Annotated in this window: 83 protein-coding genes and 1 riboswitch (1 of these 84 running past the window's edge); of the genes, 43 read left to right on the forward strand and 40 right to left on the reverse strand. The window is 50.4% G+C overall.

What is annotated here, in order from left to right:
- The 10 genes from glyA to ACFFJP_RS07510 form a co-directional block, all read left to right on the forward strand.
- Positions 1-1,086, forward strand: the 3' portion of a protein-coding gene (glyA, locus tag ACFFJP_RS07465; RefSeq protein WP_377242017.1) for a serine hydroxymethyltransferase. The gene continues 168 nt to the left of window position 1, outside the view; only the last 1,086 of its 1,254 coding nucleotides appear in the window; its start codon lies off the left edge, out of view; the stop codon is at positions 1,084-1,086.
- Positions 1,087-1,172: 86 nt separating this feature from the next.
- Entirely contained in the window at positions 1,173-1,631 is a 459-nt protein-coding gene (gene nrdR, locus ACFFJP_RS07470; RefSeq protein WP_377242019.1) for a transcriptional regulator NrdR, read from the forward strand.
- Positions 1,628-2,791 carry a bifunctional diaminohydroxyphosphoribosylaminopyrimidine deaminase/5-amino-6-(5-phosphoribosylamino)uracil reductase RibD gene (gene ribD / locus ACFFJP_RS07475; protein WP_377242021.1) on the forward strand — a complete coding sequence of 388 codons (1,164 nt, stop codon included), beginning with the start codon at positions 1,628-1,630 and terminating at the stop codon, positions 2,789-2,791. The genes nrdR and ribD overlap by 4 nt, the downstream gene beginning before the upstream one ends.
- 9 nt (positions 2,792-2,800) lie before the next feature.
- Positions 2,801-3,454, forward strand: coding sequence for a riboflavin synthase (locus tag ACFFJP_RS07480; RefSeq protein WP_377242023.1), 654 nt, complete (start codon positions 2,801-2,803; stop codon positions 3,452-3,454).
- A 47-nt stretch (positions 3,455-3,501) separates the two neighbouring features.
- Positions 3,502-4,611 carry a bifunctional 3,4-dihydroxy-2-butanone-4-phosphate synthase/GTP cyclohydrolase II gene (gene ribBA / locus ACFFJP_RS07485; RefSeq protein WP_377242025.1) on the forward strand — a complete coding sequence of 370 codons (1,110 nt, stop codon included), beginning with the start codon at positions 3,502-3,504 and terminating at the stop codon, positions 4,609-4,611.
- A gap of 87 nt (positions 4,612-4,698) precedes the next feature.
- Positions 4,699-5,163 (forward strand): 6,7-dimethyl-8-ribityllumazine synthase, encoded by a 465-nt coding sequence (gene ribH, locus ACFFJP_RS07490; RefSeq protein ID WP_377242027.1) that lies wholly within the window; start codon positions 4,699-4,701, stop codon positions 5,161-5,163.
- A gap of 9 nt (positions 5,164-5,172) precedes the next feature.
- Positions 5,173-5,586: a transcription antitermination factor NusB gene (gene nusB, locus ACFFJP_RS07495; protein ID WP_031565515.1), complete on the forward strand. Its 414-nt coding sequence runs from the start codon at positions 5,173-5,175 to the stop codon at positions 5,584-5,586.
- Positions 5,587-5,614: 28 nt separating this feature from the next.
- Complete coding sequence (thiL, locus tag ACFFJP_RS07500; RefSeq protein WP_377242029.1) at positions 5,615-6,574, forward strand: thiamine-phosphate kinase; 960 nt, start codon at positions 5,615-5,617, stop codon at positions 6,572-6,574.
- Positions 6,574-7,044, forward strand: a complete 471-nt coding sequence (locus tag ACFFJP_RS07505; RefSeq protein WP_377242031.1) for a phosphatidylglycerophosphatase A family protein — start codon at positions 6,574-6,576, stop codon at positions 7,042-7,044. The genes thiL and ACFFJP_RS07505 overlap by 1 nt, the downstream gene beginning before the upstream one ends.
- 157 nt (positions 7,045-7,201) lie before the next feature.
- The gene (locus ACFFJP_RS07510) at positions 7,202-10,141 is read left to right on the forward strand and encodes a diguanylate cyclase (protein WP_377242033.1); all 2,940 of its coding nucleotides are present in this window, start codon (positions 7,202-7,204) and stop codon (positions 10,139-10,141) included.
- Positions 10,142-10,207: 66 nt separating this feature from the next.
- Here ACFFJP_RS07510 and dxs read toward each other — a convergent pair whose 3' ends face one another.
- The 3 genes from dxs to ACFFJP_RS07525 are packed head-to-tail and all read right to left on the reverse strand — an operon-like array spanning position 10,208 to position 13,219.
- A complete protein-coding gene (dxs, locus tag ACFFJP_RS07515) occupies positions 10,208-12,070 on the reverse strand; it encodes a 1-deoxy-D-xylulose-5-phosphate synthase (protein ID WP_377242035.1) in 1,863 nt (620 codons plus the stop codon).
- Positions 12,071-12,084: 14 nt separating this feature from the next.
- Positions 12,085-12,969: a (2E,6E)-farnesyl diphosphate synthase gene (gene ispA / locus ACFFJP_RS07520; RefSeq protein ID WP_377242037.1), complete on the reverse strand. Its 885-nt coding sequence runs from the start codon at positions 12,967-12,969 to the stop codon at positions 12,085-12,087.
- Between the two features lie 4 nt (positions 12,970-12,973).
- On the reverse strand, positions 12,974-13,219 hold the full coding sequence (locus ACFFJP_RS07525) for an exodeoxyribonuclease VII small subunit (protein ID WP_377242039.1): 246 nt from the start codon (positions 13,217-13,219) through the stop codon (positions 12,974-12,976).
- Between the two features lie 190 nt (positions 13,220-13,409).
- Between ACFFJP_RS07525 and pomA the strand changes: the two genes are divergently transcribed.
- The 3 genes from pomA to thiI all read left to right on the forward strand — a co-directional run bounded on the left by pomA (position 13,410) and on the right by thiI (position 16,670).
- Positions 13,410-14,180 (forward strand): flagellar motor protein PomA, encoded by a 771-nt coding sequence (gene pomA / locus ACFFJP_RS07530; protein WP_377242041.1) that lies wholly within the window; start codon positions 13,410-13,412, stop codon positions 14,178-14,180.
- A gap of 8 nt (positions 14,181-14,188) precedes the next feature.
- Positions 14,189-15,142 carry a flagellar motor protein MotB gene (locus tag ACFFJP_RS07535; protein WP_377242043.1) on the forward strand — a complete coding sequence of 318 codons (954 nt, stop codon included), beginning with the start codon at positions 14,189-14,191 and terminating at the stop codon, positions 15,140-15,142.
- Between the two features lie 67 nt (positions 15,143-15,209).
- Positions 15,210-16,670 (forward strand): tRNA uracil 4-sulfurtransferase ThiI, encoded by a 1,461-nt coding sequence (thiI, locus tag ACFFJP_RS07540; protein WP_377242045.1) that lies wholly within the window; start codon positions 15,210-15,212, stop codon positions 16,668-16,670.
- Positions 16,671-16,680: 10 nt separating this feature from the next.
- Here thiI and ACFFJP_RS07545 read toward each other — a convergent pair whose 3' ends face one another.
- Both ACFFJP_RS07545 and ACFFJP_RS07550 read right to left on the reverse strand, forming a co-directional pair.
- On the reverse strand, positions 16,681-17,589 hold the full coding sequence (locus tag ACFFJP_RS07545; protein ID WP_377242047.1) for a ketopantoate reductase family protein: 909 nt from the start codon (positions 17,587-17,589) through the stop codon (positions 16,681-16,683).
- On the reverse strand, positions 17,586-17,948 hold the full coding sequence (locus ACFFJP_RS07550) for a VanZ family protein (protein WP_377242049.1): 363 nt from the start codon (positions 17,946-17,948) through the stop codon (positions 17,586-17,588). Before ACFFJP_RS07550 ends, ACFFJP_RS07545 begins: the two co-directional genes overlap by 4 nt.
- Before the next feature lie 95 nt (positions 17,949-18,043).
- Between ACFFJP_RS07550 and ACFFJP_RS07555 the strand changes: the two genes are divergently transcribed.
- Positions 18,044-18,526, forward strand: a complete 483-nt coding sequence (locus ACFFJP_RS07555) for a YajQ family cyclic di-GMP-binding protein (protein ID WP_208931005.1) — start codon at positions 18,044-18,046, stop codon at positions 18,524-18,526.
- Between the two features lie 112 nt (positions 18,527-18,638).
- Positions 18,639-18,877, forward strand: a riboswitch (cobalamin riboswitch).
- 35 nt (positions 18,878-18,912) lie between these two features.
- Positions 18,913-20,691, forward strand: a complete 1,779-nt coding sequence (locus ACFFJP_RS07560; protein WP_377242051.1) for a TonB-dependent receptor domain-containing protein — start codon at positions 18,913-18,915, stop codon at positions 20,689-20,691.
- Positions 20,692-20,765: 74 nt separating this feature from the next.
- Here ACFFJP_RS07560 and msrA read toward each other — a convergent pair whose 3' ends face one another.
- The gene (gene msrA, locus ACFFJP_RS07565; protein WP_377242053.1) at positions 20,766-21,305 is read right to left on the reverse strand and encodes a peptide-methionine (S)-S-oxide reductase MsrA; all 540 of its coding nucleotides are present in this window, start codon (positions 21,303-21,305) and stop codon (positions 20,766-20,768) included.
- An 89-nt stretch (positions 21,306-21,394) separates the two neighbouring features.
- Here msrA and ACFFJP_RS07570 point away from each other — a divergent pair, with 89 nt between their 5' ends.
- On the forward strand, positions 21,395-22,408 hold the full coding sequence (locus ACFFJP_RS07570; protein WP_377242055.1) for an NAD(P)/FAD-dependent oxidoreductase: 1,014 nt from the start codon (positions 21,395-21,397) through the stop codon (positions 22,406-22,408).
- A 91-nt stretch (positions 22,409-22,499) separates the two neighbouring features.
- Positions 22,500-22,877, forward strand: coding sequence for a PH domain-containing protein (locus ACFFJP_RS07575; RefSeq protein WP_377242057.1), 378 nt, complete (start codon positions 22,500-22,502; stop codon positions 22,875-22,877).
- A gap of 12 nt (positions 22,878-22,889) precedes the next feature.
- On the opposite strand, the gene ACFFJP_RS07580 is transcribed toward ACFFJP_RS07575, so the two are convergent.
- From ACFFJP_RS07580 to ACFFJP_RS07605, 6 genes are all read right to left on the reverse strand, one after another.
- Positions 22,890-23,759: a cobalamin-binding protein gene (locus ACFFJP_RS07580; RefSeq protein WP_377242059.1), complete on the reverse strand. Its 870-nt coding sequence runs from the start codon at positions 23,757-23,759 to the stop codon at positions 22,890-22,892.
- On the reverse strand, positions 23,759-24,373 hold the full coding sequence (cobO, locus tag ACFFJP_RS07585) for a cob(I)yrinic acid a,c-diamide adenosyltransferase (RefSeq protein WP_377242061.1): 615 nt from the start codon (positions 24,371-24,373) through the stop codon (positions 23,759-23,761). Before cobO ends, ACFFJP_RS07580 begins: the two co-directional genes overlap by 1 nt.
- Complete coding sequence (locus ACFFJP_RS07590) at positions 24,366-25,361, reverse strand: FecCD family ABC transporter permease (protein ID WP_377242063.1); 996 nt, start codon at positions 25,359-25,361, stop codon at positions 24,366-24,368. The genes cobO and ACFFJP_RS07590 overlap by 8 nt, the downstream gene beginning before the upstream one ends.
- Positions 25,358-26,140, reverse strand: coding sequence for an ABC transporter ATP-binding protein (locus tag ACFFJP_RS07595; protein WP_377242066.1), 783 nt, complete (start codon positions 26,138-26,140; stop codon positions 25,358-25,360). The genes ACFFJP_RS07590 and ACFFJP_RS07595 overlap by 4 nt, the downstream gene beginning before the upstream one ends.
- Positions 26,141-26,259: 119 nt before the next feature.
- Positions 26,260-29,361 carry an efflux RND transporter permease subunit gene (locus tag ACFFJP_RS07600; protein ID WP_377242068.1) on the reverse strand — a complete coding sequence of 1,034 codons (3,102 nt, stop codon included), beginning with the start codon at positions 29,359-29,361 and terminating at the stop codon, positions 26,260-26,262.
- Positions 29,362-29,364: 3 nt separating this feature from the next.
- Complete coding sequence (locus tag ACFFJP_RS07605) at positions 29,365-30,417, reverse strand: efflux RND transporter periplasmic adaptor subunit (protein ID WP_377242070.1); 1,053 nt, start codon at positions 30,415-30,417, stop codon at positions 29,365-29,367.
- A 229-nt stretch (positions 30,418-30,646) separates the two neighbouring features.
- On the opposite strand from ACFFJP_RS07605, the gene ACFFJP_RS07610 reads away from it, so the two are divergent.
- The 4 genes from ACFFJP_RS07610 to ACFFJP_RS07625 all read left to right on the forward strand — a co-directional run bounded on the left by ACFFJP_RS07610 (position 30,647) and on the right by ACFFJP_RS07625 (position 34,369).
- Complete coding sequence (locus ACFFJP_RS07610; RefSeq protein WP_377242072.1) at positions 30,647-31,315, forward strand: DUF2982 domain-containing protein; 669 nt, start codon at positions 30,647-30,649, stop codon at positions 31,313-31,315.
- 62 nt (positions 31,316-31,377) lie between these two features.
- The gene (locus tag ACFFJP_RS07615) at positions 31,378-31,713 is read left to right on the forward strand and encodes a hypothetical protein (RefSeq protein WP_377242074.1); all 336 of its coding nucleotides are present in this window, start codon (positions 31,378-31,380) and stop codon (positions 31,711-31,713) included.
- A gap of 96 nt (positions 31,714-31,809) precedes the next feature.
- Positions 31,810-33,489, forward strand: a complete 1,680-nt coding sequence (locus ACFFJP_RS07620; protein WP_377242076.1) for a flagellar assembly protein A — start codon at positions 31,810-31,812, stop codon at positions 33,487-33,489.
- Between the two features lie 187 nt (positions 33,490-33,676).
- A complete protein-coding gene (locus tag ACFFJP_RS07625) occupies positions 33,677-34,369 on the forward strand; it encodes a DUF2884 family protein (RefSeq protein ID WP_377242078.1) in 693 nt (230 codons plus the stop codon).
- Between the two features lie 19 nt (positions 34,370-34,388).
- Here the strand turns inward: ACFFJP_RS07625 and ACFFJP_RS07630 are convergent, their stop codons facing one another.
- The 12 genes from ACFFJP_RS07630 to ACFFJP_RS07685 form a co-directional block, all read right to left on the reverse strand.
- Positions 34,389-35,381, reverse strand: coding sequence for a succinylglutamate desuccinylase/aspartoacylase family protein (locus ACFFJP_RS07630; RefSeq protein ID WP_377243396.1), 993 nt, complete (start codon positions 35,379-35,381; stop codon positions 34,389-34,391).
- A 161-nt stretch (positions 35,382-35,542) separates the two neighbouring features.
- Positions 35,543-36,433, reverse strand: coding sequence for a 30S ribosomal protein S6--L-glutamate ligase (gene rimK, locus ACFFJP_RS07635; RefSeq protein WP_377242080.1), 891 nt, complete (start codon positions 36,431-36,433; stop codon positions 35,543-35,545).
- Between the two features lie 92 nt (positions 36,434-36,525).
- Positions 36,526-37,875 carry a magnesium transporter gene (locus ACFFJP_RS07640; RefSeq protein WP_377242082.1) on the reverse strand — a complete coding sequence of 450 codons (1,350 nt, stop codon included), beginning with the start codon at positions 37,873-37,875 and terminating at the stop codon, positions 36,526-36,528.
- A gap of 131 nt (positions 37,876-38,006) precedes the next feature.
- Positions 38,007-38,975 (reverse strand): magnesium transporter CorA family protein, encoded by a 969-nt coding sequence (locus ACFFJP_RS07645; protein ID WP_377242084.1) that lies wholly within the window; start codon positions 38,973-38,975, stop codon positions 38,007-38,009.
- A 140-nt stretch (positions 38,976-39,115) separates the two neighbouring features.
- Positions 39,116-40,972: a DUF885 domain-containing protein gene (locus tag ACFFJP_RS07650; protein WP_377242086.1), complete on the reverse strand. Its 1,857-nt coding sequence runs from the start codon at positions 40,970-40,972 to the stop codon at positions 39,116-39,118.
- Between the two features lie 56 nt (positions 40,973-41,028).
- Positions 41,029-42,192, reverse strand: a complete 1,164-nt coding sequence (gene hemW / locus ACFFJP_RS07655) for a radical SAM family heme chaperone HemW (RefSeq protein ID WP_377242088.1) — start codon at positions 42,190-42,192, stop codon at positions 41,029-41,031.
- A gap of 2 nt (positions 42,193-42,194) precedes the next feature.
- Positions 42,195-42,803 carry an RdgB/HAM1 family non-canonical purine NTP pyrophosphatase gene (rdgB, locus tag ACFFJP_RS07660; RefSeq protein ID WP_377242091.1) on the reverse strand — a complete coding sequence of 203 codons (609 nt, stop codon included), beginning with the start codon at positions 42,801-42,803 and terminating at the stop codon, positions 42,195-42,197.
- Positions 42,804-42,815: 12 nt separating this feature from the next.
- Entirely contained in the window at positions 42,816-43,250 is a 435-nt protein-coding gene (locus ACFFJP_RS07665; RefSeq protein WP_377242093.1) for a DUF4426 domain-containing protein, read from the reverse strand.
- 19 nt (positions 43,251-43,269) lie between these two features.
- Positions 43,270-43,581, reverse strand: a complete 312-nt coding sequence (locus ACFFJP_RS07670) for a DUF167 family protein (protein WP_377242095.1) — start codon at positions 43,579-43,581, stop codon at positions 43,270-43,272.
- Between the two features lies 1 nt (position 43,582).
- Positions 43,583-44,128: a YggT family protein gene (locus tag ACFFJP_RS07675; RefSeq protein WP_377242097.1), complete on the reverse strand. Its 546-nt coding sequence runs from the start codon at positions 44,126-44,128 to the stop codon at positions 43,583-43,585.
- 47 nt (positions 44,129-44,175) lie between these two features.
- Positions 44,176-45,018, reverse strand: coding sequence for a pyrroline-5-carboxylate reductase (proC, locus tag ACFFJP_RS07680; RefSeq protein WP_377243399.1), 843 nt, complete (start codon positions 45,016-45,018; stop codon positions 44,176-44,178).
- A 4-nt stretch (positions 45,019-45,022) separates the two neighbouring features.
- Complete coding sequence (locus ACFFJP_RS07685; RefSeq protein WP_377242099.1) at positions 45,023-45,700, reverse strand: YggS family pyridoxal phosphate-dependent enzyme; 678 nt, start codon at positions 45,698-45,700, stop codon at positions 45,023-45,025.
- A 43-nt stretch (positions 45,701-45,743) separates the two neighbouring features.
- On the opposite strand from ACFFJP_RS07685, the gene ACFFJP_RS07690 reads away from it, so the two are divergent.
- Both ACFFJP_RS07690 and ACFFJP_RS07695 read left to right on the forward strand, forming a co-directional pair.
- Positions 45,744-46,796 carry a type IV pilus twitching motility protein PilT gene (locus ACFFJP_RS07690; RefSeq protein WP_208931027.1) on the forward strand — a complete coding sequence of 351 codons (1,053 nt, stop codon included), beginning with the start codon at positions 45,744-45,746 and terminating at the stop codon, positions 46,794-46,796.
- Between the two features lie 11 nt (positions 46,797-46,807).
- The gene (locus tag ACFFJP_RS07695; RefSeq protein ID WP_377242102.1) at positions 46,808-47,932 is read left to right on the forward strand and encodes a PilT/PilU family type 4a pilus ATPase; all 1,125 of its coding nucleotides are present in this window, start codon (positions 46,808-46,810) and stop codon (positions 47,930-47,932) included.
- Positions 47,933-47,980: 48 nt separating this feature from the next.
- Here the strand turns inward: ACFFJP_RS07695 and ACFFJP_RS07700 are convergent, their stop codons facing one another.
- The 5 genes from ACFFJP_RS07700 to rsmE are packed head-to-tail and all read right to left on the reverse strand — an operon-like array spanning position 47,981 to position 50,976.
- On the reverse strand, positions 47,981-48,283 hold the full coding sequence (locus ACFFJP_RS07700) for a DUF1653 domain-containing protein (protein WP_377242104.1): 303 nt from the start codon (positions 48,281-48,283) through the stop codon (positions 47,981-47,983).
- Positions 48,270-48,680 (reverse strand): Holliday junction resolvase RuvX, encoded by a 411-nt coding sequence (gene ruvX, locus ACFFJP_RS07705; protein ID WP_377242107.1) that lies wholly within the window; start codon positions 48,678-48,680, stop codon positions 48,270-48,272. Before ruvX ends, ACFFJP_RS07700 begins: the two co-directional genes overlap by 14 nt.
- 27 nt (positions 48,681-48,707) lie before the next feature.
- Positions 48,708-49,265, reverse strand: coding sequence for a YqgE/AlgH family protein (locus ACFFJP_RS07710; protein WP_377242109.1), 558 nt, complete (start codon positions 49,263-49,265; stop codon positions 48,708-48,710).
- Between the two features lie 10 nt (positions 49,266-49,275).
- Positions 49,276-50,235, reverse strand: a complete 960-nt coding sequence (gene gshB, locus ACFFJP_RS07715) for a glutathione synthase (protein ID WP_377243402.1) — start codon at positions 50,233-50,235, stop codon at positions 49,276-49,278.
- 12 nt (positions 50,236-50,247) lie between these two features.
- Entirely contained in the window at positions 50,248-50,976 is a 729-nt protein-coding gene (gene rsmE, locus ACFFJP_RS07720) for a 16S rRNA (uracil(1498)-N(3))-methyltransferase (protein ID WP_377242111.1), read from the reverse strand.
- A 78-nt stretch (positions 50,977-51,054) separates the two neighbouring features.
- On the opposite strand from rsmE, the gene ACFFJP_RS07725 reads away from it, so the two are divergent.
- Both ACFFJP_RS07725 and ACFFJP_RS07730 read left to right on the forward strand, forming a co-directional pair.
- Positions 51,055-51,981 (forward strand): ABC transporter ATP-binding protein, encoded by a 927-nt coding sequence (locus ACFFJP_RS07725; protein WP_377242114.1) that lies wholly within the window; start codon positions 51,055-51,057, stop codon positions 51,979-51,981.
- Positions 51,978-53,003, forward strand: coding sequence for an ABC transporter permease (locus ACFFJP_RS07730; RefSeq protein WP_377242116.1), 1,026 nt, complete (start codon positions 51,978-51,980; stop codon positions 53,001-53,003). The genes ACFFJP_RS07725 and ACFFJP_RS07730 overlap by 4 nt, the downstream gene beginning before the upstream one ends.
- 65 nt (positions 53,004-53,068) lie before the next feature.
- Here ACFFJP_RS07730 and ACFFJP_RS07735 read toward each other — a convergent pair whose 3' ends face one another.
- Together ACFFJP_RS07735 and metK are read right to left on the reverse strand one after the other, a co-directional pair.
- A complete protein-coding gene (locus ACFFJP_RS07735) occupies positions 53,069-54,625 on the reverse strand; it encodes an AbgT family transporter (RefSeq protein WP_377242118.1) in 1,557 nt (518 codons plus the stop codon).
- 168 nt (positions 54,626-54,793) lie between these two features.
- Complete coding sequence (metK, locus tag ACFFJP_RS07740; RefSeq protein ID WP_208931033.1) at positions 54,794-55,945, reverse strand: methionine adenosyltransferase; 1,152 nt, start codon at positions 55,943-55,945, stop codon at positions 54,794-54,796.
- 352 nt (positions 55,946-56,297) lie between these two features.
- Here metK and tkt point away from each other — a divergent pair, with 352 nt between their 5' ends.
- The 10 genes from tkt (at position 56,298) to ACFFJP_RS07790 (ending at position 67,013) form a co-directional block, all read left to right on the forward strand.
- On the forward strand, positions 56,298-58,295 hold the full coding sequence (gene tkt, locus ACFFJP_RS07745; RefSeq protein ID WP_377242120.1) for a transketolase: 1,998 nt from the start codon (positions 56,298-56,300) through the stop codon (positions 58,293-58,295).
- A 77-nt stretch (positions 58,296-58,372) separates the two neighbouring features.
- Positions 58,373-59,383 (forward strand): erythrose-4-phosphate dehydrogenase, encoded by a 1,011-nt coding sequence (gene epd, locus ACFFJP_RS07750; protein ID WP_377242122.1) that lies wholly within the window; start codon positions 58,373-58,375, stop codon positions 59,381-59,383.
- Positions 59,384-59,433: 50 nt separating this feature from the next.
- Positions 59,434-60,615 carry a phosphoglycerate kinase gene (locus ACFFJP_RS07755; RefSeq protein ID WP_377242124.1) on the forward strand — a complete coding sequence of 394 codons (1,182 nt, stop codon included), beginning with the start codon at positions 59,434-59,436 and terminating at the stop codon, positions 60,613-60,615.
- 131 nt (positions 60,616-60,746) lie between these two features.
- On the forward strand, positions 60,747-61,811 hold the full coding sequence (gene fba / locus ACFFJP_RS07760) for a class II fructose-bisphosphate aldolase (protein ID WP_208931037.1): 1,065 nt from the start codon (positions 60,747-60,749) through the stop codon (positions 61,809-61,811).
- A 240-nt stretch (positions 61,812-62,051) separates the two neighbouring features.
- On the forward strand, positions 62,052-62,822 hold the full coding sequence (locus tag ACFFJP_RS07765; protein WP_377242126.1) for a DUF3450 domain-containing protein: 771 nt from the start codon (positions 62,052-62,054) through the stop codon (positions 62,820-62,822).
- Between the two features lie 6 nt (positions 62,823-62,828).
- Positions 62,829-64,193 (forward strand): MotA/TolQ/ExbB proton channel family protein, encoded by a 1,365-nt coding sequence (locus ACFFJP_RS07770; protein WP_377242128.1) that lies wholly within the window; start codon positions 62,829-62,831, stop codon positions 64,191-64,193.
- Positions 64,193-64,717, forward strand: a complete 525-nt coding sequence (locus tag ACFFJP_RS07775) for a MotA/TolQ/ExbB proton channel family protein (protein ID WP_377242130.1) — start codon at positions 64,193-64,195, stop codon at positions 64,715-64,717. The genes ACFFJP_RS07770 and ACFFJP_RS07775 overlap by 1 nt, the downstream gene beginning before the upstream one ends.
- Positions 64,718-64,730: 13 nt before the next feature.
- A complete protein-coding gene (locus ACFFJP_RS07780; RefSeq protein WP_348732614.1) occupies positions 64,731-65,132 on the forward strand; it encodes an ExbD/TolR family protein in 402 nt (133 codons plus the stop codon).
- Position 65,133: 1 nt separating this feature from the next.
- Positions 65,134-65,754 (forward strand): energy transducer TonB, encoded by a 621-nt coding sequence (locus ACFFJP_RS07785; RefSeq protein WP_377242132.1) that lies wholly within the window; start codon positions 65,134-65,136, stop codon positions 65,752-65,754.
- Positions 65,755-65,756: 2 nt separating this feature from the next.
- On the forward strand, positions 65,757-67,013 hold the full coding sequence (locus tag ACFFJP_RS07790) for a tetratricopeptide repeat protein (RefSeq protein ID WP_377242134.1): 1,257 nt from the start codon (positions 65,757-65,759) through the stop codon (positions 67,011-67,013).
- A gap of 126 nt (positions 67,014-67,139) precedes the next feature.
- On the opposite strand, the gene prsR is transcribed toward ACFFJP_RS07790, so the two are convergent.
- Genes prsR through ACFFJP_RS07805 form a run of 3 tightly spaced genes read right to left on the reverse strand, consistent with a single transcriptional unit; the run spans position 67,140 to position 71,276 of the window.
- Positions 67,140-68,525, reverse strand: coding sequence for a PEP-CTERM-box response regulator transcription factor (gene prsR, locus ACFFJP_RS07795; RefSeq protein WP_377242136.1), 1,386 nt, complete (start codon positions 68,523-68,525; stop codon positions 67,140-67,142).
- Positions 68,526-68,553: 28 nt separating this feature from the next.
- The gene (gene prsK / locus ACFFJP_RS07800) at positions 68,554-70,578 is read right to left on the reverse strand and encodes an XrtA/PEP-CTERM system histidine kinase PrsK (RefSeq protein ID WP_377242138.1); all 2,025 of its coding nucleotides are present in this window, start codon (positions 70,576-70,578) and stop codon (positions 68,554-68,556) included.
- Positions 70,575-71,276, reverse strand: coding sequence for a trypsin-like peptidase domain-containing protein (locus ACFFJP_RS07805; protein ID WP_377242140.1), 702 nt, complete (start codon positions 71,274-71,276; stop codon positions 70,575-70,577). Before ACFFJP_RS07805 ends, prsK begins: the two co-directional genes overlap by 4 nt.
- A gap of 196 nt (positions 71,277-71,472) precedes the next feature.
- Between ACFFJP_RS07805 and ACFFJP_RS07810 the strand changes: the two genes are divergently transcribed.
- The 4 genes from ACFFJP_RS07810 (at position 71,473) to ACFFJP_RS07825 (ending at position 76,072) form a co-directional block, all read left to right on the forward strand.
- Positions 71,473-72,354 (forward strand): patatin-like phospholipase family protein, encoded by an 882-nt coding sequence (locus ACFFJP_RS07810; RefSeq protein WP_377242142.1) that lies wholly within the window; start codon positions 71,473-71,475, stop codon positions 72,352-72,354.
- Positions 72,355-72,511: 157 nt separating this feature from the next.
- Complete coding sequence (locus ACFFJP_RS07815; protein WP_377242144.1) at positions 72,512-73,390, forward strand: PEP-CTERM/exosortase system-associated acyltransferase; 879 nt, start codon at positions 72,512-72,514, stop codon at positions 73,388-73,390.
- A gap of 69 nt (positions 73,391-73,459) precedes the next feature.
- Complete coding sequence (locus tag ACFFJP_RS07820) at positions 73,460-75,130, forward strand: FAD-binding oxidoreductase (RefSeq protein WP_377242146.1); 1,671 nt, start codon at positions 73,460-73,462, stop codon at positions 75,128-75,130.
- 132 nt (positions 75,131-75,262) lie between these two features.
- Positions 75,263-76,072, forward strand: a complete 810-nt coding sequence (locus tag ACFFJP_RS07825) for a THxN family PEP-CTERM protein (RefSeq protein ID WP_377242148.1) — start codon at positions 75,263-75,265, stop codon at positions 76,070-76,072.
- 362 nt (positions 76,073-76,434) lie between these two features.
- Here the strand turns inward: ACFFJP_RS07825 and prsT are convergent, their stop codons facing one another.
- Together prsT and ACFFJP_RS07835 are read right to left on the reverse strand one after the other, a co-directional pair.
- Positions 76,435-79,191 carry an XrtA/PEP-CTERM system TPR-repeat protein PrsT gene (gene prsT, locus ACFFJP_RS07830; RefSeq protein WP_377242150.1) on the reverse strand — a complete coding sequence of 919 codons (2,757 nt, stop codon included), beginning with the start codon at positions 79,189-79,191 and terminating at the stop codon, positions 76,435-76,437.
- A gap of 76 nt (positions 79,192-79,267) precedes the next feature.
- A complete protein-coding gene (locus ACFFJP_RS07835) occupies positions 79,268-79,531 on the reverse strand; it encodes a phosphopantetheine-binding protein (RefSeq protein ID WP_377242152.1) in 264 nt (87 codons plus the stop codon).
- 145 nt (positions 79,532-79,676) lie between these two features.
- Between ACFFJP_RS07835 and ACFFJP_RS07840 the strand changes: the two genes are divergently transcribed.
- The 3 genes from ACFFJP_RS07840 (at position 79,677) to ACFFJP_RS07850 (ending at position 83,951) form a co-directional block, all read left to right on the forward strand.
- Complete coding sequence (locus ACFFJP_RS07840; protein ID WP_377242154.1) at positions 79,677-81,230, forward strand: AMP-binding protein; 1,554 nt, start codon at positions 79,677-79,679, stop codon at positions 81,228-81,230.
- Entirely contained in the window at positions 81,208-82,473 is a 1,266-nt protein-coding gene (locus ACFFJP_RS07845) for a pyridoxal-dependent decarboxylase, exosortase A system-associated (RefSeq protein ID WP_377242156.1), read from the forward strand. Before ACFFJP_RS07840 ends, ACFFJP_RS07845 begins: the two co-directional genes overlap by 23 nt.
- A 143-nt stretch (positions 82,474-82,616) precedes the next feature.
- The gene (locus ACFFJP_RS07850; RefSeq protein ID WP_377242158.1) at positions 82,617-83,951 is read left to right on the forward strand and encodes a hypothetical protein; all 1,335 of its coding nucleotides are present in this window, start codon (positions 82,617-82,619) and stop codon (positions 83,949-83,951) included.
- 7 nt (positions 83,952-83,958) lie between these two features.
- Here the strand turns inward: ACFFJP_RS07850 and ACFFJP_RS07855 are convergent, their stop codons facing one another.
- From ACFFJP_RS07855 to ACFFJP_RS07870, 4 genes are all read right to left on the reverse strand, one after another.
- Positions 83,959-84,921, reverse strand: coding sequence for an alpha/beta fold hydrolase (locus ACFFJP_RS07855; protein WP_377242161.1), 963 nt, complete (start codon positions 84,919-84,921; stop codon positions 83,959-83,961).
- A complete protein-coding gene (locus ACFFJP_RS07860; RefSeq protein ID WP_377242163.1) occupies positions 84,909-85,718 on the reverse strand; it encodes an alpha/beta hydrolase family protein in 810 nt (269 codons plus the stop codon). The genes ACFFJP_RS07855 and ACFFJP_RS07860 overlap by 13 nt, the downstream gene beginning before the upstream one ends.
- Positions 85,719-85,721: 3 nt before the next feature.
- Positions 85,722-86,702 carry a GNAT family N-acetyltransferase gene (locus ACFFJP_RS07865; RefSeq protein ID WP_377242165.1) on the reverse strand — a complete coding sequence of 327 codons (981 nt, stop codon included), beginning with the start codon at positions 86,700-86,702 and terminating at the stop codon, positions 85,722-85,724.
- Positions 86,703-86,802: 100 nt separating this feature from the next.
- The gene (locus ACFFJP_RS07870) at positions 86,803-87,879 is read right to left on the reverse strand and encodes a sugar-transfer associated ATP-grasp domain-containing protein (protein WP_377242167.1); all 1,077 of its coding nucleotides are present in this window, start codon (positions 87,877-87,879) and stop codon (positions 86,803-86,805) included.
- Between the two features lie 221 nt (positions 87,880-88,100).
- Between ACFFJP_RS07870 and ACFFJP_RS07875 the strand changes: the two genes are divergently transcribed.
- A complete protein-coding gene (locus ACFFJP_RS07875) occupies positions 88,101-91,064 on the forward strand; it encodes an InlB B-repeat-containing protein (RefSeq protein WP_377242169.1) in 2,964 nt (987 codons plus the stop codon).
- Positions 91,065-91,140: the final 76 nt, after the last annotated feature.

A 91,140-nucleotide genomic window follows, 5' to 3' on the forward strand; every position in this document is an offset into this window, starting at 1 on the left:
GAAGGTTACCCGCATAAACGTTACTACGGTGGTTGCGAATTCGTTGATATTGCAGAAGATCTGGCTATAGCTCGCGCGAAAGAACTGTTTGGTGCTGACTACGCAAACGTGCAGCCACATTCTGGCTCCCAGGCTAACTCAGCTGTATTCCTGGCGTTGTTAAATGCAGGTGATACCATCCTGGGCATGAGCCTGGCACATGGTGGCCACCTGACCCACGGCGCAACTGTCAGTTCATCAGGTAAGCTGTACAAAGCTGTACAGTACGGCCTGCATCCAGAAACTGGTGTCATCGATTATGATCAGGCTGAGGCGCTGGCGCTGGAGCATAAACCAAAACTGATCATCGCTGGTTTCTCTGCCTATTCAGGTATTGTCGACTGGCAACGTTTCCGTGATATCGCTGACAAAGTCGGTGCATATCTGATGGTTGATATGGCCCACGTTGCAGGTTTAGTTGCTGCAGGTCTGTATCCGAATCCGGTTCCGGTTGCAGACGTCGTGACTACAACTACACACAAAACGCTGGCTGGTCCGCGTGGTGGCTTGATCCTGGCACGCAAAAATGAAGAGATCGAGAAGAAACTGAACTCAGCCGTGTTTCCTGGTGGCCAGGGTGGTCCGCTGATGCACGTTATCGCGGCGAAAGCAGTGGCGTTTTTAGAAGCGTTACAACCAGAGTTCAAAACGTACCAGCAACAAGTGCTGAAAAACGCTGTAGCTATGTGCGATGCAATGAAAGCACGTGGCTACAAAATCGTTTCTGGTGGTACACAAAACCATTTATTCCTGATGGATCTGATCGACAAAGAAATCACCGGCAAAGAAGCCGATGCATGGTTAGGTCAGTCGCACATCACAGTGAACAAAAACTCTGTGCCAAATGACCCGCGCTCACCATTTGTGACTTCTGGTCTGCGGATCGGTACTCCTGCAATCACACGTCGTGGTTTCAAAGAAGCAGAAGCGCAGACAGTTGCTAATCTGATTTGTGACGTACTGGACAGCCGTGGTGATGCCGCAGTGATTGAAAAAGTACGGGCACAGGTATCAACCTTGTGTGCGGGTTTCCCGGTCTACGCGTAAGTTTACATGCCGGTGCCTGACAGCTGTCAGGCTGAAGTGATATGATGGCCGCCTTTCGCGGCCATTGTTTTTTCAGGAGAAGTCCTGTGTTTTGTCCTTTTTGCCGAGCGGACGATACCAAAGTCATCGATTCGAGGCTGGTTGCTGACGGTTACCAGGTCAGACGGCGGCGGGAATGTACCGCTTGTCACGAACGTTTCACCACGTTTGAAGCCGCTGAACTGGTGATGCCTCGGATCATCAAACGCGACGGTTCGCGTGAACCCTATAATGAAGACAAACTGCGTAGTGGTCTGCAGCGGTCTCTGGAAAAGCGTCCGGTACCGACCGAAGAAGTGGAGTCGCTGATTAGCAAAGTAGAATCGCAACTGCGCGCGACGGGCGAGCGCGAGGTTCAAAGTGAGATGATTGGTCATCTCATCATGGAACAGTTGCTGTTGCTGGATAAAGTGGCCTACGTCCGGTTTGCCTCTGTTTATCGTTCCTTTAAAGATATCCGTGAATTCGGTGAAGAAATTGCCCGGCTCGGAGACGATCCGTCATGACCATGGTTACAGAATTTTCGGCGTCCGATCATCAGTATATGCAGCACGCAATTGAGTCAGCTGCACTAGGACGCTACACCACGGCACCAAATCCTAATGTAGGTTGCGTGATTGTGAAGGATAACCTGATTATTGGCGAAGGTTACCATCGACAGGCCGGTGGTCCTCATGCTGAGGTGTTTGCCTTGCGTCAAGCTGGCTCTGCTGCGAATGGAGCAACGGCTTATGTCACACTTGAGCCGTGCAGTCATTTTGGCCGTACACCACCTTGTGCTGATGCTCTGATTGCGGCAGGGCTTAGTCGTGTGGTAGTGGCCATGCAGGATCCGAATCCTCGTGTGGCTGGGACCGGTGTCGAGAGACTGAGAGCTGCCGGGATTCAGGTCGACGTGGGGTTACTCACAGCACAGGCCGAAGCACTCAATCCGGGTTTTTTGCACAAAATGCGCACGCAATTGCCTTTTGTCCGGTTGAAACTCGCTTGCAGTACCGATGGGAAAGTCGCGCTTTCCAATGGTCAAAGTCAATGGTTAACCGGTGCTGCAGCCCGCGAAGATGTGCAGCTATTCCGCGCTCAAAGCTGTGCCATTTTATCTACCGCAGAGACGGTCAAAGCAGACAAAGCATTACTGAACGTCCGTTCTGAAGCCGTGACTCGCCTGGAAAACGGTGATATTCGTCAACCACTGCGAGTCATTCTGGATAGACGTTGCCGCCTGTCCGGCCATGAGCCGTTGTTTCAACAGGGCGGCGATATTCTGTTGTGCCATGCAGGGCCCGCGGAAGAATGGCCCGAGCTGGCCCCAATTCAGCAGAATGCCTCCGGGCAGGTGACGCGATTGCGATTAGGGCTTGATCCAGTGGGACAGCTCGACCTGAAAGAATTGCTCTCCCTGTTGGGGAGCCGGCAGATCAATTTGCTCTGGGTTGAAGCCGGCAGCATGCTTGCGACTTCATTCTGGCAGCAACAGCTGATTGATGAATTGGTGTTATATCAGGCACCACTTTTACTCGGGGCCGATGCCATGCCGCTACTCAAAGCTGGCGGACTGAGTCAACTGTCACAAGCGCCACGCTGGCAGTGGCAGGATGTACGGCAAGTGGGGGTGGATCTACGCCTGACCGCTTTACTGAAAACAGACACCATGTCAGAGCAGTGAGGACCTATCATGTTTACCGGCATTATTGAAGCGACAGGCCATATAGCTGCAATTAAACGTAGCGGTCAGGATGCGCAGTTAACAATCCAGAGCGACACGCTGGATTTTTCTGACGTTAAATTGGGTGACAGTATCGCAAGTAATGGTGTCTGTCTGACGGTGACGTCGCTCGGTAGCAAAAGTTTTACTGCAGATGTATCTGGCGAAACTTTAAGCCGTACTTTGTTTGGCAGTTACCAGACCGGCCAGCGCATCAATCTGGAAAAAGCACTACTGCCGACCACTCGCTTAGGTGGTCATCTTGTCAGTGGTCACGTAGATGGTATAGCTATTGTCAGTAAAGTCGAAAAAACCGGCCAAAGCTGGCAGATCTATTTGCAATCACCGGAAGAGCTTGGTCGTTATATCGCGGAAAAAGGCTCTGTCACTATTGATGGTATCAGTCTGACGGTCAATGAACTTACAGCAAACGGATTTCGTCTAACGATTGTGCCGCATACAGCCCGCGAAACTACGATTCAGGCGTTGCAGGCCGGCAGTAAAGTGCATTTAGAAGTCGATTTGCTGGCGCGATACATCGAAAGATTATTACAAGGGAAGCAAGCTGCAGCGCCTGCCTCGCATGTCACAATGAATTTATTACAACAAAGCGGTTTTCTCTGAGTATGACCTTGATCGGTGATGCTGAACCCTGTACCCGAGGATTTGAGATGCAATTAAATACCCCAGCCGAGATTATTGACGATATTCGCAACGGTAAAATGGTCATCCTGATGGATGACGAGGACCGTGAAAACGAAGGTGATCTGGTGATGGCGGCAGAATATGTCACACCGGATGCGGTCAATTTCATGGCAACGCATGGTCGTGGTTTGATTTGTCTGACATTAACGCGTCAGCGTTGTAAGCAACTGGATTTGCAGTTGATGGTAGACAAAAACAAATCGCCATTTTCCACGGCATTTACCGTGTCGATTGAGGCGGCAGAAGGCGTCACGACCGGTATTTCAGCGGCAGACCGTGCCCGCACAGTGAAAGCTGCTGTTGCACGCGATGCGAAACCTGCAGATATTGTCCAGCCTGGACACATTTTCCCTTTGATGGCGCAGGATGGTGGTGTGTTAGTTCGTGCTGGACATACTGAAGCCGGTTGTGATTTAGCTCGGTTAGCCGGCCTTGAACCGGCCGCGATGATTGTCGAAATCCTCAATGAAGACGGCACTATGTCGCGCCGGCCTGACTTGGAGAAGTTTGCTGCTAAGCATGGAATCAAAATCGGCACAATCGCCGATTTAATTGAGTACCGTAACTTAAATGAAACCACCATTGAACAAGTGGCCCGTTGTCATTTACCCACAGCTGCCGGTGATTTTGACCTGGTAACCTTCCGCGACACTATCGACAATCAATTGCATTTTGCCTTGGTGAAAGGCCAGATTGAAGCTGACAAGCCGACATTGGTTCGCGTTCACCTACATGATACTTTCAGCGATTTGTTGTTATCGAACCGTGGCGCAAACCGTAGTTTCTCTCTGCAATGTGCGATGGAGCGTATTCAGCAAGAAGGCGGGGTCTTGGTGTTGTTAGGCAAGCAGGAATCGACCGAGGATTTAATCCAAACTGTGGAGTATTTTGCTGCTGAAGACCGTGGCGAAAAGCTCAGAGCACCAGCCTGGAAAGGTACTAGCCGTAATGTTGGCGTCGGTTCACAAATTCTGGCCAGTTTGGGCGTTAAAAAAATGCGCTTACTCAGCCAACCAAAACGCTACCATGCGCTGTCCGGTTTTGGTCTGGAAGTGGTCGATTACGTTTCAGAATAAGCTAAACAAAAGCAGGATGGAAAAGGCCGGACTTGTGCTATCATATGCGGCCTTTTTCACAAAGTACTACATAAAAGAGGATCTCCGATGCAGGTGATTGAAGCTGGCTTGTCCGCCAAAGGAAAAAAGTTTGCCATCGTTGTGGCGCGTTTTAACAGCTTTATCGTCGAAAGTCTGCTCGACGGTGCCGTAGATACTTTAAAGCGGGTCGGTAATGTCGATGACGCGGATATCACGGTGGTGCGGATCCCGGGTGCTTTTGAGTTACCTCTGGCAGTGCAAAAAATTGCAGCCAGCAAACAATATGATGCCATCATTGCGCTGGGCGCAGTGATCCGTGGTGGTACACCACATTTTGAATATGTCGCCGGTGAATGCACCAAAGGTATTGCTCAGGTCATGATGCAATACGGTTTGCCGGTTTCTTTTGGCGTGCTGACGGTAGAAAGTATCGAGCAAGCCATTGAACGAGCCGGTACCAAAATGGGCAATAAAGGCGGAGAAGCGGCGTCTTCTGCGCTGGAAATGGTCAACGTTCTGGCTCAACTCTAGGATTTTTGCATGAAACCGAATGTACGTCGTCAGTCCCGTTCACTGGCTGTTCAAGGGATTTACAGCTGGCAGGTCAGCAAAAACCCGATTGGTGATATTGAGCAACAATTGTTGCTGGAACAAAACACCAAACATCTGGATGTCGGTTTTTTTCAGGATTTATTGCGCGGCGTTGTCGTCAATCTCAACGTACTTGATGATGCGCTGAAGCCATTTGTCGAACGTCCGTTTGAAGAAATTGATCTGGTAGAGAAAGCTATTTTGCGCGTCTCCGCTTACGAGCTGAAGTTTCGTCCTGATGTGCCATACAAAGTGGTGATCAATGAAGCGATTGAACTCGCAAAAGCTTTCGCCGCCGACGACAGTCACAAGTTTGTCAACGGCATCCTCGATAAAGCAGTCAGGCTACTGCGACCAAACTGATGGAGAGCCGGCGAAAGTCGGCTTTTTTATGCACGAGTTTGAACTGATAGAACAATGTTTCGCCCGCTCGGGTTATCGCCGCAATGACGTTAGTATTGGCGTCGGTGATGACGGCGCTGTGATCCAGGTCCGCGATGGTTTTGATTTGGTTGTCACCACAGATACTATGGTGCAGGGCGTACACTTTTTTCCCAATGTTGACCCACGATCGCTTGGCCATAAACTGGTGGCCGTCAATGTCAGCGATTTGGCGGCAATGGGCGCAGAGCCTTGCTGGCTATCCCTTGGCTTGACTCTACCTGTGGTCGACAATGAGTGGTTGAAAGCCTTTGCTGAAGGACTCAGTGAAACAGCTGATTATTACAATTGCCAGTTGGTTGGCGGTGACACCACACGCGGCCCCCTGACACTGACTCTGTGTGCCAAGGGCATAGTGCCGCGCGGCAAAGCGTTAAGCCGGGCTGGTGCAAAGGTTGGTGATTATGTGTATGTCACTGGTACTTTAGGTGACTCTGCGCTTGGACTGAAAGTTGAACAAGGTCAATGCGAGATCAGCAAAAAACACCGAGGTCATATCCTACAGCGCTTCCATTATCCGACAGCCCGGGTTGCCATTGGCCAAGCATTACGGACTATTGCCAGTAGTTGTATGGATATCTCGGATGGCCTGTGTGGCGATCTGCCGCATATCCTGAAACGTTCAGGTGTTGGCGCTATTATCGACGTAGCCAAAATCCCGATGTCACAAGCATTAAAAGATAGTTGCGACTGGCAACAGGCATTGCAGTGCGCGTTATCCGGTGGCGAAGATTACGAATTACTTTTCACTGTGCCGGAAGACAAGCGCGGCTCGCTTGAAGTGTTGTTGTCGCCCTATGGGGTTCCAGTCACTTGCATTGGTCGGATCACTGGAGCGGCTGGCAAGCTGGAGCTACGTCATCTTGATCAGCCATTTGTTTATCACCACAGCGGATATCAGCATTTTTAATGAAAAAACAGCCGTTTAACCTGAAAAGCTGGCAACATTGGCTGGCCATCGGTCTCGGCGCAGGTTTATCACCTAAGGCGCCGGGTACTGTCGGTACAGCTTTTGCCATTCCGCTAGTGTTTGGTCTGGCGTTGCTGCCGTTGGCCTGGTCGGCGGTATTGATCATTGCGTTGATGGTTCTGGGCGTGTACGTCAGCGAACGTACCAGTCGAGATATCGGCGTCGAAGATCACGGAGGTATCGTCATTGACGAGGTGGTGGGGTTTGCGATCACCATGTGGGCGCTGCCATTGAGCTGGCCGTGGCTTTTAGCAGGATTTGTCTTATTTCGGTTCTTCGATATCGTCAAACCCTGGCCAGTACGCTTCTTTGACCAGCATGTCACTGGCGGGCTTGGTGTGATGGCCGATGACATCGTTGCCGGATTGCTGGCGTGTTGCTTGCTGCATGGTGTATCGTTAGTTCTGTAAGGTCCGTTCCCTCGGTATACAGGTTACTATGTCTTTGAAGCATTTCAGCTTTTTTATAAATCTCTTATTGCTTGGACTGTGGTCATGTCTGACGTCAGCCCAAGCAATCCAATCCATCTACGACTACGACATCAAACAATGGACAGCAGTTGACGGCTTGTCTAATAATTCCGTGCGAGCGGTCACCCAAGATCAACAAGGCTATCTGTGGATCGGTACTTTGGAAGGGCTGAATCGCTTTGATGGTACTCATTTCGAAAGTTTTAGCAGTAACAATACCCGTCGTCAGCTGATTGGCAACGTGATCACCCGATTGTATACGGATAGTCAGGGTTATATCTGGGTCGGTACAATGACCGGCCTGTCAGGGCTGAACAGCCGCACGCTGAAATTCGATCGGTATAATGTCCTGGGCGAAGTCACCGCCATTGCTGAAGTCGGCGAGCGTGAGATCTGGGTCGCTGCGGATAATCTATTCCGGATCCGGGACGGCCAGGTCAGTCGTGTTGATGAGATCAAAGAGTCGGTCAGTCAGATTGCGGTCACTCCCGAACATGTCTGGGTCAGTAGCAGCCGTTACCTATACAAGTTGGCGCGTAACGGTCAGCTCGACAAAATTAGTTTGCCCGCCGATTTAGCGCAACACCCGGTCTACGATCTGTTATGGCAAAACGGCGTCATGTATCTGGCCAGTGAGCAAGGTTATTATCTGGTCGACACAGCAGGGCAGGTGCAACCGGCCAACTTGCCGATGGATCGCGGAGTTCCGGTTTATCAGTTACATAGCGACAGTCAGGGCGGCGACTGGGTGTCCAGTTATGACAAGCTGTTTTACCGCCACCAACAGCAACAATGGCAAGTGATTAGCAGGGATGAGCTTGGCAGCGCCACACAGTTTAATGACATCTTTGAAGATCGACAGCAAAACGTCTGGTTGGGCAGTTTTGGCGATGGTTTGTATCGGGTCAGCCGGGGCAAGATTAAGCGGGTCATTGGCCAGTCACAACGTGATGTGATGGTGCGCAGTGTGGTGCGGACCACCGACGATGCTTTGTTGATTGCTTCCAGCCAGAGACTTGGTCTGCTCGATAAAACACAGCGCTATACTGAAATTCAACTATCCGGTGATACGCCGCTCAACGTGGTGCAAGACCTTGAACCGGATGGCGATAGTTGGTTACTGGCGACCGATAATGGCCCCAAGCGGCTGACGTTGGCGGATGGAAAGCTGACACCACTGGATGATGCATTACGTGGCATCAAAACGAAAACGATCAAAAAACGTCAGGCCGGTGGTTTCTGGCTCGGCACCAACGATGGTTTGTTTCAGTTACAACAAGAACTAGTCCCTTTTGCGCTGAATCACGAGTTTGAATCCAGTGTGATTACCTTTGTGCAGGACAATCCGGAAAAGCTGCTGGTTGGGACGACGCGTGGAGCCTATCAGTACCAGCAGGAAAAACTGTTGCGGATTGGTTTGGGGACACCGCTATACAATGCCTTTGTCACGACGATGCTGCAATTGCCGCAAGGCCCGCTGGTGGTAGGGACTGTCGATGACGGTTTGTTTGTCCGACTGTTTGACGGGAAATGGCTGCAATTTGATACGTCAAACGGTTTGCCATTTGAACCTGTGGTCAGCCTGTTTCACGACGCTGGCAGTGATTATGTCTGGGTCAGTACGCTCAAAGGGATCTTTCGTTTTCAACCCCATTTACTCAGTGATTCGCCACCCGGCCAGAATCTGTTTGAAGAAGTTTTGACGCCATATGAACGTCAGCTGGGAACCGCGCCTGGCCGGTGTTGCAATGGCTCTGGCGCCAGCAAAGTGGTGCTTTGGCAAGACCAGCTTTGGTACCCGACTCTCAAAGGGCTAGTGGCAGTGCCGGTGAAGTTAAAAGCCAGTAGTAGCCAGACCTATCAACCATTGGTGCAGCAAATACAAGCGCAGAAACTCTATAGCCTGTTGCCTGAGCAGAATCGGTTGGTATTGGAAACCGATGAACGCAACGTCTCACTGCGCTATACCGCGATAGATTTTCTCAAACCAATGGCGCTGGAGTTTCGCTATCAATTGGTTGGGTTTGATCAGGACTGGCATCAGGTGGGCAGTCGGCGCGAAGCGATTTATACCAACCTGCCGGCTGGGCGCTATCTGTTTCGCCTGCAGGCGAGAAACCTGAATCAGAGTTGGGATTTAGCCGGCCAAACTCAGTTGGAACTGGTGATACCGCGCCGGTTTGATGAAACCGTGATGTATCGGGGTTTATGGTTGTTGTTGGGTTTATTTTTGCTGTATGGCTTGTTTTGGTTGGCGCGGCGCAACGTGCAATTGCGTGAAGCAGAGCTAACCAAGCTTGTGAAGCTGCGGACCCAGGAACTTGAAACCTCAAATATTCGCCTGAATGAGCTGAATGAACAGTTGTCGCAACTGACGCATAAAGACGCTTTAACGGGCCTGCGCAATCGACGGTTTTTGTTTGAACAGCTGCCAAAAGATATTGAACATTACCAGCGCAACCGAGAATCGATGTTGGCGCAGAATAAGTGCATTGCGCTGATGCAGCTGGATTTAGATAACTTTAAAGTGATCAACGATAAATTTGGTAACAGTGCTGGCGACAGTATCCTGCAGCAGGTTAGTGGCTTATTGATCCGGGAAACCCGTGGTTCTGACTATGTTGTGCGGTATGCCGGTGAAGAATTTATGTTGGTGATGCGGGATATTCCACTGGATATGGTGCGTGAATTTGCTTGCCGGCTGAATGAGCTGATTAGCAGTGAAGCCTTTGTGTTACCTGATGGCAGGACGGTATCTGTCCAATGTTCAGTGGGTTATGCGATTTACCCGCTGGAATTGCTCGGCGGACAACTGATCGGTTGGGAGATTTCATTGCAACTGGCTGAGTTGGCGTTGTATCACGTCAAACATAACGGCCGAAATGGGGTCGCCAGTATTCAATTTGACCGGCAGGTCGATGCTTTTGAGTTTGAAGATTCCGATCACATTGAAGCGCAGATTGAAAAACTGCTGGCTGATGGCGTGGCTTGGTTTGAACTGAATAGCGGTCGCCAGCAGGACAGCATTATTAACTGACCTAGCTGAACTTCACGTGTAAAAAAGCCCGGTTCTGATCACCGGGCTTGCTTTTTTAATCCAGAGTTAAAGCGCGAAATGCCGCCGGATCGACTGTTCTATGCCGGCGCTATCAAGTCCGAGTTCTGCATAAAGCTGCTCCTGACTGCCATGACGAATAAACTGGTCCGGCAGACCTAGATTCAACATCTGCACCGGCAACCTGAGCGCCGCCATGGCTTCATTGACACCGGAGCCGGCACCACCGGCAATAGCATTGTCTTCCAGCGTAACAAATTTGCTGTGTGAGGCACTCAGTTGTTGTAACAGTGCTAAATCCAGTGGTTTGACAAACCGCATATCCACGAGTGTCGCACCGAGCTGATCAGCCACGCTGGCAGCTGCATGTAGCAAAGTGCCAAACGCCAGAATCGCAATATCTCTGCCTTGCTTGATAACACGACCTTGTCCCAGCGCCAATTCAGTCATCGTTTGCTCTGGGGCTATACCTGTTGCAGCTCCGCGCGGATAACGCACTGCTGCCGGGCCTTTGTGCTGATAGGCGGTATAAAGCATCTGCCGACATTCATTTTCATCGGATGGCGCCATGATGAGCAGATTCGGTATACAGCGCAGATAACTTAAATCGAAGGCTCCCTGATGGGTTGCGCCGTCGGCACCAACAAGGCCTGCACGGTCGATTGCGAAAGTTACATCGAGATTTTGCAGGGCGACATCGTGAATTAACTGGTCATAACCGCGCTGCAGGAAGCTGGAATAAATAGCGACGACTGGTTTTAAACCCTCAATTGCGAGACCCGCAGCGAGCGTGACGGCATGTTGTTCCGCGATGGCGACATCGTAATATCGTTCCGGATATGTTTTGGAAAACTGCACCAGATCCGAGCCTTCCCGCATCGCGGGTGTGATGGCGTGCAGTTGTGGGTCTTGCGCGGCCATATCACATAACCAGCGACCGAAAATATTAGAAAAGCTCGGGCTGGCAGCTTTTTTCGGCTGCATTTGACTGGCGGGGTCAAACTTGCTGACCGCGTGCCAGCCGATTGGGTCTTTTTCCGCAGGCGCGTAGCCTTTACCTTTTTTCGTCACTATATGCAGCAATTGCGGGCCTTTGAGCTGTCGCATATTACGGATAGTGTCGACCAGATTGAGTACATCATGTCCATCGATTGGGCCAATGTAATTGAAGCCAAGCTCTTCAAAAAAAGTACCGGGTGTGACCATGCCTTTAAAATGTTCTTCGGCGCGGCTGGCTAATTCATGTAACGGCGGAACACCGCTTAAAATCTTTTTACCGCCTTCACGCAGACTGGTATAGAAGTTTCCTGACAAAATCCTGGCAAAGTAGCGATTCAGCGCACCGACATTCTCAGAAATCGACATTTCATTGTCATTTAAAATCACCAGCATGTCCGGACGCACTTCGCCGGCGTGATTTAATGCTTCAAAAGCCATCCCTGCCGTGATAGCGCCATCACCGATCACTGCAACTACTTTACGATTCTTTTGCTCAGCACGGGCAGCAATCGCCATACCCAGCGCAGCGCTGATTGACGTAGACGAGTGGCCAACGGTCAGAGTGTCGTATTCGCTTTCTTCACGACATGGAAATGGGTGCAACCCATTCAGTTGGCGGATTGTTGGCATCCGCTCGCGCCGGCCGGTCAGGATTTTATGTGGATAGGCTTGATGACCAACATCCCAAATCACCCTGTCAAACGGCGTATTGTAGACATAATGCAGGGCAACGGTCAGTTCGATAGCACCAAGACCCGAAGCGAAATGGCCACTGCTTTGACTGACACAATGCAACAAATAGTCGCGCAGTTCGTGACTCAAACGTGGCAGCTGGTCCTGCGGAATTTGTCGCAGTTCAGCCGGAAAATTGGCTTTTGCCAGCAGGGGATAGTTCGATATATCAGGCGCCATCAATGTAACCTTGCTCAGAATTTGCGGGCAATCACATAGCTGGCCAATGCAGCCAGTTCAGTGGTGTCATAAGGTAAGGTGTGCAGAGCCTGTTGTGCCTGCGCGACCAATTCTTCGGCTTTTTTTCGCGCCGGTTCCAGCCCCATTAAAGCCGGATACGTCACTTTGTTGGCTTCCAGATCAGAGCCTTGTGGTTTGCCAAGGGTGGCAGTATCGCCTTCGATGTCCAGAATATCATCCTGCACCTGAAACGCCAGTCCGATCGCTGACGCATAGGATTGGAGTGCGTTTAAATGCTGCGGCTTTTCGTCTTTACTACACAACCAACCAAGCTTTACCGCACATTGAATTAATGCCCCGGTCTTAAGCTGATGCATATGTTCCAGTGCAGCCAGCGACATTGTCTTATTTGTGTGCGCCAGATCTATAGCCTGACCGCCACACATGCCATGATAACCAGACTGGCGTGCTAATTCACGTAGCAGCTGCAGCTGTCTGCTCGTATCAACGTGCTGATAAGGGTGGTGGGCTAGAATATCAAATGCCAGCGTTTGTAGCGCGTCTCCGGCCAGAATAGCTGTGGCTTCATCAAATGCTTTGTGGCAGGTTGGCTTGCCACGGCGCAGGTCGTCGTCATCCATCGCGGGCAAGTCGTCGTGGATCAGAGAATATGTATGCAAACACTCAATTGCTGCTGCCGGGCCATCCAGATCTGTAAGCTCAGCGCCAAGCATCCGGCCTACACTATAGACCAGAAAAGGCCGTAATCGCTTACCGCCCAATAACAGACTATATTGCATGGCATCAAGAAGCCGCGGATCAGTAATGGTCAGATCGGATAACAAAGATGACATCAGCTGACCGACGCGTTGCTGGTCAGCTGCAAGATTTTGCAGCATCAGTTCAGACTCCAGAATCAGTCTGGAACGGCACTAGTGTCTCGCCCTGTGCCTGTTGCAATAACAGCTGAACTTTTTGCTCTGCGGTCTGCAACTGCTGTTGACTCAGGCGGGATAAAGCGATACCGCGCTCAAACCGGGCTAATGCCTGTTCAAGTGTCAGTTCACCTTGTTCTAATTGCTGGACGATTTCACTCAGTTCGCGCACATTGTCTTCGAACTGAGCAGTTTCTGCCTGCTTTTTGCTCATAGCGTTCCCCACCTTGATTTGTGCGCAAAGTTACCTCAGCCACCTGAACTGGTCAATCAGAAAGGCCGCTCAGGATGCTATTTTTGCCCGCTAACAGAAAAAAATTTAACATTGTCACTGGCTTGGTCGATAGATAGCGGTAAGCTAGCATTATTACATTAGTTTGTTGTTTGACAGCAGGAGAGTAGAAGTGGATTTAGCAACCGTCATAGGATTACTTGCGACACTGGGCATGATGGTTTGGGCGATGTATTTGAGCGCCTCGGGCAACCTGATGATGTATTACGATTTTATCTCCATCGTAATCGTGTTTGGTGGAAGTATCACGGTTGTAATGATGAAGTTCACAATGGGACAACTGGCATCCTGTTTTTCCGCCGCCGGTAAAGCCTTTATGTTTAAATCTCAATCACCGGAAGATCTGATCGAAAGGTCGGTTCAACTTGCTGATACTGCGCGTAAAGGGGGCTTTCTAGCTTTAGAAGAAGCTGAAATCACCAATCCTTTTATGCAAAAAGGCATCAACATGTTAGTGGATGGCCATGACGCGGATGTGGTCCGCAATACCTTGGAAAAAGACATCGAACTAACTTATGCCCGTCACGAGGTGTACGTCGGTGTCTGGAAGCAATTGGGTGACCTTGGGCCGGCAATGGGCATGATAGGTACGTTGGTGGGGTTGGTCGCGATGCTGGCAAACATGTCTGACCCAAAATCGATTGGTCCGGCGATGGCTGTTGCTTTGTTAACTACGTTGTATGGCGCTTTACAGGCTAACTGCTTATGTATGCCAATCGCGGATAAGATGATTGTTCGCAACAATGAAGAAAAAACCAATAATCAGCTTATTCTGGATGCCATTATGGGGATCCAGGATGGTCAGAACCCGAAAGTCATCGAAGGCGTGCTTCGCAATTATATCAAAGAGAAAAAACGCGCTGCCAAGACAGATGAGGCCTGAGATACATTATGGCTGAATGTCCGAAGTGCCCACCCCCAGGTTTACCCGCTTATATGGGAACCTTTGCCGACTTAATGTCACTGTTAATGTGCTTTTTCGTTTTGCTGCTGTCATTCTCCGAAATGGACGTACAGAAATTCAAGCAAATTGCTGGTTCGATGGCCTTTGCTTTTGGTGTGCAGAATAAAATTGAAGTGAAAGATATTCCCAAAGGCACCAGCGTGATTGCTATGGAGTTTCGTCCTGGACGGCCTGAGCCGACGCCGATAGACACCATTCAGCAGCAAACCATTGATATGACACTGCAAACCATCGAATTTCAGGCGGGTCAAGAGGACTCATCTGGTGGTGTGCAAGAACAACGCGGTGAACAGACCGGTGGCGCTTCAGACAATACTGATGCACAGTCATCGGCGGCTAGTGAGAACAGTGCTCAGGATCAGCAACAGACCAATGAACTGGCGAAGAAAGTTGCTGAGATGATGCACGAACAAATCCAAGACGGTGCTATCGAACTGGAGTCTTTAGGTCAGCAAATCATAATCCGCATCAAAGAGAATGGTTCTTTCCCGTCAGGTTCTACCTTCTTGCAACCAAGATTTAAACCCATTATTCAGCAGATTGGTGCCATTTTGCGTGATATCCCGGGAGAAGTGACAGTCTCCGGTCATACCGATAATGATCAAGTGTCGGATGAACTGAATAGTAACAACTGGGAGTTGTCTTCCAAGCGGGCAGTGTCCGTTGCTGTTGAACTGCTGAATGGCACCGGGATGGATAAAAACCGTTTGGTCGTGGTCGGACACGCTGATACAAGGCCACTGGTCGACAATGACACTGAGCAAAACCGTAAACGCAATCGTCGGGTAGAGATATCGATTTTGCAAGGGAAGGCGAAAGAATCGGATCCGATCCAGTTAAAACAACCGCCGGCACAGCCAACGCCGGTCAAACAGCCGTAAATTCGGCTGTCGCACTTCAGACAAGGGCGCTGTATAATCAGCGCCCGTTTTTTTGGTCGGTAACCCCATGATTGAATTTATTGTCAAACTGCATCCAGAGATCTCCATCAAGAGTAAGTCGGTGCGTAAACGCCAGACGATGTTGTTGGAACAAAACATCAAAACGATTTTGTTGCGGCTTGATCCCGCGGTCGAAGTGCAGAATTTGTACGATCATCTGACGGTACGACTCGACAAAGATGACGACAAATTACGGCAGCAAATGGCGGAGCACCTGCAATGTATTCCGGGCATCGTGCAATTTGCCGAAATGCAGTCGGCCACCTATGACTCGTTACACCATATTTTTGAACAAGTACTGGCGCTGTATCGTGACGAGCTTGCCGGTAAAAGTTTTGTTGTAAGGGTACGACGAAATGGCGACCATGAATTCAGTTCATTGGACGCAGAGCGTTACATAGGCGGCGGTCTGAACCAACATATTCCTACCGCGCGTGTCCAGCTGAAGAACCCGGATGTATCAGTACAACTTGAGATCCGTCGCGACAAACTATTGATGAAAAAACGCATTTACCAAGGCATGGGTGGGTTTCCACTGCCAAGCCAGGGCGATGTATTGTCTTTGATTTCTGGCGGTTTTGACTCTGCGGTTGCCAGTTACCTGATGATCCGCAAAGGTCTGCGCACCCATTTTCTGTTTTTTAATTTAGGTGGCGCCGCCCATGAAACCGGGGTGCGGCAGATGGCGTTTTACATTTGGCAAAAATACAGTCTGTCACACAAGGTAAAGTTTGTGTCGGTTGACTTCGCCCCGGTGGTTGATGAAATTTTAAGTCGGATCCCTTCAGGATTGATGGGGGTGGTGTTAAAACGCATGATGATGCGGGCGGCGGCCACAGTAGCTGAAAGCCTCAACGTTAAAGCCGTCGTCACTGGTGAAAGTATTGGCCAGGTTGCCAGCCAGACCATTGTGAACCTCAATGTCATCGATCGGGTCACCGAGACGTTGATCCTGCGGCCGCTGATTTATCAGGATAAACAGGAAATTATTGATATTGCCCGCGCTATTGGTGTCGAAGATATGGCGAAAACGATGCCCGAATATTGCGGTGTGATTTCACGTAGCCCAACTATTAATGCGGTACTCGCTGATGTGCTGGCGGCTGAGCAACACTTTGATTTCAGTATTCTGGAAAAAGTCAGTGTTGAGGCCAAAGTGCTTGATATCCGCACTGTTGAGTATCAGGCTGATCAGCAACTAACAACGGTGGCAACCGAATCTGTATTGCCGGCTGACGCTATTGTCTTGGATGTGCGCGCGCCGGATGAAACGGATTTGCATCCGTTACAACTCGACAGTCATGCCGTACAGGAATTGCCGTTTTTCCGTATCGCCAGTCAATTTGCCGGTCTGGACCAAACAAAACAATACTACCTGTATTGTGACCGCGGCGTGATGAGCCGGCTGCAGGCGTTGCTGCTCAAAGAGCAGGGCTACCAGAATGTCGGTGTGTATAAAAAGATCTGAAACTGCTAGATCAGGCTGGTTTGACGGCGCGCAGTTGCTGATAGAGCTGCTGATGCGCCGGTATCGCAATTCCAGCCTCTGCCGCAGCATTTAATAAAAAACCAGTAATGAATTCCAACTCGTCCGGTCGCATGAGCGCCCGGTCTTGCTGCATGGACGAAAAATTTCCGGCGGTATTTGCCGCGACATCCAGTACAGTCTGACACAACGTCTGCGGGTCAAACGTTTGGCCTTTGGTCTGTGCGACCAGGCAGAACTCGTGGATCAACAATTCGATTTGGCGCCGATACTGCGGTTTGGTCAGCTCGCCATTTTTGACCATCAGCAGAGCGGTCAGCGGATTAATTACCGCGTTAATCGCCAGCTTTTGCCACAGTACCGGCAGGATATCAGTCACGACCTCTAGAGGGCCTAGCGCGGCAGCAAGCAGAGCTGCGGGTGGTGACGATTGACAGGCTAATGCGTTGATGGGCCCCAGCACGGTGCGGCCGACCCCGGTATGTTGCAGTCGATGCGGTCCGGATTTTAATGCGCCATGGGTGGTACTGGCAAACCAGAGCTTTTGGCCGCTTTGCAGCTTCGACTGCGCAAGCTCCAGCGTGCCCATACCATTGTGACACAGCACAATATCGGCGTCGGCTGCACAGCTGGGCAGCCATTGTTGCAGCGCCTGTCCTACGGAAAATGCTTTAACCGGCACCAGCAGGAGTTGCACTGGCTGCTGTGGCTTGTGGCAATTCAGCAGCAGTGAATGTTCCTGTTGTTGTTGCCGGAAATTCAGCACTAATACCGAGAGAGCAGGGTCTCGTGTCAGCAGGTGGCATGGTAGGTGACGCAGTGCCAGCTGACTGGCAGCTAACAGACCGACAGCACCTTGACCAACAATGCCAATGGTTGGTTGTTGTGTTGAAGTCTTCATGGTGCAGCGCGGACGAACCAATGCGCCGGTAAATATCGCACCAATGCCGCCGCGAGCAGAATACCGGCGACATCAGCCAACCAGTCCAGTGGATCACCCATTCGGCTAGTAAAAGTTGCTTGTGCTACTTCAATTAACGCGCCGTAAAACGCGAGCAGCACAAAGGCGTGTAGAAAAGGGCGGGCAAAAGCTTGTTTAAAACTCAGGGTCAGTGCGAAGAACACCACCACATGCATCACTTTATCATTAGGCATCCAGCTGGATGGAATACCACTGACATCTTTCAGAAAACCGTAAGTTGCCAGTGCCAGCAAGGCTGAAAACAACGAGACTGCGAGCGGTTTTTGCAGTGGAAGCACGGAAAAACACCTGATTTTACGCCAAGATACTCGGATTATACGGTGCACGACGGTATAATCGCCAGTTGAAAAACTTGGAATATCAGGAGCGCGACATGCCTACATTTGACATCGTTTCTAAAGCGGATCAGCAAGAAGTGCTGAATGCCGTCGACAACGCCAACCGTGAACTGGCGACCCGTTTTGATTTTCGCGGTGTCCAGGCTGAATTCAGCGTCAAAGAAACCACTGTAACGATGAAAGCGGAAGCCGAACCTCAGCTGACCCAGATGAAAGACCTGTTTTTTAATAAAGCCATCAAACGCGGTCTGGACATCCGGTCCTTTGAATCGGCGAAAGTCGAGTTTTCTGGCAAGACCTGCAGCCAACAGCTGACAGTGAAACAAGGCGTTGAAAAAGAGCTGGCGAAAAAAATCGTCAATCTGATCAAAGACAGCAAACTGAAAGTACAGGCGTCAATTCAAGGTGACGAAGTGCGGATCACCGGCAAAAAACGCGACGATTTGCAAGAAGCCATCGCCTTGTTGCGCGCAACTGATTTAGGTCAGCCGCTGCAATATCAGAACTTCCGCGACTAATCCGCTTTGCCATTACAACCTGCTTTGCAGCGCAAAGCAGGTTCACCCTCAGTTAAATCGCAGCAGCCGTCTGGATTGCTGAATTCATTGACTTTCTTCGGCTCATCGCTAAACTGAGCGCGCATTTTCAGGTGCTGCGTTAGTTCGCAGTGAAACGGGAAGCTGGTGTCCGTCATTCTGACTCAATCCAGCGCTGCCCCCGCAACGGTAAATTTTGTGGCAATGCTCTCGTGTAAATTCGAGCAGCAAAGTCGCGTCACGCCACCACTGTCTTCGGATGGGAAGGGACGTGCCGCTGTCGGCCCCGACAACAGGATCAGCCCGGAGACCGGCCTGAAAATTTCATCAACCAACCACATGCGGCGGGCATGTGCAGTGGAGTCAACATGTCGAAATTTTCTATACTGGCCCTTGCCGTGGCCAGCACCAGCGCTTTGGCGCAACCAACAGAATCTAACCTTGAACATATCTCAGTCTACGCCAGCCGTCAGGCCAAGCCGGTGAGTGACACCTTAACCAGCGTGACAGTGCTGGATCGCGCGGCGATTGAGGCAGCACAAGTACGCGATTTGCCTGCTTTATTGCAACAAGTACCAGGTGTGACCGTGTTACGACAAGGTGGACGCGGTCAAACCAGCAGTATTTTTATCCGCGGCGGCAAAAGTGGTCATACGCTGGTGCTGTTAGATGGCGTACGGATAGGTGCTGCGACATTGGGTTATCAATCATTAGCGATGGTGCCACTGGAGCAAATTGAAAAGATTGAAATTATCCGCGGACCCAAAGCTGCGCTTTATGGTTCAGATGCGCTCGGCGGCCTGATCGCCATTACCAGCCGTCGCAGCGACAATCTGACGTTCAATGCCAAAGCGGGTAGCCATAAACATTCTGAAGCCAATCTATCCGGTAGCCAGCAGCTTGAACACGTCAAAGTGTTTGGCGCTGTAGGCACTGCGATGGCAGAAGGTTTTAATGCTACTGTCAATGGCGACCCGGATCGAGACGGTTTTGAGCAAACCTACGTCAAAGCCGGTGCAGAACTCGATAACCAGTTTGGTTTGTGGCAGTGGCAGTCACAGATCAACGATGGTGTTTATGAATACGACAATAGTTGGGGCGGCGATGAGGCGGAAATGCGTCAGGAGATGCACCAACTGCAATGGCAAGGTTCTGGTTTTGGCGGTTCGCACCAGCTGAAACTGGCGCATAACCTTGATGATGACCTGAACTATGGCAACAAAGCGGCGGAAAGTTTGTTTCGCACTCAACGTGACGAAGTGGACGGCCAGAGCCAGTTTGCCCTGACCAGCAACATCAGTGCATTAATTGGTGGCAACTGGTATCAGGAAGAAGTGCGCAAAAGCGGTAGCCAATACGTCATCGACAGCCGCACCAACCGCAGTGGTTTTGCCGGACTCAGTGCACAATTCGGCGATTGGTTGTTGGACGGCACTGGCCGGCGTGATCAGGTCAGTGGTTATGGTGGCGAAAATAGTTATGAGCTAGGCGCCGGCTACCAATTGACCCAAGCCCTGCAGATCCGGGCGAGCCAAGGGACGGGCTATAAAGTCCCATCCTTTAATGAATTGTACTGGCCGGGCTTCAGTAACCCGGCATTAAAACCGGAAGAGTCACTATCGCGGGAAATTGGGCTGGATTATATCGATGGAAGCGCGCAAAGCAGCCTGGTGTTGTTTAAGCGAGATTTGACCAACCTCATCCAACGCAAGAATCAGTTACTGGAAAACGTTGAGCTGGCGCAGTTTGAAGGCGTGGAATTCAGCCAAAGTCTGCGTTTATCTGATATTGATGTGGCATTTAACTACACTTGGCTCAATAGCCGCGATGTTGTGAAGAAACAGCAACTCAGCAAACGGCCACGGCATCAGGCCAATTTACAGCTGGATCATCAACTGGAACGTTGGACGGTCGGACTGAACACGCACTTTCGCTCGCGCAACTTTTCCGGTGATAACTTTGGCACCAAAGTACCGGATTTAGCATCTGTCGTGTTGTTTGGTCTTGGCACCACCTACCAGTGGGACTCACAAATCCGTCTGCAACTGAAAGTCGATAACTTGCTCAATCGCAGTTATCAGACCGATTATGGCTACCGGCAGGCTGGTCTGGAGCTGATGTTTGGTATTCAGGTGGCGCAGTTCTGATAACGAGTCGCTAATACCGTTAAAGCCACCTGCATTCAGGTGGCTTTTTTGCCTGTAGGCTGAGAACAAACTCGTCAGGCAGAAGAGGCCGTTTTCAGATGAGAAGCATATGTTTTGCTGAATTTTGCCAGCTTTGGCGCAATCAGATATGCGCAATACGACTGCTGCGGGTTCTGATTGAAATAATCCTGATGGTAAGATTCGGCCGGATAAAAAGTGCTGACCCGGCTGATAGCTGTCACTATGGGCGCGCTGAAATCCGCTTGTGCAGTGCGGATGAATTGTTGGGCTGTTTCAAACTGTACTTCGTCGTGGGCAAAGATCTCAGATCGATATTGTGTGCCAACGTCGTTGCCCTGTCGGTTTAATGTAGTCGGGTCGTGCAGCTGAAAAAACATCCCGAGCAGCAACTCAAAACTGACCTGCGCAGGATCGTAGCTAAGCTGGACCACTTCAGCATGACCGGTGGTGCCAGTGCAGACCGCGCGATAATTGGCGTTTGCGCTGCTGCCTCCCATGTAACCGCTGACCACCTGTGATACGCCTCGTACTTGCGCAAACGCAGGTTCTATACACCAAAAACATCCGCCTGCAAAAGTTGCCAGTTGTGCCATGTTTAATCCCCAAACCAATCTGCTGAATGCCCGATAGCGTAGTCTAATACGTACCCTCAGGCCAACAGATGACATAAATGGAGAAAAAAATGCGAGTTGCGATTATCGGCGCAGGGATGACCGGGGCTAGCGCAGCCCACCAGCTGCGCCAGAGTGGTGCTGAAGTAGTGGTGTTTGATAAAGCGCGCGGACCGGGCGGGCGTATGACGTCCAAGCGGGTGGAGTCGCTCGATGCGGCACTGCCTTTTTACCCGTTAGATTTTGGTGCCCAGTATTTTACCGCCCGCCATCCATTGTTCGTAAAGGCGTTGCAGGGCTGGCTGGCACAAGGCGTGGTACAGCGCTGGGAGTTTGATCCCTATGTCTGGCAGCATGGCTTGTTGTTGCCATCTCATGACGGCCAGAGCCGGTATGTCAGTACGCCAACGATGCATCAGCTGGTGAAGACCATCTTGGGCGACACGCCGCTGCACCTGAACTGCCGAATCACTGAACTAAGTTTTAGTCAGAGTAGTTTCAGTAGTAAACATGGTGGTGAATGGACGTTAAGCTCGGCGGAAGGAGCCAGCTATCCTGGATTTGACGCTGTGGTCCTGACCTGTCCACCAGCGCAATGCCGGCAGTTACTGGCGGAACATCCGCTGGCGTTGCAGATCGCGCCGGAACTTTTATTGCCGTGTTGGGCAGTTTCTCTGCAGCTGCAAAGCGCCGTCGAACATCCGGCAGATGGTATTTTTGTCAAAGAAGGTCCGCTCAGCTGGTGTGCCCGGCAAAGTGCCAAACCAGGCAGAACCGGTATCACAGAACAATGGCTGTTACATTTTAATGCTAAGACCAGTCTGCAGTTGCTGGAAGCGACTCCGGAAGAACTCGTCGCGTTAGCTCAACTGGAATTCAGCACAATCGTTGGCCAAAAAGTTGAAGTCAGCCAGTCACTGTGTCATCGCTGGCTGTATGCCAGTTTTAACCCGGCGCAGCCCGCGCCTGGATTGCTGACTGACAAGACCCAACAATTGATACTGGCTGGAGACTGGAGTCTGGGCGGTCGGGTCGAAAATGCCTATTTGGCCGGGCAACAGGCCGCAGCAATTCTGCTACCGTAACCATTGGTTGTTACTGACTTGTCAGCCGCGAGCATTGACTCTATGCTGGACAACGCCTTAGTGGCAAGGCATTGATGATAAAGGAGTTAAGATGGGGTTGTTCAGTGGATTGTTAGGGAATGCCGGTGCAATTGATGTGGCCGAAGTTGAAGCCGAACTGGCCAGTTTACTGGCCGACGGCGAGCAAGCAGAACAAGCATTTAAGTTGTTGCGCGATATGATTGTGTTTACCAATAAGCGTTTGATCCTGATTGATAAACAAGGCATTACCGGTTCAAAGAAAGAATATATGTCCGTGCCATACCGCTCGATTGTGCGGTTCAGCGCTGAAACCAAAGGTCACTTTGATTTGGAATCAGAATTGGTCATTTGGCTCAGCAGCACGGCGGAGCCGCTACGTAAAACCTTCAGTAAAGACGGCAATATCCTTGCCGTACAAAAAGCATTGGCAACTTACGCCTGTCGCTAATGTGTTGGTGTTTTATCGCGGCAGAGGCTGTGGCGAGACGCCAGACTTTGTCGCATAAAACTGCCGGCTCTGGTCTATCAGCTGGCACAGTTCCGCTACGCCATCAAGGGTGCGGATTGTTGCGCGGTGCAATAAGTCGGCATTCGGTTGTGCCCGTTGTTGTAGTTGTACAGCTTTGAGGCTGGCAAAGCGTTTGGTGTAGTCCGTCAGGTGGCGTGGTTCTGTGGTCGATACTGGCTGCACAATCAAATCTGGCTGGCGCTGCAGCAGCGCTTCAGCGCTGACTTGCGGATAGGCTGCGGTGGCGTCGGCAAAGATATTTTCCGCGCCACACAGCCGCAGCGCCTGCGAGGGCCAGGCGCCAGGCCCAATGGTCGACAGCGGCTCATCCCATAATTCGTAAAACACCCGCACAGTTTTCTTCTGCTGATATTGCTGGCGCAGCGCCGCCAGGCGTGACCTTACCGCTCTAGCCTGTTGGCTGGCTCGTGCTTGTTGTCCAGTCAGGCGACCCAGCTGTTCCAGATCTGCAGCGATATCATCCAGTGTTTTGGCTTCAAAGCCTTCAGTGCGGATACCAAGCCGTTGTAACTGGTTGATTTCAGCGGCTGGGCTGCCGCTTTGCCAAAACAGCACCAAATCTGGTTTGAGTGCCAAAATACTTTCCAGTTGCAACCCAGCGTAGTTACCGACGCGTGGAATGGCTGACGCTTCCAGCGGATAATCGGCATGTTCGACGGTGCCGACAATCATGCCACCTGCGCCGATACTGTACAGCTGTTCGACCAGATGTGGTGCTAACACGACTAAACGGGGGCTCTGGTCAGCCAATGCCGGTGACGCGCACAACAGCAACAATAGCGCTGTGACGGCCCGGCGCATCACCAATCCACACCCTGTTGTGCCCGGACCCCAGAATCAAAGGCGTGTTTGATATTCTGTACTTCACTGACAGTATCGGCCAGCTCAAGCAAGGCGCGGTGGCAGCCCCGACCGGTGATCACCACATTTTGGGTAGCCGGCCGGTTCTGCAACGCCGCTAAAACGTCATCCAGCGCAATATAGTCATACGCCACCATGTAGGTCAGCTCATCGAGCAACACCACATTGAGCGCAGGATCCAGCAGAAACTGTTTGGCCTGTTGCCAGACCTGTTGCGCTGCGGCGATGTCGGTCTCGCGGTTTTGCGTATCCCAGGTAAAGCCGGTCGCCATCACCGCAAAAGGCACACCGTGTTGCTGCAGCAGGTTGCGCTCACCGCACTCCCAGCCGCCTTTGATAAACTGCACGACGGCAGCTTTCTGACCATGACCGGTAGCGCGCGCTACGACACCAAAGCCGGCGGTCGATTTACCTTTGCCATTACCGGTGATCACCAACAGTAAGCCTTTATCGATAGTGGCGCTGGCGATGCGGGCATCAACCTGTTCTTTCAGTTTCTGCTGGCGTTTCTGGTGACCGGTTTTTTCTTCCGGTACAGGCACTTCATTACTCATTTGGACTCCGGCGTCGGCTTAATAACAACAGAAAAAACGCACTGCCGCATAATGCGGTCAGAATGCCAATAGGCAATTCTTGTGGTGCCAGCGCACTACGGGCGACGGTATCGACCCAGATCAGAAAAATCGCGCCGCCAAGCGCACTGCCAAATAACAACGTCAGGATCTGGCCGCCGAACATAAGCCGGATCAGATGCGGGATCATCAGCCCGACAAAGCCAATGCCGCCGCAGTAAGCGACCACCACAGCGGTCAATAAGGCACAAAGTAGCAGCAACAGCAGGCGCCAGCGCGAAACAGCCACCCCGAGACTTTTTGCCATATCGTCTGACCACGCCAGCGCCATCAGTTGGCGGCGACCAAGACTACAGACGACTATGGTTACGAGCAGTGCGACCGCCAGTAGCTTTACGGCCAGCCAGTCTGCGTGGCTGAGGCTGCCCATTAACCAAAAGATAATCCGATTGGCGGCAAAACTGTCGGCCTGATACAGCAATAAACTGGCGATTGCGCTGGCACAAAACGACACGGCAAGACCGGTCAGCAATAAGGTGCTGAGGGATTGCATCCCCTGCGCTGTGGCTCGTTGCGCCAGTGTCAGCACCAGTAAGATCGCGATCAAGGCACCGGCAAAAGCGGATACTGGCAACGCCAGTGCCAGCGCCGGGAACAACAAACTACTGATAGTGGCGCCGAGTGCGGCGCCGGACACTACACCAAATAAATAGGGATCGGCCAGCTCGTTGCGGCTTAGTAGTTGTAGCAATGCGCCACAGAGTGCCAAGGCTGCGCCAGCAAGTCCTGCCAGCATCACGCGGGGCAGGCGTAATTGCCAGAATATTTGCTGTGGCAAGGGATCAGTCGCCTGACCGGTTAACAGTGACCAGAGCGGCAAATCGACCACGCCGATGTGCAGGGCCGTCAGTACACTGACAGCCAATGCCCCCGCTAAAAGTAATAGCTGCAACACGCGGTGACGGGTCATCGGCGCTCCGGGGCAAAAGTTACGCGGCAGTGCTGGCCAAACGGGCTGTGGTCAACCATACAAGGCCGACCATACACCTGTTCCAGCAGTTGAGGCTGCAGTACCTCGGCAGGAGTGCCAGCCGCCAGCAGCTGCCCATGCTGTAACATCAGTAATTCGTCGCAATAGGCGGCAGCCAGATTAATGTCATGAAAACTGGCAAGCACAGTCAGGCCACTGCTGCGTAACGTCGCCAGTAACTGATGCTGATAGCGGATATCCAGATGATTGACTGGTTCATCAAGCAATAATATGCGGGCCTGTTGCACCAACACCCGGGCCAGATGGGCACGTTGTTGCTCACCACCGGACAAGTGACGCAGCAAAGCCGATGCTTTGTTCGCAAGACCAACCTGACTAAGAGCAGCCTGCATCGCGGCTTTGTCTGAACTGCTATCCGCTTGCCACAATGCTTTATGCGGCATTAAGCCTAATTGCAGCAATTGCTGCACTGTCATATCCGTGGGGGGTTGTTGCTGACTTAAATAGGCTAAGTGGCGGGCGCGGGCGTTTGGTTCGAGTTGCTGAAGCGGATGTTGCTGTAACAGCACCTGGCCCTGGTTGGGCGATTTCAGTGCAGCCAAAACCTGTAATAAAGTCGATTTACCGGCGCCGTTTGCGCCGAGTAATCCATAGATTTTGCCGGCGCTCAGGGCAAAACTGAGTGGCCCAAGCACGAATCCGCCGGGGAGTTGCAGTTGGACTTGTTGGCATTGCAGTAACACCGACGTGTCAGTCATTGAATGCTGCACCGAAAAGAAGGGCTATGGCAAAGCCAGAAAAATAATGCGCTGATAGTAACAAATATTCAACGCAAGGCCCAGCCCGCCGAGCACACGGCGGGGGGCCAATAGCATGATTAGTCTTTTGGCGTCTCCAGAGCGTCCAGTGCTTTAGCGATATCCTGTGGTGACCCGGTGTTGCGCGCCAGCGCCACATACGCGACCGGCACTATATACAAGGTCAGCAGCGTGGCAAAGCCAACACCAGCACAAATGACCATACCAATTACCATCCGGCTTTCAGAACCCGGTCCAGAGGTGATAATCAACGGGATACTGCTCATCACAGTGGTAAAGGCCGTCATCGTTATCGGTCGCAGACGCTGGACCGCGGCCTGATGAATGGCCACGGTGAATTCAATACCCGCATCCCGTAGCTGGTTGGCAAATTCAACAATCAGGATACCGTTTTTCGCCACCAGACCAATGATCATCACCAACCCAATCTGACTGTAGATATTCAATGTCATATCGGCCAGATAGAGCCCGCCGAGCGCTCCTGCCATGCCCAGCGGTACTGTCAGCATAATGACAAACGGATGGATAAAACTCTCAAACTGCGCAGCCATCACCAGATAAGTGATAATCAGCGCCAAAGCAAAAATCAGGATGGTTGATTCACCGCTGTTTTTAAACATCAGCGATTCGCCTTTGTAATCGATACCGCCGACGTCTTTGATTTCTGTCCGTACAACGCCTTCCAGGTATTCCAATGCTTCACCGAGGCTATATCCTGGCGCCAGATTGGCCATAATGGTAATAGCGCGCATCCGGTTGTAGCGATTCAGTGTCGATGATGTCGCTTCTTCTTTTAGCGTCACCAGATTGTCCAATGGAATTAGCTTGTTGGAACCAGTGGAGCGCACATAAACGCCGGTGATACTGGTTGGATCGCTGAAATCTGAATCGGCGCCTTCCAGAATGAGGTCGTATTCTTTACCACGGTCAAGAAAAGTAGTGACGCGGCGGCCGCCCAGCATGGCTTCCAACGCCCGGCCGACTACACCGACCGAAATGCCCAGATCTGCCGCGCGTTCGGTGTTAATTTCGACCAGAATTTGTGGCACTGTTTCTTTGTAATCATGATCGAGCATTTGTAAGTTCGGGTTTTCCCGCGCTTTGGCCAGCACAATGTCACGCCATTTGGCCAGCTCTTCATAGGTATTGCCCTGAATAACAAATTGCACCGGTCGGCCGCCGCCACCACCGCCACGTCCAGCGGTCAGGCCACTGCGCATATTGGTAAAGGCGCGCACGTCGGTCAGGCCATTGAGCTTCTGACCTATCTCCTGCATCAGCTCTGGTGTGCGGCGTTGACCGTTGTGCCAGTTTTCACTGCCGACAATCGCCATACCGCCGCTGTTACCAAAACCAGGTACGCGGATCAGCAAGCGGTTCAGTTCACCTTTTTCGTAATAGGGCAGCAGAATGTCTTCAATCAGCCGCATGTTTTGTTGGTTGGATTGGTAACTAGCGCCTTCAGCCGGGCTCATCATGACAAAAAACGTGCCGCGGTCTTCCTGCGGAGACAGCTCGGATGGCAGCAATTTCAGCAGCAACACACTAATCACAATACAGCTGGCAAGCACCAGCCAACTTGGCCAACGTACACGCGTGACTACTTGCAGCTGACGCAGATAACCGGCTTCCACTTTTTCCATCGCACGATGGATAAACAAACTAAAGCCCCTTTTTTCCTTTTGCACTTTGAGCATCTTGCTGCACAGCATTGGCGAAAGCGTCAGAGCGGCAATCGCTGAAAATGCCACCGCTGCAGCAACCGCCAGCGCAAATTCGGTGAATAGTTTACCTAAATCACCTTGCATAAAGACCAAAGGTACAAACACCGCGATCAGCACCAGGGTGGTCGCAACCACAGCAAAGCCGACTTCACGGCTGCCATAATATGCCGCTTGCAGTGGCGGCTGACCTTGTTCAATGCGCCGGTAGATATTTTCCAGCACGACAATCGAATCGTCGACCACCAGACCAATCGCCAGCACCATCGCCAACAGCGTCAGCAGGTTAATTGAGAAATCGAGCGCATACAGCACCGTTACTGCCGCGATCAGGGCGACGGGGACAGTGATAGCGGGAATAAAAGTGGCGCGGACGCTGCCTAAAAAGGCAAAAATCACCAGGACCACCAGTACCATGGCAATACCCAGCGTGACATAGACTTCGTGGATAGATTCGGCAATAAACAATGATGAATCGTAACCCGGTACAATGGTGGTTCCGGCCGGCAGGCTGGCGGCGATCCGATCCACTTCAGTTCTGACGTTGCGCACCACATCCAGCGTATTGGCTTTGGACTGTTTAATAATGCCGATGCCGAGCACGTTTTTGCCGTCGCTTCTGAATTCACTTTCTTCATTTTCTGAAGCCAGCGTTACGTCAGCAATCTCACCCAGTCGCACTAAATAGTTGTTGTCGCCTTTTTTCACCACCAAGCGGCGATAATCGTCCTGAGTTTTATAGGTGCGGATCACCCGGACAATAAAATCGCGGTCAGCGGACTTGACGTTGCCGGCCGGCAATTCGACGTTTTCATTGCGCAGGACGTTTTCAATATCAGCGACTGTGACATTTCGCGACGCCATCGCATCTTTATTCAGCCAGATGCGCATCGCATACTTGCGCTCACCACCGATTTGCAGCCTTGCCACGCCATCGACCACTGAAAATCGTTCGACGATATAGCGGTTGGCGTAGTCGGTGAGTTCAAGATTGGTCATGGTGTCGCTGTTGAGTAAAAACCAGGCGATGGTGTCATCGTCACCGTTGGCTTTGACCACTTGCGGCGGTCTGGCCTGATCCGGCAGGCGTTCCATCATTCTCGACACGCGCTCGCGTACATCGTTAGCGGCGGCGTCGATATCGCGGTTGACATTAAACTCGATAATGACGTTGGAGCGACCGACGCGGCTACTGGAACTGATATTGATGATACCTTCGACACCACTGATCAAATCTTCCAGCGGCTGAGTAATTTTCGATTCAACAATTTCAGCAGAAGCGCCGGGATAGTCGGTGCTGATGGTGACCACTGGCGAATCGATATCCGGATACTCGCGCAGTGGCAGCATACTGAAACAGACGATGCCGAAGATCACCAGCACCAGGTTAATGACGGTTGCGAAAACCGGACGTTTGACAGACAGATCAGACAGCAGCATGGTTTAAGGCTCCGACCGCGTGATCACCACGCCGGTACGCAGCTTCTGGCTGCCTTCAGTGACAATTTCATCGCCGACTTTGAGGCCCGAAATGACCTCCACCAGCCCGGGTAAACGCTGGCCGGGGATGATTTCAACCTGACGGACTTTATCTTCTGCTCCGACCACAAATACATAATGTTTGCTTTGCAGTGGCATCACGGCTTTTTCAGCGATTTGCACCACTTCTGCTTTGGCCAGTTCAACATGTACGTTCAGTAACATGCCCGGGCGCAGTTTCAGATCGGCATTGTCGATTACGGCATGGACTTTAACCGAGCGGGTCACCGGGTCAATCCGGGGATCTATCGCTTTCACTTTGCCCTGAAAAGCAAAACCAGGATAGGCGATGTTGTCGGCGGAGATGACCATGTCAGTTTGCAGCGCTGCTAAATAACGTTCGGCGATATTAAATTCAACGCGGATTTTGCTGATGTCATCCAGCGTAGTCAGTTCAGTGCCGGTGGCAAGGTAGGCACCATTACTGACCTGGCGTAGACCCAGCACACCGTCAAACGGCGCAAGGATCACCAATTCATTGAGCCGGGCTTCGAGTGCGTCGAGCTGCGCACGGGTCGCATTAACTTTGGCCTGTTGTTCGTCCAGTAATGACTGCGCGCTGGCCTGAGTACGGGTTAGATTTTTCAGCCGGGCTAACTGACGGTTTTGCTCCGTCATCAGCGCCTTGAGCTCAGCAATGCGGGCACGCTCTTCTAAATCATTAAAGCGGGCTATCAAATCGCCTTTTTTAACCGGCTGGCCTTCCCCGATATTGAGTTCAATCAGATAATCACTGCTGGCATTAACAATGCGGGCAGAGTCGTAGGCCAGAGCAGTACCCAGCGCATCGACTTTTCGGGTCAATAAAGCGCTTTGAACTTTGCTCGTACTGACATAAATTTGGCTCTCAGCCCGTCGGCTTTGGTCTTGCGGCGTTGTTGTTTGAAAGAATAAATACAACATAAAGCCAGCCAGCAATAAAAAAATGATCCAAATCAGGCGTGAATGGTTAATCAATGTCAGAACTCCGGTCCATATATTTCATCAAAAACTGATGTATTGTAGGGAATCCGTTCTGTATTAGATGTCGGCGTTATCGCAGTATGCGGTCGATTGGTCGTATCAGCGGGAAATATTCAGGAGAATAAATGACGGATAAAAAGTGCGAACGTTGCAGGATGATTCGGTTTTACCTGGTATGGACCATTCTGATGAGCTTGTTAATGTATTGGTATATGCAATCGCTATGACCAGTCGCCAGTTTTACGCTGCTTCGGCAAAAGGTGGCGCCACGTTATTTCTGACCGCGGCTGCAATGCTACTGGCCGGTATTTTATTGCTGGCCATTCGGGCTGATTTGATGGCGGCTCAAGGCTGGGTACTTTGGTTTTTGCTGACCCTGGTCGCGGCTTATGTCGGCGTGATGAAGCTCAGAGCGCCGGTGTTACTGGCAGAAACTACGACCGAAGGTCTGCGTTATTTTCACCCACGTGGCAGTTGGCTGATCCCCTGGAGCGCTCTGGGGCAAGTACAACAAGTAACCTTACAGGGGCGGGAAATGGCATGGATAGGCGTGCGCTTGCTGGACTACGATCATATTTTAACGACCATACCACTGCGCTTGGCCGTGCGCTTATTGATAGAACAACGCGGTCTGTTGATCGCAGCCGCCGGCAGCGGTTGTCCGGACGGGCGCTGTGCCAGCGACTACCTGACGGACGTGACTGCCTACCGTAGTAAAACGCGGTTATATAAAGGCGTACAGGCGATGTTTGCCCAGCGTATGGTGCATCTGCGTCAGTTTGTGCAGGCAGACTTGTTAATTCCAGCCGATCTTGCCAATTGCAGCGTCAGTGAGTTTTGTCTTTTTATCAATCGGCAGCGGTTGAATTTTACTCAGGAAAACAACGGCTAGACACACCCCAACCGCTGGTTCATAATGCAAAAAACTTCCTTGCAGATTTGGTGAATGCACAGATGAGTACATATGAAAGACCTTTTCTGGTCAGTGGCCGCAATACCATCATCCACAAACAGAAAAAACTCGATTTAGTGATTATCAATGGTGACTCTGACCCGGTCGTCATCGTCTCCCGTACCGGCGTGAAAAAATTTGAAGAAGAAGTGCCGGCGAATCGGGTTGAAGCAAAAGAACGTTATATGGAACTGGTCGATATCGGCAGTTCAGATGTGTTTGGTGAAAGCAAAACTTTATTGTTTGTGCAGGCACTGAATAACAAAGAATATAAAATCGACTACACCAAAATTGGTACTGATTTATTTATTCGTGTTCATCAAGAAAATTATATCTAAACACATGTCTAAGGGCCTGAATGCATAAACGCTTGCTTTCAGGTCTGTTTTTTGTTTCAGTAACGTCACAGTCAGTCTATTTCATGTGATGTTGTCGTGAATAAAGTCGCAATGCAATTTAGCAAAGATGAAGACTTCATCGAAGTGCGGGTCGCCGTCGGATTGGATGATCTGACCGCTCAGGTCATCCGCGACGCATTGCATGAAGCAGGTTATGCACGTTGTTTTATCCTCACTGAGCAAATCAATCAGTTATTGGCTGATTATCTTGCACTGCAAAACGATATCAAACTAAACAAACTCAAAGAAGGTGTTGTGGTCCGGCGGAAAATCGCTGAGCGCCGGAGCGCTGTCCTAACAATTCAAATCGCAGCAGATTCGATGTCAGCCGTCGCGGAAATTATCGCAGCCTGGGGCGGCGCACCAGTCTCAGCAAATGATGTGGTGAAAGCGGCACAAGAAGCGGGCGTTAGTTTTGGTTTTCAAAAGGACGCGATTGTGCAGCTGGTTGGCACCGCCAGCCGGGCTGAGCCTGGCAGTAAACTTCAACAGATTATTGCGGTTGGCCGGGTGATGCAGCCGGGGCAAAACGCCAGTTTTGAGGCCTTAGTCGAAGGCCTGACCGTCCGTCCTAATAGACCGCTTCAGGTGAGCGAGTCAAAAGTCGACTTAAGGGATTTTGGTGTGATCCCATCCGTGCGTAGCGGAGATGAAGTGATCAGGCGCCGGCCACCTACCAAAGGCATAGATGGTGTTTCTGTTCGCGGTGATATTACCTTGGCGCCTCCCGGACAACAGGTCGAGTGGAAGCCTGGTGAAGGCACAGAAATCTGCCCAACAGACGTTGACGTACTGGTCGCCAGTAGGGATGGTATGCCACGAGTCATGGAGGCAGGAGCGGCCGTTGATGAAGTATATGCAGTAAAAAAAGTCGACTTGTCGACCGGTCACGTCCAGTTTAAAGGTTCTGTCATTATTAACGGTGATGTGACTGAAAATATGAAAGTAATCGCCGGTGGCAATATTTTTATCAAAGGCATGGCTGAAGGTTCATTAATTGAATCTGGTGGCGATATTCATATTGGCGGTGCCATTATCGGCCATCAGTTTTCTGCACAGGACAATAGCCTGGAAAGTTTCAGTACCGTGGTGCGGGCGGCGGGCAGCATCCAATGTACGCTGGCCCAATATGCCCGTATTGAATGCAACGGTGATTTTCAGGCGACTAAGCAGATTAATCATTGTGATGTGAATGCACGCAGCGTGATCGCCGGCACCGAAGATAAGCTCAATGGTAAAATTGTCGGCGGCCGGTTTTATCTCGATTTTGGTTTGAAGGCGGGTATTCTTGGCGCGCCTTCCGAAAGCGCTTTACAGATGAATCTAAATCGTCGCATTGATCCGGTATTGGAAAAGCAGCAAGCGCTGAAGCAGAACATTGCAATGGTCAAACAGGAGATGGAGCAAATCCGGCAAAGCCTGGAACAAATGAAGCAACAGGACAGGTCGGCAGCCGCCGTGGAGCAGATGAAATATCTGGTGGATGATTTTGAAGCGCAAAAAGCCATCGCTTTGGCGCTGATTGAAGATGTGAAACTGCTGGAAGTTGATCGCCTCAGCAAGATGACTGAAGTGCTGGTGCTGGTGAAACAACAGATGTTCGCCGGGATCGAGTTTAAACTGGGTAGCGAGATATTACCGGTGAAGCGGGAATACGGACCTAGCAAGATCCATCAAGTAGAAGCCAGGTTGAGCATTGAACCTTGGGTTAGCTGATAAAACCGACCAACGGCTGTCAGGCTGCGACTTCCACAGCTCTGGCAGCCGCGCGACTCCACACCAGTATGATATGCTTTGATGATATTGTTACCGTACTGAATTGTGATCTGAAGTGAATATAAAGCGGTTGTGCTTAACGGGCCTAATTGTTCTGCCTCTCTGGACACAGGCCAGCGAATGTAAGATGGCATTTCGTCACGGCATCCTTATCTCCCCCGACCAAATCCGCATTCAGACGGCTGACCGTACCCAATACCAAATCAATAATGACCAACAGCTCTTTATTCAGGGAGAACTGCAGCAGTTGTCCCCTGAAGATATCCGCGTGTTGCAAAAATACAGTCATGGCATGCGCAAATTTGTGCCGCAGGTGGTTGGCATCGCGGTAGACAGCATGGAACTTGGTTTGCAGGCGATCGAGAGTATGTTAGTTGGTGTTGGTAACAAAGCCCAGCAGGAAGAGTGGCAGGCGCTGGTTCGGGAAACCACTTATCAGATCATGTCGCGATTTGTCCGCAGTGGCGAGCACTTTTATCTGGCGCCGCAAAGCCTGAACGAAATGGATGCTTTTTTACACGGTGAACTGAAGGAAAACCTGAATACTCTGGCGAAAAACACTGTAGGCGCCGTGTGGCAGGCGTTGCGCGATGCATTGCAGCAAACAGATGACAACTTTGAACTGAATGATAGTCGCGACTGGCAACCGGTCGAGCAGCTGGTTGATAAAATCAACTTAGGTCTGGATGCCAAAGCGGACGAGCTGGAAGCAAAATCAGCCCTGTTCTGTAATCGTCTGGTCGAATTGGATCAAATCGAAACCGAACTGCAACAGCGGGTGCCGGGCCTCGCTGCATATGATGTGGTGATCGCGAAGTAGCTGAAAAGCTGCGGGTGGTTCAAACCACCCCATAATCGCCACCCAGTGACGCCGGCATCGCGTTATCCACTTCATCACTAATGGCATCCAGCGTCTTTTCTGCTTCGGCCAATTCACTGACTTCCGCGATATGAAACAGCGCTTCTCCCTCGTTAACCAGTGGCAAGTTGTTGCGGCCGATAATGATGCCACTAAAAGGCGCAAGCACAGCTACTTCAAAATCAGAATATGGCGAGTAGATGTGTGCCAGCGTATCGCCGGCGGTAACGATTTGGCCTAAACCCTGATAATAACGGGCAATACCGTCATGTTCCGCGCGGATCCAGCTACTTTTCTTCGAAAATAACGACCCGGTTTTCTGCTGACGTTTCAGCGTTCTCAGCATACCAAGACTATGCATCACATTGACGATACCGCGCACACCGATGTTGATAGCCTGTTCGTCAAATCGCAACGCTTCGCCGGCTTCATATAAAATGATCGGAATGCCCATACCATTGGCAGTGCCACGCATCGTGCCATCACGGCTGGCGGCTTTAATGATGATGGGCGCATTAAAACTCTCTGCCATCCGCAGCGATACTTTGTCTTTTGACGTCGCCCGCACTTGCGGATAATTGCTGCGATGAATGGCGCCTGTGTGTAAATCAATGACGTGAGTCGATTTTTTTAAAATCCGATCGGTAAACTGCCAAGCCATCCGGCTACCGAGTGAACCTTTTTCGCTGCCCGGAAAGCTGCGGTTTAGATCTCGTCGGTCGGGCAGGTAACGGCTTTGTTGGACAAATCCATAGGTGTTTACGATCGGCACCACAATCAAAGTGCCTTTAAGATTATTGAGCCGCGGCAGGCGCAGCAAACGGCGGCAAATTTCCACGCCATTAATTTCGTCACCATGCAATGCCGCGGTAATCAATAAAACGGGGCCAGGTCTTTTGCCATGAATGACGTGCGCACCGATGTTGAGTTCGGTATGGGTATAGAGTTTGCCAAACGGGATATCAACGACCATCCGCTGCCCTGGTGCAATCTGGCTATTGCCGAGGACAAAATCAGCCTGCACTGGCGGTGCTGATGAGGGCTGTGCCTCTGCTACCAGGTTCGTTGACGTTTCAGTAGTATGGGTCGCTTCCAGCTCTGGTGCGATATCCGGCAGATCAGCAGGTACACTCATCAACGATCCTGATGTTTTTGGTATTGGCTTTCCAGATAATCCAGAATCGCACCGGCCACGTCAACAGTTGTGGCAGCTTCGATACCTTCAAGGCCAGGTGAGCTATTCACTTCCATCACAACAGGGCCTTCTTTAGATTGCAGGATGTCGACGCCAGCCACAGCAAGCCCCATACATTTTGCCGCTTGTAGCGCGGTTTTGCGTTCAGCACTGCTGAGCTTTACCTCAGTCGCAGTGCCGCCGCGATGCAAATTAGAGCGAAATTCGCCAGCTTTGGCCTGGCGTTTCATTGCCGCGATAACTTTATTGCCGACAACAAAGCAGCGGATATCTGCACCTTTGGCTTCGCTGATGTATTGCTGCACCAGGATATTGGCGTTGAGGCCCATAAACGCCTCAATCACGCTTTCTGCCGCAGTGCGGGTCTCGGCCAGCACCACGCCAATGCCTTGGGTGCCTTCGAGCAATTTAATGACCAGCGGGGCGCCACCGACCATTTCTATCAGGTCTGGAATGTCACCGGGTTTATCGGCAAAACCGGTGACCGGCAAGCCAATACCTTCACGCGCCATCAGTTGCATCGAATTAAGTTTGTCGCGGGCCCGGCTGATGGCATCAGCGGTATTCAGACAATAAACGCCCATCATTTCAAATTGGCGCAGCACGGCATTACCGTAAAACGTAATGGATGCGCCAATGCGTGGGATCACCGCATCTATGCCTTCCAATGCGGCGCCACGATAGTGGATGGATAAGGCATTGTGGTTGATGTTCATATAACACAAAGTTGGGTCTATGACTTCGACCTGATGACCACGCGCCACTGCAGTGTCGACCAGACGGCGGGTAGAATACAATTCGGCATTACGGGATAACACAGCAATTTTCATGCGGACTCCGGCACTCGCAAAGACTGATCAGGAATTGCCTGATTCTAGACGGATTTTTTAAAAGCGGGAAAGTTGCCTGCCTTTTTGCAGATCTATGGCAGCAACAATAAAGAACCAAGGCCCAGGAACACAAAAAAACCAATGACGTCGGTCACTGTTGTCAGGATCACTGAACCGGATAACGCCGGGTCAATCCGGGCTTTTTCCAGCCAAACAGGGATCACGACCCCAGAGAAGGCGGCTACAAAAATATTGATCACAATGGCCAGCGCAATGACGATACCTATGATCCAGTCGCCAAACCATAAATAGGTGACGCCACAAATCACGACCGCCCAAAGGACTCCGTTGATGAGACCCACGCCGAGCTCTTTACGCATCAAAGTCCAATAGGTTTGCGGCGTAATTTGGCCTAAGGCTAAACCACGAATAATCAGGGTTAAAGTCTGACTACCGGCAATACCGCCCATACTGGCGACTATCGGCATTAACACCGCCAAGGCGACCTGCTGCTGCAACGTTGCTTCAAATAAGCCAATGGTCCAGGCCGCGAGGAAGGCAGTGAGTAAATTGATACCCAGCCAGACCGCACGGCTTTTGGCACTGGCAATCACTGGTGCGAATAAATCTTCATTTTCATCAAGGCCTGCGGTATGCATAAACTGGCCTTCGAGACTGCGTCTGACGTTTTCCAGCGCTTCGCCAATCGAGATCCGGCCGAGTAACTTACTCTCATCATCGACCACCGCTAATGCGCTGTAACCGGAGCGCGCGACAATATCAGAACCAGTGTCGAGATCCATTTCACCTTCAACGACGGGCGCTTCTTCATCAATATATTCAACGACCGGTAAATGCGACGGCGCCCCCAATAACCGGGTGCCATGCAACTGACCGACATAACGGCCGGTGCGGTCGACCACCATCAGGGAGTCCTGATACTCGGCATCTTCATTGAGTTTTTTGAACATGCGCACTGCATCGCGCACCTTGGCGTTATTGCGGATAGTGAGTACGTCATGGTCGGCGTAGCGGCCACATTGTTCATCGGTATAGGCGAGGGCTGTTGCCAGCCATAGTTTTTCGCTGGCGTCGAGCTTAGAGCAAGCGGCTTGATACACTGCGTCCGGTAATTCGTCCAGCAGCTCAATCAGATCATCAACGTCCATCCGCGCAACTAATTCAGTCAGCGCAGCATCGGGGAGTTGTTTAAAGATATTTTCGCGGGCGTCTTCCCGCATGTAGCCCAAGGCATGGACCTGTTCGTCCGGGTGCAGCGCCAGCCAGGTGCTGAGACGTTGCTCCAGTGGCATCGCTTCGAGTGCCACTGCAATTTCTTCCGGTTCCAGCTGACTGAGTTTTTCCCCAAGCAGCTCAGATTCCTGCTCGTCAAAACTGTCGCGGACTATCTCTTCGATATCCAGCAGCTGGTTTTCAGCCATAATCCGGGCCCTGTCGGCAGGACGGTGTTGTCCTTGGGTAGTAATTTGCTGCGGATGATACCGCAGCTGAGTAACATTTTTATAGTCAATTCAACAGCATTTTTCGAGGTGGTCGCGACTGTCTGTATATTCTACCACCAACGTTTGATCTTAAAACCGAGTAACATGCCGAGCGCCACGACGGCCATACCCGCCAAAGTCCAGTAATATCCGAGTGGCATATGCAATTCCGGCATATGATCGAAGTTCATCCCATAGACACCGACAATAAAAGTGAGCGGAATAAACACCGCAGAAATCATCGTCAGCACTTTCATCCGTTCGTTAATTTGATGAGAAGAAGTCGACATATAGCTGCTGACCAGATCGCCAAGTTGGTCGTAATACATCTGAGTCATGGAATGTAATCGCTCGAACTTTTCATAAAAATCTCTGAGTTCGACCGGTTCAAACTGAGACATCACGCCAGCGCCGCCGTCATCCGGTGTCAGCAAGTCGGCAAACATGTCTTTCTGGTAAGCGAGGTTGCGGTCAAGTTTGCGGAATACGGACCTGAATCGCATGATCCGGCTCATCTTATGATCATCGCCATGAGAGAGCATCGCGTCTTCAAATTCGCCCAGTTCATCTTCAAAATTGATCAATTTTTCTAGGTAGCTAGCTGACACGGTGTGAATGTAGCTTTTGACCCATTCTTTGATCGGTGTCACAGGTCGGTTCACATCAAATGCCTGGACTTTGTAATGACCCGCTTCCTCTGGCAGCTGACATTTATAAAGCAGTACCTGATTGGAAAACAGCAATGACAGCTGGGCATGGCCTGGATATTCGTGGAAGCTTTCGCCGGCAAAAGCCCGCAAAATCAATAATGTAAAACCATCGTACGCTTCAAGTTTCGGTGGGTGACGTTCACGTAAGTAATCTTCAGCAATCACCGGATGGATTTGAAACCGATTCAACACTTGTTGTTGCTCGGCATAACTGGCACTCGACATGTCGATCCAGGCTTTCTGATCGCCATGCAGCGGCAGTTGTAATAAATTCAGATCACCGGATTGCCAGTCGTTGGTTTCCGGATTGTATAAATGCAAGATCAGCATGCATCATCCTTTTTACTTGTTCTGCCCCCAGCATAAGCAGTTCGCAGCCGTTGGACCAGTACAACTTTGTTTGGTCTGCAGTAAAAACAAACCCCGGCACAAGGCCGGGGTCTGAGCAGCAGCGGATAAAACCGTTGAATTTAAACGCTTTGCTTACCTTTGATATAAGCGTCGACCAGTGACTCCAGCACATCCAGCGGGACGGCGCCGTTTTTCAGCACCACATCGTGGAATTCGCGGATATCAAATTTGTCACCCAAGGCAGTTTTAGCTTTGTCACGCAGCTGAACAATTTTGATCATACCAATCTTGTACGCAGTGGCCTGGGATGGCATCACGATATACCGCTCGATGGAGTTTTCAGCTTCGGTGCGTGCGTTGGGCGTGTTGTCCGCCAGGTACTGGATAGCCTGTTCGCGTGTCCATTTTTTCGCATGAATCCCGGTATCAACCACCAGTCGGCAGGCGCGCCACAGTTCCATCGCCAACCGGCCGAAATCTGAGTACGGGTCCTGATACAGGCCGATGTCTTTTGGCAGCAATTCGGTGTACAGACCCCAACCTTCAATATATGCGGTGTAACGGCCAAACTTACGGAATTTCGGCATGTCACCTAATTCTTGTGCAATGGCAATCTGCATATGGTGGCCCGGAATGCCTTCATGGTAAGCCAGTGCTTCCATTTGATATTTCGGCATATCTTTCATGTTATGCAGATTGGCGTAGTAAGTGCCCGGTCTTTTGCCATCCATTGATGGCTGCTGGTAAAACGCTTTACCGGCAGATTCTTCGCGAAATGGTTCGACTGCTTTGACGATCAGGTCTGCTTTGGGCTTGACCAGAAACAGGCTGTCCAGCTGCGACTTCATATGGTCAATCAGTCGTGTCGCTTCGGCTAAATAGGCGGCTTTGCCTTCAGCTGTATCCGGATAATAGAACTGGGCATCATCGCGCATAAAGGCAAAAAACGCCTGCAGATCGCCTTTAAAGCCGACTTTTTGCATGATGGCTTTCATTTCATCATGAATGCGCGCCACTTCGGTGACACCGAGCTGATGAATTTCCTCAGCAGTCATTTTTGTCGTGGTGGTGCGTTCCAGTGCCATATTGTAAAAAGCTTCGCCGTCTTTAAAACGCCAAACGCCGTCATCGGTCCCGGCTTGTTTTTCCTGGGCAGTTAAATAGGCGATCAGGCTTTCATAGGCCGGTTTGACACTGCTGGTCAGTGCGACTTCGGCTTCTTTAACCAGCAATTGTTTAGCAGCATCATCCAAGGTCAGCTTATTGACTTTATTGCGGAAATCTTCAAGTAAAGTACTGTCTGCGCCAGCGCTGAATGGCGCACCTTTGATGATGTTCTGACTGGCAGCAATAGCCAGTGGAAACACAAATTTTGGTGGAATAATCCCCAGCTCGGCACGTTTGCTCAGCTGCTGTTCTAACTGTTTAAACAGCTGCGGAATGCCGTTTAAACGTGCGATATAGGCTTTGGCATCGGCTTCATTGTCAATCAGATGCTGGTTAATCAACAGTGAAGGCACACCGGAATGCATGCCAAACATTTGGTTAACCGGATAGTTGTAATAACGCCATTTATCGTTGGCAATATCCTGTTCCAGTTGCTGTTTAAACAGCTGATAGCTCAACGTGGTCTGGGTATCCAGTTTCGCGACGTCAAACTGTGCAAGGTCAGCTAAGGCTTTTTTCGTCAGCGCCAGCTCTTTATCACTTTGCTCGTCGGTCAATTGGTCCCATTTGTCGTAATCCTGCTTGATACCAAGCTGGGTCAATGCCATCGGGCTTAACGCGGCAGCATCCATGAAATACTGGTCAAAAAACGCATTGGCTTTGGCCGATTCGGTTTGAGCTGTTGCTGGTGCTGTTTGCGTGGACGCGGCAGGTGCTGTCGGATTAGCGGTTTGCTCAGGTGCTTTATTACAGCCCGCCAGTAAAGCTGCTGAGACTGCAATAGTCAGCAGTTGGAGTTTTAGTGTCATGATGTCCCCGGGTTATTGTTGATGTTTTACTGGGTAACACCAGCCGATCGCTGGTGTTATAAAAACAGCTGCAGTAGCTCGTTCAGGAAACGCACGCCATGCGGCGTGATTTGCCAATGCAGTGGTGTGTCGCTAACTAATCCTAACTGCACGGCGCGGGCAAGCGCTGGGGCCACCGTTTCGACAGACAACCCGGTATATGCGGTAAAGTCAGCTTTGGGGCAGGGCTCCAGTAAGCGGAAGCGGTTCATAAAAAATTCGAAAGGCAGTTCGTCGGGCTCTACCACTGTGGTGCTATCGAGATAACCGCGGCTTAAATCCATATAGCCTTTAGGGTGTTTGATTTTGACGGTACGGGAAATAGTGGCAGTTGCATCCACTTCGTTACCTAGACGAGTGATCTTGCCATGGGCGCCACAGCCGATGCCGAGGTAATCGCCAAAACGCCAATAATTCAGATTATGCGCGCATTGATAGCCGGTTTTACTGTAGGCCGAGGTTTCATATTGCTGATAGCCGGCAGCGGTCAATAGCGCATGCCCATGCTCCTGAATATCCCAAAGCGCTTCATCTTCCGGCAGGACTGGCGGCCGTGAAGCAAAGGCTGTATTGGGCTCGATTGTTAGCTGATACCAGGAAAGATGTGGTGGGTTTAAATCAATTGCTTGTTGCAGATCGGCTAGGGCGTCGGCTAAGTTCTGTCCGGGCAGACCATGCATTAAGTCCAGATTAAAGCTGTTAAGGCCCTGCTGGCGTAGTTGTGTCGCGAGTTCAGCGGCACGTCTGGCCTGCGCCGGATTGTGGATGCGGCCAAGCGCCTGTAACTGCGCGGCTTGAAAACTTTGTACACCAATCGAAAAACGGGTTACACCAGCCGCCACATAACCGGCAAAGCGGCTGGCTTCTACCGTGCCAGGGTTGGCTTCCATCGTCACTTCAAGATTGGGCTCACAAGCAATTCTGGCCCGCACACCGCTCAGGATGGCGGCAATGCCTTCGGCGCTGAACGTGCTGGGCGTGCCACCACCGATAAAAATGCTATGCAGCGCACGATCAGGAACTATGGCCAGATCTTGATCTAAATCGGCCAGCAGATGGGCAATATATTCGGCTTCTGGTATGCCTTGTTTCACGGCGTGGGAGTTAAAGTCACAATATGGACATTTCTGCACGCACCAAGGGATATGGATGTACAGCGACAGCGGGGGCAGTTGTAACACCGTTAACCCCGCAGTTGTGTCAGTAATAACCGCAGCGCCTGACCACGATGGCTGAGCGCGGCTTTGTCGGCTTTTGCCAGCTGCGCTGAGGTCTTGCCAAGTTCTGGTAGCCAGAAGATCGGGTCATAACCAAAACCACCTTCGCCGAGTTGTTGCTGGCTGATTTGGCCGGACCAACGGCCATGGGCGATCAATGGCACTGGATCGTCCGCATGCTGAACTAAAGCCAGCACACAATGAAACTCTGCACTGCGGTCGGTATGTTGCTGCATATTTTGCAGCAACAGGCGGATATTGGCAGCGTCTTTGCTGTCTTGCGCATTGTCCATGCCGTGCATCGCAGCATAGCGCGCAGAGTAAATGCCTGGCGCGCCACCGAGGGCGTGCACCGCCAGACCTGAGTCGTCAGCGATCGCCGGTAAGCCAGTGAGTCGTGATGCATGACGGGCTTTCAGAATGGCATTCTCAATAAAACTCAGACCGGTCTCATCAGCATCAGGGACGCCAAACTGGGTTTGTGGCAGCACCTCGACGCCATAATCGGCCAGTAAACTTTGCAATTCAGCTACTTTGCCGGCGTTACTGCTCGCCAGTACCAGTTGTTTAAACATAACCGTTTCCTGTTATTCCGGGTAAACATCCTGGGTGAACTTCAGTACCTGCAGTTCGTTGCCCTGACGTATCGAGAGTTCAATGGTGATTTTTTGCTCAGAACGTGCTTCCACACCTGCCAGATAATACAGGGCAGCACCTTCTTTGACCGGTTTAAAGCTCAATTGCTGACGTTGTCCTGCCAGGTTGGTCGCGGTCCCGCTCAGTTCAACTGCCTGCGCCTGTTGGTCTGCGGTATTGAGCACAGAAATATTCAACAACTGATAATTGCGGCTGCGGCTTAACTGGTAGTTTTTGGCGACATCCGCGTCCAGCATCGTGGTCGGCATCAGCATGTAATGCACATCCCATTTACCAAGTTGTTGTTTTTGTTCAGCGAAGCTTGGAAAGCTACCAAGCAAAAACAGCGCAAAAAGCGGGTAGAGCAGAGCAGTTACAAGTTTCATCACAAGCTCCTTAAGCAGTCTAAGCGGGTGGCAATCCCAGCGCCGTTAACGCCGCCGGGATGGTTTTGGGTTGGCGGATCAGCAATTGTTTGTGCCGGTTCAATTCGCCACGTTGTAATTCAATCTGGCTTTTTGCCACGTCAAACCACTGCGCCAGTAACTTAATCACGTGAGCATTGGCTTTGCCGTCGACAGGCGGTGCAGTGATCGCCACTTTGACCGCATCACAATGTAACCCCACCACCTGATCGCGGCTGGCTTTTGGCTGCACGTAAATCTGCAGGATTAAATCGCCATCGGCCCAGCGCCAGGCACTGGTAGCAGATGACATGTCAGAACATACCGACAAAAAAGCTCTGTAACAGGATCTGCAGAAATTGCAGGGCGACCAACACAATCAGCACCGACAAATCGAGGCCACCCATCGGCGGGATCACTTTACGAACCGGGGCTAACAAAGGTTCAGTCAACTGCACCAGTACCAACTCCATCGGATTGCGGCCTTGCGAGAACCAGCTCAAGATCGCACGGATAATCAGTACCCAGAACAGCAGACTGCACGCTTCTTTTATCGTCGTCAGTACGGCGCCGGACACTAACGCGATGATATCAAGCTGACCGACCAACAGCAGCTGAATGAGCAACATTTTGCCGGCACTGACCAACAATGCGAGGACCACTGCCGCAGTATCAAGTTTGCCAATACTTGGGATCATCCGGCGCAGTGGGATCAGCAACGGATTAGTCGCTTTCACGACAAACTGGCTGAGTGGATTATAAAAATCAGCGCGGCTGGCCTGCAACCAGATCCGTAGCAGCACCACCATCAGGAACAGATTAAAAACAGTATCGAGCAGAAAATAAAATGCGTTGTTCATGCGTTTTCCTTGTCAGAGCAGGTTAAATCGGCATTTCAATGAATAGTTTACAGCGTTTTGGCCATCTCTTCAGCCCGGCGGATCGCGGCCTGCATGGCATCAGCAACCATCAATTCGAGACCGGCGTTGCGCATGGTTTCAATCGCTTCATGCGTCGTACCGCCTTTACTGGTGACCTGCGCCCGTAAATCGGCAAAGCTCAGAGACGATTGGGTCGCCATCGTCGCAGCACCTAATGCGGTCTGTACCACCATCTGATGGGCCTCGTCCGGGCTAAAACCGAGCAGTTCTGCCTTTTGCGCCATCGCTTGCATAAAGTAGAAAAAGTAGGCGGGTGCGCTGCCGGTTACAGCAGTGATGTCGTTGATTTGGTTTTCCTGATCGAGCCACACCGTTTTACCGGTGGCACTGAACATGCTATCAACAAAAGATTTTTCATAGTTCGAGCAGCGACTGGCAAAAATTCCGGTGACACCCAGTCCGACTAGAGATGGTGAATTGGGCATAGTCCGCATCAGTCGGACCGGCCCGAGCCATTCTTCATAGCGGCTGACCGGTAAACCCGCTGCGACCGTGACAAAAAGTTTTTCGCTGATATCGGGCACACCGGCGATCAACTGACGGCAAACTTCGCCCATCAGCTGCGGCTTGACTGACAACACAATGACATCGGCTTTTTGCACGGCCAAAAGATTGTCCTGAGTCACTACAATGCCAAAATCCGCGGCAAGGGCGTCGAGTTTTGGCCTGCTTGGATTGGCGGCGATGATATTTGCAGCCGGGTAGCCGGTATTCACCATGCCCCCGATGATGCAGCGCGCCATATTGCCGGCGCCGATAAAGGCTACTGTGTTGTCATTCATGCTTTTGATTCGTTGTCTGAGTTTTATCGCGTTAACTGCGCGCGCCGAAAATGGCGGAGCCCAATCTTATCATAGTTGCCCCAAAAAGAACGGCTTGTTGCCAGTCATCTGACATTCCCATAGACAACTGATCTGCCTGCGGAAATTCTGCCTGAAGCGCGGTTGAAAGCTGCTTCATCGCCGCAAAAGCCTGCTGATTGTCACCATTGATCGCCGGTGCCGGGATCGCCATTAAGCCGACCAGTTGGATATTCGGTAGACTGCTGATCTGACGTGCCAGTGACAACAGATCTTCCGGCAAAATGCCGGACTTGCTGTCCTCGCGGCTGATATTCACCTGCAGCAACACCTGCAGCGCTGCTTTACCGACCGGGCGCTGGGCCGACAAACGTTCAGCAATTTTCAAGCGGTCAACGCTATGCACCACATCGGCGTAAACCGCGATATCACGGGTTTTATTGGACTGAATAGGGCCAATAAAATGCCAGCGGATCTGTGTTAAATCGGTCAGTTCCTGTGCTTTAGTCGCAAGTTCCTGCACATAGTTTTCGCCGAACTGACGTTGTCCGGCCAGATATGCTTCTCGTATGTCATTGACTGGCTTAGTTTTACTGACGGCGATTAACTGAGCAGTCGCGCGATCATTTGGCTGAATTTCTGCAAGCGCCCTGTAGGCTGTCTGTAAGCGTTCTGCTATGGTGTTATGCATCAAAACCTGATTTGCCTCTTCACTGACACAGGAGTATGTCGTCATGGATATTACCGAATTACTGGCGTTCAGCGTACAACACAAAGCGTCAGACTTGCACCTGTCGGCCGGTGTGCCACCACTGATCCGCGTCGATGGCGATGTGCGGCGATTGAATATTCCACCGCTGACGCACAAAGACGTGCATGCGCTGGTCTACGACATTATGACGGATAAGCAGCGCAAAGAATACGAGGAACGGCTGGAATCAGATTTCTCATTCGAAGTGCCGGGGCTGGCCCGGTTCCGGGTCAATGCCTTTGTGCAAAACCGCGGTGCTGCCGCCGTGTTCCGGACTATCCCCAGTGAAGTATTAAGTCTGGATGATCTCGGCGCGCCGGATGTATTCCGCACTATTGCCGAAAACCCGCGTGGACTGGTGCTGGTGACCGGACCAACAGGTTCCGGTAAATCGACCACACTGGCGGCGATGGTGGATTACATCAACACAGGCCGACATGAACACATTCTGACTATCGAAGATCCCATCGAATTCGTCCACCACAACAAGCTTTGCCTGGTGAACCAGCGTGAAGTACACCGCGATACTTTGAGTTTCTCAAATGCGTTACGTTCGGCATTGCGGGAAGACCCGGACGTGATCCTCGTTGGTGAATTGCGCGATCTGGAGACTATTCGCCTGGCGATGACCGCGGCTGAAACCGGTCACCTGGTGTTTGGTACTTTGCACACCACATCCGCGCCGAAAACGATTGACCGGATCATCGACGTGTTCCCGGGTGAGGAAAAAGCCATGGTGCGGTCAATGTTGTCCGAATCACTGCGCGCAGTGATTTCGCAGACGCTGCTGAAAAAAATCGGTGGCGGTCGTATTGCCGCGCACGAAATTATGATTGGGGTACCAGCGATCAGAAACCTGATCCGTGAAGATAAAATCGCCCAGATGTATTCAGTGATCCAGACCGGTGCTTCACATGGCATGCAGACGATGGACCAGTGCTTGCTGAATCTGGTGAACCGCGGACTTATCACTAAACAAGACGCCTTAGCCAAAGCCCAGGATAAAAACGCCTTTGGTGCTATGGGCCGGATTTAACGGAGACAGTGATGGAATTAATCAGACTGCTGCAAAAAATGGTCGATGCCAAGGCATCGGACATGTTTGTCACCGCAGGTATGCCGGTGGCCGCCAAAATCAATGGTGAGTTGCTGCCGATTGAAGAGGTCCCGCTGAGCGCGGACGACGCGCTGGCGATTGTTTTGGCTTGCATGAACGACAAGCAGAAAAACGAGTATCTGACGCATAAAGAATGTAACTTCGCCATTGCCAACGATGCCGGCCGGTTCCGCGTATCGGCATTCTTCCAGCGCGATCAGGCCGGTATGGTGGTGCGTCGAATTGTCACCAAAATCCCCGATGTTGATGAGCTGGGATTGCCGCCCATTTTAAAAGAGCTGATCATGTCAAAACGCGGTCTGCTGCTGTTTGTTGGTGGTACCGGTACCGGTAAATCCACCTCGCTGGCAGCTTTAATTGGCTATCGTAATAAAAATGCCCGTGGACATATTCTGACCATCGAAGATCCGATTGAATTTGTGCACGACCATGCAAAGAGTCTGATCACCCAGCGTGAGGTTGGCATCGACACTGAATCCTTTGAAGCCGCGCTGAAAAGCTCATTGCGCCAGGCGCCGGACGTGATCCTGATTGGTGAGATCCGTAGTCAGGATACAATGGAGTATGCGCTGAGTTTTGCCGAAACCGGCCATTTGTGTATTGCGACACTGCACGCTAACAATGCCAACCAGGCGATTGACCGTATCCTGCATTTAGTACCCAAAGAAAAACATGCCAAGCTGATGTTTGATTTGGCGCTGAATTTACGGGGCATTGTCGCGCAGCAATTGATCGCGACGGCGGATGGCTCGAAACGGATGGCGGCGATTGAAGTACTGACCAACTCGCCACTGGTGGCAGATCTCATCAAAAAAGGTCAGATTGACGAGATTAAAGCAGTGATGGCGAAATCGCGTGAACTCGGCATGCAGACCTTTGATCAGGCGTTGTATGACCTATACCAGCGCAATCAAATCAGTTATGCCGATGCACTGCACCACGCGGATTCACCGAATGACTTACGCCTGATGATTAAACTGCGTAATAACGAAACGGCAGGGGCTGGCTTTTTGGCCAATGTCACAGTGGATGGTCTGGAAAAACCCGATCACTGAGTCATCGGTAATCAATAGAAAAAACGCGGCTTTAGCCGCGTTTTTTACTCAGGTGACTGCCAAACCCGGCCATAGATGTTCACTGTCCAGTGCTGCTGGCAGTGCAAGTCCTGCTGGCGGCTCAGTGCCGACAAAACTAAACCGGGCGACCGGTTCGCCGTCAATACTGACATTCTCGCAGAACATCGTCAGCGGTCGCACCCACAGGCCAAAATCGCCATATAATGCGCGATATAGGGCATAAGGCGCATCTTCTTCACTGTGACGCACCAGCGCCAGCAGCTGGTAATAGCGGCCTTTGTAGTGCCGGTAATAACCGGGGCAGGGCAACTCTGTCCTACTGTTGTTCAAACCAGCTCTCCAGAATTAACTTAGCGGAGAAACAATCGACAGCGTCTTTACTGAGCTTCTTAAATCCGCCCTGTGAAAACAATTCAGCGCGCGATTCGACTGTGGTCAACCGTTCATCGTGTGCCTGCACTTTGACACCAAAACGACCATGTAAGCGATTGATAAATTTATGCACCCGTGCAGTGAATGGTTGCTCTGTACCATCCATATTCAGTGGCAGACCCACCACGACGAGCTCTGGTTGCCATTCTTTTAACAGTGCTTCAATCTGGTTCCAGTCGGGAGTGCCATCGACTGCTTTCAGTGCTTTTAACGTGCTGGCGGTGCCGGTCAGACGTTGTCCAACCGCCACGCCAATGCTTTTAAGGCCATAGTCAAAGGCCAGAATACAACTCATCTGTGTTCCTGTTTGTCTGGCCTGATTTCAGGCATGTCCGGCTTGCGGACTTAACTGCCAACTCTGGATCCCCAGTTTAGCCGTCGCGCCTTGCCATTTTTCGCCATGCGGCAAGTCAAAAATAATCCGGTTATCGGCCGGGATCACCAGCCAGCTGTTGTCGGCAAGTTCCTGTTCCAGCTGACCCGGACTCCAGCCCGCATAACCCAGCGCCAGAATAAATTTGTCGGGCGCCGCTTCGGTGGTGAGCTGCTCCAGAATGTCTTTTGAGGTGGTGATCATCAAATCTTGATTCAGTTGCATACTGCTATTAAAGCCAGCTTTTGGCGTATGCAGCACAAAACCGCGATCATTTTGTACTGGTCCACCTGCACAGATTTTCATTCTGGCCGCATCAGAACCGCCGTCAAACTCAATCTCGAGCTGTTCCAATAAATTGGCGATATCGACTGACAGGGGATGATTAATGACTATTCCCATGGCGCCGTCGGCATTATGTTCGCAGATATAGGTCACACTTCGACCAAATAAAGGGTCATCCAAACTTGGCATTGCAATCAGCAGGTGGTTTTGTAAACTTTCCACGGCGAACTCCTCAGGCTTTTTTAGCCTGTAATAACAGTTCAATCTGATCAAACAACATGCCGGTAATTGAAACCGGAAACGCAGCCTCAATTTCGCGGATGCAGGTTGGGCTTGTGACATTAATTTCGGTCAGTTTGTCACCGATGATATCAAGACCGACAAAAATCAACCCTTTGGCTTTCAGTGTTGGGCCTACAGCACGGGCAATGGCCCAGTCACTTTCGGTCAGAGGACGCGCTTCGCCGCGGCCGCCTGCGGCAAGATTGCCGCGGGTTTCGCCGCTGGCTGGGATCCGTGCCAGACAATATGGCACCGGTTCACCATTGACCACTAAGACACGTTTATCGCCGTCGACGATCTGCGGGATAAAACGCTGCGCCATGGCGTACATAGTGCCGTGCGCGGTTAATGTCTCCAGTATGACACTGACATTGGGATCTTGCGGTTTTAAACGAAAAATAGATGCGCCGCCCATACCGTCCAGCGGTTTTAAGATCACATCGCCTTCGGCCTGATAAAAGGCTTTTAATCGGGCAGCATCGCGGCTGACCAGTGTTTTCGGCGTATGCTGCGCAAACCAGCTGGTATATAACTTCTCGTTGGCGTCCCGCAGGCTCTGTGGTTTGTTCACAATCAGCGTGCCGACGTCTTCTGCCCGTTCCAGAATATAAGTCGCGTAGATAAACTCGGTATCAAATGGTGGATCTTTGCGCATCAGAATCACATCCAGATCCCCCAGCGCAATGTCTTGTTCCCCCTGGAATTCATACCAGCGCGCCGGGTTTTGCTCCACGCTCAGCAGGCGGGTGCGGGCGCGGGCCTGACCTTCTAACAGGTATAAGTCGGCCATTTCCATATAGTGCAACTGATAACCGCGGCTCTGAGCCTGCAGTAACATGGCGAAACTGGAATCTTTTTTGATGTTGATGGCGCTGATAGGGTCCATCACGATGCCGAGTTTTATCAACAGCTTACTCCTTAATCAGGCGAGGTCGCCTAGTTGTAATTGCAATGCAGCAATAGCGGTCAGTGCAGCAGTTTCGGTGCGAAGCACCCGTGGACCGAGCCGTACCGGCTGAAAACCGGCTAAAGTCGTGGCCGCGACTTCGCGGTCGCTGAAGCCGCCTTCCGGACCTATGACTAATCTGAGGCGGTCGGTCGGTGCTAATTGTTTAATGGTGGCGCTGGTCCAGGGATCCAAGGTCAGTTTGAGACAATTGTCTGCCTGACCGAGCCATTTTTCCAACGTGACCGGCTGATGCACCGGTGGTACCACCGAGCGGCCGCTTTGTTCGCAGGCGCTGATGACAATTTTTTGCCATTGTTCGCGTTTCTTCTCCAGACGGTCGGCGTCAAGCTTAACGCCGCAGCGTTCGGTAAACAGCGGCGTAATTTCACTGACGCCAAGCTCGACCGCTTTCTGGATGGCAAAATCCATCCGATCTCCGCGGGAGATACCTTGTCCCAGATGTAACTTCAATGGCGATTCGATCGGATTCTCGCTTGAGCTTTGGATATCGACAACCAGCTGCTTTTTGCCAACTTCGATAATGACGGCGGCGTAATTATTGCCATCACCATTAAACAGTTCGAGCGCTTCGCCGGCTTGCATTCGCAAGACTTTACCGGCGTGGTTGGCGGCATCTTCACAGAGCGCCACAGATTGTCCCGGTGTTAACGGGCCGGGCTGATATAAACGTATTGTTCGCATGAGGCCTGATTCAGCAGCAGAAAAACTGATATGGTAGCAGTCCCTTGGCGCTAAGGGTACCTCGAAAGGAGTCCTTGTATGGGCGTAGAAAAAGTCTCATCGGCGGCACCGGCAGTATTGGCCGTGTCGCAACTGTGTAAAAGTTATGGCGCGCTGAAGGCAGTGAACAACCTCAGTTTCAGTGTGCAGGCCGGTCAATGTTTTGGTTTACTTGGGCCAAATGGCGCCGGCAAAACCACGACGCTGGAAATGCTCGAAGGCATTATCAAACCCGACAGCGGCAGCATTTTTTATCATGCCGAAGTGGCCGGGCGGCGACATTTTCAGCAACTAGGCGTGCAGTTCCAGCAAACCGCATTACAGGATTTTCTCACCGTCGAAGAAACGTTACGGATGTTCGCGGCATTTTATCCAGAGCCGGCGGATATTCAAGAGCTTATCAAACTCTGTGATTTGACTGACTTTTTAACGCAGGATCATAAAAAACTGTCCGGTGGTCAGCGTCAGCGGCTGTTACTGGCACTGGCATTGGTGAATCAGCCACAGATTTTGTTTCTGGACGAACCGACCACCGGGCTTGATCCGCATGCCCGGCGTAATTTCTGGATGCTGATCAAACAAATTAAACAGCAGGGCCGGACCATTATTCTGACCACCCATTACATGGATGAAGCTGAGCAGCTCTGTGATGACCTGATTATTGTCGACAAAGGTCAAATCATCGCACAAGGCTCGCCGCAGGCGTTGCTGCGCCAGCATTTTGAAGGGGCTTTGCTGCAGCTGCCGGATCCTGGGTTTATTCCGTCTTTACCAGACGGTCACCATGCATCGCTGCAGGGCGGTCAGCTCTGCATTCAGACGCCGGACGTGCAGCAGAGCATTCAGGCGTTGCTGCAGCAACAAGTGCAGCTACAGGGCCTGTTAGTTAAATCGGCGACGCTGGACGATTTGTTCCTCAAACTGACCGGCCATGCCTTGAGCGGTGTCACCATGGAGGCTGAATGATGTTTAGTTTCAGACGTTTTATTGCGGTGCTCAAAGCGCGCAATCTCGAATTCTGGCGCGACCGGGCGGCGCTTGGCTGGAATTTACTCTTCCCGTTTTTACTGGTCGCCGGTTTTGCTTTTGTATTTTCCGGTGAACCGAAAGCAGAATACAAAGTGGGCGTGTTACAGCAAAGTACGGTGCTTGATACGGCGCAACATCCGTTGCTAACCACGCGTTTTGTCGAATTTGTGCCTTATCAGGCAGAGGCGTTGGCCAGACAACGGCTGGCCCATCATCAGATTGACCTGGTGCTTGATTTAACCGCAAATCGTTATGTGGTGAATCCGGATTCGGCCAAAGGCTATCTGGTGGAAAAAATCCTGTTGCAGCAATGGCCGGGGGCAACCAGAGAGGAAGTGACAGGGCAAGCCATTCGCTATGTCGACTTTGTGCTGCCCGGTATTTTGGGCATGAATATGATGTTTTCCTGCTTGTTTGGCGTCGGTTATGTGCTGGTGCGGTATCGGAAAAACTCAGTGCTAAAACGCCTGCAGGCCACGCCTTTAACTGCGCTGGAATTTGTCGGTGCGCAGGTGGTCTCGCGTCTTGCCATCGTCTTGGCAATTGCCGGCGTGGTGTTTGTCAGCTGTCAGCAGCTGTTTGGCCTGATGATGCTCGGTAGTTATGCACTGCTGTTGTTGGTGGCCGCGTTGGGGGCATTATCGATGATTGCACTGGCGTTGTTGATTGCCAGTCGTTTACAAAGTGAAGAACTGACCGGCGGACTGCTCAATATGACCAGCTGGCCAATGATGATTTTGTCCGGTGTCTGGTTCAGCCTGGAAGGCGCTCCGCAAGCGGTGCAATGGTTTGCGCAGTTGTTCCCGTTGACGCATTTGGTCAGCGCTGCCCGCGCGGTGATGTTGGATGGTGCCGGTTTTGCCGATGTCAGTGTGCAACTTGGTGTGATGGCAGCAATGAGCCTGGTGTTTTTAGCCGCAGCGGCTGCGTTGTTCCGCTGGGCTGGTGACGGCCGTTAATCCGTAGCGACCAGGTGAATGAAACGCCTGAAAAGCTCAGACTGCTTTTCAGGCGTTTTTTTCATTTAAAGTGCAGGGAAGGTGTAATGCGCACCAATTCCCAGCGGAATGCCCAGCGCCCAATAGAGCAACAGGAAGGCGCTCCACAGCACCAGGAAACATACTGAGAATGGCAGCATCAACGCGATCAACGTACCAATACCGGTCGATTTCACGTACTTCTGACAGAACACCACGATCAGCGGGAAGTACGGCATCAGCGGCGTAATGATGTTGGTAGAAGAGTCCCCCACCCGATAAGCGGCTTGAGTTAAATCCGGCGATACACCAAGCTCCATCAACATCGGCACCATAATGGCACCAATCAATGCCCACTTCGCGGAAGCGGAACCCACTAACAGATTGACTGTGGCAGTGAGGAACACGATGCCAACTAAGGTCACGCCAAGTGGTAGCGCCAGTTCTTTTAACGCCAGAGCGCCTTTAATGGCCAATAGGGCGCCCAGATTCGACTGGCCAAAAGCATAAATAAACTGCGCACAGAAAAACGCCATCACGACGTAATACCCCATGCCAGACATCGCTTTACTCATGCCTTGTACAATAGCGCGATGATTTTTTGCCGAACCTGAGGTATAGCCATACACCACACCCGGAATTAAGAAAAACACAAAAATAATGCCGACAATCGACTGCATCAGCGGTGCGGTCGCACTGGTCAGCAAGCCGTCTGTGCCACGCCAGGCTGAATCAGCACCTGATGCCGACCAGATCAGCAGTAAACCGGATACCAACATCGACAAGGTCGCGTAGCGCAGGCCTTTACGTTCCGCATCTGTTAAAGCATCTAGCTTTGGCAGACTGGCTGGGTCTCCGTCGACCTGTGTATTTTTAAGCCGTGGTTCGATGACTTTATCGGTCAGAAACCAGCCCACCAGAATGATTAAACCGGCAGATGCCGTGGTAAAAAAGAAGTTATTCAGTGGGTTAATCGTCATTTCTGCAGCACCAGGATGCGCTGATAGACGCGCAGCTGCCTGCGTCAGGCCAGCTAACATCGGATCTAAACTGGACGGCACAAACAGGCTGGCAGAAAAACCACCTGAGACACCAGCGAATGCTGCGGCAATGCCCGCCAGCGGATGGCGACCAGCTGCGTAAAAAATCACTGCGCCGAGTGGGATCACCAGCACATAGCCGGCATCGACAGCAACATGGCTCAAGATACCAACAGCAATCAGTACCGGTGTCAGCAGCATTTTTGGCGTGACATTTAAGATCGAGCGCAGGCCTGCATTAATAAAGCCGGTATGTTCGGCCACACCCAAACCAAGCATTGCAACCAGGACCACGCCGAGCGGGGGGAAGTTAACAAAAGTCGTGACCATCTTACTCATAAAAGTTGTGAAGGCCGTGCCATCTAACAGATTGACTATGACGATAGGTTTGCCGGTACGTGGGTCAATTTCGCTGAACTGCACACCGGACAAGGCCCAGGATATCAGCCAGACGGCCAGCATAAATAATGCGAATAACACAGCAGGATCAGGGAGTTTGTTGCCCGCACGTTCTATCGCATCGAGACTACGCTGCAACCAGGGTCTGGTCGTTTGAGAAGACATAGAGTTTCCTTATTATTGTCGGTCAGCCGTTATAAAAGTTATCGGGCAGTGCTGGCAAACAGGAAAAAACTGTGAAGATATCAGGCTAAGGCTGTGATGAGATGGTTACGCGCGAAACGCAGTGCAACAAAAAGGGAGCCGAAGCTCCCTGTTTAGCTGAGTCTGAGATTACAGACCGGCTTCCGCACGCAGTGCGTCAGCTTTGTTAGTCTGTTCCCACGGGAACTCATTGCGGCCAAAGTGACCGTAAGCTGCAGTCGCTTTGTAAATCGGACGCTCAAGGTCAAGCATCGCAATCAGGCCGGCCGGACGCAGGTCGAAATGGGCCCGGATCAGTTTGATCAGTTGGTCTTCTGACAGTTTGCTGGTGCCAAAAGTCTCGACGCTGATAGAAGTAGGTTCTGCCACACCGATGGCGTAAGAAACCTGGATCTCACAGCGCTCAGCTAAGCCTGCCGCAACGATGTTTTTCGCCACATAACGGGCAGCGTAGGCGGCTGAACGGTCAACTTTTGATGGATCTTTACCAGAGAACGCGCCACCACCGTGACGTGCCATACCGCCGTAGCTATCCACGATGATTTTGCGGCCGGTCAGACCGCAATCGCCCATTGGGCCACCGATCACAAACCGACCTGTTGGGTTAATAAAGAACTTCGTGCTTTGACGCAACCATTCAGCTGGCAGCACTGGCTTGATGATGTGTTCCATCACCGCTTCGCGCAGATCTTCAGTTGAAATGGTGTCGCAATGCTGCGTAGATAACACTACAGCGTCGATGCCGACTGGTTTGCCGTTCTCATAAATGAAAGACAGCTGAGATTTTGCATCTGGGCGTAACCAAGGCAGCGTGCCGTCTTTGCGCACTTTGGCCTGTTGTTGCACCAGACGGTGAGAGTAAGTGATTGGCGCGGGCATCAGCACGTCAGTTTCGTTACTGGCATAACCGAACATCAGACCTTGGTCACCGGCACCCTGATCTTTCGGGTCTTTTTTATCAACGCCCTGGTTGATATCCGGAGATTGTTTACCGATGGCGCTTAACACCGCACAAGAATTGGCATCAAAGCCCATATCAGAATGCACATAACCGATTTCACGGATAGTACTGCGGGTCAGCTCTTCGATATCGACCCAAGCAGAAGTGGTGATTTCGCCACCAACCAGCACCATACCGGTTTTGACGAAGGTTTCACAGGCGACACGGGCTTTTGGGTCCTGCTCCAGGATGGCATCCAACACCGCATCAGAGATTTGGTCGGCGATTTTATCCGGATGTCCTTCGGAAACTGACTCAGAGGTAAAAATGTGTTGTGCCATTCTAACTTATTCCAATGGGTTGGTTGTTTTAGCGCCAAGCGCCGGAAAATTGGGCTGCGTATTCTAGAGAAACAAATAATAGTTTGCCATATTTTTTTGCCGCCCGGACGTCTTTCTATCTGCAAGAGTACGGGATATCGGACGAACGGATCAAAACTTAAGCCAATCAGCATGGATCCGGTTTTATTCGTTGCCAAGGTGGGCATGGTCTGGGAAAATAACCTGGAACCGATGCGACGCGTAAAATAAATTTGCCTGTTTATTAAAAAACAGTATCACGCCATCCGAAGCGATGCAGGCAACATAAAAAACCACTTGGATAAGATTCCGATAATTAGTAGCAGGAGTGACAATGCTGTCCCGCAAACAACTCGCCAACGCCATCCGCGCGTTAAGTATGGATGCAGTGCAAAAGGCTAAATCTGGCCACCCGGGCGCCCCGATGGGGATGGCCGATATCGCCGAAGTATTATGGCGCGATTTTTTAAAGCACAATCCACAAGACCCGCAGTGGGCTAACCGTGACCGTTTTGTTCTGTCGAACGGCCATGGCTCTATGTTGTTGTATTCGCTGTTGCATTTGTCCGGTTATGACCTGTCTATCGACGACTTAAAACAATTCCGTCAATTGCACTCACGCACGCCGGGCCACCCGGAATATGGTTATGCGCCAGGCGTTGAGACCACCACGGGCCCGTTGGGGCAGGGGATTACCAATGCTGTCGGTATGGCAATTGCCGAAAAAGCTCTGGCGGCACAGTTTAACCAGCCAGGCCATACCATTATCGACCACCACACTTATGCATTCCTCGGCGACGGTTGCCTGATGGAAGGTATTTCTCACGAAGCCTGCTCTTTGGCAGGGACTTTGGGGCTTGGCAAACTGATCGCGTTCTGGGATGACAATGGCATCTCTATCGACGGTCATGTCGAAGGCTGGTTCACTGACAATACGCCGGCCCGTTTTGAAGCTTATGGCTGGCACGTGATTGCTGGTGTTGATGGTCATGACTCAGCGACTATTGCAGCTGCGATCCAGGCTGCACAGGCAGAAACCGCCAAGCCAACACTGATTTGCTGCAAAACCATCATCGGTTACGGTTCGCCAAATAAATCCGGTAGCCATGATTGCCATGGCGCGCCACTGGGTGATGCTGAAATCGCCGCATCCCGTGAATTCCTGCAATGGCCATATGCCCCATTTGAAGTGCCGGCAGATATCTATGCGGCGTGGGATGGCAAACCAAAAGGCGGCGTCCAGCAACAAAGCTGGAATGAACAGTTCTCTGCTTATGCTGCTGCGCACCCGGCACTGGCCGCCGAGTTAAAACGCCGGTTAAGCGGTGAATTACCTGCCAACTGGAAAGCAGATTCAGATGCGTATATCGCCAAGTTACAGGCAACCCCTGCTGCGATCGCCAGCCGCAAAGCGTCGCAAAATGCTTTAAATGCCTACGGTCCTTTATTGCCGGAACTGCTGGGTGGTTCGGCCGATCTGGCTGGTTCAAACCTGACGATTTGGTCTGGCTCGAAAGGCATTAGTGCAGACGACGCTAGCGGTAACTACTTATATTATGGTGTGCGTGAGTTCGGCATGTCGGCCATTATGAACGGTATCGCGCTACATGGTGGTTTTGTGCCATACGGTGCGACCTTCCTGATGTTTATGGAATATGCTCGTAATGCTGTGCGTATGGCTGCGCTGATGAAACAACGGGTGATTTTTGTTTATACCCACGACTCGATTGGTCTTGGCGAAGACGGCCCGACACACCAACCGGTTGAACAACTGGCTTCGCTGCGGGTTACACCAAACCTGATGAACTGGCGTCCTTGTGATCAGGTCGAATCTGCTGTCGCCTGGCAAGCTGCGATTGAACGCACCGAAGGCCCGACGACGCTGATTTTCACCCGGCAGAATTTGGCACAGCAAGCCCGGACGGAAGAACAAGTCGCAGCGATCCGTCGGGGTGGTTATGTGCTTAAAGACAGCGCGGGTACACCGGATTTGATCATTATTGCGACAGGTTCAGAAGTCGAGCTGGCGGTTCAAGCCGCGGCAAAACTGACCGATGCTGGTCACAAGGTGCGCGTTGTATCGATGCCATCGACTGATGTGTTTGACGCGCAGGATGCAGCCTACCGTGAGGCTGTGTTACCAGCTGCGGTAACAAAACGCATTGCTGTGGAAGCTTGTATTGTCGACAGCTGGTATAAATATGTTGGTCTGAATGGCAAAATCATCGGCATGACCGGTTTTGGTGAATCTGCGCCAGCTGAGCAGCTGTTTGAATACTTCGGTATCACCACAGCTGCAGTTGTCGAAGCCGCCGAACAGTTACTGGCGTAAACGGTACTTTCAATGCAAAAGGGGCTTGGAGCCCCTTTTGTTTAACTTCGTGACAGTCCAGACAGGTAACAGCGCTGATGACAATCAGGATCGCGATCAATGGGTTTGGCCGAATTGGCCGCAGCATTGTACGCGCCATTTTTGAACAACAGTTACAAGATGAAGTGCAAGTCGTTGCCATCAACGAGCTGGCGGAAGCTCGTGGCATCGCGCATTTACTGAAATATGATTCCAGCCATGGCCGTTTTGGCACTGCGGTGACGCTCAATGGCGAAGTCTTAGTGGTCGGGACCCAACACATTCAGCTACTCCATCAGGCAGACCCGGCCTTGTTGCCGTGGAAGGCACTGAATGTCGATTTAGTTTTAGAATGTACCGGTGTATTTGGTAGTCGCGCCGATGCGATGAAGCATCTCGAAGCCGGTGCTGGCAAAGTATTGTTCTCGCATCCGGCTGGCGCTGATATTGATGCGACGGTGATTTACGGCGTCAACGAACAACAGCTTAACGCGACCATGCGCGTCGTCTCTGCCGGCTCATGCACCACCAACTGTATTGTGCCGGTATTGAGTGTGCTGGATAACACCTTTGGCGTTGAAAGCGGCACTATCACGACAATTCACGCCTCGATGCACGACCAGCAAGTCATTGATGCTTATCATCCGGATCTACGCCGGACCCGCGCCGCCAGCCAATCTATTATCCCGGTAGATACCAAGCTGGCACGAGGGATCGAACGCATCATGCCGCATCTCGCCGGCCGTTTTGAAGCGATTGCGGTGCGGGTGCCAACGATCAATGTTACGGCAATGGATTTGTCCGTTGCCCTGCATCAGGATGTCACCGTTGAGGCGGTGAATGCCGCGCTGCAGCAAGCTCGCTTGTCTTTACCGGGCATTCTGGATTACACCGAAGAGCCATTGGTTTCCGTTGATTTTAATCACGATCCGCATTCGTGCATCGTCGATGGTTCACAAACCCGGGTCAGTCATAAACGACTGGTGAAATGCCTGGTTTGGTGTGACAACGAATGGGGCTTTGCCAACAGAATGATCGATACCGCACGTGCCATGATGAGAAGTCAGTAACGGCACCTTAAACAGAATAACAGTATTCAAATCAACAAAAGGAGATGGTCATGTCCGTGATTAAGATGGCTGATTTAGATTTGGCGGGTAAACGCGTGTTAATCCGCGAAGATTTAAATGTACCTGTGAAAAATGGCGTAGTCACTTCAGATGCCCGCCTACGTGCCGCGCTGCCGACAATTGAACTGGCGCTCAGCAAAGGTGCAAAAGTCATGGTGTGTTCACATCTGGGCCGCCCGGAAGAGGGCGTTTATGCCGAAGAATTTTCGATGCAGCCGGTTGTGGACTATCTCAAAAACGCACTGAAAGCACCGGTCCGTCTGGCAAAAGAATATCTGCAAGGTGTTGATGTTGCCGCCGGTGAAGTGGTGGTGTTTGAAAACGTTCGCTTTAACAAAGGCGAAGGCAAAAACGACGAAACCTTGTCAAAGCAGTTGGCAGCCTTGTGCGATGTGTTTGTGATGGATGCTTTTGGCACTGCGCACCGTGCGCAGGCGACTACACATGGTGTAGCTAAATTTGCGCCAGTTGCCTGTGCTGGTCCTTTACTGGCGGCTGAGCTCGAAGCCTTAGCTGCTGCACTGAAAAATCCAAAACGGCCATTAGTGGCAATTGTTGGTGGCTCTAAAGTTTCGACCAAACTGACAGTGCTGGAATCTTTGTCCAGTATTGTTGACCAGCTGGTTGTTGGTGGCGGCATTGCCAATACTTTTATAGCTGCTTCGGGCGCCAATGTCGGCAAATCGCTGTATGAAGCCGATTTAATTCCGGAAGCGCAGCGCTTAATGGCGGCAGCAAAAGCCAATGGTGGCAACATTCCGGTACCAACAGACGTGGTGACCGGCAAAGCCTTTGCTGAAGACACACCCGCTAGTCTCAAACCAATTGCGGATATTGCCAACGACGATATGATTTTTGATATCGGCCCGGACAGTACTGCAGCGTTGGTCGAGATCCTGAAATCTGCCGGGACTATCGTCTGGAATGGTCCGGTTGGCGTGTTTGAATTTGCGCAGTTTGAAGCAGGTACTAAAGCAATTGCTGAAGCGATTGCGCAAAGTGATGCGTTTAGTATTGCCGGTGGTGGTGACACGCTGGCCGCCATCGATAAGTATGGTGTGGCTGAACAAATCTCCTATATTTCTACCGGTGGCGGTGCGTTCCTTGAGTTCTTAGAGGGAAAAACCTTGCCAGCAGTTGAAATTCTTGAACAACGCGGCAAAAGCGCGTAAAAATGATGTTATAAACCAGTCTGTTCGCCGAAACCTATTCCAAGCCGGCAGATCCTGACCGGCACATCCGGCGCAAAAGCGCCGGGTTCGGTGACAGCTCTGAAACTTACCCTACAAAAAGTGAGGATTTCATGGCTCTTATCTCGTTACGTCAGATGTTGGATCATGCCGCAGAATTTGGTTACGGCGTACCAGCGTTCAACGTCAACAATCTTGAACAGATGCGCGCAATTATGCTGGCAGCCGATGCAACGGACAGTCCGGTGATTGTTCAGGCGTCTGCAGGCGCTCGGAAATACGCCGGTGCGCCATTCCTGCGTCATCTGATCCTGGCGGCGGTCGAAGAGTTTCCGCATATCCCGGTAGTAATGCATCAGGATCACGGAACGTCTCCAGCCATTTGTCAGCAATCTATCCAGCTCGGGTTTTCATCCGTCATGATGGACGGCTCGTTACGCGCGGATGGGAAAACACCAGCTGACTATGACTACAACGTCGATGTAACTCGCCGTGTTGTTGAAATGGCGCATGCCTGCGGTGTTTCGGTTGAAGGTGAGTTAGGTTGTCTTGGTTCATTGGAAACCGGCGCTGCCGGGGAAGAAGATGGTGTTGGTGCAGATTGTGTACTGAGCCATGACCAGATGCTGACAGACCCGGAAGAAGCAGCGCAGTTCGTCAAAGCGACTGGGGTAGATGCATTAGCGATCGCCTGTGGCACATCCCACGGTGCTTACAAATTCAGTCGTCCACCAACAGACGATATTTTGGCCATTGATCGGATTAAAGCCATTCATGCCCGCATCCCGGATACGCATTTGGTAATGCATGGTTCAAGTTCGGTCCCACAGGACTGGTTGGCGGTGATTAATCAATACGGTGGCGAAATTCCGGAAACTTATGGCGTTCCGATAGAACAAATTCAGCAAGGGATCAAATTCGGCGTGCGTAAAATCAATATCGATACTGATTTACGTTTAGCGTCTACCGGTGCTATCCGCCGCTTTATGGCTCAGCATCCGGCAGAGTTTGATCCACGCAAGTATTTACAGGAATCTGTCAAAGCTATGATGGAGATCTGTAAAGACCGTTACCAGGCATTCGGTTGTGCCGGGCAAGGGTCAAAAATCAAAGCCATTTCTCTTGAGCAAATGGTGAAGCTGTATGATTCGGGCAAACTGACTCCGAACATAAAATAAGCAGAAAAATGAATGTTCTATTAAATTTTTACGACAAGAATTTAAGGGTAGCATTCCGGGTAATTCTGTAAGCGGATATTGCAGTGAAACAGGTCTGGCTGGCTGTCGTAGTTATATTGACAACCATTGTTTTTGCTGCAATGATGCGGGCGGTTTACCCTCTAACCAGGTCATTCTTTTTTACAAGTTTGGCCTTTCAAAATACAGGTTACGTTAATCAGCAATTATTGGTTGGGAACTATGTCTAACAATAACATTCGTAAAAACCTGATCGCATCAGCCATCGTTGGTGCTTTCATGTTCGGTGGCGTTGCAACCGCAACGACTCTCGCAGAAGTCACCAATACTGGTGTGCAAGCTGCTAAAGCATCTGCGGCCTCTCAGGAAAAGATCAACAACATTTATGATCAGTCTCAGGAATTACTGGCTGAATACCGGTCATTAGTAGAGCAGACTGAAAACCTGAAAGTTTACAACGATCACGTAAACACTCTGGTTAACGACCAAAATGCGTCGCTTGCATCTCTGGACAAGCAAATCGGTACTATCGAAGGTACCAAGCAAGGTATCGTGCCATTAATGTACAAAATGGTTGATACTCTGGAAGCTTTTATCAAAGCCGACATGCCAATCGATATCACCAAGCGTTTAGAGCGTATCCAACGCCTGCGTGACGTGCTGGGCAATTCAAACGTGAACACGTCTGAAATGTACCGCCTGGTGATCGAAGCCTACCAAATCGAAAAAGATTTAGGTACAGCAATGGTTACTTACACTGACAAACTGGCAGTAGATGGCACAGATATTTCTGTGAACTACGTGTACGTTGGTCGTGTTGCTCTGTTAGCTCAGACACTGGACGACAAACGCGCCTGGATGTGGAACAAAACTGCAGCGAAATGGGACGAGTTAGGCCCTGAATTCCTGGAGTCCACCAAGTTAGCGATTCGTGTTGCGGGTAAACAAGCTGCCCCAGAATTATTAAAACTTCCAGTGTTAGCAGCGGAGTAAGAATAAATGAAGAAAGTGTTTAAAGGTTTAATGATTGCAGCTGCGGTGACAATGTCTGCCGGCGTTTGCTTAAACGCTGCCGCTGACACTGCCAAACTGGACCAGCTGTTAGAACAAGTTAAGAAAAACCGTTCTGCTGATGCCAAACTGGATGCCGCCCGTGAACAGGAATTCCTGTCTGACCGCGCTGACAAACAAGCACTGCTGAGCAAAGCTAAAGCTGCTTTCGCTGCTGAAGAAGCCCGTGGTAAGTCTCTGACTCAACAGTTCGCCGATAACGAAGGCAAACTGGCTGCGAAAGAACAAGAGCTGCAAACTGCACAGGGTACTTTAGGTGAAATGTTCGGTATCGTTCGTGGTAACGCCACTGAAACTATCGGTTCTATCGCCACTTCAAACATCAGTGCTCAGTTCAAAGGCCGTGAAGATTTACTGAAAAAATTATCAGTAGCTAAAGAACTGCCAACTATCACTGAACTGGAAGAGCTGTGGATTGCACTGCAAACTGAAATGACTGAGTCTGCAAAAGTGTCTAAGTTCGACGGTAACGTTGTGAACCTGGACGGTACTTCTGGTCAGGCAAACGTTGTTCGTGTTGGTTCTTTTGTACTGATTTCTGATAACGGTTACCTGGTTTACAACGCAGATACCAAAGAAATGCAACCTCTGGGTAAACAACCAGAATCTCATATCCTGTCTGACGCTGCTGCTTTTAAAGGCGCTGCTGCTGGTGAAGTGAAACCAGTTTATATCGACCCAACAGGTGGTAACCTGCTGCGTCTGAAAACTCAGGAAGCTTCTCTGGAAGACCAGTTCCACCAAGGTGGTACAGTAGGTTATGTAATCACTGCATTACTGTTCTTAGGTCTGATCATCGGTGTAATTCGTTTCATCGCTCTGTCTAGCGCACAAGCTGGTATCAATTCACAGCTGAAGAACCTGGGTTCTCCTTCTGAGAAGAACGCACTGGGTCGTATCCTGAAAGTTTACCATGACAACAAAAAAGCTGACGTGGAAAACCTGGAGCTGAAGCTGGACGAAGCAATCATGCGTGAAACTCCGTCTATCGAAGCAGGTATCGGTTTACTGAAACTGATCGCTGCTGTAGGTCCTCTGCTGGGTCTGTTAGGTACAGTAGTAGGTATGATCGGTGCGTTCCAGATGATTACTCTGCACGGTACCGGTGATCCGAAAATCATGGCTGACCAAATTGCGATGGCTCTGGTTACTACAGTACAAGGTCTGTTGTGTGCACTGCCAATGCTGTTCGTACACGCACTGTTACAGTCTAAATCAAACTCAATCCTGCATATCCTCGATGAGCAAAGCACTGGTCTGATTGCTGCTCATGCGGAGAAGGAGAACGCATAATGCATAGCCTGATAGAGCTTTGGGAATCTGTCAGGGATTTTATCGCTACCGGCGGCAGCGTTTTATATATTGTCGCCTTCGTGCTCTTTGCAATGTGGGTGTTAATCATTGAGCGCTTTTGGTTTGTCACACGGGATTATCCGGTTTTACGCAGCAAAATCGTTGCTGAGTGGAATGCCCGTACCGACACAACCTCTTGGTATGCACATAAAATCCGTGATGCGTGGGTATCTGAAGCCTCAGCAAAACTGACTCAGCGGATGAACGTGATCAATACATTGATCGCAGTTTGTCCGATGGTAGGTTTGTTAGGCACAGTAACCGGTATGATTGCAGTGTTCGAAATTATGGCTCTGCAAGGTACTGGTAACCCAAGACTGATGGCGGCAGGTATTTCAATGGCAACAATCCCGACAATGGCCGGTATGGTTGCATGTTTATCTGGTGTTTTCGTGGCGTCCAAATTGGAAGGTAAGATCAAGTCAGCGATCCACGAATTGGCTGATAGCTTACCGCATCATTGATAGAGAGTAATTTATGGCACGTAGAAATAAACGTGAAGCCGAAGAAGCTGCAATTGACTTGACGCCAATGCTGGACGTTGTATTCATCATGCTGATCTTCTTCATCGTAACCACTTCTTTTGTTAAAGAAGCTGGTATTGATGTTAACCGTCCAAAAGCGGCCAAAGCTCAGTCTAAGCCTTCAGCGACTATTTTCGTTGCTGTTCGTGCAAACGGTGAAATCTGGTTGGACAAGCGCGCAGTAGACGTAGAGCGTGTAGGCGCGACAATTGAAAAATTGTTAGCTGAATCACCAACCGATACTGTAATTGTTCAGGCCGACAAAGAAGCGAAGCACGGTGTGGTCGTTTCTGTGATGGACCAAATCAAGCTGGCAGGCATTGAGAAAATCTCAATCGCGGCGGAGAACAAGTAATATGGTAAGGTTATTACTTTCACTCTTAGTCGGTGCGGTAATAACGTTTTTCCTGTATGTACTGATGGCGTACCTGGTTGATGCAGATGATACGTTCAGCAGTGCGAAGAAGGAATCTATCGTTATTGAGATTAACTCGACGCCGCCTGAGTCTAAAGCTCAGACCCGGACTCGGGTACCGCCACCGCCACCACCGCCACCGCCAGAGCCGCCAAAGCAGCAGGTTGTGCAGGAAGCTTCTAGTACTGATGCAGGTACTATCGGTTTCAATGCGCCAACTGTTGATGTTGGTGGAGTAAGCGGCGGTATTGGTGACCCGGCTAGCGCCATGATGCGTGATGGTGACGCAACACCAATCGTTCGTATCGAACCGAAGTATCCTGTACAGGCTGCTCGCGACGGTATCAACGGTTGGGTAAAAATGCGTTTCTCTATCATGCCAGATGGCTCTGTAGACGAAATTGAAGTGGTTGATGCGGAACCGAAGCGGGTGTTTGACCGTGAAGCAATTCGTGCATTAAAACGTTGGAAGTACTCACCTAAAATCGAAAACGGTCAGGCTTTAAAGCAGACTGGGATCATGGTGCAGTTAGACTTCAACCTTGATAATGCCGGAGGTTAAGTATGAAATTTAACAAACTTACATCTGCATTGATGGTGTTTGCTGCGGTCGGCATTGCCGCTCTGCCAGTAAGCTCCGCTCTTGCAGCTCCGGATGCTGCCAAGATTGCTGAGCGTAAAGCTCGCAAATCTCAGGCAGTGGGCGAAAAAGTCGGTAAAGCTATCGGTAAAGCTTACGAGCTTTACGGTCAAAATAAAGTCGGTGAAGCACTGGCTTTATTGGAGCCGATCGAAGCGTCAAATACTTTTGACAAAGCCTATTTGGACAAATTCATCGGTCAGCTGTACATCGAAAAAGATCCAGCTAAATCAATGAGTTACATGATCAAGGCGGTTCAGCCAGATGTTCTGGGCTTCAGCGACCAGGCTACTTTGCTGCGTAATATCGGCGACTTAAGTCTGATGGCGAAAAAGTATGAACAGGCGATCACCTACTATAACAAGTGGGCAGATTTCACTGGCGAAATGGACGCGAACGTTGACCTGCGTATTGCCAACGCATACTACGAAATGAAGCAGTATGCAAAGGTAATAGCTCCAGCGGACCGTGCTATCGAGCACTCAAAAACGCCGAAAAAAGAGCCGTATCAAATGAAGTTCGCTTCATATTACGAGCTGAAGCAGACTAAGAAAGCGATCGAAGTTCTGGAAACAATGTTGCCATTGTTCCCGAATGAGAAGCAATCTTGGGTCATGTTAGGCCAGTTCTACTCGGTTGATGAGCAATACGATAAAGCGTTAGCGATTATCGACATGGCTTATAAACAGGGTTTATTGAAAACAGAAAACGAGATTAAACTGCTCGCTAACCTGTACAACAATAACAACGTGCCATACAAGGCCGCTGCATTACTGGAAAAACACCTGACTGCAGGTCTGTTAAAGAATGATCGTGCAATCCTGATGAGTATCGCAAGTTCGTACTCTTCTGCACGTGAATTTGAAAAGGCTGCTAAGTTCTACGGTATGTTAGGCGCGAAAGAAAATGACGGCGATGCATATCGTCGTCAGGGTGATGCACTGGCAATGGCGAATAAAAACGCCGAAGCAGCCACTGCATTACAGAAAGCGTTGGAAACAGGTACTAAAGATAAAGGTAAAGTGCATGTATCTTTGATCGGCGCTTACTTTTACCAAGGCAAAATGCGTGAAGCTTATCAACAAGTTCTGCTGGCCCGCCAGCATGGACAAGAAAAGATGGCTAACTCATGGGGTCCTTACGTAAAAGAGCGTGCAGAGAAGAAAGGCATTAAGCTTTAATCTCCAGCTGTTAGAAAACCCGCCGTATGGCGGGTTTTTTTATGGCTGACATATAGCAATTGTTGAATCCAGTTAAAAAAAAGCCAGCGTTTGAGCTGGCCTGATTTTGTCAGAATATCCGAAACTTTAGCTTTCCTCTGTGACAGATCCTGGATGTTCGGCATCCTGGGTACGCAAATCGAGCATTTTATACTTATCGATCAATGAGTATAAAGTAGGCCGGGTCACGCCTAATAAATCAGCAGTTTTAGACAGATTGCCATTGGCTACGTTATAGGCGTGGCGAATGGCTTGTGTTTCTGCCTGTTCCCGCACCTTACGCAGAGTAGGGAGCGTATTCGGTTGACTGGATGGCATTAACCCAAGGTCTTCAGCGCTGATGAACTTAGTGTCGGCCAGAATCACGGCCGATTTCAGTTTATTCTGTAGTTCACGGATATTGCCTGGCCAGCGATGGCCCAGCATCGCGTTAATCGCGTCCTCGGTAAAGCCTTGAATATTTGTGTTAAATTCAGCATTGAATCGGTGTAAAAGCGATTTAGCGATAATCACAATATCGTGCCCACGATTGCGTAATGGTGGGATATTGAGTGTAATTTCGCTGACTCGGTAGAATAAATCCTCACGGAAACTTTGTTCGGCAACCATTTCTGCCAGGTTTCGGTGCGTAGCGCAGACAACCCGGACATCGACTTCAATCTCGGCACGGCCCCCGACACGCTCGATGACCCGCTCTTGTAAAAAGCGCAGCATTTTTGCCTGTAATGCCAGCGGCATATCGCCTATCTCGTCGAGCATCAGAGTACCGCCATTGGCGGTTTCGATTTTACCTAATGTGGTTTTATGTGCACCGGTAAATGCGCCTTTCTCGTAGCCAAATAATTCACTTTCCAGCAAATTATCCGGGATAGAAGCACAGTTAATTGCAACAAAAGGTCGGTCGGCGCGCGGACTTTGTTTGTGGATAGAGCGTGCAAAAACCTCTTTCCCTGTGCCTGATTCACCTAACAACAAAGTCGTGATTTCCGTAGGTGCTATCTTCTCCACCATCCGGCAGGCTTTCTGAATGGATTCGCTATTGCCGATAATATCTTGCTGTTTATAAGCAGTTGCTTTTAGCACCCGGTTTTCATTTTCGATCTCGCTGAGCTTAAACGCCCGTGCGACTATGACATTGAGCACGTCGACATCAATTGGCTTTTGATAATAGTCATAAGCGCCAAGCGATATTGCTTGCAATGCATGTTCTGTATCGGTACTACCCGTAATCACAATAACTTTGGTATTGGGATTGTGTTGCAGGATCTCAGTAAGACAAGCCAAACCTTCAGACGCATTGGTAGGGTCTGGTGGTAAACCAAGGTCTAAAGTCACAACAGCAGGTTCAAAGCGTCGAAGTTGCTGCAGTGCCGACGGACGGTCTTCAGCAAATACCACTTCATAGTCGGTCAGGCTCCACTTCAGCTGCTTCTGGATGCCAAGATCGTCATCAATTGCGAGTAATGTTTTCATACAACATTCCGTGTATCAGTTATGGTGGTTAGTGTAAAGGAAGCAAAATGGTAAAGGTAGTCCCATGTCCCACCTCACTGCTTACCAGCAACTGTCCTTGCTGTTGCTGGACAAATGTTAAAGCATCATACGCGCCAATACCCATCCCCGCATTGCCTTTTGTAGTGTCAAAGGGTTTAAACAATCGGGTTTGAATAAAGTCCTGTGACATGCCACAACCAGTGTCAATAATCTCCAGTCTGAGCTGGCCTTCACTCTGTTGTACAACAACCCGTACCTCTCCATCATCAGGAGTAGCATGCTGCGCATTGTCGATCAGATGAAACAGCACATTGGCGAATCGTTCAGTATCGATAGTCAGCTGACAGTCATGATGCAAAGTCAGCGACGGTAGCGGAAAGTTGGCACTGCAGCGCTCTGCAATCAGTGTTTGCAGTAATGTACCTACTGCGGTTTTTTTCAGCTGTTCCTGACCCGATTGTTTATTTGTGAGCTGCGCTAACATATTCTGCAGCCGGCTTTGCATTGCTTCTATTGTGGTAAAAGCATCGTCGACGAACTCTGGGTTATGCCGGTGCTTTTGCGCATTTTTCAGCAACATGTCAATTTGAGCTTTCACATTTTTAAGGTCATGCACCACAAAGGCGGACATTCGGCTGAATGCGACAAATTGCGCATTTTCTGACAGGGCTTTACTCGCTTCATCCATAAAAAGATAACTAGCTATTTGCTCGGTAACCGCATTCAGATAATCACGCAATTCCCAGTTCAGCCTAAGTTTTTCATTAACATCGCTCTCCAACAGGCAAAAGCCCCACAACTGATTGTTTTTAAGGATAGGGATCACAATGCTGAAGGCGGGCCCAGAATGCCCCATTTTACTAAGCAACTGACTGACCATACTGTCTTTTTTGTCGCTAAAGTCTAACAGCCACTGCTTGTTGTTTTGCTCTTTGATAACTAGTTGTAATGCTTGTTCTTCATTGACACCGAATAACAACTGGCCTTGTGTCGCAAGTACTAGCAATTGTTCTTGCTGAAGTTTAATTATTGCGCCGTGGCTGTATCCTATGGCTTGACACCAGGCACTGAGACAGACCTGTGCAGTATTTTCGGTGGCGAATTCGATTTTTTTCAGTGCACGAGTCAGTTCGACCCATTTCTCCCGATAATCAAAGGTATTGGCAAAAAAATGCTTTTCAATAAAGACACGGCCTTTACGTCGCAGGCCGTCGGAAAAAACCAAAGTTCCAAGAACTGCAGTTCCAGCGACTACGAAGACCACTTGCAATAAGGTAGTCCAGTTGCCTCCGATATAACTGAGGTAGTAACCCACAACGGCTAATAAACATAAATAAATGCCAGCGGCCAGCACCAATGAACTTTGCAACACAATGTCCCGTGATACGTAGACATTGATGCCCCAAGACTTAATCCGTTTCACTGCAACAACCAGAAACGGCAGCATAAACAAGTTCACAAAACCACGCGCTTGCCAGGTTTGTTGATTGATTTTGCTCAATAGCGCGGCTTCTGCCAGCAGATAGAAATCAAGCAATAAGCAAATACCAACAGCAATAATTAACGGCTTAAATTGCCATTTCTGCCCACCGGATTGTCGGTACAAGGTCTCAACCATCGCCAGCATAACAATAACCAGCAATAGTGTTCCCATCAGGCGTAAGCCGGCTGTTTGCAAAATAAACCAGCCAACGATTAACCAACTACACAAGACCAACAGTGTCAGTTGTACTTTTTTTAATGCTAGCCATTGTCGAAGCGAGATGTCTGTTTTGCTAAGTGCGGACAATAAAAACAACAACAACAGTGATTTTTGAATTGTTTCAATGACAAATGAGAAGTCAGTGACAAATGCCAGCTGAAGCGTCACGCCATTGTGAACTGCCCATAGCACTGAACACAGCGTATAAGCCGATAACAACGATTTTTGTGAAGTATGGACTCGGACGGTGAGCTGAAGTGCCCAAAACAACAGATAGCCAATTGCAGCCAACAGAAAACCAAATTGCCCTGGAGTAACTTCAATATTCATGGTTGGTCTCTATTCGGTGCCTGAGATAACAGCTGATGCAGGTGTTTGATCGGAATCGCATAAGAAATACCGCTAGGGTCGCTTAAAATCGCCTCGCGACTGCTTTTAACCAGCACCATATTGATCACTCCTACCACTTCACCAGTATCCTGACGATACAACATGCTGCCACTGTTACCTGGGTAAGCGGTGCCATCTAATTGATAAATCATAAAAGGGTCACGCAACTGACGCAGAGTTGCGGCAGAAATAACCTGACTGTTCTCAGCAGGAATAGCGATCGGTGTCAGGGCGCTGAGTAGCGCACCATGAGTAGCCGGGTAAAGACCTAATACACCGGTGATCGGGTAGCCGGTGAAGGCTAGTTGGGTGCCTTCGGCCACGTAATCTGATGATGCGAGCTTCACGGCGGGCAACGTCTCGGCAATTTCCAGCACGGCGAGGTCGTGCGACCGATCCAACAGTGTTTTCTTGATCTGATGAACTTGCGGTTGTTGACCATGGCCTGACAATACAACATAAATTTCGTTTTTATTTTTATCCACCGGCGTTGCGATCACATGATGATTGGTGACAATCAGGTTGCCGGGGGCGACGACAAAGCCAGACCCTAGCAGTTTAAGGCGTGGTGAAGCGGCAGGGCTATAAATGGCCAACGCAACGACTGAGGGTTTCAGTTGAGTGATTAGTTCGGGCAATGCTGCCTGCGCTGGCTTTATCAGCCCACCCAGACTAAGGACGCAGAGAATTATCCGTAACTGTCGGTAAATCAGGCGTTCCATACTTATCAGGCTCGCTCGGTGCTGGACTAAAATCGAATTCGCATCTTGAGCAAATTGGTACATACTGAAACTCTCAGTTCAGTGGCAGGTGCATGATGTATTGGTGGCCAGTATGACACAACTGCAATCGCATGAAATAGTACCAATTTTTTCTGGTGGCGGAACCCGATTGCCTTGTTATGTAGGAATCTTGATAGCGCTAAAAGACCTCGAGCTAAATTTTCATAGTCTGGTCGGTGTGTCTGGCGGCAGTATTGTGGCTGCGATGGTTGCTGCAGGCAAAACCTTTGACCAGATGCGTGATCTCGCGCTTCATACGGATTTTAAACAGTTCCGCGGATTTTCTTTGATGAATTTAATCCGAACAGGTGGGCTCTCCAGTGGTGATACGTTTGAACGCTGGATGGATAATCAACTTGCTGGCGCTCGTTTTTGTGATTTGTTGTTAGATCTGCATGTCCTGGCGACAGACATCAATGGCGGTGGTCCTGTGGTATTTAACAAAGCACGAACTCCACAGATGAAAGTTTCAGAAGCGGTGCGCTATTCCATGTCGATTCCGCTGTTGTTTTCATTCAAAACTTTTGAAAATCATGTGATGGCGGATGGGGTTATTCTGGCGGAAGATGCTCTGCATCAGGACTGGTCTGGTCGTGACGTGCCTGTGGTATGTTTCAGATTAAAAAGCGAAGGTGAGGATAAACCGATCATCCGACGTAGACTTTTCCCGTTGGTGTCATATATTCTCATGTTAATTCAAACATTTATGAATGCGATGTCGAGAGAGTACGTGCATGCTCAGTATTGGCACAACACCGTACTGATTAATACCGGCGACGTATCGTCAGTAGATTTTGCCTTGCCAGTGGCAAAAAAAGAGGAACTATTACGTCAGGGCTATGATACAACCATGGCAGTGATCCCACATAAGCTCGGTTGGATCCGTACTGAAGTGGCGACGAGTCAGCGGGAACGTCAAGTAGGTTTGTCATAGCACATCGATTTTCTATACTAAAGGATCAGGACCTGATATCAGCTGCTAAACGCGATTTATGTGTTGGCACTTTGCAGTTGAATCGAAGGGATGGATAGCACCACGGTTGAGTCATGTCGTGCTTGCCGGTGAACATTGAGGAATCTGTCAGGTTTTTATGAAGCATTTAAAGAAACTACAAGAACTGCCTATAGTCGGAACTTTGGTGAAAAAAGCTATTGGTGCAATGGTTAGTAATAACGCCAGTAGTATATCGAAGCATTTTTCGCAGTTCCTGCAACCGCAATTGGCGTTAACTGAAGAGTTAAAGCAGAAAGTCTATAACGTCAGGCATCAGGTTTATTGTGAAGAGTTAAAATTTGAACCGGAACGGCCTGACCGGGTGGAGCTCGATGATTTTGATGCGCATTCGATCCATTGCTTCGTACGACATATGTCCAGTGGCAATATGGCTGGCACGGTTCGCTTGATCACATCTGCAGATGATTCAGAGTTACTACCTATTGAGAAATATTGTCTGCACTCTATTACGGACCATGAATTCAGCCCGGCAGCTTTCCCGCGCAATAAGATCTGTGAAATCTCACGTCTCGCGGTACTTGAACAGTTTCGTCGACGGGAAGTGGATAAGTTCAAAGGCGCCGCGACCGGTGCAATCAACGTCGAAGCTTATTCCGAAACAGAGTTACGTTGTTTTCCTTATATTGCTATTTGCCTGTATTTTGCCGCTGCATCGACGGCATTTCATGCCGAAAAAGAACACGCTTTTGTCATGATGGAGCCTCGTCTGGCGCGCAGTCTGGCGTTTGTCGGGATTAAATTTCATCAGATAGGCCCTGTCATTGACTATCATGGTCGGCGGGCACCATTTTATATTAACAAACCTATGTTATTTGACGGTTTGTCTCCGGGTTTCAAGAAGTTATTAAACGAAATTGAAAAGTCTCTGGCAAATTCAGTCAAAGAACACGGTTTTACCGATGGCCCGTTGGAGCCAAAAAGAGACTCAACGAAAAGTATGCTCCCACAGCGTTGAGTTGACAGGAATATATAATCAGCGGCAGTCACATCGGGCTGCCGTTTTTATTGCGATAAGGACCTCAGGATGAACAACGATCCGCAATCAGCTACGCTGGCTCTTATGAAATGGCGTCAGTTACTTGGCGATGAGTATGTCATTACAGACTCTGAACCGTTGAAGTTGGCATCAACTGCAACTTTTGCCACAAGTGCGGCGGTAACCGCAATAGTTAAACCTGCCCGTGACCAGGTTGCAGCGGTTGTTGCAATAGCGGCGGAATTTAATATTGCTTTGTATACCATCAGCTCAGGTAAAAATTGGGGTTATGGATCCAGAGTACCCAGCATTCAGCACGCAGTTTTGCTTGACTTGGGGCGTTTAAACGAGATTTCTGGTTACGATCCTGAGCACCATCTGATCACTGTTGGGGCTGGAGTCACGCAGCGGCAGTTGGCAGACTTTCTGTTGGCACAAGGCGGCATGGATTGGATGGATTGTACCGGCTCGCATCCTGATTGCAGTATTGTCGGCAATACGGTTGAAAGGGGATTTGGCCATACCCCTTATGGTGAGCATGCAAATTTTATCGGGGCCATGGAGGTTTTGCTGGCTGATGGCAGGATCATAAAGACCGGTTTTGGTCGGTTTGATGGCGCAAAAGCCAGCGGAATGTACAAATGGGGATTAGGCCCTGCACTTGACCAGTTGTTTCTGCAATCAAACCTCGGCATCGTATTGAGCATGACTATCTGGTTGATGCCAAAGCCGGAGAAATTCGTAGCGTTCTATTTATCTGCGTCAAATGAAACTGCGTTAGAACAGATTGTTCAGGCATTGGTACCGCTGAAACGTAGCGGCGTGATTACCAGTCTGCCGCATATCGCAAACGCCTATCGCGTATTGGGCGGCATGCAACAATACCCCTGGCCATTTGTTGAAAAAAGATCAGTTCAATTTCCATTACCGGGTGATATTACCGAACAACTGAAAAAGCAGTGGCAAGTAGGTACCTGGAATTTGTCCGGAGCACTCTATGGCACCAAGGAACAAGTTGCCAATGCTAAAAAGCAAGTCCGTAAATCGTTAAGGCGGGTGAAAGGGGCAAGACTTAATTTTATCAGTGACGAACTATTGCGGTTTATTGAGATTTTTCAAAAGCCGATTGCATTCGTTACCCGGATGGATTTACCGGGTATGTTGAAGGTGTTGCGACCAGTCCAGAACATGATGAAAGGCCAGCCCAGTGCACAATTTTTGACTAGCTCATACTGGCGAATGAAAACTGTGCCAAATGGTCGCTTTGATATGGACAAGGACAACGTTGGACTGATTTGGAGCGCGTTTGTCGCGCCAGCGGATGCGAAAAATGCACGTCAACTGATGGATATTGTCGACACAGTATTACCAGAATTTGGTTTTGAACCAGCGGTGACTCTGACGCTGTTAAACGAGCGGTGTATCGATGCGGTCGTCAGTATTTCATTTGACCGCACTGCTAGCGCGCCTGACGGACAGCGTTGGGATGAGCTCGCATTGCAATGTCGCGATAAGTTGTATCAATCAATGTTTTCCTGTGGATTCTACCCATATCGCACCGATGTCAGCAAAATGGCCGAAATGGTGCACTGCGGAGATCCACAGTATCTGCAGGTCTTAGCAGATCTAAAACATGCTTTGGACCCGCACGGCATTTTAGCGCCGGGACGGTACATCGCATCAGCGTCAGAAAAGTTTACAAGTCAAGTAAGCATTTAAATGAGGCGTTGTGTAAGTTGCTGTATTTTAATGATAAATAAAGTTGGCATGCCAGTTGCTTTATCTCTGTCAGTAATAGTTTTAGCCTGGCAGTAACTGGTAGGCGAGTCAAAAATACAAGGTGGTAGTAAAATGAAATTTAAAACTCTTTTATCAGTAAGCGCTCTGTCAGTTGCAATGTTCGCAGGTTCAGCACAAGCAGCTGTGATCCCAGCTCTGCAATTCGCAACTCAATCTGGCTGGTTAGCTGATGGTGTGAATTCTTCCAGCAAGCAAGCAAATGGCACCATTTACGATTGTGCTGCTGGTACAACAGATGCTGCAAACGGTTGTGGTCTGACTTTCACAGGCGCAGCTGGTCTGCCAAATGCGTACGATACAGTTTCTTGGGGTTCTACAACTGCAAAAAGCAGCCTGAATATCGCTTCTAAAACTGACGTTCTGGTTACCAACGGTGCTTGGGTTCAAACTGGTTTAATCACTCACTCAAACAAAACAATTCCAACAGGTTCACGTTCATTGTACAAAATGGACCTGGAAACTCTGTTTGCAATCGTTAACCCACCACTGGGCGCGAATTCAGCAACAGTTGGTATTCAGTTCAACGAAACTCCAAACCTGGGTGACTTGTCAAAATGTGCAGGCCCACAATTATCTACTACAGGTTGTGATGACACGTTCCTGATCAAACTGAATCTGCCAGCAATCAACTTCTGGGTTGGTGCTGAACACTATAAGATTTCTTTCAAGCTGAACCCATTGTCAGGTGTTACTCAGTCTGTAGTAAATCCAGACGGTTCTATCTTACTGGTTACTCGTGAAGGTACTAACAACCAGCTGGAACTGTTAGCTCAACTGACTATGTCTGTTCCTGCACCTGCTACAGTAGGTATGTTAGGTCTGTCACTGGTTCTGCTTGGCCTGCGTCGCCGCGCAAAATAATTGCGATAGTTGCAGCACCTGATGTTGCAACATAAATAAAAAACCCGGATGGAAACATCCGGGTTTTTTATTGCCAGAATTGACATACCAGTACTGCAGCAACCCGGCACACTTATTCAATCCTGCTGTAAGCTACATTTTTGCTTGGCACATAGCCTTGGCTATGACTGGCAATTTATCCGTTTAGAAGTACAAGACTGTTGTTCCAATTCAGCTTTATTTTCAGGGAGTTGAATTGGGTCGGTAACGTGAATGTGAACTTTCGCCCAAATGCCAAACCATTGCAGCCAGCGTCAATCAGAGCCAATAAAAAACGGATGCCGAGAGCATCCGTTTTTAATGTTGAGCAAGCCACCTGATGTTTAGTTCAGCTTTGCTTTCAGAGCGTTAACCTGAGCTGCGGATATGGACTTATCACCGGCAATTTTATCTAAAATCGATTTCGCTTTATCCTTCTCGCCTTTTTTGATCAGCCCATCAGCGTAGTTTAATAACACCGCTGCATTATCTGGCCGGATTTTTAACGACTCTTCGAACTTCAGTAGAGCGGCGTCGACTTTACCCGATGCAAGCAGTACCGCGCCATGTGTGTCGAGTACATCCGGATTCCGTGGCGCTAATTTTATGGCACGTTCAATATACTGAGTGGCTTCAGCCAGCTTGTTGGAATCAAGTAGAGTCCAAGCCAGATTGTTTAATACTGCAACATTGTCAGGCTCTTTAACCAATAGTTGGTTAAACATCTCAATCGACTTGTTCTTATCGCTCTTCAGCATCAGGTTGGCATAAAACAGCTGAAGTGGACCGTCATTAGGTTTAGTCGTGAAATGCTGTTCTACAAACTGCTGAGCTTTTGTCAGATCTCCGGCACGTTCATAAGTATCGGCAATCATCAATGCCGCCATCGTTGACTGGCTTTGCTGATAACTTTCTGTCAGCGCGACCAAGGCTTCTTTTGGTTTGGCTGCAGCCAACAAGATCCGGCCTTTGATAAACTGCACATCAGCTTTACCAGCCTCTTCGGCTGGCAGGGTTGCTAGCAGCTTCAGTGCTTCGTCATTCTTGCCATTTTCTGCCAGTAATTGTACCTGAGTACCAAATAACACTTTGTCTTTAGGCGACTTTTTCAACTCTTCTGTAGAAACGGCAAGCGCTTTTTCAATCTGTTTGTCCAGAATGAGGGCGCGGATATAAGTGTAGACTGACTCGCGCTCGGCGGAGTTCATCTGATACCACTGCGCGGCGACAGCCAACGACGCTTTGATATCTTTTTTTACTGTCCGTTCATGTTCAATCAGTAAGGCCCAGTGTAAAGCGTGACGTTCTGCTAAGGGTTGCTTGCTTTCTTCAAGTACTGTCAGTGCTTTATCTTGCTGTTTTTGATCAACTAACATCCGGGCATATAACACGGCCACGTTATAGTTGGCTGCATCTTGTTTATAGAGTGCTTCAGTGCGTTTTAGTGCTGAACTATCTGCCTCTGTACGCGTCATCGCATAAAGTTGCTCTAGCGCAGGCAAATATTGTGGATGTTTATCCAACAGCGTTTCTAAAGTGGCTTTTGCCGCGGCATTGTCTTGTTTTGCCTGTTCAGATACTGCTTTTAACAGGTAGGTGAAAGGTAACTCACTTTTTGCAGCCAATGCGTCTTGAATGTACTGCAAAGCAACGGCGTCATTGCCTTGTTGCAAAGCCGAAAATGCCAGCATGTTCAGGCCTTGCACTTTCATCTTTTCATCTTTCAACCATTCTTTGGCCAGAGCCTCGACTTCTTTGTATTTCCCTTGCTGCAAATATGCTGAAGCTAACAACAGCTGCGGTTGTTGTTCTTTCGGCGCCATTTTGGCAGCTTGTTCGAGCAATGACAGACCTTGAGCTTCCTGACCTGGAATGCCGAGCTTTAACGCACCGATTGCGAGCAACTCCTGTTCGGATTTTGTCTCAGTCCCTTGCTCATATTTATTGATTAGTTCTTCGGCCGCGCCGTTGGCTCTTTGCTTCAACAGTTGAAACGCGGTAGCACTGACAAGTTGTACATCACTGGCGGCGGCTTGGTTTTTCATCAGTTGTTCTTGCGCTGCATCGGTGTTGCCGCTTTGCAGCTGCAGGGCGATATAAAGCTTTTGCGCCGGCGGGTAACTGTCCAGCTCGCCGCGAACGGCTTGCAGGTGGTTTAATGCCTGGTTACCCAGTCCCAGTTGTGAAGCCGCAAGCGCTGCCAGTACGCGGGTACTGACTGAACTTAATCCTGAGTTAATTGCCACTTCACTGTGTTCTTTGGCTTTCTGGAAATCTTTCGCTTCGAAGGCTATCACTGCTTTGAGATAGTTCGCTAACGGTTGTTTAGGAAACAGTTTGAGCAGTTTATCCAGTTCAATGCCTGCTTCTTTAAATTTATCCTGAGCGACATAGGTCTGAGCCAGTAACAACCGCGCCTGATGCCCGGACGGATTAATTTTCAGATATTCATTGAAGCTGGAGACGGATGCATCAAACTGGGCGAGTACGTTTTGTAACTTGGCGCGTAATAACAGCGCTTCCCGGTAAAGCGGATTGTTCGCAGGGATCCCACTAAGTGCAGTTAAAGCGGCTTCATGCTGCTTATCCATAATTTGTAGCTGTGCTGATGCCATTGCTTTGATACCGGCATCGCTATTTTGTGCCAAACGCTGCAATTCTGCTTTTGCATCTGCAGCTTCGGAGGCTTCGATTGCCGCCAGTGCTTGATACAGCTGGACAAAATCAAGATTCGTTGCAGAAATGCCGCTTTCTTTACTGAGTTCGGCCAGATTCGGGAATTGTCCGGCCAGGAAATAAGCCTGAGCGAGCGGTAAAGACAGTTCATTAATGTCGGCACCATATTGTCTGGCACGCTCCAGCTCTTTGGTCGCTGACAAGCCGTCACCAACTTGCAGATAAATCTGGCCCAATGTCAGACGAACTTTTGCGTTCTCCGGTTCTTGCTGTAATGCTGATTTCAATTCGATCACGGCCGCAGAATATTCCTGCTTACCGATAAAAGTCTGAGCGTCTTGCAGGTGCTGAGTGGCATCTTTTTTACCGCAGCCTTGCGTGACTAATGCGGCCAGAATACAGCTGACCAGGAGTGTTTTTTTCATCTGTGTAATCCTTTATACATTTACACGCGTTCTGCCACCGCTGTTTAGCAGCATCACGCCGGTTTGATTAATATGGTTAAGCGGTTTTGCCCAGTTTTTCTGTCATAAAATGGCGTAGCGAGCCAACTGTACTAAACAGATCTGCGCTGAGTTCTGCGTCGTCGAATACGACATCATATTGGTCTTCCAGTAATGTCAGAATGGTCATAATACTACTGGAATCAAATTCGGGAATGGCACCTAATAGCGGTGTTTGATCAGTCAGGTGGTGGTGGGGGCCTAATACCGATAACAGGATCTGTTCGAGCACCTGTCCGGTCTGAGGTTGTTGGTCCCTCATAGTCAACTCCAATGGACATCAGATATTTGCACAATGTACTCTAACACAGATTAATCATAGGCAAACCATTTTGCCGCCGGAAAAATGCTGCCTGTTTTCAGTGAATTGGCGCCATATCCGGGAATGCTGGCTCACAGGAAATTGCATGCTGCTGACCGACTCACTGGAAGGATTATTGCACCTCGGCGCAACACGCTGGCCGACGCAAAATGCGTTGAAAGACCAGCATGGGACTTTGACTTATGCTGAGCTGTTTGCACAGGTGCAGCAGCGTCGAAGCCAGTTACAGGCTGCTGGTTTACAGCCAGGCGATCGCATGATGCTGCAGTTACCCAAGCAACGTGAGCTGGTGATCGAGTTGTTTGCCACCTGGAGTCTCGGAGCTTTAGTGGTACCGGTGCATCAGGCGCTGAAACCGCAGCAATTACAATATATTGTGCAGGATTGTTCGCCACGGCTGGTGTCAATGACTGTGACCAGACGTCAGCAGCTTGCAGCAGAATTCAGCTTACCGACCGGTTGTGATTGGTTTGATAGCGCTGATCATACTGCTGACTTGCCGCAGCATAATAGCATTGTGCAAGCCGGCGGAATGTCGGCACAGCCAGCGGCGATTTTGTATACCTCAGGCAGTACCGGTTTACCCAAAGGGGTAGTGTTGTCACAGCTGAACTTGTTACTAGGTGCAGTCAGTGTCAGTCAGTATCTCGGCTTACAAAGCAGTGATGTGGTGCTGGCGCTGTTACCCTTTAGTTTTGATTATGGTCTCAATCAGTTATTAAGCGCGTTCAGCGTGGGCGCCACAGTCGTGTTGCTGGACTATTTGCTGACGCAGGATGTGGTGCGGCAGGTTCAGCAGTATCAGGTCACTGTGCTGGCAGCGGTGCCGCCGCTTTGGGCTGCATTAGCGGATGCGCGCTGGCCTGATGGTAGTACCGCGCAGCTACGGCTCTGGACTAACTCAGGCGGTGCGATGCCACCGGTATTACTCAGACGGTTACAGCAGTGTTTTCCGAATGCCAAACCATATTTAATGTATGGCCTGACCGAAGCCTTTCGCTCCACTTATTTGTCACCGGACAAATTGACAGAAAAACCACAGTCGATTGGCCAGGCTATTCCTTTTGCTGACGTGCGGGTGTTAAGGCCGGATGGTACTGAATGTGCGGTCGGGGAAGCCGGTGAACTGGTGCACCGCGGGCCGCTGGTGAGTCTCGGCTATTGGGGTAAACCAGAATTGACCGCTGAACGATTCCGACCTGATCCGTTGTTGCCGCAGGCAGTTGTGCACCGGCCGCCAGCAGTTTGGTCAGGCGATCAGGTATGGCGCGATGCCGACGGCGATCTGTTTTATCTGGGTAGATTGGATGAAATGCTCAAATGTTCCGGCATCCGCATTAGTCCGACTGAAATTGAACAGCAGTTTTATGCGCTGGTGGCGGGGGTCACTGATGTTGCCGCGATCGCGGTGCCGACTGCTGCCGCAGATAATGCTGTTTTGTTGTTATTCAGTGCACCGGAACCGCTGGACAACATCGCGCTGATGACGGTTCTGAAACAACAGTTACCTGCCTATATGTGCCCCAAAGCCCTGATACAATTGCCGCTACTACCGAAGACAGCCAATGGTAAACTCGACCGCAAGCAGTTGTCCGTGACTTATAAGGATTATTTTTGTGCACCTTCTGAATCCGCTTAATCCCGCATTATTCACTGCGCAGCCACAACTTGCAGCTGCGCTGGCGCCATTTGCGCACCAGCAAGATGACTTGCTAGTGGGCGGCAAAACGCCGGCGCAGATCGCGGCGTTGTTGGATGCTGAAGTATTTTACGCCTATGACCGGGCCGCTATCACGGCGCGTGTTCAGGCACTTCGCGCCGCGCTGCCTGCGCGTGTCAAATTGCATTATGCCGTCAAAGCCAATCCGTATTTTCCGGTGGTTCATTGGTTGGCATCACAAGTGGATGGGATGGATGTTGCCTCACGCCGTGAACTGGTGCTGGCGCTGCAAAGTGGTGTCGACCCAACACAAATTAGTTTTGCCGGGCCTGGTAAAACCGATGCTGAACTCAAAGCTGCGATCGCAGCAGGCTGCGTTGTGCATCTGGAATCTGCCGGTGAAATGCGCCGCTTGCAGGCATTATGCCTACAGGCCGATGCATCAGCCCGCGTCGCGCTGCGGATCAACCCTGAATTTGAACTGCGCGCTTCCGGCATGAAAATGGCTGGTGGTGCCAAAGCTTTTGGTATCGATCAAGCGCAGATCTGGGATTTGTTACCTGAGCTGCAGACAGGTCCGCTGCAGTTGGTTGGTTTTCATCTTTACTGTGGTTCGCAGAACTTACAGGCCGACGCCATTTTACAAAGCCAGCGCCAGAGCCTGCAATTATTGGCACAGCTGCGTCCGCATTGTCCGCAGTTACAGTTCTTTAATCTCGGCGGTGGCTTTGGCGTACCATATTTTCCTGCCGACAAAGTACTGGATTTAGCAGCGGTCGGGGCTGGCATGCAGCAGTTATTCGCTGAATTTGCTGATGCAGTGGCAGGGTTGGAAATCATCCTTGAACTGGGCCGTTATCTGGTCGCCCATGCCGGGGTTTATTTCAGTCGGGTCATCGATGTGAAAACTTCACATGAGCAGCAGTTTGTCGTGACCAACGGCGGCTTGCATCATCATCTGGCCAATTCCGGTAATTTTGGGCAAGTGGTACGGCGCAATTATCCAGTGGTGCTAGCTAATAAACTGACTTTGGCACCGGTGGCGCCAGTGCAGGTCGTTGGGCCTTTGTGTACCCCACTGGATATTCTGGCTGACAAAGTGGCCTTGCCTGCAGCGGTACCCGGCGATTGGTTTGCCGTGCTCCAGTCCGGGGCTTATGGCGCCAGTGCCAGCCCACAAGGATTTTTGAGTCATGGTGTGGTTTCAGAAATCCTTTTGTAAATTGGCTATTTGATCGGCAAGGTTAATAAGTATTGTTGCCGGTAATATTCAATAGGATTTAAGCACACCAACTGGTTATACGAACAATGGTGAGCACAATCACATTTAGATAACTAACATATTTGATAAAGAGCTTACCTTGTATGCATAGATTTATTTTTATTTTGAGTGGTGGCTCGCTGATATTGATGCTGTTTTTATACGGCTTATTTTCAGTAGTAGTTGGGTATGCAGGGCGTTCGTCACAGGAAATTTTTGACTATCTGAACCATCGCCTTTATGGGCATACTAAATTAGAGTTTGTTTTTAATCCAATCATCGATTTTGCCCGATTAGTCCACGACGATATTCCCAGAGCATCCCGAATGGGCATGATCAATAGAATGCAAACAGCGCGTTATGTTGAACGGAAGATAACTCCTGCGTCAAAGCCTGTTTTAGTGTTTAGTGATAAAAGCGTCAAACAATATGCAACCATAAGTGAAGCAGCTTTATATGCACCTTCTGGTGCTATTGTGGAAATTTCAGCAGGTGACTACACAGAGGCTCAAGCAGTATGGAAGCAGAAAGAAATAACCATTCGTGGGATTGGTGGTCCTGTACGGTTATTTGCAGGTAAAAAATCGGCAGAAGGTAAAGCAATTTGGGTCTTTCGCACTGGTAAAGCTTCGATATCTGGCATTAGTTTTTTTGACGCTAAAGTGCATGATATGAATGGCGCTGGCGTTCGTGCTGAAAAAGGCGACTTTTCGTTCCAAGATGTACATTTCGAAAATAATGAATCAGGTATTTTAACTACTGCTGCTGTTGGAACTGTAAGAGTCGATCGTTCGACTTTTATCAATAATGGTAATGGGGATGGATATTCGCATGCAATATATGCTGGCAATATCGACTTGCTTGTCGTCACCAGAAGCGTTTTTCATAATACTATTGTTGGTCATCATATTAAGTCACGAGCCGCGAGTTCCTATGTGCAAGATTCAAAGTTTTATGATGAATTGGGTTTGGTGAGCTATGAATTAAACTTCCCAAATGGTGGTGAGGTATTTGTTCTAAATAACTACCTTGAACAAAATAAATACAATGAAAATTCTGTCATGTTAAGTTATGGGGAAGAAGGCTTACTTCATAAGGCGAACATACTTACAGTGAACAAATCTACATTTAGAAATGTGGCAAGTGGCGGTACATTTGTTCGAACAGTGATTGGCAGTGATAAAACCATTATCGAAAATAGTCGATTTATGGGCAATGGGATCATCGATTCCGGCAGTAAGTATCGGTACGCGCTCAACAATGTGTGGCTGGGTAATGTATTATTCTGGAAAAATACATATTTTTCCGACAATCAATATAAGCCCGCTTTAGAACAACAAAAGCTTGAATTGTTAAAAAACAAATATTGTAAAGAGTGTAGTGTACTTGCTGGTGAAACAGGCGCGTTCGGTATATTTTCAGCGGCAACTCCTCGTTAGGAGCAATTTACGCTGAAATCGCTGTTTTATCTTTAAGCACCATAGCCTTGGCTGTTGTTCCCAAAAAACCTGCAGTTTGCAATTGCAATTGCATGAAATGTTCGGGATCCGTCACTGTGTGATTTGCGCCGACAATGTCGATAAGCTGCGTTTGCTTGGCAATGCAGCGATATCTTGGCATTTGCAATAGTTGGCGGCATTCTGCTGCTGTTAGGTCGGCACCACTGAGGATCAGTTGCACCGGCGCTTTAATCTGCATCCAGTGCCGCAACGCCTGTGGTATCGCTGTGTCGGTCGTGAGCTCGGTTAGAGTGTGTGTGCCGGCAGCAGCCGAGAGTTGTGTCGTTGGTGCATGTCTATCAGCAGTTCTGAACTTTGCCGCAGCCGGTCGAATCAGCTGCAGGAAACTGGCAATGCTTGCGCCGGCCTGCCACTGGCCGCGGAGTAGTTTTTGCCAGAATTCACCTGAGACTAATCGCCGCAGATAATAGAACTTCAGCATAGTGCGCGCATGGTTTTCTGTGGTTCGGCACCAGGGGTTCAGCAGGATCAACGCTTGTGGTTGCAACCATGGGCTCGCCAACAGCGCCGCTGTTGCGCCGTCACATAAACCAAATAACACTATGGGTCTTACCTTGCCGAAATAACGCTCAAGTTGGGCTGGCAGTTCGGTCAGATACCGGGCGTGGTCAACGAAAGTGCCTGGCTCGCCATCGGCATCACCAAATCCGGGAAAATCAAAGCGTAAACTGGCGAAGCCTGCTTGTTGCCAGTGCTGCGCCAATTGCTGTTGCATCCGATGACTGCCAGCACGGGTCTGGGCGCCACCATTGACCATCAGCACTAATAGTTCTGAAGCAGCCGGCTGATAAATACCGAGACTTTGCTGGCCGCCAAAGTTTAGTTGCAGCACCTTTGCAGCGTCGGCTGCCAGATCAGACTGCACACTGGCAGCGTTTAGCGGGTCCATTCGGCGGCTCCGGTTAAAAATGTCAGGCTGGCTGATATCAATTCGCCGCTATCTGTTGGCTCCTGACTCAGCCAGTAGGGGGTTGCCCGAATAGTTTGCAGCTGTAAGCTCGGATGCGCCTGCTGTATTTTTTTTGCCGCAGCACCAATCTCGCCGGTTAATGAGCTTTCCAGCCACAAAACAGCAGTGGAACTGGTCGGTAAATGAGACTGCAATGCTTGAATTTCTGTGCGCAGCTGCAGCGGAACGGCATAGCCAGCGACGTCAAGGGTATGCTCCGATGCTGCCACGGTAACTGTGCCGAGCAGCTGTTGGCGTTGCAATTGTTGCCAGAAACGGTCGGTTTGCAGTTGTGGTTGCCATAACAGGATCTGACTAATCTTCAGTTGTGCCTGTAATGCTGGCAGCCAATCCAGCAGCAGTGCCGCGCCAAATCGGCAGCCGAGCAGCTGGACCTGTGAGTACTGTTGCAGCTCAGGTAAAAACTGCAGCAGATCTGCACGCCATTGCTGTAAAGAAATCTGACTGAACTGACCTGCACTGTCACCGGTACCAGCAAAATCAGGTAAAAAAGTGTCGATGCCAAAGCCTGCCAGCTGACGGGCCAGTTTTGCCAATAAACGCCGGCAGCAATTCATTTCTTCAGCAAACGGCGGCAGGATCAGCAGGGCGGTATGACCGGGGCCCGGCGTTGTATGCCATTGCGTCAACAACCAGCGGTTATCGATAAAACGTCCGTTCAGTATGGCTTGTGGCGCGGTAACATCCGGTTTTTGTGGCATATCAGGCAGCTGCATTAGTCAGTTTCCATGCTGGCGGGTTCTGCCCAGAGCGGCGCCACGTCGCCACAATAGTCGCAGGCCGGCTTTCAGTCGGAGCAGCGTAAATTGCAGGAGCGCCGCCGGCTGGTGCAGCCGGAACGCCTGCAGTTGATAGAGCGGTGTTTTTGTGTCCATCCACTGCGCTTTGTATTGATCGTCGCCGGTCAGGAAGTCAATCGTATGGACCTGATCGACTTCAATCACATGGTCTAATAAAGCCGCAGTTAACACTGTCCCTGGCGAATAATGATCAAAACTCTGATCCTGCGCCAATTTGTAGATCGCCGCGACGCCAGCTGCGACCAGCCAGCATTGGGCGGCGATCGGGCGCCCATGTAGCCAAAGCACTCCCAGACGTAGGCTCTGGTGTTGGGATGTTTGGTCCAGCAACGCATTGATGAAATCTGTATTTGGCTCTGCCGGTTTCCAACTGTGTTGATAAACCTGCCAGTAGGCAGCCACCAGTTCAGGCGTCGCCTGTTGACTGATGTCAATACGGGCGCCTTCTGCAGTCAATTTTTGTCGTTTACGCCGGATGGTATTGCGCAGCTGTGACGGTCTCTGTTGCCAGTAGTTCTCCGTCCTCGCGGTCCAGTTGTCACTGCAGTGACTGAAATAAAAGCCCCAGCCTGGTACCGTCAGTTGTTGTAATTGTTGCTGCTGCGTTGTTGTCAGCGGTTGCAGTTGTAGCCGCTGAACAGCTGAGTGGGTCTGGGTAACTGCTGCAAAAAACTGTTGCCAGTCAGCGGGATGAGTTGGAGCAAGTGGCCCCAGCGCTGGAGAATAATAGTTAGACAGGCTATTGATCTGCTTTTTATCGTTACTGCAGTACAGCGCCAGTTGCCACGACGCTGAGATTTCCGCAGTTTGGCCGGACCGCAACGTCATACATTGTGTATCGCTAAGCCCCATAAAACGCGCAAGATGCTGATACCAGGGGTTCGGCTGAAACCAGGGCATTGCTGATTTGCTCTCCTGCAATGCCAGTGACGGCGACCGGTCATTCAAGAGGCTATTCTGAACTGGCAAATGCTGTTCTACTTTCGAGGGCAGCGTCACATCAGTGTCCGGCATAAGCCTGTTTCAGTTTTTGGTCAATGCGCTTTAACGGCACATCCATCCTGGTACAACCAATTTGATCTGGCCGCACATTCAATTCAATCATTTGCGGACCTTCTGGCGCGATGGCGACGTCCACACCTGCGACCCGCACATGCGGAAATGCTTGCAGCGCTTTGCCGGCAATCGCCTGACACTCTGCCCAGAACGGTATTTGTACGCCGCTGACCTGTGCGCCGGTATCCGGGTGTTGTGCCAGCTGGCTCCATGGTTCACGGGAGTAAGCAGCATATTTTAAGTTGCCGGTCTGAATATCAATCGGGCAATACAAGCCACCGCTACTCGTGTTATCGACCAGGCTACCTTTTTGACCGACGCGTAAAAAAGCACCGGCTATTTCGGTTTTACCCGGCAGTTGATAAACCCAAATGCGCAGGGTATTGACGGAATTGGGATGCAAAGCTTCGACAACTGGATGTTGTTTTAAATAACGCTCAATGATGTAGCCGTCTGGATTTTGTTGTGCCTGTTGCCACCAGCTGTCAATACTGACCTGCACGCCGGTAAATGGGTGCTCAAACACCACCTCATCCGTTTGCTGTACCACTGCAAAAGCAGAAAATCCGGCACCACCAAAACCTTCCACCAGCTTTAAGCAAATTTTTTGGCCAACCAGACCGGCACACAGTTGTTTCAGTTGCACCAATGTTCGCAGCGGGGCGCCATCGGCACAGACACCGGCTTGCGGATGCAGATAAGCAATAAATTCCGGAGTTGGCACGGCCAATAGCTGCAAAACCGCTTTTTCTACGACTTTGTGTTGTGAGGATTTCTGATATGGCCGGGCGTTCCAGCGGTCAATAAAATCGTTATATTCTGTGTTGTTAACATGCAACCACTTATCTCTGAACGGCAGATCCGGCCGCCAGAACTTTCCTTGAATGTAATAACCGGGGCCAATGCGACGAAACAAAAACAATGCTGTCATTTCCGCGAGTTGTCGCCATTTTGGCAGTTGCACAATCTGCAGATTGTCCAGTTGTTGCCAACAGCGTCGAATATCTTTCCATGCTTGCATAAAGGATCCAGAGAGCAGATTTAATACGTAAGCCAGCTTTTGCAGCCATAGTACGTGAGGTGATACAGCGCACGAGATTAATGCGTTTTCCAAAGCCTGTAAAGCTGTGGTCTGAACAGGCGGTCGCGCTGTCCGCCCGACGTCACGCTGTGGCATACTACTGCACAGAAAGACGAATCGGCGGATATTCTGTGCGGTTGCGGACAAAAACGGGGCTTCTGATGAAAAAATTATGGTTATTGCTGCTGGTCACCGGATTAATTGGTTGTGGCAGCGGTGGCGGTGACAGTTCAGCACCTGCGCCCACGCCGGTCGTGACCAGTAAAATTGTCCAGGTCACGGTAAACGGCACCGGACAGGTCAAACTCAGCGATGGTCAAGTATGCCAGCAAAGCTGCAACCTGACGGTCAACAATAGCAATATTGAATTGACGCCGGTTGCAGCCGAAGCCTCACAGTTCGACAGTTGGCAACAGGACTGTTCGGGAACAGGGAGTTGCCGGCTTGATCTGACTACATTGAGTACTGCCAAAGTGGTCGCCAGTTTTGTCCCGCGGCACGTGTCTTTGCGCCTGACGTCGCAGCCGGGCGGCAGTATTGATTATACCGCCGGTACCCAGGCCGGCAGTTGCACGAACGCCTGCAGTATTACGGCCCCATACGGTGCCACTGTGGTGCTGCAGGCTAAAGCCAGCACCTACAGCGATTTTACTGGCTGGCAGAATATCTGCAGCGCTACCGCAACGTCACCACGCTGTGAATTTGTCGCGAAGGAAGAGACGAATATCGTGGCAATATTTGCCACGCAACAGGTTGAGCTGAGAATTCTGGTCAGTGGTCCCGGCGAGGTCAGCAGTGCGGCGCTCAGTACGCCGTGTCGCACCGACTGCACATATAAAGTCAATGCCGGTACTCAGGTTGAACTAAAAGCATCAGCTGATGCGGGTCAGCGTTTCAGTGGTTTTAGTGAACCTTGTGTCGCTACAACACCCTGCACTGTGACTATGGATACTAAGCGCACTGTGACTGCGGGTTTTGTCGCCGACGAACCGCCGGCAGATGGCAATTTCATTATTCTGACGAATCCAACCGACCAGAAGTTAACAAATTATCCGCTGCAGTTTGCCAGACCGTTTGTCGCAGGGGAAATCGCCCAGGCGCCACAATTAAAATTGGCCGAGCAACTGTTGCCGACTCAGGCCGACATCAAACAACGGTATCCGGATGGCAGTGTACGTCATGCCATTATTTCTGTGTTGATCCCTGAGATCGCAGCAAATTCAACCCTCAGACTACAGCTGGTGAACCAAGCGGTCAGCACCAATCAAACGGGCTTGAGCCAGGCGCAAATGTTGGCTGATGCATTTGATTTTGATGCCCAAATCAAAGCCGTATTTGCCGACAACCAGACGCAACAACGCTCCGCACGTGAGTTGCTGAGTAAAGGAAAATTCAGTTACTGGGTACAGGGGCCGATTGCGACAACTGTGTTGATCGCCGATCACAGTGAAGAACGGACTGGCGATTTTGGTGCTGACGCGCACAGGTCCGTCAGGCCGCTGTTTTATGCCACATTTTGGCCGGCGCTGAACAAAGTACAGGTTCGGTTTGTCGGTGAGGTCAGTAATACACAGGCTCTACAAGACCAAAGTTATGATCTGACGCTGCTTGGTGGCGCCAAAGCACCGCAGGTCCTGTATCAGCAAACAGAGTTACCGCATCTGGCCATGACGCGCTGGACTCGTCAGTTCTGGCTCGGCGCACAAGTACCTGTGGTGTCGCTGAATCACCAGTTAGGTTATCTCAGTAAAACCCGCTTGCTGCCGAATTTTGACTTAAAACGCAAAGTGCCGGAAACCACAATGGCGACGCAGTTCAGTAACTGGCAAAAAGCAGCGAAGGATTTGTACAACATCGGCTTCTGGCAAAAAGCAATGCCGGCAGCAGGCGGCCGGCAGGATCTGGGCCTGTATCCAAGCTGGACAGTGCGTTGGCTGTACACCGGCGACTGGCGGATGGCGGAAATTGCACTGCGTCAGGCTGAGCTGAGTGGCGCCTGGCCAATCCATTTGCGTGAAGGTGGCAGCGGGCGCACCTTTGACGAAGCGCGGCAGGTATCGGGACTTGGCCGGATCTTGTCAATTAACCCCGGTGGCCGTCCGACTTTGTGGTTTAAATCTGATCGGCTGACCTGGCCAGAAACAGCTGCGGCTGATCGCATTCAAGCAGTATCTCCACTGGCATCAAACAGCTGGGTGCCGGATGTCGCACACCATCCGGATTTGGCATCGGCGCAATATTTACTAAGTGGTGATTATTATTTCCTCGAACAAAGCTGGTTTTCGGCGGCTTATACCACGATGAATAACAATGCCGGTGCTGCTGGCTCGACACTTGGCCGAGGTCCGACCGGCAGTGAAGGGGCATTGTATTCCGGTGAAGCTCGGGCGCAAGGCTGGGCCTTACGTAGCCGGGTGCATGCGGCCTCGATATCCCCCGACAATTCGCCAGAACGGGCATATCTGGAATTGTTGACAGTCAAAGCGCTGGAGATCTGGGAAGGCTTGTACGATGTGGCGAATCCTGCCGCCAAGTATCCGGAACTTCGTAGCTTTGCCCGCAGTAAAATTGGTCCCAAAGAATTCCCCTATGCAGCGGGAGCGCCGTCACCACTTGGGCAGTGGGGGCATAGCGACCAGAAAGCGACCAATTTCAGTGACGGGTATTATGATTACAGCAAAGCGGCCGGCGGTGCTTCACCCTGGATGGCGCATCTGGTCATTCTGGCGCTCGGCAGAGCAGAAGAGCTGGGTTATCCGGCAGGGCCAATGAAAGGTTTTGTCGGTCGTATGCTAACGGGGCCAGCGACAACTGAGGGTTTTCCACTGGAACTGCTGTCTGCATATCGTCAGCCATCGATCCGCCAGCCAGACGGACTCTGGTTTACGAACTGGCTGCAGGTCCAGGATGCTTATCTGACGACTTATCGGGCGGAGGAAATCGCTCGCTATGCCACTGGGGCCACTATAGATGCTGAGTTTGGCTATAACGCTATTGTGCTCGCAACCTCTGCATATCTGACCGATTTGCCGGGCGGCCCCGAAGTACAGAAGTTTTATTCCGAGCGCTGGGGCAACCTGGTTGAACTCGACAGATCACCGAAATGGGCCTTAAAACCACGTTAACCAGACTGGTTGACAGGCGAAGAGGTCAGTGGGTTAATAGTAACTAATTCAATCGGCTGATGTTTCTAGATGGATA

The organism is Rheinheimera tilapiae (assembly GCF_042432165.1).
In the GTDB taxonomy this organism is placed as follows: Bacteria; Pseudomonadota; Gammaproteobacteria; order Enterobacterales; family Alteromonadaceae; genus Pararheinheimera; species Pararheinheimera tilapiae.

Excerpts from the sequence above, each read along its gene's own strand:
- ribD (WP_377242021.1), top strand. The coding sequence starts at position 1,628 with ATGACCATGGTTACAGAATTTTCGGCGTCCGATCATCAGTATATGCAG.
- ACFFJP_RS07480 (WP_377242023.1), top strand. The coding sequence starts at position 2,801 with ATGTTTACCGGCATTATTGAAGCGACAGGCCATATAGCTGCAATTAAA.
- ribBA (WP_377242025.1), top strand. The coding sequence starts at position 3,502 with ATGCAATTAAATACCCCAGCCGAGATTATTGACGATATTCGCAACGGT.
- ribH (WP_377242027.1), top strand. The coding sequence starts at position 4,699 with ATGCAGGTGATTGAAGCTGGCTTGTCCGCCAAAGGAAAAAAGTTTGCC.
- nusB (WP_031565515.1), top strand. The coding sequence starts at position 5,173 with ATGAAACCGAATGTACGTCGTCAGTCCCGTTCACTGGCTGTTCAAGGG.
- thiL (WP_377242029.1), top strand. The coding sequence starts at position 5,615 with ATGCACGAGTTTGAACTGATAGAACAATGTTTCGCCCGCTCGGGTTAT.
- ACFFJP_RS07505 (WP_377242031.1), top strand. The coding sequence starts at position 6,574 with ATGAAAAAACAGCCGTTTAACCTGAAAAGCTGGCAACATTGGCTGGCC.
- dxs (WP_377242035.1), bottom strand. The coding sequence starts at position 12,070 with ATGGCGCCTGATATATCGAACTATCCCCTGCTGGCAAAAGCCAATTTT.
- ispA (WP_377242037.1), bottom strand. The coding sequence starts at position 12,969 with ATGCTGCAAAATCTTGCAGCTGACCAGCAACGCGTCGGTCAGCTGATG.
- ACFFJP_RS07525 (WP_377242039.1), bottom strand. The coding sequence starts at position 13,219 with ATGAGCAAAAAGCAGGCAGAAACTGCTCAGTTCGAAGACAATGTGCGC.
- ACFFJP_RS07535 (WP_377242043.1), top strand. The coding sequence starts at position 14,189 with ATGGCTGAATGTCCGAAGTGCCCACCCCCAGGTTTACCCGCTTATATG.
- thiI (WP_377242045.1), top strand. The coding sequence starts at position 15,210 with ATGATTGAATTTATTGTCAAACTGCATCCAGAGATCTCCATCAAGAGT.
- ACFFJP_RS07545 (WP_377242047.1), bottom strand. The coding sequence starts at position 17,589 with ATGAAGACTTCAACACAACAACCAACCATTGGCATTGTTGGTCAAGGT.
- ACFFJP_RS07555 (WP_208931005.1), top strand. The coding sequence starts at position 18,044 with ATGCCTACATTTGACATCGTTTCTAAAGCGGATCAGCAAGAAGTGCTG.
- ACFFJP_RS07560 (WP_377242051.1), top strand. The coding sequence starts at position 18,913 with ATGTCGAAATTTTCTATACTGGCCCTTGCCGTGGCCAGCACCAGCGCT.
- msrA (WP_377242053.1), bottom strand. The coding sequence starts at position 21,305 with ATGGCACAACTGGCAACTTTTGCAGGCGGATGTTTTTGGTGTATAGAA.
- ACFFJP_RS07570 (WP_377242055.1), top strand. The coding sequence starts at position 21,395 with ATGCGAGTTGCGATTATCGGCGCAGGGATGACCGGGGCTAGCGCAGCC.
- ACFFJP_RS07575 (WP_377242057.1), top strand. The coding sequence starts at position 22,500 with ATGGGGTTGTTCAGTGGATTGTTAGGGAATGCCGGTGCAATTGATGTG.
- ACFFJP_RS07580 (WP_377242059.1), bottom strand. The coding sequence starts at position 23,759 with ATGCGCCGGGCCGTCACAGCGCTATTGTTGCTGTTGTGCGCGTCACCG.
- cobO (WP_377242061.1), bottom strand. The coding sequence starts at position 24,373 with ATGAGTAATGAAGTGCCTGTACCGGAAGAAAAAACCGGTCACCAGAAA.
- ACFFJP_RS07590 (WP_377242063.1), bottom strand. The coding sequence starts at position 25,361 with ATGACCCGTCACCGCGTGTTGCAGCTATTACTTTTAGCGGGGGCATTG.
- ACFFJP_RS07595 (WP_377242066.1), bottom strand. The coding sequence starts at position 26,140 with ATGACTGACACGTCGGTGTTACTGCAATGCCAACAAGTCCAACTGCAA.
- ACFFJP_RS07600 (WP_377242068.1), bottom strand. The coding sequence starts at position 29,361 with ATGCTGCTGTCTGATCTGTCTGTCAAACGTCCGGTTTTCGCAACCGTC.
- ACFFJP_RS07610 (WP_377242072.1), top strand. The coding sequence starts at position 30,647 with ATGACCAGTCGCCAGTTTTACGCTGCTTCGGCAAAAGGTGGCGCCACG.
- ACFFJP_RS07615 (WP_377242074.1), top strand. The coding sequence starts at position 31,378 with ATGAGTACATATGAAAGACCTTTTCTGGTCAGTGGCCGCAATACCATC.
- ACFFJP_RS07625 (WP_377242078.1), top strand. The coding sequence starts at position 33,677 with ATGGCATTTCGTCACGGCATCCTTATCTCCCCCGACCAAATCCGCATT.
- ACFFJP_RS07630 (WP_377243396.1), bottom strand. The coding sequence starts at position 35,381 with ATGGTCGTTGATATCCCGTTTGGCAAACTCTATACCCATACCGAACTC.
- rimK (WP_377242080.1), bottom strand. The coding sequence starts at position 36,433 with ATGAAAATTGCTGTGTTATCCCGTAATGCCGAATTGTATTCTACCCGC.
- ACFFJP_RS07640 (WP_377242082.1), bottom strand. The coding sequence starts at position 37,875 with ATGGCTGAAAACCAGCTGCTGGATATCGAAGAGATAGTCCGCGACAGT.
- ACFFJP_RS07645 (WP_377242084.1), bottom strand. The coding sequence starts at position 38,975 with ATGCTGATCTTGCATTTATACAATCCGGAAACCAACGACTGGCAATCC.
- ACFFJP_RS07650 (WP_377242086.1), bottom strand. The coding sequence starts at position 40,972 with ATGACACTAAAACTCCAACTGCTGACTATTGCAGTCTCAGCAGCTTTA.
- rdgB (WP_377242091.1), bottom strand. The coding sequence starts at position 42,803 with ATGTTTAAACAACTGGTACTGGCGAGCAGTAACGCCGGCAAAGTAGCT.
- ACFFJP_RS07665 (WP_377242093.1), bottom strand. The coding sequence starts at position 43,250 with ATGAAACTTGTAACTGCTCTGCTCTACCCGCTTTTTGCGCTGTTTTTG.
- ACFFJP_RS07670 (WP_377242095.1), bottom strand. The coding sequence starts at position 43,581 with ATGTCATCTGCTACCAGTGCCTGGCGCTGGGCCGATGGCGATTTAATC.
- ACFFJP_RS07675 (WP_377242097.1), bottom strand. The coding sequence starts at position 44,128 with ATGAACAACGCATTTTATTTTCTGCTCGATACTGTTTTTAATCTGTTC.
- ACFFJP_RS07685 (WP_377242099.1), bottom strand. The coding sequence starts at position 45,700 with ATGCATAACACCATAGCAGAACGCTTACAGACAGCCTACAGGGCGCTT.
- ACFFJP_RS07690 (WP_208931027.1), top strand. The coding sequence starts at position 45,744 with ATGGATATTACCGAATTACTGGCGTTCAGCGTACAACACAAAGCGTCA.
- ACFFJP_RS07695 (WP_377242102.1), top strand. The coding sequence starts at position 46,808 with ATGGAATTAATCAGACTGCTGCAAAAAATGGTCGATGCCAAGGCATCG.
- ruvX (WP_377242107.1), bottom strand. The coding sequence starts at position 48,680 with ATGAGTTGTATTCTGGCCTTTGACTATGGCCTTAAAAGCATTGGCGTG.
- rsmE (WP_377242111.1), bottom strand. The coding sequence starts at position 50,976 with ATGCGAACAATACGTTTATATCAGCCCGGCCCGTTAACACCGGGACAA.
- ACFFJP_RS07725 (WP_377242114.1), top strand. The coding sequence starts at position 51,055 with ATGGGCGTAGAAAAAGTCTCATCGGCGGCACCGGCAGTATTGGCCGTG.
- ACFFJP_RS07730 (WP_377242116.1), top strand. The coding sequence starts at position 51,978 with ATGATGTTTAGTTTCAGACGTTTTATTGCGGTGCTCAAAGCGCGCAAT.
- ACFFJP_RS07735 (WP_377242118.1), bottom strand. The coding sequence starts at position 54,625 with ATGTCTTCTCAAACGACCAGACCCTGGTTGCAGCGTAGTCTCGATGCG.
- metK (WP_208931033.1), bottom strand. The coding sequence starts at position 55,945 with ATGGCACAACACATTTTTACCTCTGAGTCAGTTTCCGAAGGACATCCG.
- tkt (WP_377242120.1), top strand. The coding sequence starts at position 56,298 with ATGCTGTCCCGCAAACAACTCGCCAACGCCATCCGCGCGTTAAGTATG.
- epd (WP_377242122.1), top strand. The coding sequence starts at position 58,373 with ATGACAATCAGGATCGCGATCAATGGGTTTGGCCGAATTGGCCGCAGC.
- ACFFJP_RS07755 (WP_377242124.1), top strand. The coding sequence starts at position 59,434 with ATGTCCGTGATTAAGATGGCTGATTTAGATTTGGCGGGTAAACGCGTG.
- fba (WP_208931037.1), top strand. The coding sequence starts at position 60,747 with ATGGCTCTTATCTCGTTACGTCAGATGTTGGATCATGCCGCAGAATTT.
- ACFFJP_RS07765 (WP_377242126.1), top strand. The coding sequence starts at position 62,052 with ATGTCTAACAATAACATTCGTAAAAACCTGATCGCATCAGCCATCGTT.
- ACFFJP_RS07770 (WP_377242128.1), top strand. The coding sequence starts at position 62,829 with ATGAAGAAAGTGTTTAAAGGTTTAATGATTGCAGCTGCGGTGACAATG.
- ACFFJP_RS07775 (WP_377242130.1), top strand. The coding sequence starts at position 64,193 with ATGCATAGCCTGATAGAGCTTTGGGAATCTGTCAGGGATTTTATCGCT.
- ACFFJP_RS07780 (WP_348732614.1), top strand. The coding sequence starts at position 64,731 with ATGGCACGTAGAAATAAACGTGAAGCCGAAGAAGCTGCAATTGACTTG.
- ACFFJP_RS07785 (WP_377242132.1), top strand. The coding sequence starts at position 65,134 with ATGGTAAGGTTATTACTTTCACTCTTAGTCGGTGCGGTAATAACGTTT.
- ACFFJP_RS07790 (WP_377242134.1), top strand. The coding sequence starts at position 65,757 with ATGAAATTTAACAAACTTACATCTGCATTGATGGTGTTTGCTGCGGTC.
- prsR (WP_377242136.1), bottom strand. The coding sequence starts at position 68,525 with ATGAAAACATTACTCGCAATTGATGACGATCTTGGCATCCAGAAGCAG.
- prsK (WP_377242138.1), bottom strand. The coding sequence starts at position 70,578 with ATGAATATTGAAGTTACTCCAGGGCAATTTGGTTTTCTGTTGGCTGCA.
- ACFFJP_RS07810 (WP_377242142.1), top strand. The coding sequence starts at position 71,473 with ATGACACAACTGCAATCGCATGAAATAGTACCAATTTTTTCTGGTGGC.
- ACFFJP_RS07815 (WP_377242144.1), top strand. The coding sequence starts at position 72,512 with ATGAAGCATTTAAAGAAACTACAAGAACTGCCTATAGTCGGAACTTTG.
- ACFFJP_RS07820 (WP_377242146.1), top strand. The coding sequence starts at position 73,460 with ATGAACAACGATCCGCAATCAGCTACGCTGGCTCTTATGAAATGGCGT.
- ACFFJP_RS07825 (WP_377242148.1), top strand. The coding sequence starts at position 75,263 with ATGAAATTTAAAACTCTTTTATCAGTAAGCGCTCTGTCAGTTGCAATG.
- prsT (WP_377242150.1), bottom strand. The coding sequence starts at position 79,191 with ATGAAAAAAACACTCCTGGTCAGCTGTATTCTGGCCGCATTAGTCACG.
- ACFFJP_RS07835 (WP_377242152.1), bottom strand. The coding sequence starts at position 79,531 with ATGAGGGACCAACAACCTCAGACCGGACAGGTGCTCGAACAGATCCTG.
- ACFFJP_RS07840 (WP_377242154.1), top strand. The coding sequence starts at position 79,677 with ATGCTGCTGACCGACTCACTGGAAGGATTATTGCACCTCGGCGCAACA.
- ACFFJP_RS07850 (WP_377242158.1), top strand. The coding sequence starts at position 82,617 with ATGCATAGATTTATTTTTATTTTGAGTGGTGGCTCGCTGATATTGATG.
- ACFFJP_RS07855 (WP_377242161.1), bottom strand. The coding sequence starts at position 84,921 with ATGGACCCGCTAAACGCTGCCAGTGTGCAGTCTGATCTGGCAGCCGAC.
- ACFFJP_RS07860 (WP_377242163.1), bottom strand. The coding sequence starts at position 85,718 with ATGCAGCTGCCTGATATGCCACAAAAACCGGATGTTACCGCGCCACAA.
- ACFFJP_RS07865 (WP_377242165.1), bottom strand. The coding sequence starts at position 86,702 with ATGCCCTGGTTTCAGCCGAACCCCTGGTATCAGCATCTTGCGCGTTTT.
- ACFFJP_RS07870 (WP_377242167.1), bottom strand. The coding sequence starts at position 87,879 with ATGCAAGCATGGAAAGATATTCGACGCTGTTGGCAACAACTGGACAAT.
- ACFFJP_RS07875 (WP_377242169.1), top strand. The coding sequence starts at position 88,101 with ATGAAAAAATTATGGTTATTGCTGCTGGTCACCGGATTAATTGGTTGT.